The 101,949-nt window shown below is 55.9% G+C and carries 92 protein-coding genes and 9 pseudogenes; 56 read left to right on the top strand and 45 right to left on the bottom strand.

The features are described 5' to 3' along the window. Nucleotides 1-152, top strand: a pseudogene (locus J7447_RS31435) (conjugal transfer protein TraB); the annotation flags it as partial. 4 nt (nucleotides 153-156) lie between these two features. Further along, a complete protein-coding gene (locus J7447_RS29390; RefSeq protein ID WP_075282932.1) occupies nucleotides 157-783 on the top strand; it encodes a TraH family protein in 627 nt (208 codons plus the stop codon). A 527-nt stretch (nucleotides 784-1,310) separates the two neighbouring features. On the opposite strand, the pseudogene J7447_RS29385 reads toward J7447_RS29390, so the two are convergent. Both J7447_RS29385 and J7447_RS29380 read right to left on the bottom strand, forming a co-directional pair. Continuing rightward, a pseudogene (locus J7447_RS29385) lies at nucleotides 1,311-1,598 on the bottom strand (transposase); the annotation flags it as partial. Further along, nucleotides 1,599-1,868, bottom strand: a pseudogene (locus J7447_RS29380) (transposase); the annotation flags it as partial. Nucleotides 1,869-2,346: 478 nt separating this feature from the next. Between J7447_RS29380 and J7447_RS29375 the strand changes: the two are divergent. From J7447_RS29375 to J7447_RS29360, 4 genes and pseudogenes are all read left to right on the top strand, one after another. Further along, the gene (locus tag J7447_RS29375; RefSeq protein WP_075282933.1) at nucleotides 2,347-3,204 is read left to right on the top strand and encodes a flagellar motor protein MotB; all 858 of its coding nucleotides are present in this window, start codon (nucleotides 2,347-2,349) and stop codon (nucleotides 3,202-3,204) included. 50 nt (nucleotides 3,205-3,254) lie between these two features. After that, nucleotides 3,255-4,379: pseudogene (gene istA / locus J7447_RS29370) on the top strand (IS21 family transposase); the annotation flags it as partial. 43 nt (nucleotides 4,380-4,422) lie between these two features. Then, the gene (istB, locus tag J7447_RS29365; protein ID WP_209171663.1) at nucleotides 4,423-5,217 is read left to right on the top strand and encodes an IS21-like element helper ATPase IstB; all 795 of its coding nucleotides are present in this window, start codon (nucleotides 4,423-4,425) and stop codon (nucleotides 5,215-5,217) included. A 322-nt stretch (nucleotides 5,218-5,539) separates the two neighbouring features. After that, nucleotides 5,540-6,291 (top strand): IS5 family transposase gene (locus J7447_RS29360; RefSeq protein WP_139314154.1). Its coding sequence is split into 2 segments (ribosomal slippage): nucleotides 5,540-5,870 and nucleotides 5,870-6,291, totalling 753 coding nucleotides; the frame shifts between segments, so codons are not numbered across the junction. A 13-nt stretch (nucleotides 6,292-6,304) separates the two neighbouring features. Here the strand turns inward: J7447_RS29360 and J7447_RS29355 are convergent. After that, nucleotides 6,305-7,073 (bottom strand): annotated as a pseudogene (locus J7447_RS29355) (IS5 family transposase). Nucleotides 7,074-7,347: 274 nt separating this feature from the next. Here J7447_RS29355 and J7447_RS29350 point away from each other — a divergent pair. Further along, nucleotides 7,348-8,103, top strand: coding sequence for a heparan-alpha-glucosaminide N-acetyltransferase (locus J7447_RS29350; protein ID WP_075284825.1), 756 nt, complete (start codon nucleotides 7,348-7,350; stop codon nucleotides 8,101-8,103). A 36-nt stretch (nucleotides 8,104-8,139) separates the two neighbouring features. Here the strand turns inward: J7447_RS29350 and J7447_RS29345 are convergent, their stop codons facing one another. The 4 genes and pseudogenes from J7447_RS29345 to J7447_RS29330 all read right to left on the bottom strand — a co-directional run bounded on the left by J7447_RS29345 (nucleotide 8,140) and on the right by J7447_RS29330 (nucleotide 11,385). Further along, complete coding sequence (locus J7447_RS29345) at nucleotides 8,140-9,144, bottom strand: murein L,D-transpeptidase family protein (RefSeq protein WP_075284826.1); 1,005 nt, start codon at nucleotides 9,142-9,144, stop codon at nucleotides 8,140-8,142. Between the two features lie 393 nt (nucleotides 9,145-9,537). Beyond that, nucleotides 9,538-10,233, bottom strand: a complete 696-nt coding sequence (locus J7447_RS29340) for a VTT domain-containing protein (RefSeq protein WP_075284827.1) — start codon at nucleotides 10,231-10,233, stop codon at nucleotides 9,538-9,540. A gap of 135 nt (nucleotides 10,234-10,368) precedes the next feature. After that, nucleotides 10,369-10,522, bottom strand: a pseudogene (locus tag J7447_RS29335) (transposase); the annotation flags it as partial. A 93-nt stretch (nucleotides 10,523-10,615) separates the two neighbouring features. Then, nucleotides 10,616-11,385 (bottom strand): annotated as a pseudogene (locus J7447_RS29330) (IS5 family transposase). A gap of 247 nt (nucleotides 11,386-11,632) precedes the next feature. On the opposite strand from J7447_RS29330, the gene J7447_RS29325 reads away from it, so the two are divergent. Further along, on the top strand, nucleotides 11,633-12,730 hold the full coding sequence (locus J7447_RS29325; RefSeq protein WP_075284839.1) for an acyltransferase family protein: 1,098 nt from the start codon (nucleotides 11,633-11,635) through the stop codon (nucleotides 12,728-12,730). Nucleotides 12,731-12,839: 109 nt separating this feature from the next. Here J7447_RS29325 and J7447_RS29320 read toward each other — a convergent pair whose 3' ends face one another. From J7447_RS29320 to J7447_RS29310, 3 genes are all read right to left on the bottom strand, one after another. Then, nucleotides 12,840-13,532, bottom strand: coding sequence for an isoprenylcysteine carboxylmethyltransferase family protein (locus J7447_RS29320; protein WP_075284840.1), 693 nt, complete (start codon nucleotides 13,530-13,532; stop codon nucleotides 12,840-12,842). Nucleotides 13,533-13,593: 61 nt separating this feature from the next. Next, entirely contained in the window at nucleotides 13,594-15,981 is a 2,388-nt protein-coding gene (locus tag J7447_RS29315; protein ID WP_286189696.1) for a copper-translocating P-type ATPase, read from the bottom strand. Between the two features lie 248 nt (nucleotides 15,982-16,229). After that, nucleotides 16,230-16,436: a heavy-metal-associated domain-containing protein gene (locus J7447_RS29310; RefSeq protein WP_075284818.1), complete on the bottom strand. Its 207-nt coding sequence runs from the start codon at nucleotides 16,434-16,436 to the stop codon at nucleotides 16,230-16,232. A 154-nt stretch (nucleotides 16,437-16,590) separates the two neighbouring features. On the opposite strand from J7447_RS29310, the gene J7447_RS29305 reads away from it, so the two are divergent. The 3 genes from J7447_RS29305 (at nucleotide 16,591) to J7447_RS29295 (ending at nucleotide 20,164) form a co-directional block, all read left to right on the top strand. After that, nucleotides 16,591-19,101 carry a heavy metal translocating P-type ATPase gene (locus J7447_RS29305; protein ID WP_209171661.1) on the top strand — a complete coding sequence of 837 codons (2,511 nt, stop codon included), beginning with the start codon at nucleotides 16,591-16,593 and terminating at the stop codon, nucleotides 19,099-19,101. An 11-nt stretch (nucleotides 19,102-19,112) separates the two neighbouring features. After that, the gene (gene cueR, locus J7447_RS29300) at nucleotides 19,113-19,529 is read left to right on the top strand and encodes a Cu(I)-responsive transcriptional regulator (RefSeq protein WP_075284727.1); all 417 of its coding nucleotides are present in this window, start codon (nucleotides 19,113-19,115) and stop codon (nucleotides 19,527-19,529) included. Nucleotides 19,530-19,657: 128 nt separating this feature from the next. Next, a complete protein-coding gene (locus J7447_RS29295; protein WP_075284726.1) occupies nucleotides 19,658-20,164 on the top strand; it encodes a cytochrome b/b6 domain-containing protein in 507 nt (168 codons plus the stop codon). A gap of 78 nt (nucleotides 20,165-20,242) precedes the next feature. Here the strand turns inward: J7447_RS29295 and ppk2 are convergent, their stop codons facing one another. From ppk2 to J7447_RS29260, 7 genes are all read right to left on the bottom strand, one after another. Beyond that, nucleotides 20,243-21,049: a polyphosphate kinase 2 gene (ppk2, locus tag J7447_RS29290; RefSeq protein ID WP_075284725.1), complete on the bottom strand. Its 807-nt coding sequence runs from the start codon at nucleotides 21,047-21,049 to the stop codon at nucleotides 20,243-20,245. Nucleotides 21,050-21,154: 105 nt separating this feature from the next. Continuing rightward, nucleotides 21,155-21,856 carry a CBS domain-containing protein gene (locus J7447_RS29285; protein ID WP_075284730.1) on the bottom strand — a complete coding sequence of 234 codons (702 nt, stop codon included), beginning with the start codon at nucleotides 21,854-21,856 and terminating at the stop codon, nucleotides 21,155-21,157. A gap of 104 nt (nucleotides 21,857-21,960) precedes the next feature. Continuing rightward, complete coding sequence (locus J7447_RS29280) at nucleotides 21,961-22,398, bottom strand: cytochrome c (RefSeq protein ID WP_075284724.1); 438 nt, start codon at nucleotides 22,396-22,398, stop codon at nucleotides 21,961-21,963. Between the two features lie 206 nt (nucleotides 22,399-22,604). Beyond that, nucleotides 22,605-24,383 carry a DUF3141 domain-containing protein gene (locus J7447_RS29275; protein WP_075284722.1) on the bottom strand — a complete coding sequence of 593 codons (1,779 nt, stop codon included), beginning with the start codon at nucleotides 24,381-24,383 and terminating at the stop codon, nucleotides 22,605-22,607. Continuing rightward, entirely contained in the window at nucleotides 24,383-24,703 is a 321-nt protein-coding gene (locus tag J7447_RS29270; RefSeq protein WP_075284721.1) for a DUF5676 family membrane protein, read from the bottom strand. Before J7447_RS29270 ends, J7447_RS29275 begins: the two co-directional genes overlap by 1 nt. After that, on the bottom strand, nucleotides 24,696-25,037 hold the full coding sequence (locus J7447_RS29265) for a YHS domain-containing protein (RefSeq protein ID WP_075284720.1): 342 nt from the start codon (nucleotides 25,035-25,037) through the stop codon (nucleotides 24,696-24,698). The genes J7447_RS29270 and J7447_RS29265 overlap by 8 nt, the downstream gene beginning before the upstream one ends. A gap of 195 nt (nucleotides 25,038-25,232) precedes the next feature. Beyond that, nucleotides 25,233-25,616: a hypothetical protein gene (locus tag J7447_RS29260; RefSeq protein WP_139314320.1), complete on the bottom strand. Its 384-nt coding sequence runs from the start codon at nucleotides 25,614-25,616 to the stop codon at nucleotides 25,233-25,235. A gap of 700 nt (nucleotides 25,617-26,316) precedes the next feature. Here J7447_RS29260 and J7447_RS29255 point away from each other — a divergent pair. From J7447_RS29255 to J7447_RS29205, 11 genes are all read left to right on the top strand, one after another. Next, nucleotides 26,317-26,898 carry a cytochrome c gene (locus tag J7447_RS29255; RefSeq protein ID WP_083660862.1) on the top strand — a complete coding sequence of 194 codons (582 nt, stop codon included), beginning with the start codon at nucleotides 26,317-26,319 and terminating at the stop codon, nucleotides 26,896-26,898. 3 nt (nucleotides 26,899-26,901) lie between these two features. Beyond that, nucleotides 26,902-27,792 carry a cytochrome c gene (locus J7447_RS29250; protein WP_075284718.1) on the top strand — a complete coding sequence of 297 codons (891 nt, stop codon included), beginning with the start codon at nucleotides 26,902-26,904 and terminating at the stop codon, nucleotides 27,790-27,792. A gap of 22 nt (nucleotides 27,793-27,814) precedes the next feature. Next, nucleotides 27,815-29,191 (top strand): multicopper oxidase family protein, encoded by a 1,377-nt coding sequence (locus J7447_RS29245; protein ID WP_228873420.1) that lies wholly within the window; start codon nucleotides 27,815-27,817, stop codon nucleotides 29,189-29,191. A gap of 485 nt (nucleotides 29,192-29,676) precedes the next feature. Further along, a complete protein-coding gene (locus tag J7447_RS29240) occupies nucleotides 29,677-30,243 on the top strand; it encodes a L,D-transpeptidase (protein WP_083660861.1) in 567 nt (188 codons plus the stop codon). Further along, nucleotides 30,240-30,545, top strand: a complete 306-nt coding sequence (locus J7447_RS31580) for a DUF2933 domain-containing protein (RefSeq protein ID WP_139314319.1) — start codon at nucleotides 30,240-30,242, stop codon at nucleotides 30,543-30,545. Before J7447_RS29240 ends, J7447_RS31580 begins: the two co-directional genes overlap by 4 nt. Before the next feature lie 182 nt (nucleotides 30,546-30,727). Then, the gene (locus J7447_RS29230; protein ID WP_075284715.1) at nucleotides 30,728-31,396 is read left to right on the top strand and encodes a L,D-transpeptidase; all 669 of its coding nucleotides are present in this window, start codon (nucleotides 30,728-30,730) and stop codon (nucleotides 31,394-31,396) included. Then, entirely contained in the window at nucleotides 31,393-31,881 is a 489-nt protein-coding gene (locus J7447_RS29225; RefSeq protein ID WP_075284714.1) for a cytochrome c, read from the top strand. Before J7447_RS29230 ends, J7447_RS29225 begins: the two co-directional genes overlap by 4 nt. Beyond that, on the top strand, nucleotides 31,878-32,621 hold the full coding sequence (locus J7447_RS29220; RefSeq protein ID WP_075284713.1) for a DsbA family protein: 744 nt from the start codon (nucleotides 31,878-31,880) through the stop codon (nucleotides 32,619-32,621). The genes J7447_RS29225 and J7447_RS29220 overlap by 4 nt, the downstream gene beginning before the upstream one ends. Nucleotides 32,622-32,924: 303 nt before the next feature. Further along, nucleotides 32,925-33,260 carry a cytochrome b/b6 domain-containing protein gene (locus tag J7447_RS29215; protein ID WP_228873479.1) on the top strand — a complete coding sequence of 112 codons (336 nt, stop codon included), beginning with the start codon at nucleotides 32,925-32,927 and terminating at the stop codon, nucleotides 33,258-33,260. Nucleotides 33,261-33,762: 502 nt separating this feature from the next. Beyond that, nucleotides 33,763-34,431 (top strand): cytochrome c biogenesis protein CcdA, encoded by a 669-nt coding sequence (locus J7447_RS29210; RefSeq protein ID WP_209171659.1) that lies wholly within the window; start codon nucleotides 33,763-33,765, stop codon nucleotides 34,429-34,431. 212 nt (nucleotides 34,432-34,643) lie between these two features. Then, complete coding sequence (locus J7447_RS29205; RefSeq protein WP_209171658.1) at nucleotides 34,644-35,675, top strand: MFS transporter; 1,032 nt, start codon at nucleotides 34,644-34,646, stop codon at nucleotides 35,673-35,675. 10 nt (nucleotides 35,676-35,685) lie between these two features. Here J7447_RS29205 and J7447_RS29200 read toward each other — a convergent pair whose 3' ends face one another. After that, complete coding sequence (locus tag J7447_RS29200; RefSeq protein ID WP_075284782.1) at nucleotides 35,686-36,015, bottom strand: YnfA family protein; 330 nt, start codon at nucleotides 36,013-36,015, stop codon at nucleotides 35,686-35,688. Between the two features lie 271 nt (nucleotides 36,016-36,286). On the opposite strand from J7447_RS29200, the gene J7447_RS29195 reads away from it, so the two are divergent. Beyond that, nucleotides 36,287-36,577 carry a hypothetical protein gene (locus J7447_RS29195; protein WP_209171657.1) on the top strand — a complete coding sequence of 97 codons (291 nt, stop codon included), beginning with the start codon at nucleotides 36,287-36,289 and terminating at the stop codon, nucleotides 36,575-36,577. Between the two features lie 50 nt (nucleotides 36,578-36,627). Here the strand turns inward: J7447_RS29195 and J7447_RS29190 are convergent. After that, a pseudogene (locus tag J7447_RS29190) lies at nucleotides 36,628-37,323 on the bottom strand (IS66 family transposase); the annotation flags it as partial. A 69-nt stretch (nucleotides 37,324-37,392) separates the two neighbouring features. Here J7447_RS29190 and J7447_RS29185 point away from each other — a divergent pair. Next, a protein-coding gene (locus J7447_RS29185; RefSeq protein ID WP_209171656.1) for an IS3 family transposase occupies nucleotides 37,393-38,522 on the top strand; the annotation gives its coding sequence in 2 pieces (ribosomal slippage) (nucleotides 37,393-37,654 and nucleotides 37,654-38,522; 1,131 coding nt in all). A 65-nt stretch (nucleotides 38,523-38,587) separates the two neighbouring features. Here the strand turns inward: J7447_RS29185 and J7447_RS29180 are convergent. From J7447_RS29180 to J7447_RS29165, 4 genes and pseudogenes are all read right to left on the bottom strand, one after another. Next, nucleotides 38,588-39,454, bottom strand: a pseudogene (locus J7447_RS29180) (IS66 family transposase); the annotation flags it as partial. A 54-nt stretch (nucleotides 39,455-39,508) separates the two neighbouring features. After that, complete coding sequence (gene tnpB / locus J7447_RS29175; protein ID WP_075284779.1) at nucleotides 39,509-39,862, bottom strand: IS66 family insertion sequence element accessory protein TnpB; 354 nt, start codon at nucleotides 39,860-39,862, stop codon at nucleotides 39,509-39,511. After that, a complete protein-coding gene (locus J7447_RS29170) occupies nucleotides 39,859-40,215 on the bottom strand; it encodes a transposase (RefSeq protein ID WP_083660868.1) in 357 nt (118 codons plus the stop codon). The genes tnpB (J7447_RS29175) and J7447_RS29170 overlap by 4 nt, the downstream gene beginning before the upstream one ends. 414 nt (nucleotides 40,216-40,629) lie before the next feature. Next, nucleotides 40,630-41,289, bottom strand: a complete 660-nt coding sequence (locus J7447_RS29165) for a metalloregulator ArsR/SmtB family transcription factor (RefSeq protein ID WP_075284778.1) — start codon at nucleotides 41,287-41,289, stop codon at nucleotides 40,630-40,632. A gap of 99 nt (nucleotides 41,290-41,388) precedes the next feature. On the opposite strand from J7447_RS29165, the gene J7447_RS29160 reads away from it, so the two are divergent. Together J7447_RS29160 and J7447_RS29155 are read left to right on the top strand one after the other, a co-directional pair. Next, nucleotides 41,389-42,237 carry a sterol desaturase family protein gene (locus tag J7447_RS29160; RefSeq protein ID WP_075284777.1) on the top strand — a complete coding sequence of 283 codons (849 nt, stop codon included), beginning with the start codon at nucleotides 41,389-41,391 and terminating at the stop codon, nucleotides 42,235-42,237. A 156-nt stretch (nucleotides 42,238-42,393) separates the two neighbouring features. Then, nucleotides 42,394-43,239 (top strand): VTT domain-containing protein, encoded by an 846-nt coding sequence (locus tag J7447_RS29155; protein WP_286189699.1) that lies wholly within the window; start codon nucleotides 42,394-42,396, stop codon nucleotides 43,237-43,239. A 172-nt stretch (nucleotides 43,240-43,411) separates the two neighbouring features. Here the strand turns inward: J7447_RS29155 and J7447_RS29150 are convergent, their stop codons facing one another. From J7447_RS29150 to J7447_RS29125, 6 genes are all read right to left on the bottom strand, one after another. Beyond that, on the bottom strand, nucleotides 43,412-45,718 hold the full coding sequence (locus J7447_RS29150; RefSeq protein ID WP_286189698.1) for a copper-translocating P-type ATPase: 2,307 nt from the start codon (nucleotides 45,716-45,718) through the stop codon (nucleotides 43,412-43,414). Nucleotides 45,719-45,777: 59 nt separating this feature from the next. After that, the gene (locus J7447_RS29145) at nucleotides 45,778-46,728 is read right to left on the bottom strand and encodes a ribose-phosphate diphosphokinase (protein WP_209171653.1); all 951 of its coding nucleotides are present in this window, start codon (nucleotides 46,726-46,728) and stop codon (nucleotides 45,778-45,780) included. Next, nucleotides 46,725-48,233, bottom strand: a complete 1,509-nt coding sequence (locus J7447_RS29140) for a thymidine phosphorylase family protein (RefSeq protein WP_209171652.1) — start codon at nucleotides 48,231-48,233, stop codon at nucleotides 46,725-46,727. The genes J7447_RS29145 and J7447_RS29140 overlap by 4 nt, the downstream gene beginning before the upstream one ends. Next, nucleotides 48,230-49,615, bottom strand: a complete 1,386-nt coding sequence (locus tag J7447_RS29135) for an MBL fold metallo-hydrolase (protein ID WP_209171651.1) — start codon at nucleotides 49,613-49,615, stop codon at nucleotides 48,230-48,232. The genes J7447_RS29140 and J7447_RS29135 overlap by 4 nt, the downstream gene beginning before the upstream one ends. Before the next feature lie 206 nt (nucleotides 49,616-49,821). Then, nucleotides 49,822-50,382: an EF-hand domain-containing protein gene (locus J7447_RS29130; protein ID WP_209171650.1), complete on the bottom strand. Its 561-nt coding sequence runs from the start codon at nucleotides 50,380-50,382 to the stop codon at nucleotides 49,822-49,824. 778 nt (nucleotides 50,383-51,160) lie between these two features. After that, a complete protein-coding gene (locus tag J7447_RS29125; RefSeq protein ID WP_209171649.1) occupies nucleotides 51,161-51,847 on the bottom strand; it encodes a hypothetical protein in 687 nt (228 codons plus the stop codon). 587 nt (nucleotides 51,848-52,434) lie between these two features. On the opposite strand from J7447_RS29125, the gene J7447_RS29120 reads away from it, so the two are divergent. The 10 genes from J7447_RS29120 (at nucleotide 52,435) to J7447_RS29075 (ending at nucleotide 63,773) form a co-directional block, all read left to right on the top strand. Further along, on the top strand, nucleotides 52,435-52,599 hold the full coding sequence (locus tag J7447_RS29120; RefSeq protein ID WP_209171648.1) for a hypothetical protein: 165 nt from the start codon (nucleotides 52,435-52,437) through the stop codon (nucleotides 52,597-52,599). Nucleotides 52,600-52,912: 313 nt separating this feature from the next. Further along, nucleotides 52,913-54,424 (top strand): TolC family protein, encoded by a 1,512-nt coding sequence (locus J7447_RS29115; protein ID WP_209171647.1) that lies wholly within the window; start codon nucleotides 52,913-52,915, stop codon nucleotides 54,422-54,424. A 26-nt stretch (nucleotides 54,425-54,450) separates the two neighbouring features. Continuing rightward, complete coding sequence (locus tag J7447_RS29110) at nucleotides 54,451-55,818, top strand: copper oxidase (RefSeq protein WP_075284035.1); 1,368 nt, start codon at nucleotides 54,451-54,453, stop codon at nucleotides 55,816-55,818. Between the two features lie 98 nt (nucleotides 55,819-55,916). Further along, nucleotides 55,917-56,426, top strand: a complete 510-nt coding sequence (locus tag J7447_RS29105) for a cupredoxin family protein (protein ID WP_083660791.1) — start codon at nucleotides 55,917-55,919, stop codon at nucleotides 56,424-56,426. A 23-nt stretch (nucleotides 56,427-56,449) separates the two neighbouring features. Continuing rightward, on the top strand, nucleotides 56,450-56,737 hold the full coding sequence (locus J7447_RS29100; protein ID WP_055661655.1) for a copper-binding protein: 288 nt from the start codon (nucleotides 56,450-56,452) through the stop codon (nucleotides 56,735-56,737). A 98-nt stretch (nucleotides 56,738-56,835) separates the two neighbouring features. Beyond that, the gene (locus tag J7447_RS29095; RefSeq protein ID WP_083660785.1) at nucleotides 56,836-58,098 is read left to right on the top strand and encodes an adenylate/guanylate cyclase domain-containing protein; all 1,263 of its coding nucleotides are present in this window, start codon (nucleotides 56,836-56,838) and stop codon (nucleotides 58,096-58,098) included. A 528-nt stretch (nucleotides 58,099-58,626) separates the two neighbouring features. After that, on the top strand, nucleotides 58,627-60,789 hold the full coding sequence (locus J7447_RS29090) for a protein-disulfide reductase DsbD domain-containing protein (protein WP_208992418.1): 2,163 nt from the start codon (nucleotides 58,627-58,629) through the stop codon (nucleotides 60,787-60,789). A 266-nt stretch (nucleotides 60,790-61,055) separates the two neighbouring features. Then, nucleotides 61,056-61,958, top strand: coding sequence for a prolipoprotein diacylglyceryl transferase (gene lgt, locus J7447_RS29085; protein WP_075283999.1), 903 nt, complete (start codon nucleotides 61,056-61,058; stop codon nucleotides 61,956-61,958). A 162-nt stretch (nucleotides 61,959-62,120) separates the two neighbouring features. Beyond that, on the top strand, nucleotides 62,121-63,185 hold the full coding sequence (locus J7447_RS29080) for a YncE family protein (protein ID WP_075284000.1): 1,065 nt from the start codon (nucleotides 62,121-62,123) through the stop codon (nucleotides 63,183-63,185). 156 nt (nucleotides 63,186-63,341) lie between these two features. Continuing rightward, entirely contained in the window at nucleotides 63,342-63,773 is a 432-nt protein-coding gene (locus J7447_RS29075; protein WP_075284001.1) for a cytochrome c, read from the top strand. A gap of 253 nt (nucleotides 63,774-64,026) precedes the next feature. On the opposite strand, the gene J7447_RS29070 is transcribed toward J7447_RS29075, so the two are convergent. Genes J7447_RS29070 through J7447_RS29060 form a run of 3 tightly spaced genes read right to left on the bottom strand, consistent with a single transcriptional unit; the run spans nucleotide 64,027 to nucleotide 66,395 of the window. Then, nucleotides 64,027-65,577 (bottom strand): IS66 family transposase, encoded by a 1,551-nt coding sequence (locus J7447_RS29070; RefSeq protein ID WP_209171646.1) that lies wholly within the window; start codon nucleotides 65,575-65,577, stop codon nucleotides 64,027-64,029. A gap of 54 nt (nucleotides 65,578-65,631) precedes the next feature. Beyond that, nucleotides 65,632-65,988 (bottom strand): IS66 family insertion sequence element accessory protein TnpB, encoded by a 357-nt coding sequence (tnpB, locus tag J7447_RS29065; protein WP_209171667.1) that lies wholly within the window; start codon nucleotides 65,986-65,988, stop codon nucleotides 65,632-65,634. After that, on the bottom strand, nucleotides 65,982-66,395 hold the full coding sequence (locus J7447_RS29060; RefSeq protein ID WP_209171645.1) for a transposase: 414 nt from the start codon (nucleotides 66,393-66,395) through the stop codon (nucleotides 65,982-65,984). Before J7447_RS29060 ends, tnpB (J7447_RS29065) begins: the two co-directional genes overlap by 7 nt. Nucleotides 66,396-66,761: 366 nt before the next feature. On the opposite strand from J7447_RS29060, the gene J7447_RS29055 reads away from it, so the two are divergent. The 6 genes from J7447_RS29055 to ccmI are packed head-to-tail and all read left to right on the top strand — an operon-like array spanning nucleotide 66,762 to nucleotide 73,119. Beyond that, nucleotides 66,762-67,484: a response regulator gene (locus J7447_RS29055; protein WP_075284003.1), complete on the top strand. Its 723-nt coding sequence runs from the start codon at nucleotides 66,762-66,764 to the stop codon at nucleotides 67,482-67,484. Continuing rightward, entirely contained in the window at nucleotides 67,481-68,926 is a 1,446-nt protein-coding gene (locus J7447_RS29050) for an ATP-binding protein (protein ID WP_075284004.1), read from the top strand. The genes J7447_RS29055 and J7447_RS29050 overlap by 4 nt, the downstream gene beginning before the upstream one ends. Before the next feature lies 1 nt (nucleotide 68,927). Beyond that, nucleotides 68,928-70,925, top strand: a complete 1,998-nt coding sequence (locus J7447_RS29045; protein ID WP_209171644.1) for a heme lyase CcmF/NrfE family subunit — start codon at nucleotides 68,928-68,930, stop codon at nucleotides 70,923-70,925. A gap of 3 nt (nucleotides 70,926-70,928) precedes the next feature. Further along, nucleotides 70,929-71,492, top strand: coding sequence for a DsbE family thiol:disulfide interchange protein (locus J7447_RS29040; RefSeq protein WP_075284006.1), 564 nt, complete (start codon nucleotides 70,929-70,931; stop codon nucleotides 71,490-71,492). Then, nucleotides 71,492-71,968: a cytochrome c-type biogenesis protein gene (locus J7447_RS29035; protein WP_075284007.1), complete on the top strand. Its 477-nt coding sequence runs from the start codon at nucleotides 71,492-71,494 to the stop codon at nucleotides 71,966-71,968. The genes J7447_RS29040 and J7447_RS29035 overlap by 1 nt, the downstream gene beginning before the upstream one ends. Next, nucleotides 71,965-73,119 carry a c-type cytochrome biogenesis protein CcmI gene (gene ccmI / locus J7447_RS29030; RefSeq protein WP_075284008.1) on the top strand — a complete coding sequence of 385 codons (1,155 nt, stop codon included), beginning with the start codon at nucleotides 71,965-71,967 and terminating at the stop codon, nucleotides 73,117-73,119. The genes J7447_RS29035 and ccmI overlap by 4 nt, the downstream gene beginning before the upstream one ends. A gap of 219 nt (nucleotides 73,120-73,338) precedes the next feature. Here the strand turns inward: ccmI and trbI are convergent, their stop codons facing one another. The 11 genes from trbI to trbB form a co-directional block, all read right to left on the bottom strand. After that, the gene (trbI, locus tag J7447_RS29025; protein WP_075284009.1) at nucleotides 73,339-74,682 is read right to left on the bottom strand and encodes an IncP-type conjugal transfer protein TrbI; all 1,344 of its coding nucleotides are present in this window, start codon (nucleotides 74,680-74,682) and stop codon (nucleotides 73,339-73,341) included. Nucleotides 74,683-74,693: 11 nt separating this feature from the next. Beyond that, nucleotides 74,694-75,161, bottom strand: coding sequence for a conjugal transfer protein TrbH (locus J7447_RS29020; RefSeq protein ID WP_075284010.1), 468 nt, complete (start codon nucleotides 75,159-75,161; stop codon nucleotides 74,694-74,696). Between the two features lie 2 nt (nucleotides 75,162-75,163). After that, nucleotides 75,164-75,961, bottom strand: a complete 798-nt coding sequence (gene trbG / locus J7447_RS29015) for a P-type conjugative transfer protein TrbG (RefSeq protein ID WP_139314253.1) — start codon at nucleotides 75,959-75,961, stop codon at nucleotides 75,164-75,166. 65 nt (nucleotides 75,962-76,026) lie between these two features. Further along, the gene (trbF, locus tag J7447_RS29010) at nucleotides 76,027-76,689 is read right to left on the bottom strand and encodes a conjugal transfer protein TrbF (protein ID WP_075284012.1); all 663 of its coding nucleotides are present in this window, start codon (nucleotides 76,687-76,689) and stop codon (nucleotides 76,027-76,029) included. Between the two features lie 15 nt (nucleotides 76,690-76,704). Further along, nucleotides 76,705-77,859, bottom strand: coding sequence for a P-type conjugative transfer protein TrbL (trbL, locus tag J7447_RS29005; RefSeq protein ID WP_209171643.1), 1,155 nt, complete (start codon nucleotides 77,857-77,859; stop codon nucleotides 76,705-76,707). Then, nucleotides 77,856-78,050, bottom strand: coding sequence for a hypothetical protein (locus tag J7447_RS29000; protein ID WP_168693807.1), 195 nt, complete (start codon nucleotides 78,048-78,050; stop codon nucleotides 77,856-77,858). Before J7447_RS29000 ends, trbL begins: the two co-directional genes overlap by 4 nt. Before the next feature lie 3 nt (nucleotides 78,051-78,053). After that, nucleotides 78,054-78,671: a P-type conjugative transfer protein TrbJ gene (gene trbJ, locus J7447_RS28995; RefSeq protein WP_353653827.1), complete on the bottom strand. Its 618-nt coding sequence runs from the start codon at nucleotides 78,669-78,671 to the stop codon at nucleotides 78,054-78,056. After that, entirely contained in the window at nucleotides 78,568-80,730 is a 2,163-nt protein-coding gene (locus J7447_RS28990) for a DUF87 domain-containing protein (RefSeq protein ID WP_209171642.1), read from the bottom strand. Before J7447_RS28990 ends, trbJ begins: the two co-directional genes overlap by 104 nt. A 2-nt stretch (nucleotides 80,731-80,732) precedes the next feature. Beyond that, the gene (locus tag J7447_RS28985; RefSeq protein ID WP_353653825.1) at nucleotides 80,733-81,029 is read right to left on the bottom strand and encodes a conjugal transfer protein TrbD; all 297 of its coding nucleotides are present in this window, start codon (nucleotides 81,027-81,029) and stop codon (nucleotides 80,733-80,735) included. Continuing rightward, nucleotides 81,022-81,381 carry a TrbC/VirB2 family protein gene (locus tag J7447_RS28980; protein WP_286189694.1) on the bottom strand — a complete coding sequence of 120 codons (360 nt, stop codon included), beginning with the start codon at nucleotides 81,379-81,381 and terminating at the stop codon, nucleotides 81,022-81,024. Before J7447_RS28980 ends, J7447_RS28985 begins: the two co-directional genes overlap by 8 nt. Continuing rightward, on the bottom strand, nucleotides 81,371-82,375 hold the full coding sequence (gene trbB, locus J7447_RS28975) for a P-type conjugative transfer ATPase TrbB (protein ID WP_209171640.1): 1,005 nt from the start codon (nucleotides 82,373-82,375) through the stop codon (nucleotides 81,371-81,373). The genes J7447_RS28980 and trbB overlap by 11 nt, the downstream gene beginning before the upstream one ends. Nucleotides 82,376-83,124: 749 nt before the next feature. Between trbB and repA the strand changes: the two genes are divergently transcribed. The 3 genes from repA (at nucleotide 83,125) to repC (ending at nucleotide 86,906) form a co-directional block, all read left to right on the top strand. Beyond that, nucleotides 83,125-84,327: a plasmid partitioning protein RepA gene (repA, locus tag J7447_RS28970; RefSeq protein ID WP_209171665.1), complete on the top strand. Its 1,203-nt coding sequence runs from the start codon at nucleotides 83,125-83,127 to the stop codon at nucleotides 84,325-84,327. 78 nt (nucleotides 84,328-84,405) lie between these two features. Beyond that, nucleotides 84,406-85,401, top strand: a complete 996-nt coding sequence (repB, locus tag J7447_RS28965) for a plasmid partitioning protein RepB (RefSeq protein ID WP_209171639.1) — start codon at nucleotides 84,406-84,408, stop codon at nucleotides 85,399-85,401. 191 nt (nucleotides 85,402-85,592) lie between these two features. Then, a complete protein-coding gene (gene repC / locus J7447_RS28960; RefSeq protein ID WP_209171638.1) occupies nucleotides 85,593-86,906 on the top strand; it encodes a plasmid replication protein RepC in 1,314 nt (437 codons plus the stop codon). A 43-nt stretch (nucleotides 86,907-86,949) separates the two neighbouring features. Here the strand turns inward: repC and J7447_RS28955 are convergent, their stop codons facing one another. Beyond that, the gene (locus tag J7447_RS28955; protein ID WP_209171637.1) at nucleotides 86,950-87,159 is read right to left on the bottom strand and encodes a hypothetical protein; all 210 of its coding nucleotides are present in this window, start codon (nucleotides 87,157-87,159) and stop codon (nucleotides 86,950-86,952) included. A gap of 87 nt (nucleotides 87,160-87,246) precedes the next feature. Continuing rightward, entirely contained in the window at nucleotides 87,247-88,188 is a 942-nt protein-coding gene (locus tag J7447_RS28950; RefSeq protein WP_209171664.1) for a recombinase family protein, read from the bottom strand. 282 nt (nucleotides 88,189-88,470) lie between these two features. On the opposite strand from J7447_RS28950, the gene J7447_RS28945 reads away from it, so the two are divergent. From J7447_RS28945 to J7447_RS28895, 11 genes are all read left to right on the top strand, one after another. Continuing rightward, entirely contained in the window at nucleotides 88,471-89,577 is a 1,107-nt protein-coding gene (locus J7447_RS28945) for an RHE_PE00001 family protein (RefSeq protein WP_209171636.1), read from the top strand. Nucleotides 89,578-89,860: 283 nt separating this feature from the next. Continuing rightward, on the top strand, nucleotides 89,861-91,327 hold the full coding sequence (locus tag J7447_RS28940) for a DEAD/DEAH box helicase family protein (protein WP_209171635.1): 1,467 nt from the start codon (nucleotides 89,861-89,863) through the stop codon (nucleotides 91,325-91,327). Then, the gene (locus tag J7447_RS28935; protein ID WP_209171634.1) at nucleotides 91,318-91,716 is read left to right on the top strand and encodes a hypothetical protein; all 399 of its coding nucleotides are present in this window, start codon (nucleotides 91,318-91,320) and stop codon (nucleotides 91,714-91,716) included. Before J7447_RS28940 ends, J7447_RS28935 begins: the two co-directional genes overlap by 10 nt. Before the next feature lie 21 nt (nucleotides 91,717-91,737). Next, the gene (locus J7447_RS28930) at nucleotides 91,738-92,493 is read left to right on the top strand and encodes a hypothetical protein (protein WP_209171633.1); all 756 of its coding nucleotides are present in this window, start codon (nucleotides 91,738-91,740) and stop codon (nucleotides 92,491-92,493) included. 55 nt (nucleotides 92,494-92,548) lie between these two features. After that, nucleotides 92,549-94,420 carry a hypothetical protein gene (locus J7447_RS28925; protein WP_209171632.1) on the top strand — a complete coding sequence of 624 codons (1,872 nt, stop codon included), beginning with the start codon at nucleotides 92,549-92,551 and terminating at the stop codon, nucleotides 94,418-94,420. A gap of 421 nt (nucleotides 94,421-94,841) precedes the next feature. Next, the gene (locus J7447_RS28920; protein WP_209171631.1) at nucleotides 94,842-96,053 is read left to right on the top strand and encodes a nucleotidyltransferase; all 1,212 of its coding nucleotides are present in this window, start codon (nucleotides 94,842-94,844) and stop codon (nucleotides 96,051-96,053) included. Then, nucleotides 96,050-97,768: a ThiF family adenylyltransferase gene (locus J7447_RS28915; protein WP_209171630.1), complete on the top strand. Its 1,719-nt coding sequence runs from the start codon at nucleotides 96,050-96,052 to the stop codon at nucleotides 97,766-97,768. Before J7447_RS28920 ends, J7447_RS28915 begins: the two co-directional genes overlap by 4 nt. Beyond that, the gene (locus J7447_RS28910; protein WP_209171629.1) at nucleotides 97,749-98,240 is read left to right on the top strand and encodes a Mov34/MPN/PAD-1 family protein; all 492 of its coding nucleotides are present in this window, start codon (nucleotides 97,749-97,751) and stop codon (nucleotides 98,238-98,240) included. The genes J7447_RS28915 and J7447_RS28910 overlap by 20 nt, the downstream gene beginning before the upstream one ends. A gap of 36 nt (nucleotides 98,241-98,276) precedes the next feature. Further along, nucleotides 98,277-99,425, top strand: coding sequence for an SAVED domain-containing protein (locus tag J7447_RS28905; protein ID WP_209171628.1), 1,149 nt, complete (start codon nucleotides 98,277-98,279; stop codon nucleotides 99,423-99,425). 414 nt (nucleotides 99,426-99,839) lie between these two features. Continuing rightward, entirely contained in the window at nucleotides 99,840-100,445 is a 606-nt protein-coding gene (locus tag J7447_RS28900; protein WP_209171627.1) for a DUF6088 family protein, read from the top strand. Continuing rightward, nucleotides 100,442-101,482, top strand: a complete 1,041-nt coding sequence (locus J7447_RS28895) for a nucleotidyl transferase AbiEii/AbiGii toxin family protein (RefSeq protein WP_209171626.1) — start codon at nucleotides 100,442-100,444, stop codon at nucleotides 101,480-101,482. The genes J7447_RS28900 and J7447_RS28895 overlap by 4 nt, the downstream gene beginning before the upstream one ends. Nucleotides 101,483-101,949 lie beyond the last annotated feature (467 nt).

Raw genomic sequence — 101,949 nt, 5'->3', positions numbered from 1 at the left:
TGCAATCCATGGCCATGGGCTCAGACGCAATCGTTGCGATCGGCAACGGCTGGTGGACGGGTGAAAGCAACATTACCGACATTCAACGCGCCAGCGTCACGGCATGGGCAAAGCTGTTCGATGTGCCGCTGGTGATCGCATTCAACGAGTGAACCCATGATAGATGTTGCCCTGATTGAGCAATGTGCCGACCCCTCCTTGACTCCTGCGATCGTTGAAGAGTTCATAGCGGCCGTAGGTTCCAAGGATCCGCTAAATGTGACCGTGCGTGCCGGGTCGAAGACGTTTCTGGTTCGACAAGCGAATTCTCCGCAAGAGGCGATGAAGCTGGTTCAGGATCACCTCGGGAAAGCTGTCGTGCGCGTCGGGATCACGCAATATCCGGTTGGTATTGGCATCTCGGACAAGTCCCAGGTCGCAGCCGATGTCTTTGACACGTGCAACAACATCAAGATCGGGACGGCGCTGTTTGCCCGTGTCTACCGGGTCGTTACGAAGTGGTACGGCACGCCTGTTCCAGAGGCGTTTGAAGATGCCATTGAGGCGTACCAGACGGGGTATTTCGATGGGGAGTATGTGTTCACGGCGGAAGACCCAGGTGAGGCCATTGAGTTGGCAACTCCGGACCCGGCCGCCTCAGAGGAAGGCGCACCGGTATCGGAAACCGAAGGTGCGGCGCCGGACCCAAAAAACGAACTGCGTCAACAACTATGGGCGCAGGATCCGAACAAGGCGGATATAGGTGTCGATCTGTCAGAGATAGAAGACTACAATAGGAAATGATTGAAGGGAAAAATATTTGAAACAACTAAACTATGCAGTCTTATTTTTTGTAATGCTAAGGAAAGGCCCCGCATCAGCTTCGGAAAATGAAATATCTATTTAATTTCTGGCCGATGTAGAAAAGTGATGTCCAAAGATGGCGAAGTGTTAGCTTGGTGCCGGATAGATCAGTAAGCTACAAAATTGAAGTTCTCCCTGTCTTTGGGTCGCTCCAGGATGGAAATTTTTAGGCGGTGTCAGCCTAGCAGGCTTCTCTGAGTGGGGTCGGTGAGGTCAAGCTTCTCCTGTCCCTTTTTCCGGAGTATATCGCTCCGTGGGTCACTCGCTTTTCTTCGCGGTCGGCGCGGAGCCGCCGCATGATGGGGTCAGGAAAGCGAGGCGACTCAATCTGTTGAACGACCTTGGAGAACTTGCCCAGGATCGTGCCTGCTAACGAGATCGCCTTGCCCATCGTCCCCGCAGGAACGCTCCGGATCACCCTCTCGGGCGAACCACTGTCTGTGTTCGTTTTTGTTCCTTGCCCTAACTCATGCCAATGCGGGGACGGCGGCTTCCTTTCCAAAGCAGAATTCGGCTGCAACGGCCCACATGCGATGCAGGATAACGGCCAGCTTGCGAGCTACCGCCACGCGGGCCCGTGCCATGCCGAGACGTTTGGCGATGTTCATGCCCAAGGCGCGCAAGCTCGACCATTTCTTCGGGCGCACAAGTAGCGAATGTGCTGACTTGTAGAGGGCGGTGCGGGCGAGTTCGTCGCCGCAACGGCTGACCTTGCCCTGAATGTAGGTTTCACCCGATTGGTATTGCGCTGGCGTCTTCGAAAAGATCGAATGGTTCCATGCGGGATCGTCAACGCCAATACCGATAAACCAGCGAAACAGAAGGTCGTATTCCAGCCGCTCCATCAGAAGCCGTTCCGACTGGATCGAGTAAAACGCCTGCAACAGCAATGCTCGTAGCAGCTTCACCGGTGCGATCGAAGGACGTCCCATCGAAGAATAAAGCACTGCAAAGTCGGCGCTCAGACCAAACAACACCGTGGTCACAATTTTCCGGATCTTGCGCAACGGATGGTTCTTTCGCACCCGTGCATCTCAAATCCCGCAGGACCAAAGGAATCATCATCGAAACCAAAGCGCCAGTGACTTTTTCAACGTTCTGCTAGAAACGAAAGTTGAATCTAAGTTCCAATGTGTTGGCGTTAAAGTTGAATATGTCTCCGTTGCGCAAGATATGAGTTGTTCGGATTGGATACTAAAGTATCGGGCCCAATGCGGGTAATTCGGCAATTCAAATTTGTCAAAAACAAGTAGCTCTCAAGTGTTGGTCATGACTGAAAAAAATCTATTCAGCTCTCGGTGAGCGTGAAACTGTCTTGCAAGCAGACAAGAGTGCGAAAACATCGTTTCAAACGGGCGGCGCCGAACAAACGAGAAATGATCTAATCCGCATTTGGTGTACTTAGGAATCAATTAACTGACCTGGATGAAAATGGATATAGACCTTCATCTTGATTGCGGACTGATCGTAAACACTATGTATAATTCCGCGGAGTATTAAATAATGTCGAGAAGAAAAGGGAAAGGGACGGACGGAGGCGCGCCTCTTTGGATCGTGACATTTGCCGACTTAATGTCACTACTTGTAGTATTTTTTGTTTTGATTATCTCTTTTTCAATTCAAGATAAAGAGAAACTACAGGTCGTTGCTGGGTCTATGCGCGAAGCATTTGGCGTGAAAGAAACATCTCGAAAAACTGGCATTATTGAAGTAGAGGGAATTCCAATCCGTGATTACATGAAGGACATAAGCCAAATTCCACAAGAATTAGATTCTGACTTTGCTCAGGAGAGACACGAAAAACGTCGAAAGCAAGGCCCGGAAGCAAATACGAACGATACGTTAGAGGCGGAAATAGAGAAGCCGCGGCAATTTGCCTCCGCCGCCGCATCGCTACGCCAAGCTTGGCAAGAAATGCCCGAAATAACAGAAATCTCTACAAACATCATATTGGAGGAAACGGAAGAAGGTTTGAATATTATGCTTGTCGATCAAGATGGGCGCTCAATGTTTAAAGAAGGATCTAAATATCCGTACGAAAGCACTAGAAGACTTCTTTCAAAAATGGCGCCAGTTATTTCACGGATGCCAAATAGAATCCATATCACGGGACATACCACTGCTGGTCAACAAGGGTTTGATCCAACTTACACTGCGTGGGAGCTCTCGAGTGACCGTGCAAATGTCGCAAGGCAAATTCTTGTCGAATATGGTGTACCAAGCGACCAAATCTTTGGCGTAACAGGAAAGGCAGACTCTGAACCACTCTTCCCTAATGACCCCTACCTTGCGGCGAACAGAAGAATTGGTCTGCTATTGATGTCAGAAGCGCCGCCCCTGCCAGTTTCTCACAAACCATAGCTGGTTATCCGATTTTTCCTGGTTTTCCATGACCGCAAGACGTTCCGCAAATATCTAGAGATGAGCTGGAAGCTCCCGTTTATAGCCCGCGTCCGCCGTGCGGGAGCAAATTGGATGGATATCGTGATTATCTGAGGGACCGGGTTACTGAGTTCCCCGATCTATCTGGCTGGCGTTTGCTGCGGGAAATCACTGAACTGGGCTACGAAGGCAGCTACACGACCGTGAAGAAGTATCTTCGCGAGATCCGGCCGCCGGCGCGGGCTCAATTTGAGCGGCGTTTTGAAACGCCAGCAGGCAAACAGGCTCAAGTAGATTTTGCTGAGTTTATCGTCAACTTCACTGACGAGCCTGGTGTCACGTGGAAAGTCTGGCTCTTCTCGCTGGTCCTGGGGCACAGCCGTTGGCTCTGGGGTCGGTTCGTCTCCAGCCAGAACCTCCAATCAGTGATGCGCTGTCACATAGCGGCCTTTGATGCCAAGGGCGGTGCGCCGGAAGAAATTCTCTATGACCGCAGGGAGACTGCGGTGATCGGCGAAGACGAGGCCGGCATTGTCACGTACAACACCTCGCTGGTGGCGCTTCTCAATCATTATGGGACGGCCCCGAAAGCCTGCCGGCCCTATCGGGCGAAAACCAAGGGAAAAGTCGAGCGGCCGTTCCGGTACATTCGTCAGGACTTCTTCCTGGCCCGCAGCTTCCGGAACCTCGACGATCTCAATGCCCAGTTCACGCAATGGCGGGAAACAGTGGCCAATCCGCGAGTGCACGCGACGACCGACCGTGTTGTCGACGTAGCTTTTGCGGAAGAACAGCCAGCCCTGAAAGAACTGTCGGCATTGCCGTACAGCGCGGTTCTCACCATTGAGCGGCGGGTCAGTCATGAGGGCATGATCTCGGTAGACGGAAATTACTACAGCGTGCCGGACACGACCCGCAGGCGGACACTGGAAGTGCAGAACCACACCCAGGACATCCGGATCTTCGAAGACGGGATCGAGATCGCACGTCACCCGATCCTGGAGGGCAAGAACAAACGGCGCGTCGATCCCCTTCATCGCAAGGCACCGCCGAAACGGACAGCACCTTCCCGCAACTCTGATCGATTGCACCGATCACTCGACTTTTATGATGCGGTCGGACGGCGCCTGGCAAGTGAACGGGTGCCGGCATAAGTGAGCTTCTGGAAAGAGTCCGGGGGCGCTTGTCGGGCTGAAGATGCCGCGTGCATTGGAAGCACTCGATCACACGCTTCATCGTCTGGAGCAGGGTGAGATCACGGCGGTGGAAGCGATCGATGCCTTGCTCAGTGAAGAGTATTCCACGCGCGAGACCAGGCGGATCGACGTGGCCCTCAAGACGGCGAGGCTGGTTCCGATCAAGACGCTGGAAGGCTTCGAATTCTCCTTCCAACCTTCGCTTGACCGCGAACGTATTGCAGCCCTTGCCCAGCTCGACTTTGTCCGACGGTCGGAAGTGGTCCACTTCCTGGGCCCACCGGGTACCGGCAAATCCCACCTTGCCACTGGTCTTGGCGTCGCTGCGGTCAAAGCCGGTAGAAGCGTCTACCGGGCGACATTGGCCGATCTGATCGAGGCCCTGTCCAAAGCTGAACGGGAGGGGCGCCTGGTCGACAAGATCCGCTTCTACGCCCGGGCCTCGCTACTGATCGTCGACGAGATCGGTTATCTGCCGATTACACAAGGCGGAGCCAACCTGTTCTTCCAGCTTGTCAACGCTCGCTATGAAAAAGGGGCGATGATCCTCACCTCAAACCGCGGCTTCGCGGAATGGGGAGAAGTCTTCGGGGATCCTGTTGTTGCGACCGCACTCTTGGACAGACTTCTTCACCATGCTGTCGTCGTGCAGATCGAAGGCGCCAGCTATCGGCTTCGCGGGCACCCGGATCTAATCCTGGGACATATGCGTGCAAACGCGCCGATCTCGCCACCACCCCCGCCGAGGCGCAGGGGACGGGCACCAAAAGCTATACACGGAGCCGCCGGTCTGTAAATCCGGCTGACTACCGGGACACCAAACTGGGGAATTTTAGAGGGCCCATTATGGTGAAATTTGAGGTGCCTTGACACACACCACGGTGTGGCTCCACCAGATGCTCGCACCAACGCAGTTAGCGGCGAAACCAACCGGCCCTTAGGGTGACCGGAACCAGCCTTTCGGTGGTGTTCAGCCGCATGCCCAACGTCCGTATCACGCTGTGCAGCGCGCTTCGCGTCGTGATTTGACTCCGTCGTCAAATGACCCAAAATTTAATGGAAACGCTCAAGGGTTTGTGGGGATTCACAAATCAGTATGAATGTGATTCACACTTTGGATGGATCGTTTTGTACTGACAGACGCCCAATGGGCGAAGATAGAGCCGCACTGCCTTGGTAAACCGACGGACCCCGGGCGGAGCGGCGGGAATAACCGCTTGTTCATCGAAGCCGTGTTTTGGGGTGTGCGCACTGGCAGCCCCTGGCGTGATCTTCCTGCCATGTTCGGTAACTGGAGCACGGCCTTCCGGCGGTTCCGGGATTGGCGCGAGGCCGATATTTTCAAACGCATCTTTGATGCTCTGTCGGACGAACCGGACATGGAATACGCCATGGTGGATGCCACCATCGTCAAGGTTCACCGCCATGGTCAGGGCGCAAAAGGGGGACTCAGAGCCAGGCCATTGGCCGATCCAAAGGCGGTATGACCACCAAGATACTGGCCCTGACCGATGCCTTGGGTAATCTCGTTCGATTCCGCCTACTGCCTGGTCACCGTTTTGACAGCGTCGGAGTCGCACCGCTGATTGACGGTGTCGAGTTTGGGGCTTTGCTCGCCGACAAAGCCTTCGACAGCAATGCCATTGTCGCTGACCTCGATGAACGCGGCGCCAAGGTCGTGATCTCTCAGCATTCCCGCAGAGCCCTGCCGCGAAAGATCGATGCAGAGATCTACAAATGGCGACACCTCATCGAGAACTTCTTCTGCAAACTCAAAGAGTTCAAACGCATCGCCATGCGCGCCTCCAAAACCGACCGCAGCTACGAGGCATTTATTTACCTCGCTGCTGCCGTGATAAACTCGAGATGAATCCCCACAAGCCCTAGGTGACCGACTCATAAGTTCGCAGCCAGATGCGGATTGAAGCGAGTTGGACTGACGCGAGAAAATTGTCGTCGCGCTTGTCGTATCGTGTGGCAATGGCCCTGAAGTGTTTGAGTTTGTTGAAGAAGCGCTCGACGGCGTTGCGCTGTCGATAGACCCAGGCACTGAACGGGAAGGATTTGACGCGGTTTGGCATGGCGCGGATGTTGGCCCATACGCCTCGCCCGGCCATTTCCGCGCGCAACGCATCGCTGTCATAGGCGCGGTCGGCGAGCAGGATGTGACCGGCCTTAAGCGTTTCGAACATGTCGGCGGCCGAGCGTCCGTAGTGAGCCTGGCCCTCAGTCAACTTGAGGCGGATCGGCCGTCCCTCGGTATCGACAAGCGCATGGATCTTGGTGGTAAGGACGCCGCGCGAGCGACCCATGCAACGGGATCGCCCGTCTTTTTTGGCCGTTGGCGGCATGCTGATGAACACGGATCGATGACGAGTCGATCATCTGCACGTCACCGTCGTAAGCATCTGATACCGCTTCAAGAATACGCGCCCAATGGCCAGCCTTGCGCTAGTAGTTGAAGCGGTTGTCACAGGTCGTGTACGGGCGCGTAGCGCACTGGTATCTCGGCCCAGGGTGCCCCCGTGCGCAGACCCAGAAGATGCCGTTCAGGACCTTGCAATCGTCAGCGCGCGGTACACCACGCACCTTTGTCGGTAGTAGGGGCTGTATTACAGACCACTCGAAATCCGTCAGATCGAAGCGTGCCATACTGACCTCCATTCACGGCGGTCAGTGAATCAGAACTCTCCCTACAAGAGAATTCTGTTTATGAGTATGTGACCTAGATGGAAAGGTTTCTTTCGTCTGGATTTGAGGCGTAATGTTTCCGGGACGTATGCTTCAGCGAACTTATTGGAAACATTTATTTCAATTTTGTCGTTGTCCGTTGGCTTGAAACGCTTTCTTGTTGGAAGTTGTGTGGTTTTCGGTTGGGAGATCGATCTCTTGATATCTTAAATAAAATTTAATTCCGGAGTGTGAAATGACGGGATCTTGGAATAGTAGTTCCAATTTAACAAATCATCGAATTCTTCTAGTTGACGCAGTACGAGGGATTGCGATTGCTGGAGTTGTTCTTTTCCATGTTGTTTGGGATTTGGAATTATCAGGACTCGTACGGGGTCTTGCGTTTAATTCAGTTTGGCTTTTATTCGGACGTCTTCTTGCCGGAACGTTTATGTTTCTTGTCGGTGTAAGCCTCGTACTCGCACACAACGAAGAGCTCAAGCTAAAAAAATTCGCAAAACGAGTACTGGTGATAGTTACGGCAGCATTCACAATTTCTATTGTTACTAGTTTCGCTTTTCCGGAAACTTACATTTATTTTGGGATACTACATGCGATTGCTGTTTCTTCTTTGCTTGGCGTTTTGTTCCTTAGATTGCCACCGCTAGGGGCATTATCCACCGGCTTAGTGTTTCTAATTGTTCCTCAATTTGTAGCGTTGGATTTATTAAACACGCGATGGTTTGCTTGGACCGGCCTTTCGGCCTTCCCTCCGCCAAGCAACGATTTCGTCCCAATTTTACCTTGGGCTGGATTGACTATGATAGGAATTTTCCTCACGAAGGTTTCGCTCTCAAAAAACTTCAATTCAAGGTCGGCCGCAGACCTGCCTGACACTCAATTGACACGAAGCTTAGTGTGGATGGGGCGCAATAGCCTTTTGATATACCTAGTTCACCAGCCATTGCTTTTTGGAATTATCTTTCCAATTTCCTATCTACTTGATTATTGATAGTGGAAATGACAATTGGATAAATTGGAAAAGCAATCATGGCTGGCCAAGCATGCGATTGAACGGGTCAGACAAAGCTGCTTTAGGCCTGCTTATTGGTACACCATTATTAGACGTTTGTTTTGATAAAAATTCTGCTCCTTTGTTTAGAAGAACGGTTCTAAATCTGGTATGCATTCCACCGTCGACGTATGATAATTCAACACTACGTTCCTCTTCTAGGAGTTGTTCTGCTGATCTTAAATCAGCATCCAACTTTTCAGTTACATTGGCAGGTGGAGCTTCGAGTTGAGGACATTTTCCGAGTGGCCCATATTGAGGCGCAGATGTTTTCGAAATACCAAAACGGTATCTCCCTTCGCAGAACCCAAAATCAGGCGGCTCTTGCAATACATCGAATCTTGTAGAGGCTTCTTTCAAATCTAACCAAAAATTGAAGTTTGCATTGCTTTTGTGTAATGCAAGGTTCCTGGGTGTCATACGGAAGGGAAGTGACTGGACCTGGATTGCAGGCTGCCCTGCGCGTAATGCTTCTCGAGCCAGAGCGTACACCTCACCTATTTGATCGTCAGTTATTGCAAAGCAACCGGAGGAGGAACAGGCACCGTGAACCATTAAGGCAGTTCCGGTGTAGCCTCTCGCTCGTTCAAGTTTGTTGGGATAACCTAAATCAAACGACAGATAATACTGAGAATTTGGATTTAATCTTGGGAGCGTTACTTCGTAAATACCTTCCGGCGATTGCCGGTCACCTTCAGCTTTTTTGGGCCCCAAGTCGCCAGACCAGCGACACATCGCATAAGTTTTTAGTAGAACATACTTGCCAACTCGATTTTGTTTCCAGACCTCAAGTTCACTTTCTTGTTTGAAAATTCTAATAAACAAGGGGTCCGTTGATTTGGTACCTTTGCTCCTCATCAACGTTTCAATGCTGGCGGGAATCGCGATTTCGCCGCGAGAATCCATTTCGAAAGCGGTGCCAACACATCCAACAGGCAATAGCGCCGATGCTGCCAATGCAATAGCGTGGAATATCTTCATGAAAGATTTCCGTTAAGGCAATTAATGGCAACCTTGACCATCAGCCTGTACCTCAACCTGTTTTTCAAATCTATTCCATGCTCGATCATTCATTTGCCTTGTGAATGTCAAAACCTATTTGCATTTTGCAAATTTTATTTTGCCATTTTCCGAAACGTAAAGGATCAAGCTAAGATGAGTGTCAAAAGCAACCATATCGCTTCTTTTTCTCTCCCTCAAATCACAAATACGTTTCAGTTAAGAGCAAAAAATATCTATTCAAATGGCCTTCACGCAAGGATCTTCGCGCGTTGAATTTCGCTAAACTTCGAAAGGCTATACGGTTGTGCAGCGCATTGCTCGTCAACGGTGGCAAGGCGCAACTCCCTGGTATCGCATCCAATCTTCAGTGTCCTAATTATGGCCGCGGTGGTCGCGCCAGCTCTTTGGTCTTAAACGTCTACGAAGAGTTAACCAAAGCAATGGAAGGGCGGTAAATATTCCCAAACCTAGCGTCAACAATTCTGCGGGTTCAATCGGGCCATTCATTGCTTCTGCGCCAAAGTGTGCAAGAACAAAACTTGCAGGTATTATTCCGGCGATAGTTGCGATGATAAACCGCCATAAATAAAGCCCACTTAGGCCTGCTGCGTAACTCACAGCGTCGAAAGAAATGAAAGGTATGACTCGGGTTGTAAAGACCGTGATGGTCAGAGCATTTTGAGAACCCAAAAAACCATAGTTTGCGTATTCACCCAAAAGACGAACAATCGCATTTCGTCCGAGCTTTCGCGCAATTAAAAACGCAATCGTTGCACCGAGGCAAGAACCGGTTGCAACGTAAATCGTGCCCAGAGTATGCCCGTATGCAGCTCCAGCAGCGAGTGCGATTGGGGCACTTGGAAGAGGACTGACGACAATAGCTAGCGTCATTAGAGCTATAATGAAAAGTGGTCCCCAGATACCTGAATGTTCGACAAGCGTCTTTACAGTTTCTGAGTTAAAATTCTCGAAAAAATTCGGGCGCCACCCAAGAGCAAATAACAGAAAAATGGAACTTAGTGCAATAGAGGCAACTATTTTTACTATGTTTGATGAACCAGTTTTCATTGTTTTCGCTCCCTTAGATGGTGATATATTAAAAATTGTTTTAACGTTGCCGTGCCCAAATGGCCGTACTTTCGATCATCACGTCAAACACGGGTCTCTACAATTTGGAACTTCAATTCGAAGCTCTCTCGTTCAGACACACTTTTCGGACCAACGCGCGAAGCGATTGTAAAGGGTTTTCCTGGCGCCATAGACATTCGGCGCATCGATCCAGCGACCGCCCGACTTCAAGACATGAATAATGCCGTTTATTACGCTCATCATTGAGCCAGAAGAACCCATCAGACATCGTCAACTCCTATTCAGGAGCTTGATGATGTGGGGCGTCCGCACATGAAACAACCTCCAGCTGATTTGCATATAAATCTTATGGGCCCGAAGCCTAGGTGACCGACTCACAAGTTGGCAACCAGATGCGAATTGAAGCGAGTTGGACTGAGGCAAGAAAATTTTCGTCGCGCTTGCCGTATCGTGTGGCAACGGCCCTGAAGTGTTTGAGTTTGTTGAAGAACCTCTCGACAGCGTTGCGCTGCCGATAGACCCAGGCGCTGAGTGGAAATGTTTTGACGCGGTTCGGCATGGCGCGGATGTTGGCCCATGTGCCCCGCGACGCCATTTCGGTGCGCAAGGCATCGCCGTCATAAGCGCGGTCGGCGAGCAGGATGTGTCCGGCACTGAGGGTTTCGAACATATCGGCGGCCGAGCGTCCGTCGTGGGTCTGGCCCTCGGTCAACTTGAGGCGGATCGGTCGTCCCTCGGCGTCAACGAGTGCATGGATCTTGGTGGTCAGGCCGCCGCGCGAGCGACCCATGCAACGGGATCGTTCGTCTTTTTTTGGTCGTTGGCAACATGCTGGTGAACGCGGATCGATGAGGAGTCGATCATCTGCACGTCGCCGTCGTAAGCATTTGATATGGCTTCAAGAATGCGCGCCCAATGCCCAGCCTTGCGCCATCGGTTGAAGCGGTTGACACAGGTCGTGTACGGGCCATAGCGCACCGGTATATCCGCCCAGGGAGCTCCTGTGCGCAACCGCCAGAAGATGCCGTTCAGAACCTTGCGGTCATCGGCGCGGGGTACTCCTCGCACCTTTGTCGGCAGAAGCGGCTCTATCACAGACCACTCGAAATCCGTCAGATCGAAGCGTGCCATCCTGACCTCCACTCATTGAGCTCAGTGAATCAGAACTCACGCTCAAAGGGAATCCTGTTTATGAGTATGTGACCGAAAGCATTACGGCTGGCCCTCGTTCGGATGATAGACTGCAATCGCAATACGAATTAACCCATTAATAAAGATTACAGAATTGTTAGTTCTGGAATTGTGAGTTTTTGGAAAAGATTGATGAAATTTCTTTGACTGCCGAGGGGGGAACTCTCCGGATTAGGGAGGAAAACTGATGGGCGGAAGTTTGGGCGATAGTACGTTGACTGAGGGGGCGCGTATTGAAACGTCTCAGCGCATGCCATGGGTCGATGCAGCCAAAGGGATCTGCATCATCCTGGTTGTCATGATGTATGCAACGTATAACACAGGCGAACACACCGGGAAGGTTGGGTTTCTTCACTACGCGATCGGTTTCGCCACACCCTTCCGAATGCCGGAATTCTTTCTCATTTCTGGCCTGTTCCTCTCCAACGTCATTGCCAGACCCTGGCGGCGTTACGCGGACCGGCGCATCATTCATTACCTTTATTTTTACGGGCTCTGGGCCTTGATCTCTATCTGCCTGAAAATCGGCATTTTCAGCGGGCGGCCAGATCAGATGTTGCTCGATCTTGCGTGGGCTGTTGTACAACCTTACGGAGTTCTCTGGTTCATCTATATGCTCGCAGTGTTCTCGCTAGCGGCAAAACTATTGTGGCGGGTGAATATGCCACATTGGGTGGTCATTTTGGTTGCGGCGGTGCTGCAGATGACAGGTTACGTTTCACCCAGCTATCTCGTTACGCAGTTCTTCGCCTATTTTGTCTTTTTTTATCTTGGCTACGCCGCAGCTCCGCTGGTCTTCAGGATTGTTGCTTTTTCGGAACGACATTGGCGACTTTCTTTGGTCGGACTGGGCATTTGGGCCATTGCGAACTACCTGCTCGTGTTTTCGCCCGGCTATGCCCTTCACCCGGCCGAAATGCAGATGGGTCTTGCAGCTATTCCTCCGGTCCATTTGTTCCTCGCAGTTGCCGGTACCTTCGCCTTGTGCGTCATGGGCGCGTTGTTTGTGAGGAGCCCGAGGTTCGAATGGCTCAGGTGGATCGGCGAGCATTCACTGGTCGTCTATGTAGCCTTCACAATTCCCATGTCGATCATTCGCGGGATCTTGCAGTGGAGCGGGCTGATTTCCGATGTCGGCATATTGAGTGTTGTTGTGTTCGCCGGATCGCTCGTCAGTCCCCTGATCCTTTATTCCCTCGTAAGGTGGACGGGATACGGCACCTTCTTGTTCGAAAGGCCAGGCTGGGCAAGGATCCCTATAGAAAAGTCGGTCGCGTACAATTAATTGGCGCCGGAGTACGGCAACAGCGTCTGGAATGCAGCAGTATTTATCGCAAGTTGATAACGGAGGGTACGCGGATTTCTCTTGGCGCGCGAAACTCCCGGACCAGTTGTTATTCCCGCTCGGAGTTCTTGGTAGAGCGTTGACCGCCATTACCAGCTTGCCTGTCGGAAGTTAAACGGGATGGAACAAAAGCGGGTACGCGGCCTGCATAGGAGTCCCATTCGGATCCGAAACGCGCCCGGCTATCGGCTTCTTCATGGCGAGCAAGGCGCACGTACATCCAAACCAATATTGGAAACATCACCAGAGTCAGGATGGTCGGCCACTGCACCAGGAAGCCGAACATGATCAGCACAAAACCTGCATATTGCGGATGGCGCATTCGGGCGTAGGGACCGGCCACGGCCAACCGATCTTTCCTCTGCGCCGCCCAGAGGTGGCGCCAGGCCACAGCGAGGAGCCAGAAGCCGCACCCAATGAAAATGAAACTGGCGATGTGAAACAGGCCTGCATGCGGATTCGCCTGCCATCCTAAAAGCACTTCCGGGAGATGCCCGCTGACATGGGAATTCCAGTCGACGTCAGGTTCGAAAGTCTGAAGCCAACCTGAAAGCAGATAGATCGTCAGGGGAAAGCCGTACATCTCCGTAAAGAGCGCCAGGACGAAAGCACTGAACGCGCCAAGGCTGCGCCAGTCCTGCGCAGTCTTCGGCTTGAAGAAACTGAAGGCAAAGACGATGAAAATCGCCGAGTTGACGAAAACCAGCGACCAGAGCCCATAAGATCCGCTGGACGAGATCAACAGGCTCTCCAGTGCCGGGGTTCTTCGACGACGAGAGGCTGCCGGCTATTCGCTTTCCGTATCAGATTTTTGCTCCTCTCAGGCGCAGCGCATTGAGCACCACGGAAATGGATGATGCGCTCATGGCAAAAGCGGCGAACATCGGGCTGATAAGGATACCGAAAACAGGATAAAGCACGCCTGCCGCGACCGGCACGCCCAACGCATTATAGATCAGGGCGAAGAACAGGTTCTGCCGGATGTTGCGCATGGTGGCGCGTGAGAGTCTGCGGGCGCGCACGATGCCGTCGAGATTGCCTTTGACCAGCGTGAAACCGGCCGATTCAATGGCCACGTCCGCGCCGGTGCCCATGGCAATGCCCACATCGGCCTGCGCCAGGGCAGGGGCGTCATTCACCCCGTCACCGGCCATGGCGACCTTGCGTCCCGCCGTTTGCAGTTCCTTGATGATGCGTGCCTTGTCCTCGGGCAGGACGTCCGCGCGGATTTCATCGATGCCGAGCCGCGCGGCGACCGCTTTCGCCGTCCGTTCGTTGTCGCCGGTCGCCATGATGATGCGGAAACCAAGCTCATGCAGCGCCTTCAGCGCAGCGGGAGTGGTCTCCTTGACCGGATCGGCGACACTGACGAGACCGGCGACCGTGCCCTCGAGCACGACGAACATCACGGTTTCGCCTTCGTCGCGCCGGGCGTTCGCCTTGTCTGCCAGTGCGGTGACCTGGAGCCCGAGTTCCTCCATCAGCTTCAGATTGCCGAGAGCGACGCTCTTGCCGTCGACCGTACCCTTGACGCCCTTGCCGGTGACGGCCTCGAAGTCTTCGGCCTCGCCCAACTGTACGCCGCGGTCTTCCGCGCCGGCGACGATTGCTTCAGCCAGCGGATGTTCCGATCCCCTTTCAAGGGTAGCGGCAAGACGCAATACCTCCTGCTCGTCATGGCCATCCTCCGGGAGCACGGCCACCAGCCGGGGCTTGCCCTCGGTCAGCGTCCCGGTCTTGTCGACGATCAAGGTGTCGACCTTCTCGAAGCGTTCCAGTGCTTCCGCGTTCTTGATCAGCACGCCTGTCTGCGCGCCGCGTCCGGTTGCTGTCATGATCGACATGGGCGTGGCAAGGCCGAGGGCGCAAGGACAGGCGATGATGAGGACGGCCACGGCGGCGATCAGGGCGTAGGACAGGGCAGGGGCCGGTCCCCACAGCGCCCAGCCGATGAACGCGAGAACCGCGATGCCGATGACCGTCGGGACGAACCAGCCGGCAACCTTGTCGGCGTATTTCTGGATCGGCGCGCGGCTGCGCTGCGCGTTTGCGACCATTTCGACGATCTGGCTGAGCATGGTGTCGGCGCCGACGCGCGTTGCCTCCATGATCAGGCTGCCCGTGCCGTTGATGGTCGCTCCGGTCACCGGATCGCCGGGTGTCTTTTCGACCGGCACCGGTTCGCCCGAGATCATGCTTTCGTCGACCGATGAACGGCCGTCGGTCACCACGCCGTCGACCGGCACCTTGTCGCCGGGGCGCACACGCAGACGGTCGCCGATCTGGACATCCTCCAGCGGGACCTCTTCCTCGCTGCCATCGGAGCGGATTACCCGCGCGGTCTTCGCGGCCATGTCCAGAAGCGCCTTGATGGCCTTGCCGGTGCCCTCTCTCGCGCGCAGTTCCATGACCTGGCCGAGAAGCACCAGGACCACGATGACGGCGGCCGCCTCGAAATAGACGCCGACATGACCCTCGGCGTCCCGGAACCCGTCGGGAAAGATCCCCGGAGCCAGAACCGCAACGACGCTGAAGGTCCAGGCGGCCATGACACCCATGCCGATGAGCGAGAACATGTTGAGATTGAGCGAACGGAACGAATTCCAGCCGCGGGTGAGGAAAGGCCAGCCGCACCACAATACGACGGGTGTTCCCAGGACCAATTCGATCCAGAGCGTTATCCGCTCGCCGAAGATATCGCGCACGCCCGACAGGCCCACATAGGGTCCCATGGTGAAGACGAGCAGGGGAACGGTCAGGACAGCGCCGACCCATAGCCGGTGTGTGAAATCCACGAGTTCCGGGTTCGGCCCCTCGTCGGCCATCGCCGCGTTTTCAAGTTCCAGTCCCATGCCGCAGATCGGGCAGGATCCCGGTTCGGTGCGGCGGACTTCCGGGTGCATCGGGCAGGTATAGACAGATCCCGAATATCCCGCCGGCACAGTATCGTATTGGCCGCCTTTTCCGGACGGCGCGTCACCGGTCGCGTGGGCATGATGGTGACCGTGACCATGACCGTGATGGTGCTGGCCGGCTTCGCCCTCTGGAACCAGATGCATCCCGCATTTCGGACAGTCGCCGGGTTCCGGTTGCCTTATCTCCGGATGCATGGGGCAGGTGTAAACCATCTCGGCCCCATGCCCGGACGTCGTGGTCGGGGCATGGGAGTCACGGGTCTCATAGGACGACATTTCGGGTTCTCTCCGATTTTCGATGCGCCGGCCGAGGCGTTCGGGACAAGCAGGGCGTTCCGCTTTAGCTCGATATGACGGGCTTTGCTGCCAGGGCCACAAACGTTCCGAACGGGTAGCGGGCCGAAATCACTGTAACGGATAATAGCGCCCTTGCCGGGCTGGAAAAGGCCGCATGGTGATACCATACGGCCAAAGACAGGCCCTGCCGACAGGTCTTACCGTTCGATCCTGCGGTGCAGGTGGAATCACAACGCCGACTGGGCCGGTGAGGCTTCATACCCGGCCGTCTTCAGAGCGGCCATGACCTGATCGGCAGAGAGCTGGCTTTCGACCGAAACGATCCTGTTTTCCATATCGAAGTCCAGTTGCGCCGATCCGTCGGCGCCCTTGACGGACGTGTCGATAGCCGCCTTACAGTGGCCGCAGCTCATATCGGGTACGTGAAATCTCATGGCAGTGCTCCTTTGCTGGAATTTTTCGAATATGGAGTTTCCAGTTGGTGGAAGGTCAAGATCCGGGACCCGTTCAAAATTTTATTTCTGCCAGCCTTGACCTTCCAGTAACTGGAAACCCTATTTTCGTGGAAATTCGAAAATCGGAGACGACATGTCCAGCGAAACCCATGCAACACTTTCCATCGAAGGAATGTCCTGTGCATCTTGCGTCGGGCGCGTGGATCGCGCTTTGGCCGTTCTGGAAGGCGTGAGCGATGTATCGGTCAACCTGGCCAGCGAAACCGCCCAGTTGACGGCTGACGGGCCGGAGCGGCTGATGACCGCGGCAAAGCGCCTTGATGAACTCGGGTATCCCGCACGCCGCGCCAGTGTGACGCTGAACGTTGGCTCCATGTCCTGCGCGTCCTGTGTCGGACGGGTGGACCGGGCGCTGTCCGCGGTCCCCGGCGTAACCGAGGTGAACGTCAACCTCGCCTCCGAGACGGCAAGTGTCACCTACCTGGAAGGCATGACCGGTCCCGCTGCATTGGCGGCTGCTGCGACGGCTGCCGGATATCCAGCGGAGGTTGCCGAAGCGAGTGCCACCCAGGACCGTACAGCCCGCAAGGAGGAGGAGGCCCGGGCGCTTGCCCGCCGGGTGGTCCTGGCCGCTATGCTGGCGCTGCCTGTCTTCCTGATGGAAATGGGCAGTCACGTGATCCCGGGGATGCACGACCTGATCGGGCACACCATCGGACATCGGACAAGCTGGCTGATCCAGTTCGCCCTGACGACCGCGGTCCTTGCCGGGCCGGGCCGTGCTTTCTATCTCAAGGGTATTCCGGCGCTTCTCAAGGGCGCCCCGGACATGAACAGCCTCGTCGCCGTCGGCACGGCGGCGGCCTATGCCTATTCCGTGATTGCCACCTTCTTTCCGGTACTGCTGCCGGATGCGGTCAGGTCGGTCTATTACGAGGCCGCTGCTGTGATCGTCGTGCTGATCCTGTTCGGACGGTTTCTGGAGGCGCGCGCCAAGGGCCGCACCGGAGCGGCAATCCAGAAGCTGCTCGGTCTTCAGGTTCGAACCGCGCGGGTTCTGCGCGATGGCGAACCGGTTGAACTGTCAATTGAAGACCTGCATGCGGGCGACATCGTCGTCGTCCGGCCGGGAGAACGCATCGCCGTCGACGGCGAGGTGACGGAAGGCGAAAGCCACGTCGATGAAAGCATGATCACCGGTGAACCGGTGCCAGTTGCCAAGACGCTGGGGGCCGGCGTCACTGGCGGAACTGTGAACGGGGCGGGGGCCTTTCAGTTCCGCGCCACCCGGGTCGGGGCCGACACCACACTTGCGCAGATCATCCGGATGGTCGAAGAGGCGCAAGGGGCCAAGCTGCCGATCCAGGGGCTCGTGGATCGCATCACCCTCTGGTTTGTCCCGGTGGTCATGTCCGTTGCGGCGCTGACGGTGCTGGTGTGGCTAATCCTCGGTCCCAGTCCCGCGTTGACGCTGGCGCTGGTCGCGGGCGTGTCCGTGCTGATCATTGCCTGTCCCTGCGCCATGGGCCTGGCCACGCCGACGTCGATCATGGTCGGCACTGGCCGCGCGGCCGAGATGGGCGTGTTGTTCAGAAAGGGCGATGCCCTGCAGCAACTGACCGCGGTCGAGGTCGTCGCGCTCGACAAGACCGGCACAGTGACCGAAGGCCGGCCGGAGCTGACCGATCTTGTCCTCGCCCAAGGATTTGACCGCGATGACGTTTTGGCGCGGGTCGCGGCGGTCGAGGACCGGTCGGAACACCCGATTGCCGCCGCCATCGTGCGGGCGGCGCGCGGCGAAGGCGTCGCGCAGGTCGGCGTCGCGGACTTCACCTCGATCACCGGTTACGGCGTTCAGGCGACCGCCGGTGGAGCGCAGGTGATCGTTGGCGCGGACCGCCTGATGAGCCGCGAGGGTATCGACCTGGGGCCGTTGGCGGAGATTGAAACCGACCTGGCCAGGCGCGGCCGGACCGCGCTCTTTGCCGCTATCGATGGCCGGATTGCCGCGGTTATGGGCGTTGCGGACCCGGTGAAGCCTGCAAGCCGCGCCGCGATTGCGGCCCTTCATGCACAAGGGCTTCAGGTCGCCATGATCACCGGCGACAAGCGAGAAACGGCCGAGGCCATTGCCGTGGAGACGGGCATCGACCATGTCGTCGCCGGCGTCCTGCCCGAAGGCAAGGTTGCCGCCCTTCAGAAGCTGCGCGGGGTTGGCCGGAAGATCGCCTTTGTCGGCGACGGCATCAACGATGCGCCCGCGCTCGCCCATGCGGACGTGGGCATCGCCATCGGCACCGGCACGGATGTGGCCATCGAATCCGCCGATGTCGTGCTGATGTCGGGCGACTTGCGCGGCGTGGTCAATGCGTTCGAAGTGTCGAAGCGGACCATGACCAATATCCGGGAAAACCTGTTCTGGGCATTCGGTTACAATACCGCGTTGATCCCGGTCGCCGCCGGCGTGCTTTACCCGGCCTTCGGGCTCCTACTGTCACCGGTTCTCGCCGCCGCCGCCATGGCCCTATCCTCGGTCTTCGTACTGACGAACGCACTGCGCCTTCGCCGGATCAAGCCTCCGATGGACGAAAAGGAAACGCCGGCACCGCAAGTAGCAGCTTTATTGGCGGAAGCGGCCGAATAAGGGAGAGCATTATGAATATCGGCGACGTATCACAACTGTCCGGTGTTCCGGCAAAGACGATCCGTTATTACGAGGATATCGGGTTGATCAAACCCTTGCGAGGGGACAATGGCTATCGCAGCTTCCAGGACAGAGATCTTTATAAATTGGCCTTTCTTGGCCGGGCAAGGTCTCTCGGTTTTTCGATCGAAGATTGCAGAAGCCTCCTGGAGCTTTACGAAAACGATGGTCGGGCGAGCGCCGACGTGAAACAGATCGCGGAGAAGCATCTGGCTCGGATCGAAGAGAAGATTTCCCAACTCCATTCCATGCAAAGGACATTGGCACATTTGATCGATGCTTGCGCGGGAGATCATCGCCCCGACTGTCCGATCCTTAATGACCTTGGCCAGGCTTCCGGACTTTCGGCGACTCGCAAGCGGCAGTGATACCCGGGCTATGCCCATTGGCAATGCGGTAACTGGATAGCTGTATCCTTGCCGATATTGACCCAGCGGCGTCCGGAGGCGCTTCTGCGGATCCAATGCCGAAAAGACTTGCTGAGAGATGCTGCCAGATGCCGGGAATTGAAAACACAGCCCAAACGGCGCACCGCTATACACGATTGCAGATCGTGCTTCACTGGTCCGTCGTTATCCTGATCGCCGAGCAGTGGTATACGTCAAAGGCGATCCCGCGAACACACAACCCGTTCCTGCCACCATCGAAAGCCGATCTGTTGATGCACATGGTGCACAATTATGCCGGCATGTTGATCGGGCTGCTCATGGTGATCCGTCTCGGATTGATTTTCCTGAACCCCCGTCAGGGCAAAACCGGAAGCCGGGACTGGCAAACGAAGGGGGCCCATGCGGTGCACTGGGCACTGTATCTGGCTGTTCTCGGTCAGGCGTTGACCGGCTTTGTCGCGTCCTATCTCTGGAAGGGCGCTGTTCCCTTCCATCTGATGTTCTGGAATCTGATCCTGACCCTGGTGAGCGTGCACGTCCTCGCGGCGGCCTATCACCTTGTCTGCGGAGATGGTGTCGTCCGGAACATGGTTGTCTGGCGCCCGAAACGGTAGGAGCCGAACCGTTCCAGATCGGCCGGGCTGAAGTTGGCACTACCGACGAGGTAAGTTTGGCATGTACCATCCGGCCGTTCACGGGATGATCATTCCATTGCGGACATAGTCTTCGTGATACGGGAACACGATTTCCGGATCCGACCGCAGGACGTTGCTATCCTTGTCGCAATAGTGCAGGCGTAGGAGCAGGTCGCGGATCAGGTTGAGCCGGGCACGCCGCTTGTTGTCACCATGCACAATTGTCCAGGGCGTGATTGCATTGTGCGTCCGCGACAGCATTTCGTTCCGCGCGGAACTGTAGTCGTCCCAGAGCTTGACGGCCTTTGCATCGATAGGGCTGATCTTCCACTGCTTGAGCGGATTGGTGCGCCGGTCTTCAAGGCGGCGTTTCTGTTCGTCCCGGGAAATGTCGAGATAGTATTTCAGCAGCTTGATACCCGAACGCACCAGCATGTGCTCGAAGTCGAGGACCGTCTCCATGAATTCCTCGTACTCTGCTTCCGTGCAGAATTTCATGACCCGCTCCACCCCCGCGCGGTTATACCAGCTGCGGTTGAACAGCACGAACTCCCGGGCTTTGGGAAGGTGTGCGGTGTAGCGCTGGAAGTACCAGCCGGTGCGGTCGAGATCCGATGGCTTTCCGAGTGCCACGACGCGCGTTTCCCGCGGGCTCAGATGCTCAACGATCCTTTTTATGACACCGTCCTTGCCGGCCGTGTCACGGCCTTCGATCAGGACCAGAATCCGATCGTCGCATTGAATGAAATGCTTCTGAAGTTTCACCAGTTCGATTTGCAGGGCATGCAATTGGGCACGGTATTCCTTCTTGTCCAATTGCATGCCCCTTTGAGACTGGTTCTTGTTTCGGCTTTGGCGTTTCATGGCCTTTTAACCGTACCTCCCAAATTCTGTCCTGGACGGCTTTGGGCGATGGTCTCGCTGACGAAGCTTTCTTAGACAGGACAGGGCGGCATGCGGCGCTCCTGATTAGTCGGCCCACATGGCGGCGCGTACCATCGGCGGAAAGACATTGATTTTGTTGTCGACCTCCCTGACACCGGCCACGTTCTCCGTTGCCACGCGTATAGCCTGCCTTTCCGGATCTGAATCGACGGCTCCCCAAAGATGGGCGATGCCGCCGGATACGGTAACGGTCACAAATTGCCGGTCTATTCCGGTTTCCTTCAAAGCCTGTTCCACTTTGCCACGGATCGTTTTGTCATCCTTCGCAGCCTGTTCCGTGGCCGGCTTTGGCGTCGCCAGTCCACGCAGCAGATCGGCACGGCTCACGACCCCCACGAGTTGTCCGTTTGTGACGACCGGGACCCGTTTTATGTGGTTGCGTTCCAGCAAGTCGGCGACTTCCTCGAGAGACGCGTCCTCACCCACGGTTTTTACGTCCCGTGTCATCACGTCCTTCGCCGTGCCGCCGTGCGACTTGATATAGTCGAGTGCCTTGTCCTCCGGGGCGGCCAGAAGCGCCATCCACCATGAAGGATGGCGCTCCGTTTGGGTTTCGGTGCGCCGGATCAGGTCACCCTCGCTGACGATGCCGACCATGTTGCCTTTGGCATTCACAACTGGTACTGCGCTGATCCGCTTGTCGGCTAGGGCTTTTGCGACGTCGCGCACGCTTGTGTCCGGGCCGACCGTTATTACGGACGTCGTCATCACGTCTTTCGCAAACATGATATTTCCCTCCATTAGATAATATCCTTATCCAACAACCTATTATGGGAAGCCATTCAGGGGGTATGTCAATCACCCAGCCCGACCTCCCGCCATTTGGCCTTCTACATGGTGTGCGGCCGGTAGGTGATGCCGTTGGCTGCCTGCAGTTCGCGCACATATTTGATGATCGTTGCCACCTCTTCCTGACTCATTTGTGGCTGTGCAGGCATGTTTCCATAGGGCCAGTGGTGCTGGCGCACGCCGAACCTCGCCGCGACTAGGAATGACTCGTCGGTATGGTGTCCGGGATTGTAGATGTCGTGGACCAGCGGCGGGCCCTTGTCGGTTCCCGCCGCGTTGGCGCCGTGGCAATCCGCGCATACTGAATCAAACGCTTGTTTGCCTTTCAGGGCGATTTCGGAGAGTTGCGGCACTGAGACTGCTACGCTGACGGCAGATGTTCTTTTTTCCGATCCGAATGTTTTCCAGAGCCACAGACCTCCGCCAATTACGAAAAAGCCCAGCACCAGATATCTCGGCAGATTGTCGCGCAGGTTCATTTGGCGGATTTCCCTTTCTGTGTAAGTGGTCGAACCATTGTTTTCGACGCAGTGGACATCCGGCCATGCGCACGTTCGGATTGGTTCGCATTGTTGATGCGGACGACGACGTCAAACGGCGCAAACGCACCGGTTCTGGCTCCCTGCGGGTCGTCGTAGGTGGCACCTCCCATTCTCCGGGACATGGTCTGGAGCACTTTCATTTTCTATTGCCCGTAAAGCGCGGTGAAGATGCGTTCGTACGCTGCATCGCGGAATTCCCTACAGACTTCGAAGCTCTTGCCGACATCCTCAAAAATTTCGCGCTCATGCACGATCGCCGAATTATCGGCCTCAAGAGGTTTACGGTCTTTCCGGATCGTTTCAGCCGCTGCCGCCACACCGGGCATCCACGGATTGAACGCCTCGGAATAAAGATACCGGCTGGCCCTCATCGGATGCAGCCATTTGAGAATTTCCGCCGACCATGGATTGGAAAACGCCCGAACCCAGGGGCTGAAGAATGTCGCATATACATTCTCGCTGAATTCGGATGTCCGGCGGACACGCTCAAAGGCGTCACGCGGATAGTCGGTTTGAAGGTCCTCAACCCGGCGCGGCTCGAAACGAACCTCATAAGCAGGCTTGTGACAGTCGGGATCTCTGGACGGATTGTCGATCTTCATTTCATAGAGACCGGGGGGGAGGGCCTCGATCTCTTCAAGGCTTTCCAGGATGGCCCTGTGTTCCAGTCGGGCGATGCTGGCCGAGACGAAAATTCCCAAGTGCCCCACATGGGGATTGGTCAGGTAGACGATCCGCTGACCGGCCTGTTTCAGGTCGTCCGTGTCCTTGTATACCGCAGGTATCCAGCCCAGGGCCTGATGCGGTGGGGTGATATTGTCGCCGTAAGACGCGAAGATAACGATCGGGTTGGCGATGCGGCGCAAGTTCGCAAGGCAGCCTTCGCAGATACGCACCAGGCCTTGTTCGAGCTTGTTGCCGACAAACAGATTTTCGACGATTGCCAGCATTTCCTCGCGGCTGAGGAAATAGAAGCCGTTCCACCAGCGCTCAAAATCAAGGAAACGCTCGCGTTCGGTATCGATATGGCTGAAGAGGTTCGCATATTTTTCCCAAATCGCCTTTTCCGGCTTCAGGTTCTCGAAGTTCTGAGCCAGCCATGCACCATCGAAACGACCATCCGCGAGATCTGCGGTTAGATGGGTGAGCCATGCACCGCCGAGCAAACCTCCGGCGACCCGCATCGGGTTTACACCCGATTCACCCGCCCAGTAGGACAGCGGCGAACCGTTCAACACGATTGGCCCCGCCAGGCCTTCACAATCGGTCGCAAGCAGCGTCACCACCCAGCCGGCCTGACAGTTTCCGTAAAGCACCGGAGGGCTATCCAGATGTCGGCGTGCCACCTCTTCGACGAAGAGCCTGAGGGCATGGAGAACATCCATCAGGGTCTGTTCAGGTTCAGGCTCCGGATAGAAAATGACGAAGTAGACCGGATGCCCCTCGCGCATCGCCATTCCGACCTCTGAATCGCGTTTGAAACCGCCTATACCCGGGCCATGGCCTGCACGGGGATCGACGACGATGACCGGTTGTTTGTCGACATCGATACAGTTCTCGAGGCAGTCTTCTCCGACCGATGTGATCCGCAGCAGCGCATAGTTCGCCGGGCGTTCGAAACGCCGCGCGTCGAGCACCGTCTCGTATTTGAAGTCGAGCAGAGGCGGCATCCCAGAGCGCTCATGCGCCAGCATGTTGTCGGCACGTTGACGCAGCGTGTCCCAGAATAGGATGCAACGTTCCAGAAAATCGCGCTGATAGGCGGCTATTTCCTGGACGGAGTGAAAAGGATCGCCGACGGCAGGCCGGGGTGCTGCTTTGGCAACATCGCCGCCATTGTTGCTCGCGGGACGATCCAAACGCTGTTTCCGGCGGCTTTCCCGGGATGCCAGAGATTTCAATGTTGTGGTGATCGTTTCCATTACTGCCACCTCCTCGCAAAGAAGTTGAACAAGGGCGCGAAAATCAGCGCGACATACCAGCCGTAGGCGAAGCTTTCGACGAGGCCGAGCAGGAAGCTGGGCAAGCTCAGCCATTTGAAGCCGGGCAGCAGGCGCAACCAGGTTTCGTACATGGCCTGTTGCGGAAAGATGAGGTCGAAGATCACGCACAACACGTACGTGACTGCGAGAAACAGGCCGAGGCTCATCCCGAGGGTCAAAACGGGTATGCGGATCGCAGACGGGGCGGGAAGCGGTGTGCCGGAAGGGCTTTGCCGCCCTGGAGAAACTCGGTCAACCATGAGCGCTCTCCGTGGTTTCTTCGACAACGGTAGCCTTCGAACCCGCATACAGATGCGGAGCGGCCTCGAATTGCTCACGGCAGTCGCGTGAGCAGAAATAATAGACCGATCCGTTGTATACGGAGGGTTTGGAGTCCTTTGTCTGAACGGTCTTTCCACATACAGGATCGACGTCATTCACGGGGGGGATCCAGCGAAGTTCGCTTTCGCTGTTTGAGTTTTCTTTTCCGGCTTTCTTGTGCGAATGATGTCCAGTTATGTGAGAACCGCAGCCGAACCTCATCATTAAGAAGAAGAGACCCGCCCAGAATAGAAAATAGACCAATGTTTCCATTTTAATCTGTCCATTTGTTATTTTACGTGCATCTGCTCAGGTGTTTATGTCTTTGCCGTAGTATAGCAGTGGCACCTTTGGTTCGTGGCAATTGCCTCTGTAAAGTACGTGTTTCTGTTTCCACGAATTTGGATTAGAAATTCATGTGTCTAGACACGTTTCACTTTAACGACGGGGCATTGCCGAGCTAATTACCTAAATCAGCGACATTCGTATCGATTTGGGAGGATGAGGTCGTGGGATAATGTATCTTGTCCAGTCGACAATTGCCTGAACAGAGAGCCCAGAAAATGTTGTTTCAGGAAAAAATGAAGTGAAGATTCCAGCCAGTGCGAAATGACTACACTGCTCATTTTCGCTGCAATCCCATTTGTTTTCCGGTGCAAAGTACGATGCAGAAAGATCTGTATCTGTTGACAGCGTAGAAACGCAAACAACTGTCTCGGGAAGATCGCCCAAAGATTCGTTTGATACCAGGAAGGCAAATATTGTTACCGCAACAGCAATCAGAAGCCCGGCAGTAAGCCGAAGTAATGAGACCAATTGTCCATCAGCAAGATTATGCGCTAAATTGAGCATTTCTGGCTAACTTTCTCTCACTGAGCTTGCAGTATTTCAAGCACGCGAAATGGCTGAGCTCGTCTCGACGATAGTTAGGCATTCGATCAGTAGGGGCATGATGAATAAACTCTAGTATATCCTCACGCGTCAGTTTTTGTTTGATCAAAATCAATATGGAGACTTGGTTCTCTACCGTGCAATTATTTCCTCTGGCTGGTGGGTTGAAAACAAGTCAGCCCCTATTTAATAAAGTCATGAACTCGGTGCGGCTTTGTGGTCGGTTGAAAAGCGATTGCGTTAAACGGAATTTTTTATATGAGGCGCGGTTCCTGTAAGCTTTTGATATTGGTTTTCGCTCTTGCTGTAAGCCTAGTGGTAGCGGGAGGTGCGTTCACCCACTCGGTAGGCTCAACTGTTGAGGCTCACGTAAACCAATCGGTCACATCAGTTGATATTTTGCACGGTGAAATGTCCAATGATCAGGGGGGAACATTTTCAGGGAACGAAACAGTTCACTGTGGTGCCTACCTGCTTGCCTTGACCTCGGACGTGCCTCTGTCGGGGCCCGATCTCCTGCAGGTCATTGGCACAGTTCCGCCGAGTTTGGCACTGTCCAGACAGGCGAACCTGGACCCGCCACCACCACGACCTGTTCCTCTGCCCGCTTGAACTCTTACTCGGCGAACGCCGCCGATCAACCGGTTACAGGAACAGATTGATGAAATTCAAAGTAATGACCATCGCCGGCACGCTGGTGCTGGCGGGTGCCGCCGCGGCCCTGGCGCATGGTGGCGCTACGGGAGTCGTCAAGGAACGCATGGATGCCATGGGCGAGATGGGGGATGTGATGAAGTCCCTCTCTTCGATCATGCGCGGCGACAAGGGCTATGACGCGGCCGCGGTGCGCAGCGGCGCCGAGGCGATCCAGTCCCATTCGGGCGAGGCCCTGACGAAGCTCTTTCCCGAACACAGCATCGAGGGATCCTCGGAAGCAAAGCCCGAGATCTGGTCGAACTGGCAGGAATTCAAGAGCCTTGCCGATCAGCTGGACCTCTTCGCCGCGGCGCTTGGTCAGGGCGCGGACAATGGGCTGGCCCATGGTGGCGACGGTGCCGGTATGATGGGTGGCAGCTCCATGATGTCCCAGGACGGGATGATGGGGACCGCACCCATGATGGGCGACGCATCGCAGATGGCGAACCCGGAGATGCTTGCGCAGATGCCGGCGGACGGGCTTTTCAACATGGTGGCCCAAACCTGTTCGGCCTGCCACTCCAAGTTCCGGGTTGAGAAGAAATAGCCGATGCGCCGCTGGTTCATTGTTGCGATGGCTGCTCCCGCGGTAGCGGGAATGGCTTTTGCCGTGTTGCACTATTGGCCGATCAGCAAGACTGAGGAAATTCAGAACCTTGTTGGGGATCCTGGGCGAGGTGCCTATCTCGCGAGAATGTCCGGATGCATTGCTTGCCATACCAACTCTGCTCAAGGTGGCAAGCCACTCGCGGGCGGTGTCCGCTTGCCGACAGACTTTGGGACATTCTATTCGCCCAACCTAACAACCGATCCCGAACACGGGATCGGCGACTGGAACCTGGAAGACTTCGCGCGTGCACTGCGCCAGGGAGTGGCTCCCGACGGAAGCCCGTATTTTCCGTCGTTCCCCTATCCGTTCTACAGCAGCTTGAGCGACCAAGATGTCGCCGATCTCTGGGCGGCGTTCAAAACCGTCCCACCCGTCGCCGAAGCGTCAAAAGAACATGACATGCTGCCACCGTTCAATCTCAGGGCCGGGCTCAAGGTCTGGCGTGCGCGCTACTATGATCCGGCACCTTTTTCACCGGACCCCGGGAAGAGCGATCTCTGGAACCGGGGCAAGTTCATCGTGGAAGGGCCCGCTCATTGCGGCGCTTGCCACACACCGCGCAACCTGCTTGGCGCCCGGGAGGTGGAAATGGCGCTGCATGGTGCCGAAGAGCTGCCGGATGGCGGCAAATCGCCTCCCATTACCAGCGAGGCCTTGAAGGAGGGCGGCTGGGACATAAACTCCTTGTCTTACGCGCTCAAGACCGGAATTTTGCCGGATGGCGACGTCTTTGGCGGCTCGATGGGCGAAGTGGTTCGGGACGGCACCGCTTTCCTGACCAACGAAGACCGGAAGGCGATCGCGACCTATCTTCTTGAAAGAGAGAACTGAGACCATGCTGACAAGGCGCAGAATGCTTCAACTGGCCGGGATGGGGACGGCGGCTTTTTCAGTGCCGCCGATCCTGACCGCTGCACGGGCGTCCGACAGATTTCTGGAACTGACCGCCGGTCCTTCTCGCAAGAAGCTTTATCGAAACGACGCCGCGGAGTCCGAACTGTGGACCTATAACGGTAGCTCGCCTGGCCCTGAGATCCGGGTACGGGTTGGCGAGACTGTGAAGGTTCGGCTGTTCAACAATCTTGAGGAGCCGACCTCCATTCACTGGCACGGGATCAGGATCGACAACGCCATGGACGGCGTTTCCGGGCTCACGCAACCCGCGGTGCCGCCTGGCGAGAGTTTTGACTACGAGTTTGTCGTGCCGGATGCCGGAACCTACTGGTATCATGCGCATAACAAGAGCTGGAACCAGGTGGCACGCGGTCTCTATGGCCCCCTGATCGTGGAAGAGGCCAAGCCGGCCTTCAGCAGGGACAATGATCTGACCCTGGTGATCGACGACTGGCGTCTCAACCGGGACGGAAGCCTCGACGTTGCCAGTCTCGGCCATCTGATGGACTGGAGCCATGGTGGTCGGTTCGGCAATTGGCTGACGGTGAACGGCGAAAGCAATCCGGAAATTCAGGTGGTGCGCGGACAGGCCACCCGTCTCAGGCTGATCAACGCGGCCAACGCCCGGATCTTCGAGATCAACCCCGGCCGGTTCGGTGCGAAAATCCTGGCTTATGACGGCCAGGCGCTCTCAAAGCCCCAAATACCGGCCTATGCCCCATTGCTGCTTGGCCCGGCGCAACGCATGGATCTTCTGGTGACACCTGACGATGACTTCTTGCTGGAGGAGCTTTCGGGAGACGATCCCTATCCCTTTGCCCGGTTCCGGACCGTTGAGGGGGATGGGACGCAGCACAGTGCGGGCTCCTTGCCAGTGAACGCCATCCCCGAACCTGACCTGGACAACGCGCGGGTGGTGCGTGTCGACATGACCGGCGGCGCCATGGGCCGGATGGTCCAGACGGTCTACCAGGGCAAGATCCTTTCAGGGGAGGATTATCCGCGCACCGGACAGCTCTGGGCCTTCAACGGGGTCGCGAACCTGGCGGAGGAACCGCTTTTGGCGGCCCAAAGAGGGGAAACAATCATTCTGGAGGTGTTCAACGATACCGCCTTCATGCATGCCATGCATGTGCACGGACACCATTTCCGGGTGATCGAGCGAAGTGGGGCGACCATCGATGACGGTGATCCCTGGCGGGATACGTTTCTGGTCGGTCCCGAACAGACGGTCCGGATTGCCTTCGTGGCGGACAATCCCGGCAAGTGGCTGTTTCATTGCCACATGCTGGAACACGCGGCCGCCGGCATGAATACCTGGTTTGATGTTGCCTAGTGCGCTAACTCAATTGTGTAATTTTCGGTATAGAATTATTTAATCTTATCGGGTATTCAAAATCTATGAGCTCTTGGATTTCGGTCTTTCTTGTTGCTGTTTTTGCAGTGGTTCACACGGCTGCTGCGTTTAGTGCTGACGAAGTCGAAATCCAGACGCTTTCTCAGAAGCCCTCGGTTCTTCAGACAAGCTTGACAGTTCTGGCGATTGCAGGCGCACACCAAATGAAGTGCTGCGAGCAATCAGGAAATCAGTACAAATCCCCGAAAGTATCGAATTGCAGCGTGGATTGCGTTACCTTTATCGGCACGCGCTCGGTGGTTCTGCCAAAACTAATGATCGCCCATGAACAGTTGCAGCCACCCCCATTCAACGCCTCCAACCCATCTCCGGATAAACGGCCTCCAAGACACGTCTGACCAGGCACACATGCGTGAGTCCGCAAGGACCGCGCGCGACAGGTCAATCATGATTGGAGTGAAACGATGCTATCCAGGCGAAGCCTGCTCGCATGTTCCGCCGCAATTTGCGGGACCATAGTTGTCCCTGCGTCGGCGCATCCGACCGGAAAAAAACCATTTAAGGTCGACCCGAAGTTTGAACCGCAATCCGTCCGGTATTTTTCCCATCCCCCCGGCACAATCGTGGTGGATACGGGAAAACACTTCCTGTACCTCGTCGAGAGTTATGGGAGCGCAAGACGCTACGGTATTGGAGTTGGAAAAGCCGGGCGCTCTCTGAAAGGTGAAGCGGTTGTGGAGCGCAAAGCAAAATGGCCTAGCTGGCGTCCGACTGCCAATATGATCCGACGAGAACCCGGCAAGTACGCCAAATACGCAGCCGGTGTGCCAGGTGGCCCAGGAAATCCACTCGGGTCCAGAGCCCTGTATCTTTACCGCAATGGCCGGGACACGATGTACCGGATTCATGGCACAACTGAACCATCCTCAATCGGACGATCCGTCTCGAACGGCTGTGTACGCATGATCAACGTACACGTCGAAGATCTTTTTGAACGCGTCCCGTTGGGAACAAGGGTAATCATCTTATGACTATGCAATACACGAACAACCAAATCAAAACGTCCGTTCCTCAGGTCAAGGCGGCTCCCAAAACAGGAAACTCTATCGGCAGTCTTTTCGCAGGACATAACATTTTCATGATGGCTTGTTGTGCGGCGATGGTGATCGGAACTGGATTCCTGATCGCAACTGCGCCAGCGGGACAGACGATCGGCCAAACACTTCTTCTGGCTGCTCCAATGCTCGGATGCGTTGGCATGCATCTCGTAATGCATCGCTTCATGGGAAAGTCTTGTCACGGTGACTCTAAGTCAGAGTCAAAAAATGACTAGACTAAGCTTGCTTCAGAGGGTTTTGCAGCAGCTCGTGATTTGGAGCATGCGAGCTCCCGGATTGCCTAAGGACACATTGGGCATGGGCTTTGCCCCATTCGCGAATTCCACGAACTCCGCGCAGGAAGACCCGTGGAAGCGTAACCCGAAATGCAATATGACGATGGGTGAATGATCTTCAAATGAGAAAACTGACAAGAAGATCTTTTCTTGCCGGGGCGGCGAGCCTTTCAGGGCTCGCCGTAACCGGCTGTATTTCGAGCAATGCACCTCAGGAGCCTCTTCCGCTCGCGGAGGACCCGGCCTACCTGAGCATGTATGGTGCAAAGCCTGCCGAACAATTTCCGCTTCCTGCGATCAACCTCAAGAAAGTGCCGGAGCGCTTCTATCGTCAACAGGTCGACTATCGAACGAGCGAAAAGGTAGGAACGCTGGTGGTCGATACACCAAACTATTACCTCTACCTCGTCCAGGAAAACGGGAAGGCGATGCGCTACGGAGTCGGCCTCGGGCGCGCCGGGTTCGAGTGGTCGGGGAGGGCACGTATTGCGCGCAAGTCGGAATGGCCTACATGGACGCCGCCCGATGAGATGATCGAGCGCCAGCCCGAGCTCGAGAAATGGAGTTGGCGCAATGGTGGCATGCCGCCTGGACTGGAAAACCCGCTTGGGGCTCGCGCGCTCTACATTTTTCAGGGCAACAAGGACACGCTCTACCGTCTCCACGGAACCGCCGAATACTGGACGATCGGAACCGCTGTTTCGAGCGGCTGCGTCAGGCTCATGAATCAGGACATCATTGACCTGTATGGTCGGGTTCCCGTCGGTTCCCCGATTGTGGTGCTGTCATGAACCGTGCAATCAAGATCTGGTCGGTCCCCATCATTCTGCTCATTTCGATCGGTGTTGCTGTCGGCGTTTTTCTAAGGGGTAGCAGCCGCTCTGCCTCCTTGGAATTGAGGCCGGGTGAAGCGGAACTCGTACGCAGAGGCGCCGAAGTTTATGCGCAAAATTGCGCCTCCTGCCATGGCGTGGATCTTAAAGGGGAGGAGGATTGGCAATCGGGCAATACCGACGGCACGCTCAAAGCCCCACCCCATGATGAAACCGGTCACACCTGGCATCACGACGACGAACTGCTTTTCCGGGTCACCAAATTCGGAACGGCAAAGGCCGTGGATCTCAAGGACTTCAAATCGAACATGCCTGCCTTTGAAGGCACGCTGACCGATACGGATATTGTCGCCGCGCTGTCCTGGATCAAAGCCCAGTGGCCCGAGGAAATCCAGGAGCGGCATGACATGATGAATGAGCGAAAGAGGAGCAACAACCAATGAATTTCCGATTGCCAAGCCTTGGGACCGTACTGATTGCCCTGTTGTTCACCGCGTCAACCGCTTCTGCAGACCAGGAAGAAGGACTGACGGAAGCCAGGATCAAGGAGTTGGCACTCGAGGCAATTCTTGAAAACCCAGAGATCATCGAACAGGCGATCGGCTTGCTTCAACAAAAGCAACTCGCGCGTCAACAAGCAGATGTGGCTTCCATTTTGGCCGAAAGGCGCAACGAACTTGAAGAAGATCCTAACGCACCGGTTCTCGGCAATCCGGCTGGGGATGTCACCCTTGTCGAATTTTTCGACTACAATTGTCCCTACTGCAAACGCGCGATGCAGGAAGTCAAAACTCTGCTCCAAGCAGATCCGAATATCAGGCTTGTCTATCGGGAGTGGCCCATTTTGAGCCCTGGTTCCATATTTGCTGCAAGGGCTGCACTCGCGGCTCGAAAGCAAGGCAAATATGAGGAGTTCCACTGGGCGCTGATGGGCTTCAAAGGGAAGGTAGAGGAAGGTTCAACGATCAAGATCGCAAAAGAGGTCGGTCTGGATGTCGAGAAGCTTAAGGTTGACATGTTGGCACCCGAAATCGAGGAACATATCAGGTTGTCTATGAACCTGGCCGAAGCGCTTAACATCAACGGCACGCCGGCGTTTATCGCAGGGGAAAAAGTTTATCCGGGTCTTCTCACGTCCGAACAATTGTCTCAGGCAATCGAGGATGCCCGGAGCGCCCAATGAAGGTAACACAGGATCTTGGTTCCGACGCACTTGGCGAAGTTGGTAGATATGTTCATCGCCATTGCAGTCTCCAATGATGCGATGGAAGCGGCTCCTTTACCTAGGTCGCAAGATCTGACCGACCCATCGTCAGTCACTTATTGGTTGTGCTGATTTGCCGGTTCTTCATTGAAATTCGACAAGATCTCCCAAGCCACTGCCGTTGCCATTTCGGTGACCGGTAATCCGTATCTTTGCCGTAGGTCTTTGCATGGATGTAAGGATCCCTTCCTGCCGCCGTCGAAGACAGACTTGCTGACAAATATGGCTCATAAATATGCCGTCATAGTCATAGGGTTGCTCATAACAGTCCGTCTCGGACTAAGGTTTCTGAACCCTCAACAGGGTGACGCCGGGCACCGATCCTGGCAAACGAAGGCAGCGTCAACGGTGCATCGGGCTCTCTATCTTTCCGTTCTCGGTCAGGCGGCGACCGGCTTTGTCTCGTCCTATCTCTGGAAAGGGGTGGTCCCGTTCCACCAAATGCTCTGGAACCTGACACTGACCCTGGTGAACCTGCATGTCCTCGCCGTTGCAATTCATCTTGTCCGCCGCGACGGGGTTGTCGGGAAAATGGTCCCGAGGCGAGCAGAACGGTAGGAAAATATCTCAAGTTAACTGTCCAAGTTTGATTTATTTTCGATGCTACCTGGTTGGCATCCGTTTCGAAAAGTCACGCTTCAAACGTGGTTTCTTATTTGCAGTGTCGGCTAGGCAGCATTCCCATCGTATGATGACTTAATATGTCGGCAAAGCACTGACGCCTACAATCACGAAGAAGGGTGTCGAGATACCAGGCTCGCCATGGCAATTCGGAGAATACGCTGCAGTTCTACTTCAACATCCGGTCAATACTTGCGTCGGAAAAAGACCCGCTAAAGAACCTGCGCTTGGTTGGACCGAACACCGGGCACCCGACTTTATCAGTTCTATTTTTTCAATTTGGGTCGGCTAAGATTTGAAAAAACTGGCTGAGGTTCGTGCTCTGAGGCACACCCTCAACTAATGAAAATGACCGGGCCAACTGTCAGAATTCGGGTCATCTTGAGCTTCCAGCAGGTAGAAGCTGTATAAACGGCAATGAACCTGATTGGAAACCGCGTTGGACCTGACCTTTCAAACATTCAGTCTGGCATTTGGTCTTGGACTGCTGGGTTTTATCGAACCCTGCACGATCGGTGCGCACCTCATATTCGTAAACCGGCAATTACAAAATCCGTCTGAATATCGACTGGCGGCAGTAAGTACCTTCATTCTTGCACGCGTTATCGTCATGGCCGGATTTGGCGGGGCTATTGTCATGTTGGGCCAAATGTTGATCGGGGTTCAGACCGGCTTCTGGCTGGTGTTTGGGATCCTTTACCTGGCCCTGGGTCTGTTCATGATTGCAGGCTTTGGCCGGATTTTGCGCCGAAAGTTCGAGGTCGCTCCGGAGCGCTGGCGAATTGCCGGAAATCCACTCCTGCAGGGGCTCGCCTTTGGTTTGAACATTCCTGCATGTGCGGCGCCGATCCTATTCGCTCTTATTGGAACAGTGGCACTCACCGGTTCCCCTGTCTCTGGCGTAGTGCTGATGGGTACTTTTGCTCTGGCCCTGTCTTTGCCGCTTCTGCCGCTGACCGTTTGGCCACGATCTGCGGGTTTTCTTTCCCGGATGGCGGACTGGTTGAGGGCACGGCGCTGGTTTCTCGGCCTAGTATTCGTCCTGCTTGGCATTTGGTCGATATGGTTCGGCCTTTTTGTCGATCCTGTGGACTGGAGCGGAAGGTGACGCCGCGCCGAAGATTTTGGCATGTGGCCGGTGCCGGAGCCGCTTTCCAGGCGGGATCGTCCGCGGTTGACAGCTCCACAGTGATGTCAGCCCTGGTCTTTCAACTGACGGGGAGCGCTGTCGCGGTCGGTGCTGTCCCGGCCATCCTTCGCTGCGGCTGGCTATTGCCGCAGCTCTTCGTTGGATACCTTGCGGGAAAAGGCGGGGCCTTGATGCCCTTTTATGTCGTCGGTGCCTTCGGCCGCACCGCTGCCATCGCTGCGCTCTCGGTGGTGCTCTGGACCGGTGCCGTTGCCGAATGGGGGTTCGAAGTCCTCGGCATCGCAACGATGACGCTTTGGACAATTTATGCCGTCCTCAGCGGCATCGTCGGTGTTCCATACAACGATATTGTCGCCCGGTCGGTTCCTTCCGGACTACGCAGCCGACTGTTGGCTTTGCGGTTTTTCGGCGGCGGGATCGCCGCAATTGGTGTCGCCGCAGTAGCCGATCAGCTCATACGCACGCTACCGGTGCCAGTCTCCTACGCGGCTGTGCTCGGCGTCGCCGCTTGCCTGATGCTCGTGTCGTCCATCGTCTTCGTCAGTATGGGAGAGCCTCCGCGGTCCACACCCGTCAATACCGGTACGAGTTTCGGTTCTTATCTGCGGGAAGGACTGACGGTCTTTCGCGATGATCCGGTATTCCGCCGCTTCGTGTTCGCCCAGTGGGCGGGAGCTGCAGTCCTGATGGCGGCACCGTTCTATATCGTTGCAGCCGGAAAGACAGGCGCAGGACTGCAGAATGTTGCAATGCTCCTGGCAGCGCAAACCGCCGGCGGAATTGCTGCCAATCCGCTGTGGGGCTGGTGGGGAGACCGCTTTGGCAAGATCAGCCTAATGCGCGGGATCGCCATCGCCAGATTACTACCGCCATTTGCGATGGTGGGGCTCTTGACTATCGCCGCAGCGACCGAAAGCGCGCTTGCGCTCCTATCAGCGATGTTCTTTTGCCTCGGCGCCCTCGCCAACGGATTGACGATCGCAGTGATCGGTCTCTTGATGGAGATTTCACCCGATCAACGTCGCCCCGCCTATAGCGGATATTTCAATGCGCTGACGGCGCCTGCGTTCATTCTGCCTATGATTGGCGGCGTGATCGTGGCCGTTTCAGGGCTTGAAACAGTGTTCGTGATTTCTGCCGCGTCGGCATTGCTCCAGGCGGCGTTGTTATTCAGATTGAATGCAGGAATTCGATCTCGATAAAGCAGCCCGATCAAACGCGTGAGTGAGGCGCGGCAATTATAATCGCAGCCCCGACGATACAGATGGTTGCACCTAAGAGATCCCAGCGGTCAGGATAGACGCCCTCGACCAGCCAGAGCCATATGAGTGAACTCGCAATGTAGATACCTCCATAGGCCGCATAGGCACGACCTGCGGCCGCGCTATTTACCAACGTGAGCAAATATGCAAATAGACTCAGCGCGGCGAGACCCGGAACGATCCACCAGATTGATTTGTCGAGCCGCAGCCAAGCCCAAAATGCAAAACATCCTGCTATTTCAAAAACGGCTGCGCCGACATATGCCGTGAAAGTTTGCATTCTTGATAGCCCTCGTTTCGAAGAATGAAGATCGGACCCTGGCTCTTGATTAAGTGTCTTTGTCACACACTTGCATGATTTTCAGCCTACTGGTGCGTGATGTTTGGTAAGGGGTGTGCCGCTCACACGTTGACCGAACTCGTATATAGTCGATTTTGTTCTTTGCAGCGTCGTGGACGCGGCAGCCATGCGCCAGCATCGGAGATAAACGTTTTCCAGTGAAGATTTCTGCCCTCACACGCCGCTAAGTATTTCACCAAGGGAAAGGGCTATGATCAAAGGCTTTGATATCCAGCGCCTCGCAGAGCGCGCGCCAGTTTTGATAGCAACCTCCATTCTTCTAGGAATGGTTCCTCAAGTTTTGAGAATGTCGGGCATCAATGGATTTTATATCGGCCTGACAATTTTCCTTCTTAACCTAGCACTCTGCACTGTGGGGCTGGCGTCGGGGAAATTCCGTTTGTTTTGGCTGCTTTGGGCTGCTGCATCCATAGCGTCATTCATCCTTTTCGGTATGGCAACGCCTGTTGGAGTGGTCTTGACTTTACCCATTATCGTATAGCCTTGGCTTTGATGCTCGGCCAATGGCGTGTCCGCAGCTTACCAACTCGATCACGGGTAAGGAGTGCTATGTAGGGCTGGAAAATTCCATGGCAGGAGTTCGTCGATCCGGCTTTTCGGATGGCCGCCAGCAATAGCTTCGAGGGTCGCCTTGAGATAGGCGAAGGGCTCGACGTTGTTGATCTTCGCGGTCTCGATGAGGGATGCGATGCGGCCCCAGGTGCGGCCGCCCTCGTCATGGCCGGCGAACAATGCATTTTTCCTGTTCAGGGCAATTGGCCGGATCAAATTCTCGACACTGTTGCTATCGATCTCGACACGGCCGTCGTGGAGGAAGGTCTGCAAACCGTCCCAGTGACGATGGATGTAGGCAAGCTTCTCGCCGAGGCGGGACTTGGCGGAGACCCGGCGGCGTTGCTCTTGCAGCCATTGTCCGAAGGCGGCGACCAGAGGCGCGGTGCGGGCCTGCCTTGCCGAGAGCCGCTGCCCGGGCGCCGTTCCGCGGATATCGGCCTCGACCCTGTAGAAGTCGGCGATCCGGCGCAAGCCTTCGGCGGCGATCTCGGAGCCGTCTCTATCGAACACCTCCTTCAGTTTCCGCCGTGCGTGCGCCCAGCAATGGGCCACGCGGATCGGATCGCCACCCTTGCGGGACGGGCGCGTCAGGCAGTTGTAGCCCTGGTAGCCGTCGAGTTGCAGGACCCCGTCGAAGCCACGAAGGATTTTCTCCGCGTTTTCTCCGCGGCGGTCTGAAGTGGTCCCGGAAATCCGGACAGGTTGCTAAGGTGTATCCCATTGATCTGAAGGGATACGAGAATGGCGAAACGCCGGAATTTTTCGGATGCGTTTAAAGCGAAGGTCGCGCTTGAGGCATTGCGCGGTGACAAGACGATCCAGGAGATCGCAGCCAAGTATCAGGTACATCCGAACCAGGTGAGCACGTGGAAACGTCAGGCTGTCGAAGGCATGGCGGATGTGTTCGCCCGTGGAGGCAAATCCGAGGGGCCGACGGAAGCGGAGGTCAAGGAATTGCACGCCAAGATCGGGAGGCTGAGCGTCGAGAACGATTTTTTAGCGCAAGGGCTCAAGAAGTGAGCCCGGCAAAGAAGAAGGCGATGATCCGCCGGGACCATCCGGATCTGAGCATCAGTCAACAATGCAAATTGGTGAAGCTGAGCCGTGCGGCGTTCTACTACATGCCAGTCGGAGTCAGCGCGGCAACGCTGGAATTGATGAAGGCCATCGACCGAGCCTTCACCAAATACCCGTTCTTCGGAAGCCGACAGATTGCTGCCTATCTGCGCCGCGACGGTATCGTGGTCGGCCGCCATCGGGTTCGCCGTCTGATGGCGAAGATGGGACTGGAAGCGATCTACAAACGGCCGAGAACCAGCCAACCGCATCCGCAGCACAAGGTTTATCCCTATTTGCTGCGGGGCATGACGATCGGCCGGCCGAACCAGGTCTGGTGTTCGGACATCACCTTCATCCCCGTGAAGCACGGTTTTCTGTATCTGGTTGCGATTATGGATTGGGCGACGCGGAAAGTCCTGAGCTGGCGGCTGTCGAATACGATGCACGCCGACTTCTGCGTTGAAGCCTTGAACGAGGCCATCGCCCGCTTCGGACCGCCTGAAATCATGAATACCGATCAGGGATCTCAGTTCACTGGATCGGCCTGGATCACCACGCTGACCGAAGCTGGCATACGCATCTCGATGGACGGGCGTGGCCGGTGCATGGACAACATCTTCATCGAACGGCTGTGGCGATCCTTGAAGCAGGAAGCGGTTTATCTCGAAGACCTGACCGACGGCTTCAAGGCGCACGGTGTCATTCGAAACTGGATGAAATTTTACAACACCGAACGGCCTCATTCAGCCCTTGAGCACAAAACCCCGAGGGAGGCATATTGGGCTGACAGAAACCTGAAATTGGCGGCATGAAAACCAACTTGGATACACCTTAAACAAGCCGCTGACCTGTCCGGAAAACCAGGACCACTTCAGTCAGGCGCATAGAAGAAGACCACGCCGGGTGGATCGTCCCCGCCCCAGGCCCGGTCGTCTCGGGCCAATGCCCAGAGGTATCCGGTTTTCGTCTTGCCGCGGCCCGGATCCAGCACCGGCGCCGTGGTCTCGTCCATGAACAGCTTGGTCGACACCTTCAGATGCTCTGCCAGCCGGTTGATCACCGGGGCGAGGTGGAACGCGGCGGTGCCGACCCAATCCGCCAGCGTGCTGCGATGGATATCGATGCCCGACCGGGCAAGGATCTGGCTTTGCCGGTGCAAGGGCAAATGGTCCGCGTACTTGGCAACCAGAACATGCGCAATGGCGCCTTCCGTCGGCAGACCGCCTTCGATGAGATGCGCCGGCGCCAGCATCTGAGTGACGCCGTCGGTACAGGCGCGGCAGGCGTATTTGGGGCGGACGGTGACGATCACGCGCAGCTGTGCGGGCACGATGTCGAGCCGCTCCGTGCGATCCTCGCCAATCTTGTGCATCACCCCGCAACCGCAGGGACACTCAAGACTGTCAGGCTCGATCAAACGCTCGATGCGGGGAAGGTCCTTCGGCAGGTAGCCCCTATTGCGACGGGCCGGACGGCGGGTTTTGCCTTTAGAGGAGAGCTGCGTGTCCTGGCTTTCCTCAACCTCGGCGATGGCTGTCTCGAGGTCTTCGAAAGCCAGCTGCCGTTCGTCTTCGCTGAGCTTCTCCGACCTTTTGCCGTGAACCGCGTGGTTCAACTCCGCGACCAGATGCTCCAGGCGCCTGTTGATCTCCTTGAGCGCATCCCTTTCGCGCAGGAGCGCGGCGACAGCATCACGCTGGTCGGCGGGGATCGCGGAAAGATCGATGGCGACAGTGGAAGGCATGGGCCGAGAATAGCCCGGGACCGCTCCGGATGCCCGCCATTTCCGGCACCTGATTCATTCAGCCGCAGCCGGAGACCGAGCCTCCAATGCCTTCACCTTGCGCCAGTCCAGACCCGAGAACAGCGCCTCGAACTGAGCATGGTTCAGCGACATGGTGCCATCCCTGATGACGGGCCAGGTGAAGGTCGTATCTTCCAGCCGCTTGTAGGCCATCACAAGACCGGACCCGTCCCAATAAAGCAATTTGAGCCGGTCGGCTCGCCTGGACCGGAACACAAAAACCGTGCCGGTGAACGGGTCCTTGCGCAACACGGTCTGGACCAGAGCGCTTAGACCATCATGTCCTTTTCTGAAATCGACCGGCTTTGTTGCCACCAGGATACGCACCCGGTTCGAGGGGAAAATCATGATCCACGCTCAAGGGCGCGCACAATTCCGGCAATCCTGTCCGGGCTCGCGGAAGCATCCAAGCGGATTGTGGTTCCGCCGTGAATGATCTCCACCGCCGCCAGCGGCTTCGCATCCTCTTCAACGGACGTCGGGGTCGGCTCCAGAACGGCCGGTACAAACTTGGCTCCCGGAAGATCCGGCACCACAAGTTTGCCCTCCCGCGCCAAACGTCGCCACGACGAAAGATGGTTGGGCTTCATGCCCACACGCCGGGCGACCTCGTTCACGGTCACACCGGGCACATAGGTCTCCGCGACAAGCTGACCCTTCACTTCATCCGGCCAGTGCCGCTTCCCTGCGGGGCCGACCAAAATCTCATATCCGCAAATGGACTCCATATGGAGCGATCTATGGACTCCCAACCCTTCCTCCATTCCCAAATCAACAATGGGTATGGATTCCAGCATCACGACGGAAGCGAATAGGTGGGGTCCAGCCGCCGCTTACGATGTTTGTGAAATTGCGGAAACCGTTTCCCTAACAATTAAGCTTGCCCATCCGCTGTTAGCAATCAGTCTTGCTGGTCTCAATAAAGAGGTCAGTTCTGGCGGGGGCGGGCGAATTCACATCCCCAAGCAGCTTGGCTTCGCATTTGGTCGCTGGAAAAGTTCGAATCGATCATTGGGATGTGACTGGAGCTGCGATCTGCCTCGCGGGTCCCTCGATCATAATCAGGGCCCTTGTCAGTCGGATAGTTGTTCCGACAGTGTGCAGAAAAGTTGCAATCAATTTGCTTCGACCGGCAGACCCGCCGCCCGCCACTCGGGCAAACCATCCTCCAGACGCCGTATATTGAAGCCACGGGCGCGCAATGCCGCCACTGCTTCAAAAGAGAGTACGCACCATGGACCGCGGCAATACGCAACGATCTCGGTATCCGGATCGAGTTCAGCGAGCCGCGCTTCCAGCTCGTTCAAGGGAATATTGACGGCTCCCGGCACGTGGGAGGTTGCGAATTCGTCCGGTGGACGGACATCGAGCACTGTAACCCGACCGTCTCGCGTTTTGGCCAAAAGTTCCTCGCGCGTGACCGCTTCCATGCTGTCGCGATCGTCGAAATAACTCCGCCGGATCTTTTCGACTTCGGCGAGATTGCGCTCCGCGACGCCGGAAAGAGCTGCCATCAGGTCGAGCACACCGTCATCCGCAAGCCGATAGAGCACATACTTGCCGTCCCGTCTTGAGGCGACCAGTCCGGCTCGCCTCAATTGCTGCAAATGCTGCGACGTGTTGGCGATGGTGAGCCTAACACGCTCGGCCAGCGCGTCCACGCTGCGTTCGCCTTGCCCAAGATGTTCGAGAACCTCGAGGCGGTGCGGACTCCCGAGGGCGCGGGCGACTGCGGCGAATTCTGAATAGAGCGCTTGTTTAGGGCCGATTGACATTGTCCGGTTACCGACATTATATCATTCAAGTGATTAGTTGAATGTAATCTGTGCAAGAGGTCATGGCAAGGCTTCTTGACGACCGACGAACGGCTCCCAATGACCGACTTACTGCTGGCGAACGAACCGCTGATCCGCCTGAGATTCTTTCTCGGCATCCTTTTGGCGATGGCGCTCTGGGAGGTGGCGGCGCCGCGCAGACGCAGGGAGATTCCGCGTTTGCTGCGCTGGAGCAACAATCTCGGCATCGTCATCGTAGACACGCTGTTGGTGCGTCTCACGTTTCCCATAGTGGCGGTCGCACTCGCCGTCATCGCCGAAGAGCGTGGCTGGGGGCTGTTCAATGCCTTCGAAACGCATGCCTGGGTCGCCTTCATCGTATCGATGCTGGCGCTCGACCTTGCGATCTATCTCCAGCACGTGATGTTCCATGCCGTTCCGGCTCTCTGGCGGTTGCACCGCATGCATCATGCGGATCTGGAATTCGACGTGACCACCGGTCTGCGCTTTCACCCGGTAGAAATCCTGCTGTCGATGGCCATCAAGCTCGCCGTCGTCGTGGCCCTTGGCCCGCCTGCGGTTGCTGTGCTTGTCTTCGAAGTGCTTTTGAATGCCACCGCGATGTTCAACCATTCAAATGTCCGAATTCCGGCCGGGATCGACCGTATCCTGCGGCTTGTCGTGGTGACGCCGGACATGCACCGGGTTCATCACTCGATCCATCCGAGCGAGACGAACAGCAATTTCGGCTTCAACCTGCCCTGGTGGGATCGTCTGCTCGGGACCTATCGGCCGCAGCCCCGTGAAGGTCACGAGGCCATGACCATCGGCATCGAACAATTCCGAACCCGGCGAGACCTGTGGCTCGACCGGATGCTGATCCAGCCACTGATCGGCCGCGCCAGCAATTATCCAATCAACCGCGAGCGAAACGGAGACAAGCAGTGAACGCCCGTCGTCTGCTTCCACGCGTCCTCCTGCTCCTGGGTATTCTCACAGCAACCTTTTGGGCAGCCTTGCTGCGCGACCGGTTGAACCTGGAAGCACTCGACGCCTGGCTTTCCGGGCTCGGGTTCTGGACGCCTCTTGCCTTTCTCGGTCTTTATGCCGTTGGAACGGTCGCCTTCGTGCCGGGGACCCTGTTCGCATTGGCGGGGGGGGGCGCTGTTCGGACCTGTCTGGGGCACGGTGCTCAATCTTTTGGGCGCGACTATTGGTGCAAGCCTTGCCTTTCTCATCGCCCGCTATGTCGCCAGCGATTGGGTGACGGCCAGGACCGGCGGGCGAATGAAGCGGCTGACAGAGGGAGTGGAAGCCGAGGGCTGGCGGTTCGTCGCCTTCGTGCGCCTCGTGCCGCTGTTCCCCTTCAACCTCACCAACTACGCCCTTGGTCTCACACGCATCCGGTTCCTGGCCTATGTTGTGACGTCCCTTGTCTGCATGGCGCCGGGTGCCATCGCATATACCTGGTTCGGGCACGCTGGACGTAAGGCCCTTTCCGGCGACGTTTCGGCGATACGCTACGGCCTGATGGCCCTCGGTCTGCTCGCGGCCATCGTCTTCCTGCCTCGTCTGGTTCGCCGCTTGCGTGGCTGCGCGGCAGTCAGCTGGGTGGAGACGGACGCGGTGACCGATCGCCCTAGAGAAAGCGGGGTCACCGTTATCGACGTGCGCTCGCCCGATGAGTTCACCGGTCCGCTCGGCCACATCGAAACCGCTCTGAACATTCCGTTTGGCGATTTGCCCGATCGTTTGAGCGAGTTAAGGGAACTCCGGGGTCGATCTGTCGTTCTTGTCTGCAAGAGTGACAAGCGCTCCTCGACCGCAGCGGCCAAGCTCGGTGACGCCGGATTCCGCGATGTCAGCGTTCTGCGCGGTGGTATGGAGAAATGGAACCGGGACGGCAGAGCGGTCTGCAACGGCGATGCCAGCAGAACAGACCCGATTTGAAGTAATTCAAGATCTCCTGCACACTTTAGTCCCTATTTGCGAAGATATTTCACCAGCGCGGCGATTGCGAGAACCAGCAGTACCAGGATGAGGATCATCCAGATCCCACCGAAGCCCATGCCATAGCCTTCCATCATGCCGTGTCCTTTCGTTTCAGACGTAGATTGCCCTGTCAGATTTTGGCGCCGCGTAACCGCAGCGAATTCAGCACCACAGAGATCGATGAGGCACTCATTGCAAATGCCGCGAACATCGGACTGATCAGGATACCGAAGACCGGGTACAAGACACCCGCCGCAACAGGCACACCGGCGGCGTTGTAGATGAGCGCGAAGAACAGGTTCTGGCGTATGTTGCCCATTGTCGCGCGCGCCAATCGACGGGCGCGGACAATCCCGTCGAGATTGCCCTTTACCAGCGTGATCCCCGCACTCTCGATCGCCACATCGGCACCAGTGCCCATCGCGATCCCGACATCCGCCTGGGCGAGCGCAGGAGCATCGTTGACGCCATCGCCGGCCATCGCGACCTTCTCTCCCTGACCTTGCAGTTCCTTGATGATCGAGGCCTTGTCCTCGGGCAGCACGTCCGCACGGATCTCATCTATTCCCAGCCGAGCCGCAACCGCTCTCGCGGTCCGTTCGTTGTCGCCGGTCGCCATGATGATGCGGAACCCCAGTTCGTGAAGCGCCTTGAGAGCTGCCGGCGTCGTTTCCTTCACAGGGTCGGCTACGCTGACCAGGCCGGCGATCTTGCCTTCGACAACCACGAACATGACCGTTTCTCCCGCGTCACGCCGTTCGTTTGCTCGGTTGGTCAGATCATCGGCCTGAAGCCCGAGATCCTGGACAAGCTTGATGTTCCCGAGCGCAACGGGTCTGCCGTCGACGGTGCCCTTGACACCCTTGCCGGTCACCGCCTCGAATTCCCCGGCTGAGCCCAGTTTGACACCGCGTTCCTCCGCACCGTCGACAATGGCCTCGGCCAGCGGGTGCTCGGATCCTTTTTCCAGAGTGGCCGCAAGTCGCAGCACTTCGCTTTCGTCGTGACCGGGCTCTGCAAACACGCCAATGAGGCGTGGCTTGCCCTCGGTCAAGGTACCGGTCTTGTCGACGATGAGCGTCCCTACTTTTTCAAAACGCTCCAGAGCTTCGGCGTTCTTAATCAGAACGCCTGCCTGCGCGCCGCGCCCGGTGGCGGTCATGATCGACATCGGCGTTGCAAGCCCAAGCGCACAGGGACACGCTATGATCAGGACCGCGACCGCGGCGATGAGGGCATAGGAGAGCGCCGGTGACGGCCCCCAGACGGCCCAGCCGACGAAGGCCAACAGGGCAACGCCGATTACCGCCGGCACAAAAAAACCGGCAATCTTGTCGGCGTATTTCTGTATCGGGGCGCGTGAACGTTGTGCATTGGCAACCATTTCGACGATCTGGCTCAGCATCGTGTCCGCACCGACCCTTCGTGCTTCAATCACCAGGGATCCTGTCCCGTTGATCGTTGCTCCGGTTACGGACTCGCCTGCGACTTTTTCGACTGGAACCGGTTCGCCGGTGATCATGCTTTCGTCAACCGACGACCGGCCGTCGAGGACCACTCCGTCGACCGGCACCTTGTCGCCGGGCCTGACCCTGAGCCGGTCGCCGACCTGAACGTCGTCGAGCGGGATTTCTTCCTCGGTGCCGTCCTCCCGAACGATCCGGGCCGTCTTGGCAGCGAGATCCAGGAGCGCGCGGATTGCCTCGCCGGTTCCCTCACGCGCGCGCAATTCCATCACCTGGCCCAGAAGCACAAGGGTAACGATCACCGCTGCCGCTTCGAAATAGACGCCGACATGCCCCTCCGGATCGCGAAATCCTGCCGGGAAAATGTCCGGGGCGAGCACGGCTACGACACTGAATGTCCAGGCCGACATCACGCCCATTCCGATCAGCGAGAACATGTTGAGGTTCATGCTTCGAAACGAGTTCCAGCCCCTTGTCAGAAATGGCCAGCCGCACCAAAGGACCACGGGAGTACCAAGCACCAGTTCAATCCAGAGCGTCGGGCGTTCACCGAATATCCCGCGCACGCCGGACAGCCCGAGATAGGGACCCATCGTCAAGACAAGCAAAGGGACGGTCAGTGCTGTTCCAACCCAGAACCGGTGAGTGAAGTCGACAAGTTCCGGATTTGGCCCTTCAGCAGCCATCGCTGCGTTTTCGAGTTCAAGTCCCATGCCGCAAATGGGACAGGACCCCGGTTCGATCCGACGCACCTGTGCATGCATGGGACATGTGTAGACCGGTCCATCGTATCCGGAAGGAACCGTGTCGTACCTTTTGTCCGCCGCAGCTGCGTGATCTTGATGAGCATGAGCATGGTGGCCGTGACCGTGACCATGGCCGGACTGGGCGTGGACTTCTTTTTCCGGGACAAGGTGCATTCCGCACTTAGGGCAATTGCCCGGTTTGTCTTGCCTGACTTCCGGATGCATTGGACATGTGTATGCAACGCCGTTTGCAGACGTTTCTTTATGGGAGCCTTCTGCTTCGTTCATTTTTTTGGTCCAGTCCATGTTGGTGCAGGATTGCCAGTACCACTTGCAGCGTCGCGAAGAGGTGGGGTCGCCAGAAAAGCAGAGACGGCTTGGCCGATCATCTCTCCGAGATGGATAGCGTTACTTTCGTGCGGAATGCTGTCAGTCGAAACGATCCTCGCAGCGCCAGCGGATCGTATCTCGTTGTAGGCGCTTCCGGCAAAGACCGCATGAATGAGGATACAGACCGGTGGCCTCGCGCCTGCAGCAAGAACGCGTTCGACCACCCGAACCATCGTGCGGCCAGAAGAAGCGATATCGTCGAGAATGACCGGCGTTCCGTAACGAAGGTCGACGCCGTCAGGCACGCTAACCTCTACCAGCCTGTCGCCGCTCCGGCTCTTCTGCAGTACCTCGAAGGGACGTCCGGCCATCCCTGCAACTTCAGCAACCCATTGCCTGCTTTCGCTGTCGGGCCCAAGCAGGATCGCATCGGGAACTTCCCGGGAAATCCATGTTGCGATCGATCGGGCCGTCGCAACCCGCATTGCCGGAACCCGGAAGATATCCTCCAGCCGCGCGATCCGGTGGAGGTGAGGGTCGACGGTCAAGAGCCAATCGAAACTCTGGCAAAGGAAGTCCGCAAACAGCGGAGCGCTCACTGCCTGTCCGGGCAAAAAACTTTTGTCCTGCCGCATGTATCCGAGATAGGGAGCTATGAGGCCGACGCGGCAAGCACCCATCTCGCGCGCTGTTGCCGCGGCAAAGCGCAGTGGAAGCGCCAAGTGGTCCGGATCGCGCAAAGTTGCGACGAAACCTACATCGGCACCGTCCAGCCCGTCCGGCAAAGTCACCAGGCTTTCGCCATCGGGAAACCGGTGCAAACCGAGCTGCCGGACCTGCGCCCCCATGCTGCCGCCGATGTCATGCGCCAATGCAGTCATTTCCGGGAACGGGATCAAGATCATGACGCGATCTCACCGATCTTCATCACGTCAACGTGTGCCTGTGCATAGGCATGGGCATATTCGAGCTCCCCTGAAGTCTCGGCATGAATCTCGAAGAGGGGTTGACCACGTTGCACAAGCGCTCCCGGATGCACATTAAGCCTCACACCGGCGTTTTTCTGGCGCGGTGCACCAGCGAGCTTCGCAATACGGGCGATGACCCGGTTGTCCACAGTGGTGAGGACTCCGGTGCGGCTCGCAAGGACTTCCAGCCGTTGCCGAGCCACGGAGGGTTCGCGAAATCCGCCCTGGGCATTGCAAATTGCCAGGAACTTCGCCTCCGCCTCGCCGCTTTCGATCAGGGCTTCCGCACAGGCGCGTCCCGAGCCTTCGTCAGCAAGTCCGCCGAGTTGGAGCAGTTCTCCTGCCAGGTCAATTGCCCGAGCACGCAGATCGGCCGGTGCATCGCTGCGGCGTCGCAACACCGACAGCACATCTGCCGCTTCGAGTGCCGGACCGATACCCCGTCCGACGGGTGCGGTTCCATCGCTGATGTGTAGCACAACTTTCAATCCGATCTGGCGTCCCGCTTCCCTGAGCCGATTGCCAAGTGCAACCGCGGCTTCTCTGGATCGGACCTTGGCGGTGGGTCCGACAGGCATGTCGATCAGGACGTCGCTCGATCCGACGGCTGCCTTTTTCGACAGGATACTGGCCACCAACTGCCCCGTTGAATCGAGATCAAGAGGCCGTTCTATGCGGATGAAATGATCGTCGGCCGGACTTAAGTTCAATGCACCGCCCCAGACGACGCAGCCACCTTCAGCCTCGACCACCTTGCGCAATTCCGCGGCGTCCAGATTGACAGGTGTCATGACTTCCATGGTGTCGGCCGTGCCGGCGGGAGACGTGATCGCACGGCTCGATGTTTTGGGTATCAAACCGCCTGCGGCGGCGACAATCGCCACAACGATGGGCGTTGTGCGATTGCCGGGCAGCCCTCCGACACAGTGCTTGTCAAGGACCGTCTGCATTCCCCAATCGAGACGCGTCCCTGCGGCCAGCATCGCCCGGGTTAGGGCCACCGTCTCAGCTTCGTCGAGTCGATCTCCGGTACATGCGGTTAGGAACGCCGCCAATTCAATCTCCGACAGCCGGTTATCGAGCGTGTCGCCTACAATCGCTGTAAAATCTCCCTCGGATAACCGATCACCATACGCCTTGGCCCGGATCAGAGAAGCTGACGCCGGTGGTTCCGGATGCGAGAAACGCCCGCGATCTCCGGGCTCGGCGCCAATTGCCTGCCATGCCGAAATCGAAAGCGCCGCTGTATTTGCTTCCAGCCATTCGCCGCGCTTCACAACATTCAGCGTTGCGATGATCCAGCGACCGCGCAAGTCGAGCCTGACGCGGGTCTGAGCTGCAAAGCCTTCCGAGCGGCAGACATGGCAATCTTCGGTCATGTAGATCACCGGCTGGCGATAGGTGTCTATACCGGAGGGGACAAGAGCAAGCGTGTCGGTCATCGCGGCTTGTCCAGATTGATGATGTCGAGATGTTCGGGAGCGCGCGCCGGCCAACCGAGCTCATGTTCAATTCTGCCGCGCAGCGTGTCAGACGCGGATGGCTCGCCGTGCGTGACATATGTCATTGCCGGTGACCGTGACGCTCCGCGCATCCAGCGCAGAATCTCGTCTGCGTCAGCATGGCCGGAGAAGCTTTGCAACTGAACGACCTCGGCTTTGATCGGAAACTCGCGTCCAAAAATTCGCAAGGTTCTGGCTCCTTCGGCCAAGGCTGAACCACGTGTGCCGCCCGCCTGAAACCCGGACAGGAGAATGGTATTGCGGCGATCAGGACCAAAGCTGATAAGATGATGGAGGATGCGGCCTCCCGTGAGCATTCCGGACGCCGAGATGATGATCATCGGGCCCTGGCGGGTGTTCAACTCTTTCGATTGCTCAACCGTTTGCACCCGCTGAGCCAGGCGATACATGTCCACGCATTCGGCCCATGGAACATGATGCTCATCGTGATGCCGATGATAAATCTCGGTCGCATCGATTGACATCGGGCTGTTGAGAAAGACGGGCACGGGCGGGATCTCGCCATGCTTTATCAACCGGGCAATGTGATACATCAGTCCTTGTGCCCGGCCTACCGCGAACGACGGGATTAGAACAGTACCGCCTCGTGCGAAGGTGCGTTTCAAGATAGGGGCAAGTTCCGCCTCCGGATCGATATCCGGATGCTTTCGATTGCCGTAGGTGGATTCGCAGACAAGAACATCCGCCCCCTCAAAGGGGATGGGTGGCCGCATCAGCGGATCGGGATCGTGACCAAGATCCCCGCTGAAATGAACGACTTTGTTTCCTGTTTCGAGCCTGATCTGAGCTGCACCCTGAAGGTGACCGGCCGGGATGAACGTTGCTGCGACCCCGCCTCCGAGATCGACACGGCGGTCGAAATCTACGGTATCGAGGTGTTTGAGCGCTGCTTCTGCGTCCTTCAAGGTGTAAAGAGGCGTCGGATTTTTGTGCCTTGAATATCCGTTCCGCTTGGCATGGCGAGCTTCTTCTTCCTGAAGATGTCCACTGTCGGGCAATATCAGGCCACATAGTTCGGCGGTCGCGGCGGTGCATAAAACCCTTCCGGAATAACCGGATCGGATAAGCGCAGGAAGATAGCCACTATGGTCAAGATGTGCGTGGGTCAAAAGTACGGTGTCTATGCCCTTCGGTCGTGTGGGAAAGGGCTTGCGGTTGCGGGCGCGCAGGTTCTTGAAGCCCTGGAACAGGCCACAATCCACCAGGATGCGACGGGATCCAGCTTCAATCAGGTAGCGCGAACCGGTGACAGTGCCTGCCGCACCGAGAAACCGAAGGGTATGGGGTGCCGTCCGGGTCATGCTGTTATTCCTTCCCTAGCGAGCGTTTTGAATAAAACGCCCATGAAGAGCACTGCAGGCCTGGCAACCAGGCAGGGGCTGCAGAAATGTCATCGCTTGAATTGACGCAGAAACCGGGATTTGCGGCGCAGATGCCCGGGTTCTCTCCGATTTGCACGGTCAGTAGGCCCGGGAGCTGGCATCCCGGGCCGGCACTTCGAGTCTCGTCAGTCTTCAGAGGGTGCCTGCCTGTTCATCATCCCTTGCGATCCCGGCGTCATTCCCCGCATTTTCATTCTGCGTGCCGGAGCGGCCATCTCGGCCTCGGTTATCTTTCCATCGCCATCGGCGTCGAGATGCTGGAAACGGTCCACCGTGGTGTCGCGGATCATTGCCGCGTGCAGGGTCTCGAATTCACTCAGAGACAAGGTCCCGTCACCGTCGGCATCAAACTCCTTGAGCCGGGACAGCATATTGGTCCTGCCCTCACCGGCGCCGGGCGCACCCATCATGTCGCCACCCATCATCATGCGCATCATCTTGCCGTCCATCATTGCCATGGGGTTTCCACCCCCCTGGCCTTGCATATTGTTCTCCATCATCTGGCCGTGCATCTGCATCATCATGCGCATCATATTCTGCATCATGCCGGCCTGACCGCCCATAGGTCCTGTTTCTTCCGCACTCTGTTCCGAAGCTCCGTGCCCGTGTTCGCTGTCGGCAAGAGCAAGACCCGGCGTGGCTATTGAGAGGATCATCGCGGTAGCAATCGTCGGAAAAATTTTCATGAGAGAGGTCCAGTTCAGTTTTGCTGTACAGGTGATGAGCAAACCAAAGGTGGGTCGATCCCGATCGCCAAGCCTGGGTGCCATTGGCTCCAACTTTGGCTGTCCGGGACGACTGCCTTTACTGGCTTGAATCCACCATTTTGACGTTTGTTGAGTTTCATCTGATGGGCGCGCCGCACGGCCGATTTCTATTAGGCTCGTGCGATGGTTTACCCGAGGCTCGACCCTGTGCGCTCAACCAGCGAAAGACAGAGAAGCTGGTTCGTTCACACTGGCGGCGCTGGCTACCGGCTCTGTGGTGGTCGCAACAACCCAGAGACAGCCGCGGATAGTGCTCCACGCGGCTCCATTCCAACCCAGGCGTGGCTGGAACTTGGCAAACTCGGAAGATCTGTCGAGTTGGACGCAATTGCAAAGCAGATGCCTGCAAGGCCCGGGCAATGGCCAACTGCACTTATGTGATCGCTCATGCCTGAGGTCGTTCCGGCCTTATCGGAATTCGACAACATATCCGAGTGCAATGGTGTGGCGATTGAGGCGGCGTGCGCATGCGCCATTCCACCAACGCCTGTTGAGAACACAAGAATGACCAGCACCAGGGCCCGGACAATCATGTGAAACAGGGGGGATGAAAACGTATGGCGCACGGACACTCTCCTTCCGAGAGTATTAAATCAGATGCGACGGGAAGTTCCTTGATACAAGTCAAACCGAGCAAACTCGGGTGAGGCCCCTCATCAAAGAACGCCCCCTTGAACGAAACCTCTGTTTTTGCTTTTCACCGTCGCCCGGCAGTCGCAGCGGCACCAGATTGCCTCAGCAGGCTGAAACCACGCCAGAGAGCACCAGCGTCGGCTTGCGAGATAAGTCCCGCTGCCCCCAGCAATCGGGCGAGCACCATTCCGGCCGCGACATTTACCCCGAGATTAACGATCCCGTTGACCAGGGCTTCGTCGCCCGCGCGCATCAGTTGCCGTCCCGCATGGCCGTAAAGTCGGGAATAGAGCTCGTTGCCTGCCCCGACGCGCACAATTCCGCCCATGGGCAGGCCAGGCCCCGTCGCGATAAGCAGGCCACGGGTGCGCATGTGGGGGTGGGGATGCGGTCTGAAACGTGTCACCGAAAAATTGCTTCCGTTCAGGTAGACAAGAACTTCAGAGCTTGAATCGATAGCCTGCAATATGTCGCCGACCTTGTCAGCATGAGCTTCCCAATGGAATTCCTGAATTGCGTTTGCGACCGAAGCGACAACGCTCGCGAAATGCTGCTGGGGATTGTTGAACTCGAAGAGGCGCAGAATGCCCTGGATCTTGACGTCGAAGTGCGGTGGCCTCGTCAGGGTGGCCAGGTGCTGGTGATTGTCTCGAAGATCCTGATATTGAATGCAGTTTGAAAAGAGTCTGCTCAGTATTTGCTTGAGATTTCGCTCACTTTGAGCCGTGGGAGCATAAATTATAACCGGCATGAGAAGTTCTCCGCGTTATGTGCCCACTCATTTCTAGAAATATGCTTATATTCGAAAACCAAGATTATCATTCCTGGCACAATAAGACAATTCTGAAGCGTTCCATTCCATGATCAGATTTCCCCGCCTCGACAAATATATTGAAACATATCTAAGAAATAGAAACGGAAAGCTATCGAAGTGACCTGTTTGGGAGCACCTCGTCTCGTCGCGAGTATTTTTTGTGCTTGATCGATCAAGGGTCTTGGAAACCGGGATCTCAAGCCTCATATGGTGCGTTCACAAATGTGCTGGACAAATGCGGGTATCACGGAGAATTCACTTGCTGCGTTGCATGGTGCCCGATAGAGAAATTACGTTCCCCAGTTAGGTGACCTTTGCGCAACCTGCTTCAAATCCTCATCGCGAGCATATTTCTCCTCGGAACTTTCATTCCTGGGGCGAGAGCACATGCTTCTGTAGAAGGGGTGCAGATTGTGACGGGTGCAGCCGGACAGGCTTTCCAAGACCTGCATCAGGAGCTTGGTTCTGGCGACACGCAGGGCGCGATACCTGATTGTCCTGCCGCAAAGGCAAAGAAGAACGGAATGACGTCCTCGCATGCGTGCTGTCCGGCATCATGCGTTGCAGACCTTGTTATCCTGCATAGCCCCGTTTCCCCGGGCTGGAAGGGTCTTCCCGCCTATCTGCCGATGATCGGTTCGCTGACGGATGCGAGCGGACATCGCCTGGAGCATCCTCCCAAACACTGATCTCGATCCGGAGTTTTGTCCGGACAAATCGTGCGCCGCGATCGCCGCGGCGACGTTCAGACAATCGAGATCAGTGAGTTTCTATGAAGCTAAGCGTTATTGCAGCGCTCTCGCCGCTATTGGTCGGGGGTTGCGCATCGACGGCATCCTTGCCGAGCCTTTCCGCCGGCTCCGGCCCGGAAGATCCGGGCACTGCCATTCATGCCCTATATCCGTCTTCTGTGACCGAAGGTTACACTGCGCGCGGTCCGGTCGATCCGGGCTCCTGGCGCAAACTTAATGACGACCAGGCTCCCGGCCGGGGAGGTGGTTTATGAGGACTTCGGCTGCCAAAGCAGTTCTTTTTGCCTTAACTGCGAGCGTGCTGGCCGGATGTGTTTCCCCGGAGCAGATTGCCTCCTATTCCGAACAGCAGCCGGGATTTCAGCAAGTGTCTTCCGGCACCTCCTTACGATCACGCAACAAGGAAACCGTCTGGATCCAGAATGCGGATCAGGCGAAGGCCGTCTCTGACAGGGTCCGTACCCTAGTGCACAAGAAGACGATCAGCGCGGATACCGCCGTTCAGGTCGCGCTACTAAACAATCGCGGCCTTCAGGCTTCCTATGCGGCCCTTGGCATGAGCGCCGCGGAGGCCTGGCAGGAGACGATGCTGGAGAACCCGGTCGTTTCCGTCGGGTTCCTCGGTCTCGCTCATCCGGAGATCGGCGGGCTGCGCACAATCGAAAGCACGATTGCGGCCAACCTCTTGTCGCTTGCGACACAGAAGCAGCGGGTCGACATCGCAGATACCAGGTTCCGTCAGGCTCAGGCAGTCGCGATCGGCGATACGCTTTCGCTTGCGGGTGAAACCAGGCGGGCCTGGATAGATGCCGTCGCTGCCTTCGAGACAGTTGCCTACCTCAATCAGGCGCAGGTTGCGGCGGATGCGGCATCGCAGCTTGCACAGAAACTGGGCGAGACCGGGGCAATGCCCAAGGCTGGGCAGGCACGTGAACATGCCTTCTATTCCGAACTGACCGGCCAGAAGGCCGAAGCACGCCTGGCTGCGACCCTTGCAAAGGAACGGCTGACGCGCCTGATGGGGCTGTGGGGACAGGACGTGCAGTATTTCGTGCCCGACAGCTTGCCGGGTCTGCCGAAGGCGCCGCGCGGCAATCCGTCGATCGAGGCCGATGCACTCCGAAACCGGATCGATCTCCAGGTCGCGAAGCTTGAGCTCGAGGCCGTTGCCAAAAGCTACCGCCTGACGGAAGCAACCAGATACGTCACAGATCTGGAATTGATCGCGGGCGTTGAGGCAGAGAGGGAAGTCGAGACCGAGTATGAACTCGAAGGCGGCGAACTGGAGGAAAAGTCCAAGTCCAAGACCATCGTCACGCCCCAGATCGAGCTGGAATTTGCCATCCCGATCTTCGATAGCGGTAAGGCGAGACAGCGCAAGGCGGAATACGCCTACATGCAGGCGGCCAACAAGCTTGCCGAGAAGGCCGTGAATATCCGGTCCGAAGCAAGGTCGGCTTACACTGCCTTCAAATCCTCACACGAGATCGCCCGCCACTATCGCGATGCGGTGCTGCCTCTGCGCAAGGCGGTCGAGGAAGAAGGTCTGCTGACCTACAACGGCATGATCACCAACACCTTCGATCTGCTTGCGGACACCAGAGCGCGTGTCGACACCCAGCTTCTTGCCGTCAACGCGCGCAAGAACTTCTGGCTCGCCGACGCCGACCTTGCGGCAGCTACCTTTGGCGGTGGAATGGGCGGGGGTACTGAAGGCTCCGAGCCGATGAGAACCGCATCTGCGGAAGGGGGCGGACACTGATGGGGCCACACGAAAGGACGATGACGATGATGAACAGACGTCAACTTCTTGGAGCGGGCGCCGGCGGAGCCGCGCTCGTTTCCACCGCCGCCTGGGCGAAGACATCCAACATGGGGCTGCCGGAAGCCGCCCTCATGGACGGCCCGTCGACACAGGCGCCTAAGGCACCAGACACGGGAGTGCCTTACAATCCCGTGGTTACCCTGAACGGTTGGACGCTGCCCTTCCGAATGAACAACGGCGTGAAGGAGTTCCATCTGGTTGCAGAACCTGTGGAGCGTGAACTGGCGGAGGGGATGACGGCCTATCTCTGGGGCTACAACGGCCAGTCAATCGGCCCGACCATAGAGGCGATCGAGGGAGACCGGGTCCGGATCTATGTGACCAACAAGCTGCCCGAGCACACATCGGTGCACTGGCACGGTCTCATTCTGCCATCGGGCATGGATGGCGTCGGTGGTCTGTCCCATCCCGGCATCCCGCCAGGAAAGACCTTCGTCTACGAGTTCGATCTCGTGAAATCCGGCACCTTCATGTACCATCCCCATGCCGACGAGATGGTCCAGATGGCCATGGGCATGATGGGGTTTTTCATCGTGCATCCGAAGGACCCGTCCTTCATGCCGGTGGACCGCGATTTCCTGATCATGCTCAACGCGTTTGATATCGACCCGGGGTCCTATGTGCCAAAGGTCATGACCATGACCGACTTCAATCTGTGGACCTGGAACAGTCGGATCTTCCCTGACATCGATCCGCTGGTCGTGTCAAAGAATGACCGGGTGCGGGTGCGTGTTGGCAATCTCACCATGACCAACCACCCGATTCACATGCATGGTTACGACTTTGAGGTCACCTGCACCGACGGCGGTTGGGTGCGCCCGGAAGCCCGTTGGCCGGAAGTCTCAATCGACATCCCGGTTGGAGCGATGCGTGCCTATGAGTTCGATGCCGTGCATCTGGGCGACTGGGCGATCCACTGCCACAAGTCGCACCACACGATGAATGCCATGGGCCATGACGTTCCGACCTTCATCGGGGCGGACAAGTCCGCGCTCACCCACAAGATCCGTCTGGTCCAGCCTGAATATATGCCCATGGGCACCAACGGCATGGCGGAAATGGCGGAAATGGCCATGCCGATCCCCGACAACACCGTGCCGATGATGGCCGGGTGGGGACCGCATGGCCCGCTTGAAATGGGCGGGATGTTCTCGGTGGTGAAGGTTCGCGAGGGAATTTCCGCCGGCGATTACAGCGATCCCGGCTGGTACGAGAACCCTCCGGGCACCGAGGCCTGGGAATGGACCGGCGCCCTACCGGAACACGCAAAGGCAGAAAGTCCTGACACCCAACTCAATCCGGCAAACTCAATCGTAAGCGACCGCGGATGAAGACCTTTAGCCAACTGGAAGTTTGCCAGATATGGCGACGCCTCGAAGTCTCGTCTGAAACAAACCTGAGAAAGGTAGATATTGTGAGAAAAATTTTGATGTCCACTACAGTCGCGCTTGCCCTCACGAGTGCCGCGTGGGCGGGAGGCAGTCATACGGGTGGCCACTCTGATGGCCACGAAGGTTCCCACGGACATGTAGAAGAAATGGCCGTTGGTCAGCCCGGAGAGCGGAAGCGGGTGACCCGCGTCGTGCATGTCGAGCTGAAAGAAACCGATGATGGAATGACCATCGAGCCAGGATCTCTCGTCGTAAAAAAAGGCGAAACGATCCTGTTCAGTATAAAGAATACGGGAGAAATCGAGCACGAATTTGTGCTTGATACTCTTGAGAAGAACCATGAGCACAAAGAACTCATGGCTAAATTCCCTGAAATGGAACACGACGATCCGAATTCGGTGAGGCTGGATTCCGGCGAACAGGCAGAAATTGTCTGGTCCTTCACCAACGCTGGAAAATTCGAGTTCGCTTGCCTCATTCCAGGTCACTACGAGTCCGGAATGCACGGTGAGATCACCGTCAAAAAGAACATTCGTCCTTCAAGCTGATACATCTCAACCAAGGTGCCAAGATGAAACACATTCTCACTATCTCGCTCGCGGTTTTTCTGGCAGTTGCCGGCATAACCAGCACCTTCGCGACCGAATTCACAAAAGGTACGGTCAAGAAAATCGACCTCAAGGGTGGAAAAATTACCATCATTCATGAGGAGCTAAAGAACCTTGAAATGCCTGCAATGACCATGGTCTTCGTCGCGAAAGAAGAAGGCATGCTCTCTGATCTGTCAGAGGGCAGTCAAATCGAATTCATCGCGGATAGGGTTGCGGGAAAACTGACTGTCATTGAAATAAAGAAATAGCTTTCGCGAAATCCCATCGCCCATACGGCCGGAGTTTCCGTCAAAATCTCGATTTTTGAGTGGGAACTTCGGTCGATCTTCTTTTAAAGGAATAGAATTTGAGAAAGGAGTGCAACAACGTATCGTTAATCAGAGTAGATACTACCCGGGAGATCCGTTGGAACGCGTTTCGCATTGTTGCCTTCGGAATTATCACGGTAAACCTGTTTCTTGAAAGTTCGCATCATAATATTACCGCTTATTCAATTGTTGCCTTTACCTATTTTCTTACTACGGTGACCGCCATAATTACCAGCCTTTACCGGCCAAGATGGCGCAATGCAACCATGATTTACATTTTAATTGATGCTATTTTGGTTTCGTTTGTACTTTATAGTAATTTGCTTGATATTGAAATGTCAGGAGACCACAATCTGACAACCACGAGCCTTGTAATTCCCTTTATTTTGCTAAACCATGTTGCTCTTCGTCAGGATCGAAAACGAGTTGTCCTTTTTTCATCCATAGTCTTCGTTGCATGGCTGGGAATATTGATTGTTCAGTCAATCTGGCATCACAATTTGGGGACGGTGTCCTTTTTCAGTAGTTTGTTTAACAAGGACCTGGGGTTGGCTGTAAGTTTTGGCTTCACCTCGTTAGCAGTTTACCTTTTTACAGCGGAGTTGCAGGCAACCAAGGTGCTGGCTCTTCAGTCTGACAAGATGCGCCTGAATCTATCCAGGTTTTTCTCGCCACAGTTGGCGACAACGCTACAGGAAAAAGGTAGCGGTCTAGAACTCATACCTAGTCATGCAGCAGTCATGTTTATTGATATTCGCGGCTTTACACGGATATCGGAAACTATTGCGCCGGAAACCTTGGCGAAAATTTTGGCGGAGTACAGACAGATCGCATCTCGGTCAATTTTCAACAACGGTGGTGTAGTCGACAAGTTTACCGGGGATGGAATTCTCGCGGTCTTTGGAATTCCGAAGGAAACTTATGATGATTGCGATAGGGCTCTGGCATGCGCACTTGAGATTTCAAGCTCGCTTGATAGTTGGTTCCTCGGAATGGAAAAATTTGTGGGGCAAAAGCTTTCAATCGGAATTGGGTTGCATTTTGGCGGCATTCTAAGTGGTGTCGTGAGGAGTGGGCACCATGATGAATTTACAGTTCTTGGAGACACTGTGAACGTGGCTCATCGATTAGAGCGAATTACCAAGGACCACGCTGCATCGATCGTCGTATCGATGGATTTGGTACATGCGTTGAAATTCGGTTTCCCATCCCAACAATTCATGCAGTTGAAAGGCACCAAACTGCCAGGACGGGATGCAAGACTGGATATATTGTACTTACCTAGAGCAAAGACACAGTAGGATGAGCCGTTGTCGGCGTCTTCGTTCGCGGTCTCTCATCGACCGCGCAAGCTTGCGCCTTGGCTGACAAATTGGTGGATTGGTTGTGTCGGCAGAGACGGCTAAATTGTGGTGGCTGAACCGGACGATCAAGCTGCTGTAAAATGATCTGGTGAGTTTCGATGTGACTGCTTCTTTCGCACGGGGCAGTCGTATCAGCGACGGTTTAGTCGAGTTGCTTGGTGGGTTTATCCGGACAGATTTACCATGGTTGCGGAAGTTAGAGGTTCTGCGTGCTTCAATCGCTCACATGGGGTTGGTGATTGTATCGAAACGTATCCTTGACCTTTGCGACGGAGCAGGTCGTATTGCCCGCGATGAAATGTTTGCATCAGCCTGATCTCGAGGTGGAGCGGAAAGACTTGATTTAGAGATCTTTCGTCGCGCTGGCAGCACGAAATCACTTGTGCGCTGAGGTTAGAACGCCGGCATTAGTTGCCTCAATGAACGTATTCATGCCGCCGCATAGTTCTTAGGTGATTTGTTTTTTTGGAACTCAAAATGTCGATGTTTAAGCAGCAATTCGGTGTGTTGACGGTCTTAACTGTTGTCGTTGGTCTAGGAACTATGTTCTTTGACAACGCGAGAGCTGCGACTTCCGAGACCATCTCGAAGCCAGCGGTAAGTGCCAGGCTTATCACGGTTCAAGATGGTGTTGCTGGTGGTATGTCTACGCTTTCTGCCGGCATTCAGATTGAACTGAATAAAGGTTGGAAGACGTATTGGCGCTCTCCGGGCGAGGTCGGTATTCCGCCTCAGGTTGATTGGTCTGCGTCTCAAAACGTAAAAAACGTTCGTTTCGAATGGCCGGCGCCTGAGCGTTTCACGGCATTTGGTATCGAAAACTTCGGATATAAAGGCGAGGTCGTTTTTCCACTTCAGATAAATTTGGAGCGACCTGGAGAAGCAACCCTCCTGTCGGCCAATGTCTCGCTTCTGGTCTGTTCAGATGTTTGTGTACCTGAAACTCTTCATTTATCCCTACTACTATCACCAGGAACAGGTATTGACCGCGTCTCGGGCTCCCTCATTGCCAAGTATGCTGACAAGATTCCGCTTGAAGGTGCCGAGACAAGTATCACGGAGGCCGCTGCATTTCTGGATGAGAACCGCACTGAGTTGGTTATCAACTTGGTGGCTACGGAGCTATTTCAAGATCCAGATGTTTTTCCCGAACTGGGCTCCGGAATAGCGCTTGGAAAACCGGATATCCGTCTGGGAGACGGGAAAAAAAGGCTCTGGGCGCGTTTTCCCGTTCTCTCTTTTGAAGAAACTGCCTTTCGTCATACGTCACTAACAATTACGGACGGGCAGGAGCGTGCCGTCACCGTATCGCCAAAAATGGTATCAGCTGTTCCTGCGCCCCCATTCAGTATGGCGGCGCTTGCCCCTGGTGTCGATGAAGTGGCCTGGATTGCTTTGATCGCCTTCATTGGCGGATTGATCCTGAATGTCATGCCGTGCGTTTTGCCGGTTCTTTCGATTAAGTTGTCCTCGGCGTTGAAGCATCAGGGTCGGAATATGCAGTCAGTCAGAGGCGGCTTTCTTGCAGCTGCCTTCGGCGTAATGATTTTCGTTTGGGGACTTGCCGGCGCACTTTTTGCGTTGCAGCGCATGGGTATTGCTGTTGGTTGGGGGCTCCAGTTTCAAAATCCCGTCTTCCTTGCCTTCATGGCAGTCGTACTTGTCGTTTTCACCGCCAATCTGTTTGGTCTATTCGAAATCTCGCTTCCAACCTCCATACAAAGCTGGCTCTCTACCAAAGGGACGGGCAGAGGATATTGGGCTGACTTTCTGACGGGGCTGTTCGGTGCTGTCCTGGCTACGCCCTGTTCGGCTCCGTTTCTGGGGACAGCCGTCGCCTTTGCGCTCGCTGGACGCGGGCTCGATATTCTAATCGTATTCACAAGTCTGGGATTGGGGTTGGCGGTACCCTATCTGGTCGTTGCGGCTTTACCTGGATTGGTCAACGTTCTTCCAAAGCCAGGACGATGGATGGTCTATCTGAAGTTTTTGCTCGGACTCATGCTGGGCGGAACAGTTCTTTGGTTGCTCTTGGTTCTGAAAGGTGTTGCAGGCTTCCCGGCATCAGTTGCCGTTTGGTTATTTGCGACTGCGCTGGTTTTCGTGCTGTCTTGGCGGCGGAGCGCATTTTGGATCCGGCTGATCGCCGGTGGAACTCTGGCTAGCCTGGCGTTAGCCGCCCCCGTTGCGCTTTCACAGGCACAACAAAAGGCGCCTCACGAGCTTCCAGCTTTGAAATGGGTCCAATTCGACCGGGGAGAAATTGCACGTCTGGTTTCTCGGGGACAGGTGGTCTTTGTGGATGTGACGGCAGATTGGTGCATTACGTGTAAAGCAAACAAGGCTCTGGTCATCGAACGTGATCCTGTGCTTTCTGCTCTTGGAACGGAAAACGTTACCGCGATGCAGGCGGACTGGACGCGGCCCGACGAAGGGATTTCCCGCTACCTTGCGTCGTTCGGCCGATTTGGCATTCCCTTTAATGCAGTTTACGGACCGAGCGCTCCGCAAGGGATCGTGTTATCGGAACTGCTCACCTCGTCGGAGATCATAGATGCTCTCAGGATTGCGAAGGGTTCTTCTATCGGGTTTAATCTCCGTCAGAATGAAAGGTCTAATTCCAAGTAGACATAGTAGTTTTCAGTCTGCATTGCCTGTCGATTAGAAATTATATTCGGATTTGATCGTAGATCTTGTTGTGCGAATGAGCGATCTACAGAATTGTGTCGCGTTGTATCAAAAGCCTCAATTGCGACGAGCCGATACAATCAGAATAGTGATGACGAGGCGTTTCTATGTTTTCGATAGTCTTACTCGAGAGCTTACGAGTTTGAAGGTGTATTGGACGATCCTGCCTGACACACGAGACAATAACACTCGAAACGGAGAGCGAAATGCAGATTGCGGCGATTCCCTTCCCGGAAATCAGCCCGGAACTTTTTTCGATTGAAATCGGCACCTTCAGATTTGCGCTACGTTGGTACGCTCTTGCTTATATTGCCGGTATCCTGATCGGCTGGCGTCTATGCGTTTCCTTGATCCGTAACGCCAAGCTTTGGCGACCCGGGAATCCCCCCATGACATCGGCGCAATTCGAAGATCTCATGATTTGGATCGTGCTCGGTGTCATACTGGGCGGGCGCCTTGGCTTCATCTTATTTTACCAGCCTGCATTCTATCTGCAGAACCCGCTTGAAATTCTGAAAGTGTGGCAAGGTGGAATGTCATTTCACGGCGGCTTTCTGGGCGTATCGATAGCAGTGCTCGTCTACTGCATCCGCTATCGCTTCCCGTTTTTCTCGATCACTGACCTTTTGGCGCTAGCCGCCCCTATCGGATTGTTTTTCGGCCGAGTTGCAAACTTCATAAATAATGAACTTTGGGGACGGCCGACGGAGGTTTGGTGGGGTGTCGTTTTTCCGGGAGAACTGGCACAGAGTTGTCCAGGCATAGAAGGTCTTTGCGCCCGTCACCCTTCCCAGCTTTACGAGGCTGTTCTCGAAGGCATCGTTCTGGGCGGATTGTTGCTGTATCTGGCTTTGAAACACGGCTCGTTGAAACGGCCTGGGGCCCTAACGGGCGTATTTCTGACCGGCTACGGAATCGCAAGGAGCTTGGTTGAACTTTTCCGGCAACCGGACGCGCAATTTATCACTCTTGGAAATCCGATCGGGCACGTTCTACATTTCGAAACTTGGGGCGTTACCATGGGACAATTGCTGTCACTACCAATGGTCATGGTTGGTCTTGGTTTAATCTGTATGCGGCCTCGTGGGCATCATGCGTCAGTCTCCTAGAGAAGGAGAAGAACCCGAGCGTCTACCTGTCAATTCCGTGTAACCGTCCGGTTCTGTAAAACAGCTTCTTGCTTCCCGGAAAATAGTCCATCCGGTTTCTCAACGTCGATCAGCTTGGCTTAGACCCACCGAGAGCGGGCTCACAACTCAAAGAGACCTAAAATGAAACGTAATACTGTTCTTCGTCTCCTGACAGCATCATCCCTCATTACACTTTCCATCGGAGTTGCCTTTTCGCAAACGGTCTACATTCCCGAGGGTAGTTCGAATTCCGTGTCGGTTGTGGATGTAAAAAGCGGATCTGTGGTGGGTCGGTTCACAAATGTCGAAGCTGCGCACGGGCTTTCGGTGGTAAAACACAAAAAAACTCTTGTTGCCGGTAGTCTTTCGGAAATTGGCGATGAAGCTGTTGATGAAAGCAAACCCGATACAATTACGAAAGAGGATCATGCAGCGCATCATTCATCCTCAAAGAAACAGGCAGGCACTCCGGTCGGGGCAGGCAAAAGCCTATTGAGCTTTCTGAATTTGGAGACCGGCGAGGTCGTGCGAAAGGTCGAAGTCCCAGGGGCTGTGCATCACGTTGCGGTTTCTCCCGATGAACGCTTCGCTGTTGCAACTCACCCGTCAAACGATGGCATATCGATCATCGATCTGTCCACTTTTGAACTAAAGACTTTTGTTCCAACAGGTGGCAACCCAAACTACCTGGCATTTGGTGGTGAGCCGGGTTCGGTCTACGTGTCAAATGCCGGCAACGGAACAATCAGTGAAGTCGATCTGGACCGTGGCATCGTTCGGCGAAACATGCTGGTCGGCCAGTCTCCGGAACATATGGCTGCAGATAGGTCATCTGGGAAACTTTATGTTGCCGACCCCACTGTCGGACAAGTGTTTGAATTGGCACTCAATACAGGCAACATTCAGCGTACCTTTGATATTGGCGGCGATATTCACGGTCTTGATCTGACGAACGACCAACAACGATTGCTTGTCAGCGTTACCGACGAGGACAAGATGGCGTCAGTCGATCTGGTCTCCGGAGACATTATCACAGTTTCCTTGTCACCTGCCCCCTATCATTTGACCACTGTAAGGGGGACGGATCGCGCCTTCGTTTCGTCAAGAGCCGAGCCCTTTGTCTGGGTTGTCGATCTGTCCGATCTGAGTATCGCAGATAAGATTGCCATTAAGGGTGAAGGCCATCAGATGTTCAGTTTGCGCTGAACGGATGAGCTTTCAACAAAAAGTCGGATGAATGATTTCGTAGTCTCTTCTCTACTGTCGAAAAAAGGGGGGCGGGAGCTCAAACGGCAAACATATGCGATATCGTCATTGTGGAAAAACACGTCTCCAGCATTAACGGAGACACGGAGATTTGGAATGAAAATATCTGAAAACCTGCCTAAATTTTTCGTTCTCGGCTTTTTTGGCCTTGGAATAGGCTTGTTCGTCTTCAGGGCCTTTCAGCCTGAAGCCGGGGTGAATAGTCTAACCGTACAGCTGCCAGCATTTTCAGGTGAAGCTGAAGCTGGAGAGGTACTTTTCAATGACAACTGCGCCGCATGTCATGGAGTGAATGCGACAGGAACGAAAAGCGGTCCGCCACTGCTTAATGACATCTACAACCCCGGACATCATCCGGACGAATCCTTTTATTCTGCTGCAAAGAAAGGCGTCAGGCGACATCATTGGTCCTTTGGCAACATGCCGAGTCAACCCCAGGTCACGCAAGACGAAGTGACTTTGATCATACGTTACGTCCGCGAACTGCAAACGGCGAATGGGATCACATACAAACCGCATACCATGTGACGCATACTCGATCATGTTGCAACGCTAGCGAGATTGGCGTTGATGGACGCACTGCAATCCATCTACGCCTGTCCGGGCATCAAACCGCAATCCCTATTTTTTGCGTTTCAGCGACACCGGTAGCCATTAATGCTCCTTAGCATTTTTTAGGTGCCATGTTGCTCTGAGCGCAGCTAACGCTGACCTGTCATCTCGCGCAATCTCCCCGCCGCGGCATGAACAAAGGTAAGCGAAGTCTGCGCCCCACGTGGTTTCAGTTTGACGGCGTGAAGTTCCATGGCAGGAGTTCGTCGATCCGGCTTTTTGGGTGTCCGGCGGCGATGGCTTCGAGGGCGCCCTTGAGATAGGCGAAGGGCTCGACGTTGTTGATCTTCGCGGTCTCGATGAGGGATGCGATGCGACCCCAGGTACGGCCACCCTCGTCATGCCCGGCGAACAAGGCGTTTTTCCTGTTTAATGCAATTGGCCTGATCAGATTCTCGACGCTGTTGCTATCGATCTCGACACGGCCGTCGTGGAGGAAGGTCTGCAAACCATCCCAGTGGCGATGGATGTAGGCAAGCTTCTCGCCAAGACGGGACTTGGCGGATACCCGTCGACGTTGCTCTTGCAGCCATTGTCCGAAGGCGTCGACCAGAGGCGCGGTGCGGGCCTGCCTTGCCGAGAGCCGCTGCCCGGGCGCCGTGCCGCGGATATCGGCCTCGACCCTGTAGAACTCGGCGATCCGGCGCAAGCCTTCGGCCGCGATCTCGGAGCCGTCGCGGTCGAAGACTTCCTTCAGTTTCCGCCGTGCGTGGGCCCAGCAATGGCCCACGCGGATCGGATCGCCGCCTTTGCGGGACGAGCGCGTCAGGCAATTGTAGCCCTGGTAGCCGTCGAGTTGCAGGACCCCGTCGAAGCCACGCAGGAATGTCTCCGCGTTTTCTCCGCGGCGGTCGGGCGCATAGAAGAAGACCACGCCGGGTGGATCGTCCCCACCCCAGGCCCGGTCGTCACGGGCCAAGGCCCATAGATATCCGGTCTTCGTCTTGCCGCGGCCCGGATCCAGCACCGGCGCCGTGGTCTCGTCCATGAACAGTTTGGTCGACACCTTCAGATGTTCGGCCAGCCGGTCGACCACGGGGGCCAGGTGGAACGCGGCGGTGCCGACCCAATCCGCCAGCGTGCTCCGATGGATACCGATGCCCGACCGGGCAAGGATCTGGCTCTGCCGGTGCAAGGGCAAATGGTCCGCGTACTTGGCAACCAGAACATGCGCAATGGCGCCTTCCGTCGGCAGACCGCCTTCGATGAGATGAGCCGGTGCCGGCATCTGCGTGACGCCGTCGGTACAGGCGCGGCAGGCGTATTTGGGGCGGACGGTGACGATCACGCGCAACTGTGCGGGCACGATATCCAGCCGCTCCGTGCGATCCTCGCCAATCTTGTGCATCACTCCGCAACCGCAGGGACATTGCAGGCTATCAGGTTCGATCACACGCTCGATGCGCGGAAGGTCCTTCGGCAGGTTGCCCCGATTGCGACGCGCCGGACGGCGGGTTTTCCCCTCAGAGGAGAGCTGCGCGTCCTGGCTTTCTTCAACCTCGGCAATGGCTGTCTCGAGGTCTTCGAAAGCCAGCTGCCGTTCGTCTTCGCTAAGCTTCTCCGACCTTTTGCCGTGAACCGCGTGGTTCAACTCCGCGACCAGGTGCTCCAGGCGCCTGTTGATCTCCTTGAGCGCATCCCTTTCGCGCAGGAGCGCGGCGACAGCATCACGCTGGTCGGCGGGGATCGCGGAAAGATCAATGGCGACAGTGGAGGGCATGGGCCGAGAATAGCCCGGGACCGCTCCGGATGCCCGCCATTTCCGGCACCTGATTCATTCTGCCGCAGTGGGCCGGCTGGCCTCCAGAGCCTTGACCTTGCGCCAGTCCAGGCCCGAGAACAGCGCCTCGAACTGCGCCCGGTTCAATCTCATCACGCCGTCTCGAACGGCTGGCCAGGTAAATGTATTTTCTTCCAGCCGCTTGTAGGCCATCACCAGGCCGGATCCATCCCAGAACAAGATCTTCAGTCTGTCAGCTCGCTTGGCCCGGAAGACGAACACAGCGCCGGTGAACGGGTCCTCCTTCAGCACCGATTGCGTCAGCGCGGCAAGCCCGTCGTGGCCCTTCCTGAAGTCGACCGGCCGCGTCGCCACAAAAATGCGGACATTGTGCGAAAGCAGCATCAAGATGAAGCCCCGAGCGCATGAACGATCTCCGCCACCCGCACCGCGGGCGTGTCGGCTGCCAGATCAATCGTCACATCGCCGAAAACGATGCGGAGCACGTAGTCCGATCGCGGTGGGGCCTCCTGAGCCCGAGCAGCAGACGGTTCACAAAGCACGAGGGGCGCGAAGGCTGTCGGTTCTTCGGCGGTCTTCGCGGCGGGCAGGATCAGCTTGCCCTGCTTGGCCAACCGGCGCCATGCCGAAAGATGGTTCGGCTTCACGCCGTAACACGCCGCCACGCCATTGACCGTCGCGCCCGGCGCCAGCGTCTCCGCGACGGCCTGTGCCTTCACCTCATCCGGCCATCGACGTTGACCAGACGCATAGATCTCGACACCCAGAGATTTGAGAAACGAATTTGTAGCACACATTGCGAAACGCACTCCCAAAAGTGAGATGCGTATCAAATCGCAACCAGTGTGAGGTCTGGCAACGTGGGGCGCAGACGGCGCTTACGAACAAAGCGACTAAAGTTCCTTTAATCAAACGGGGTGTCGAGCCGGCATGAGCCGCGTATGCTGCCGTCCCTAAGAGAAGTAACAACGCCGCAGATCTAGAAGAAATTTGCCTCCTTTGTGTCTGTATCCCAATCGTCCAGAAAAACATTGATAGCAAAACATAGATCTGGCATGCGGCGCGAGCTCGATTGTATCGGGCAGTAGTAATTTGTCATTTTGATACAATCGGAGACAAAACGGCCTCTGACGAGCTGAGCGATTATCCAGTAAAACAAGACCATGTCAGAAGCAGCGCATATTCTGGTCGTCGATGACCATCAGCAAATTCGGGATAGCGTAACGTGCTTTCTCGAAAAGAATGGTCTTAGAGCATCATCAGCAAAAGATGCCCGCGAAATGGATGTAAAGTTGTCCAATGGCCATTATGATTTGATCGTGTTGGACGTGATGATGCCTGGAGAAAGCGGATTGTCCGTATGCCAGCGAATTTCAACAACACGTAAATTGCCGATCATCCTTCTGACTGCTCTTGGCGAAGATACCGACCGGATTGTCGGACTTGAAATCGGCGCGGACGACTATCTTGCCAAGCCGTTCAATCCGAGAGAGCTTCTCGCACGCATTAAGGCTATTCTTCGACGGGCAAACCAGCAGGAGAAACATGGAGGTGGGTTCGCCGGCAAAAAAATCCGCTTCGCGCATCTGATCTTGGATTCTGATCGTCGATCGTTGGTTGACACTTCAGGTGGCGAAACACCACTGACGACAGCGGACTACAAGCTTCTGATCGTGTTGCTGGAAAGAGCACGTATCGTGCTCAGCAGAGAGCAGTTGCTTGACCTGACAGCTGGAAAGTCCGCGGGCCCGCTTGACAGAATAATTGACAATCAGATCAGCAGACTAAGACGTAAGATTGAGCCCGATGTGCTTCGACCGAGCATAATAACAACCGTTCGATACGGCGGGTATTGCCTGTCCGCCGACGTCGAGGTGCTCGAATGATAAAGTGGCCGTTCAACACACTGATCGTTCAACTGACATTGTTGGTGATTGCCGCTTTGACCGCGGCCCAGGTGATTAGTCTTTGGTTGTTTGCAGATGAAAGAAGTCTCGCGATTCGGGCGGCGCTTGGATTTGAGGCAGCCGGAAGAGCGGCAAATGTTGCGCGGCTGTTGGAAAGCACACCGTCAGAGTTGCGGCCAGCGATTTTGGGAGCTGCAGATTCTCCCTTGGTTCGATTCGATGTTTCAACGAAGCCAGAGGTATCTGTTAGTGATTATTCAGACGGTGGTGTCATTGAAGCGCGTGTTCGCAAGCTTCTGGGAGACGGTTACAGTAAAGACATTCGAGTAGAGCTCCGGCAGATTGAAGGCAAGATACTTCCGCTGCCGCATTTGTCGGCAGAAATGGCCGAAATGCACAAGGCTATGATGCGGGGAGAGCTGTCGGCGGTTGAAATGAATCTGTCGATCGCCCTATCTGAAGGTCAATGGCTGAATGTGGGTACGCGCTTTGAACGCCCGCCACTGCAGTGGCCGTTTTTCGCCACACTGACCTTCGCTCTGACGGCTGCCCTAATTTTGATGGTCGTCTTCTGGTTTTTGCTCGCTCGCTTGACCGGGCCCCTGAGAAGACTGGTCTCTGCTGCCGACAAGTTGGGGCGCGGTGAAGAGGTCTCCGAACTTCCGGTTGCCGGTCCGTTGGAAGTGAAAAATCTTACCAGGGCGTTTAACCAAATGCAGGATAGGTTGACCCGGTTTGTCGCCGATCGGACGAAATTGCTGGCATCTCTGGGCCATGATTTGAAGTCCCCCCTCACAGCGATGCGCGTCCGCGCGGAGATGGTTGACGACGAAGAAACACGTACAAGCCTGGTCGCCTGTGTGGAGGAAATGCAATCTATGGTCGAATCAACCATAACCTTCGCACGAGGCCTCATAGGCTCGGAGAACACACAACTTATCGAAGTCGGAGAGACTCTAAGTTCGCTGCAAAAAAACGTTGTGGAGCCTTTCAGTTTCGAAAAGGACCGCGAGGTTCACATCCGTGTCCGTCCCTTGGCCTTTAGGCGCGCTTTACGAAATCTAATTGAAAACGCTCTCCGTTACGGCGGAAACGCCAGAGTGAACTACGAGGTTCAGGACCAAACTCTGCTGGTCAGTATTGAAGACGACGGGCCGGGCATACCTGAAGTCCAGCTGGAACAGGTTTTCGAACCGTTCTTCAGGCTAGAGGAATCAAGGTCACTTGAAACCGGCGGTCACGGCCTTGGCTTGTCCATTTCTCGGACCATCGCGCGTTCTCATGGTGGAGACATCTCGCTTTCAAACAGAGAAGGCAAAGGCTTGGTTGCCCAGTTAAGAATTCCGCTTTCCGAAGATTCTCTTACGCCAGAGCTGAAGGAAAGTGCAGGCAATGCGGGATTCGTAAAAACAGGATGCTGACATGACACCTGAAATTGGTCATTTTGCGCTGGCCTTGGCGCTGGCACTTGCACTCGTCCAGAGCATCGTGCCGATCGTAGGCGCTGTGCGGGGAAATCTGATATGGATGCGGACAGCCCGCTCACTCTCAATTGGTCAGGTTATCTTCACATTAATGGCCTTTGGCGCCTTGATGCAGGCATTCATCGTCAGTGATTTCACTGTTCGCAATGTTGCAGAAAACTCCCATTCACTTAAACCACTCCTGTTTAAAATTGCGGGTACCTGGGGTAGTCACGAAGGTTCGCTTCTTCTGTGGGTCCTTATCCTGACAATATTTGGGGCAGGTGTCTCTCTCTTCGGCAGAAATATTCCTGAAGCCACGAAGGCTCGTGTACTTGCTGTTCAGGCTTGGATCAGTGTCGGGTTTCTCTCCTTTTTGCTCCTGACGTCTAATCCGTTTGAACGGATATTTCCTCCACCCAGCGATGGAAACGACCTAAACCCTCTCCTCCAGGACGTGGGCCTCGCGATGCACCCGCCGCTGCTTTATTTCGGATATGTCGGCTTCTCTATTGTCTTTTCATTCGCTGTTGCAGCTTTGCTTGAAGGCCGGATTGACGTTGTTTGGGCACGTTGGGTGCGTCCTTGGACGCTCGCTGCTTGGGTTAGCCTCACCGCTGGCATCGCGCTGGGGTCCTGGTGGGCATATTACGAGCTAGGGTGGGGTGGTTGGTGGTTTTGGGACCCGGTTGAAAACGTAAGTTTTATGCCTTGGTTGCTTGGTACTGCATTGCTACACTCCGCTATTGTTACCGAGAAGCGCGATGCCTTCAAAAGCTGGACAGTACTGCTGGCAATATTGACGTTTTCACTCTCGCTGCTTGGAACATTCATCGTCCGCTCTGGCCTTTTGACATCGGTTCATGCTTTCGCTGTTGATCCCGAACGAGGGCTCTACATTCTGATGCTACTTGCATTGTCCATCGGAGGTTCGCTGCTGCTTTTTGCTTGGCGGGCGCCTACCATGGAACCCGGTGGGCTTTTTAAGCCCATCAGCAGAGAGGCTGGTTTACTTCTGAATAACTTAATCTTGGCAGCTGCCACCGGGATTGTTTTGTTTGGAACTCTTTACCCCCTGTTTCTAGAGGCAGTTAGTGGTGAAAAGGTCTCTGTCGGGCCTCCCTTTTTCAATTCCGCTTTTATTCCGATGATGCTGCCACTCGTTTTTTTCATGGGGCTGGGGCCGTTTCTTTCATGGAAACGAGCGGATCTTGCAGGAGTAGTGCAGAGGCTTAAATTCGTTGCACTCATTTGCGTAGCTGCAACGCTGATCGTCTGGTACGTGGCGCGCGGCGGTCCGGTTCTGGCATATGCAAGCCTTCTTCTCGCATTCTGGCTCGCCTTTGCGACAGTGCGGGAATGGATGTCGCGGATTCGCCTTTTCGAAGTGCCGTTCGCGGTGGCGATGCGGAGAGCCTACGGGCTCCCTAGAGCTGCTCACGGAATGACTGCTGCACATTTGGGGCTTGCGATCGCGATGTTCGGATTTATCGGTTCGAGCGCGTGGAAGTCTGAAGAAGTCGTCTTCGTCAAACCCGGTTCTTCAGTTTCTATTGCGGGCTTTGAGGTGTCGTTCCTGGGCGTGGATAAAATTCGCGGACCAAATTACATCGCTAACCGTGGCGTCCTTCTTGTCGAGAGAAATGGCCAGTTCGTGACAACATTATATCCGGAACGCAGAAACTACCCAGTTGCCCAAAGTTCTACGACTGAATCTGCAATTCGCTCTACTCTCGCGGGCGACCTTTATGCGTCGATTGCAGAGCCCGCGGCAGAACAGGCGGGTACGTCGGACACCTGGACTCTCCGGATACTGTACGAGCCGTTGGTCAATTTCATCTGGCTGGGGGCGTTGATGCTGGTCCTTGGTGGTTGTTTGTCATTGACTGACAGACGCCTGCGCATTGGAGCTCCAAAGAAAACCAAGATCGCGTGTGAAGTCGTTCCAGCGGAGTGAACAATGAACCGATTACTTGCAATTGTCCCCTTGCTGATTGCCTTAATTGTTGGCGCTTTTTTTCTCTGGGGACTGAATCCGGAACGCGATCCGAATGAGATCCCGTCTGTTCTGATATCTCAACCTGCTCCCGAGTTTGCGCTTGAACCTGTCGCGGGAATATCAGTTCCGGGTCTCTCGCGAGAAGATTTACTGAACAATGAAAATCCTGTGGTCGTGAACGTCTTCGCATCATGGTGTGTTCCATGTCGTGCGGAGCATGCGGTTCTCACAAACCTGGTTGATCGTGACGGAATTCAGTTATTCGGCATCAATTACAAAGACAAACCGGAAGACGCAGCGCGATGGCTGGCTGAGTTGGGAAACCCCTATAAGCGGATTGGTGCTGACACGACAGGTCGCGCGGGGATTGAGTGGGGAATATCCGGTGTTCCCGAAACCTTTGTCGTTGGGTCGGATGGTATTGTTCTGTTCCGGTACGTTGGTCCGATCGTCGGAGAGGTGGCGATAAGCAAATTCCGGGCGGCACTGGTTGAAGCCGGTGTGCTCAGGGTGGGGAATAGCTGATGCGGTTTATTCCGGTTCTCACACTGCTCTTTGTTTTTTCAACGGCCTTCGCAATGGCAGTTGAGCCTGACGAAAAATTATCCGACCCCGTTCTGGAAGCAAGAGCTAGAACGATTTCTAAGGAACTGCGATGCGTAGTCTGCCAGAACCAGGATATCGACAGTTCGAACGCAGGTGTCGCGCGCGACCTGCGCCTATTGGTACGCGAACGGCTTAAAGCCGGAGACAGCAACCAAGAGGTGATTGCGTTCATCCAGGCACGTTACGGCGACTATGTTTTACTGCGGCCTCCATTCAAGCCAACGACATATGCCCTCTGGCTCTCACCGCTAGTTTTGGTGATGATAATTCTTGCATTTGGGTGGCGAATACTTACGAGGTTCAGTCGAAAAAATTCGTTGAATACGCTGACCGTTGAAGAGGAAGCGCTGGTTGAACGCTTCGTTGCGGACCACAGGAATGGAGGCAAGAAATGATCTGGCTCACTATCGCAGCACTGTCGTTGTTGGCCGTTTTGTTTGTTCTTGCACCACTTCTTTGGAAGAAAAGGACTGAAGTTACAGATGAACAAGTAACGCCTTCAATTCTTGTTGACCAACTCGATGAGTTGGAAAGAGACAGCGAATCTGGCCTCATCTCCGAGAGTGAGGCAGATGCTGCCAGGCACGAAATCAAGCGGCGAATAGTCTCCGCAGCCCGTCGCAGCAAAAAAACGCGATCAGAGCCTGTCTCAAAGGGAAGCTTGGGACTCGTGTTTTGTGCGATCTTGGTGCCGGCAATTGCAGTTGGGTACTACGTGGTTAGGGGATCGCCAGCGCTTCCCGGAATTGCGTATGCTGACCGCAATGGAGAACGGGAGGAAGCCGCGAAGGTTGCAGCACTGGTTGAACGACTGCTTTTACGGTTACAACGAGATCCGAACGGCGGCGACGCCGAAGGCTGGCTGCTTCTCGGTCAAACCTATTTGCGGTTGGACCGTCTTGAAGAGGCTGTGCAAGCCTTGGAGGAGGTCTCTAACCGCGACGGCAACACGTCGGCAAGCTGGTCAATGCTCGCTGAAGCATTGGTCAGAATTGAACAAGGCATAGTTACTCCCCGTGCTGAGCGCGCGATTGAAAAAGCTTTGGAAATGAATCCGGAAAATCCGGCAGCAGTTTTCTATAAGGCTCTTGCCCTGTCGCAATCGGGCCAGGACCAGGATGCCTACGAACTGCTTGTTACTAGGTTAGAATTGGCTCGTGCTTATGAACCATGGATGAACCCGCTTGTCGAACAAGCAAACAGAGTTGGCAAGTCCGAGGGCAAGCCGCGCCTTACAGTTTCTGATTTTGTTGACGTCAACGAAGTCGGCCCAACAGCTGCAGATATTATAGCCGCAACGGAATTGAGTGACGAAGACCGCAGTGATTTTATCAGGTCCATGGTCGAACGCCTGGCCGGTCGGCTCGAGAGCGAGCCAGGCGATCTCGATGGCTGGCTGAGACTTGCAAATGCATACACGGTTCTTGGTGAACGCGAACAAGCTATAGGAGCTTTTGAACGAGCAAATGCGTTGCTTTCCAGTACGTCCTCGAACGACCCGAGGCGATTAAAGGTCAAAAAGGCGCTTGCGGATCTCAAGGGATGAATCGAACCGACGCTGCTGTGCAGGTAGTGGCTGCGCCTAGACATTTTGAACGACACCGCGACGCGCCAATTTGCAGGTCTTCGCATTCCATTTTGAATGCCATAAAACGGTTTAAGTGCTAAAAAGGGAGCACTCATAGCAACAGTTCATTACTTGGAAAGTCAACAGCTCCTAGTCAGCAAAAGCAGAAGTGAAACATGAGTTTGTTGAGGCTAAATCTTAACTGTGTTTTCCTGGAAAGATGATGTCCTGATCAACGAGGATGTTGAAATTATACCCCGGTCGGATCTGCAGTGTCGGCTGGACATCGAGGTTCTTGCTAATAGTCCGCTCAACCACCCTGCCGAACACTTCCGCAAAGTTTCGGCGGGCAGCATCGGACGCAGTCTCCTGGGTGGCAAGCGTAGAGCTTTCCGGTACTGCCATATCGATCCCCGTTCCGATAATCGCAAGAAGTGCTGCGGATCCAAAAGTCCGAAGGTAATGATTGTTCACCTTGTCCTTGAAACCGCCATAGCCTTCACCATCGACTCCCCCCATTGAGCCGATCTGCAAGGTGGCGCCGTTCGGGAAGACAACATCCGTCCAGACGACCAACACACGGTTCTGACCGAACGACACGTCGGAATCGTACCGGCCGAACAGCTTGGTTCCCTGGGGGATCAGAAGATGGTGTCCGGTTGCGCTGTCATAGACGTTCTGTCGGACCTGGCCAGTGATCCGGCCAGGGAGGTCTGAATTGATGCCGGTAATCAACGTTGCCGGGATCACGGATCCACGCTTCAGTTCATAAGGCGATTGCTGTGGAACCACGCGGTTCGCGAGATATCCAGCCTCGGCAATGTCTTGGTTGAAAAAGGCTTGTTTGCCGTATTGTCCGTTTGGATCAGCATTGGCAGTCCCGCCTTGAGCCGCCTGCAAGGCAGCCGACAGGAGATCAGGTGATGTTGGACCTCGTGTAAAGGTGCCGTTGCCCGTTTGATTGCCCTGGGTGGTTTGAATCCCCTGCCCCTGGCCTTGTAGTTCGCCGAGGTTCACGGTGGTGGGGCTGTCATTGGCGGCATCGATTGATTGAAGCCGCTTCATCCGCTGCCGATGCATCTCCTGGAGTTGTTGTTCCTCAAACCGCTGGTCCAGTTGAGCACGCCAATCCGGTTCTGATTGCTGCGGAGCCGAGACCTCGTCGGGTTTGCCTGGTTCCGGTTGAAACGGGTTCCCGAAAGGTCTCTGCTGTTGAACCTTCTCCGGAACCGCGGCTCTGACCGGGTCTGGTTGAACCCCTGCAATAAGCTGACTGGGGGGATCTATGACGCCATTGCTGATTCCGGCTTTGAGCTGATCCGCAAAGCCACTCGCCGGCGCGCCGCCTTCGTCTCCGGCAAAATTGTCCCCGGAGTTGATGCCACGGTTGGCAAGGCCGATGATGATCACGACGCCGAACACGACGATAAGCCCGACGAACAAGACAATGGGAAGTTTGTTCAGGCGCCGTATCTTGGGAGCTTCGTCATCGGGCCGGATATCGCCACCCGCCAGATGCACGTTCGATTCCGAATTGCTCATGAGTGCCGCCTCTAGACAGTTCTGGTCAAAACGGAAACCGGGCTCGTCGGTGATGCTCCGGTTGGCGTTGCCTGATAGGTCCGTGCCAATTCGACAGTTGGCGTGGTGAGACGAGCGAAGATTTGCCCCGCATCGGAGTCGATCGTGTAGGCCAGGGGAATGATGGTATCGCCCGATGGCTGTTGATCCGCTTCGGCTACCGCATACCCCCATTCCCGCAGAGAGCTTTCCAGGGCCAGGGCGAACTCTGAATTGTCGGCTTTTAGGAAGATGGTTCCCGTTCCTGCTCCGACATGCTCGGAGAGTTTCGCCACTATGTCGCCGGCGACGATGCTCGCAGCGGAAGGAGACAGATTGGCGGCGTCAATGCTTGTTGTTGGGTTGAACCAACCGCTTTGTGATGTCATGCAGCCAGCCATCGGAGTTGCGAGGGCCGAAATGCTGATGGCTTTCAAAATTGAGCGGCGCGTGTACAACATGGTCACCCTCCCCTGTTGATACGGATTTTTTGCTGGCTGTAGCCAACACCGGAAACGAGCACCGCCTGGTCGATCATGTAGTCCACGATCATGAGGCTGCCCTTCAGGCGATAATTGACGATCTGGTTCTGTCCACCGGCGGTGATATAAAGAACCGGGGCATCACCGGACGCCATTCCATTTGGAAATTGGATGTAGGTCTTGAGACCGTCCGAATAGACGCGGGTCGGCCGCCAGCGCGCTTGACCATGAATATTGAATTTGAAGTCCAGGTTTTCGGCCGGGACGCCGGCGCCCGGGATGATGCTCGTCTCAAGCTGACGATTGGCAGCTTCGAACTTGGCCTGGATATCTTCCGGGTAATCGAAGCCTACCCGGGCCATGTAACGGTGACTGTCGCTTTGAAGTTTGATCTGATAGGTGCGCCTCGATGTCGTCACCACCATCGATGTGACGAGCCCGGGTTCTGTCGGCTTGATGATCAGGTGAACCGAGTTTCCGGTGGGGCCCCCGGATGTTGCAGGATCCACTTTCCAGCGAACCGTATCCCCGACCATGACATTGCGAACAGCTTCCCCGGGCTGCAATTCGATGTCGCAGACCTGCAGGGGAGCACAGACAACGGTTGGCTGGACCTGGCCATAGAGATAGATCACCTTGCCGTCCGGACCTTTGGTGATGACGCCGCGGCCGTTACGCCAGTCGCTCGACAGACCGAGGGCCCGCAGTTCCTTTGCTGTGTAGTCAGCAGCCAAGGATTGAACAGGCAAGGCGGTGATGGCAGCTGCGGCCGCGAACAAGCATAAGCCCGCGTGCCGTCTGGTTTTCCGAAACATTCTTCTTACTTTCTGAGCGCGTGGATTGCTTACAGTTGAGCGGTCCAGTCGAAGTCCTTGAGATAAAGGCCGATCGGATTAAGCCGGATGATCGCTTCGTCCTGTGGAGGCGAGAGCGTGACATTTGCTACCCCGCGCCAGCGCTTCGTTTGAAGCTCCTTGCCCTTCCGGTCCCGTTCGATCTCGGTCCAGTCGATCTGATAGGATTGATTGGAGAGCGGCACGATGCTGGTCACCTCGACGGACACGGTGCGGGACTGCGCCCGATCGAACGGAGAGTTCGTCCGGTAGAAGTTGTTGACCTTCTGGGTGGCGACATCTGTCTGCCGGAGCATTGCGTAGACCCGGTCGATGTAGCCCTTCGCAACGACCGTATCCGGCGTGACAGAACGGAAGTTAGCAATCCAGGCTCCGAGCATGGAGCGAACGACGCGTTCGTCGGCATATTCGATCTGAGCCGGGAACCCGCCGATCGCAGGCGTGCCGAGTTTGTCCACCTCGACGATATACGGGACCAGTTTGACCTGGGTGCTCTGGTAGAGTGCGAAGCCGAAGCCGATTGTCGCCATCGCCAGGGAAATAAGACCGACACCTTGCCACACGCGGGCGGTGCGGATGTAGGAGCCGTATCGCTCGTTCCATTCCATCCGTGCGGCAAGATATGGATTATCAATTGGAGTTTGTTTTGCCATCTAACTGCCTATTGCTCAGGAGGATTTAGGCGAAGATCCGCCAGTTGGCTTGTTCGGCAGGGTTTGCCGCAGTTTGTGATTGGCGAGGCCTAGCGCCGAGGCATTTCCTGCATGCGGGGCGCCAGAGAGCTTGTCTGCGGCTGCTGATGAAAGGGCTGCAAAGGGAGCCATGGCTGCTTGAGCCGCAGCTTGCCCTCTCGAAGATCCATCGTTCCTGGCGGTTTCGTAGGCTGCCTTTGCACCAGCGGCCATTTGAGCGCTGCCGATAGCGGTTCCGGCAGCGAAAGTGCTGGTCTGGGTGCCATGACGAATGACTTCCATGCCGTTGCCGACCGAAACGCCCTGGACAACACCTTGCAGGATCTGTGGGACGTACATCGCGATCATAAAGACAACCACTGAAATCCCCGCAATTGTCAACGTTGCAAGGAATTGATCATCCGCTGTTGAACTGTTGGAAAGGCCGATCAGAACTTGAGAGCCGATACGCGCGATCATTACCAGCGCCATCAGTTTCATGCCGACTGAGAACGCATAAACCAGGTATTTGATTGGAAATTCTTTCGTAAAGGACGTGCCACCAAGGCCGAGCATGATGACGCCTGCCAGGAGGCCGACATACATTTCGATCCAAACTGCAATGAAGATCGCGGCCACAAGCGAGAAGCAGATAATCACCACAACCATTGCCAGCACGGACGCAATAGCCAACCCATTGTCTTCGAACAGACCGAACTGCGCATTCTGCGAAAGGTTGGCGGCAACTTCGACGCCGGCGTTAAAGATATTTGCCGGAGAAGCCGAGCCCCCGCCCGCTCCAATCTGGAAAAGGCTGTCTACGACGGCTTGAGCGAATTGTGGCCCATTCGTCAAAATGAACGCGAAGAGGCCGACAAACATAATGCGCCGAACCAACTCGCTAACCCAGGCTTCAAGCGCAGCGGCCTGAATCGCCAACCAGACAGCGGCAATTCCAAATTCGATGCCAGCGAGGATCCAGAACAGCGACTGAGCTGCGTTCGTGATCGTTCCTTCCCAGCCTTTCGCCGCGGAAATGACCTGATCTTTCAGGTTGTCCAACACAGCACCATCCGCGGCGAGAACCGGTCCCGCCAACAATAGCAACACAACTGGCGACAAAGCTGAGATCGCTCGAGGTTTTGGTTTCATTTGCCGAAATCCACGCTGATTTCATCGCCGCCCGTTGTCGGGTAATCCTTCGGGTCCGTTTGAATGAATTGTTCTTGTGTATCGACGTTGGTTTGTTTCTCGGCTGGTGCGGAGAAAACGAAGATGTAAGTGACGGACGCAGCTCCAAACAAAAGGAGGGCGAGCAGTAAGTACAAATAAGTCTTTGCCATCTTTCAGAAGTCCACGCTGAGTTCGTCGCCGCCGGTGGTCGAGGATTTTGTCGCACCGAAGAACTTTTCCCTTTTTGACTGAGCAAGGTCGCTCTTCGTCTGCTCGGACTGGTACCAGGTCCCCATCATGGTCATCTGCTGAGAGACAAGACCTCGAAGCTTCTGCATCTGCTCGACTTGCTGGGCTGCAATCTCATGACCCACCTGCAAGGCCTGCTTTTGGCCCTCCGCGGACTGAGAATGCTGCCGGAGCTGGCGCATGGTGTCCTCTTCCGTCGCGAACTGGTCCGAGGTGTATCCGGCCGCTTTCAAGGTCGAGGAGATCGTGTCCCGGTTGGTGTCGGACCAGCCTTGGTACATGGTCGAGAACGACTGCGCTTCCGGCAGGCCGTTCTTGGCGAAATCGGCGTAGCTCTGGAACCGCTGTTTCAGCGTGTCGTCGAGGTTGCCCATTGAGAACGCCATGGCCTGACCCTTCTGAACCAAGCTCTGCAGTTGGCCGAGGTTCTGTTCAACCTCACCCCAAACCTGCATCGGCAGGGAGAGCGTGTTCTGCAGCATGTTCTCGTAGATGCTGATCTGGTTTTCGATCATCTGGATCTGGTTGCCGATCTGCTGCACCTGATTGGCAATCTGCTCGGCGTTCTGACCGCCGAACTTTCAGCCATTCCCGGATCTTGTCGCGAAAGACTGGGTGACCGAGCATCAACCAGGCCTCATCAAGAATAAGCAGGCTCGGTTCACCGGTCAGGCGTTTTTCGATCCGGCGGAACATATACAGCAGGACCGGGATCAGGTTCCGGTCGCCCATGTTCATCAGCTCTTCAATCTCGAAGGTCTGGAACCTGGAAAGCGACAGGCCGTCTTGTTCGGCATCGAGGAGCGAACCCATGGGACCGTCCACCGTGTAATATTGCAGCGCGTCCTTGATCTCCCGGTTCTGGACACCCGACACGAAATCGGTGAGCGACCGGCGCTGAGACTTCGACATCAGGTCGATCTGCGTCGTGATCGCGTTGCGGTGCTCTGGCAGAACCTTCACACCCTGCATTTCGATGAGGGTTTCCAGCCACTCGGCAGCAAACGCCTTGTCGGTGGGATCCTCGAGAGAGGAGAGCGGTGCAAAGGCCAGTGTGTCCGACTTGCCGACGTCATATTGATCCGCGCCAACGGCAAGCGTCAGTGGATACATCGACTTGCCTTTGTCGAAGACGAACACCTGCGCATTCAGATAGCGAAAGAATTGAGCCACGATCAGCGCGAGAAGCGTCGATTTACCCGAACCGGTCGGTCCGAAGATCAGCGTATGCCCCAAATCCCCGACATGAAGATTGAAACGGAAGGGTGATGAGCCAGAGGCCACCTGCATGAGCGGCGGCGATCCAACAGGATAGAACGGGCAAGGCGCTTCCGGCGATCCGGCCCAGACAGAATTCAGCGGAGCCAGGTCGGCAAGGTTGCGCGTGCTCACCAGAGGTTCGCGAACGTTGGCATAGGACACGCCCGGCAGACTTCCCAGGAACGCTTCGGTCGTATTCAGGGTTTCGATGCGCCCGCCAAAGCCTTCACTCTGCACGAGCCGGCGCACCGCCTCACATTTTTCCTGAAGCCGCGCCTGGTTCGTGTCGAAGAGCACGATGACAGGCGTGTAGTGGCCGAAGGCGACGAGCTGCGAGCTTGCCTCGGCAATCGCGTCTTCGGTTTCCCCGACCATCAACATGGCATCCTGATCGAGCGATCCGGAGTTGGTCTTGAAGAGCTGATCCATCAGCGGCCGCACCTTCTGCAGCCACTTCTTGCGGGTCTTTTCCAGCACCGAGCGCGCCTCGACCGGATCGAGGAAAATGAACCGGCTCGACCAGCGATACGTGATCGGCATCAGATCGAGAGCGTTGAGGATCCCCGGCCAGCTTTCGGCAGGGAACCCGTCGATCGCCACGACGCCGACATAGCGGCCGTCCACGATGGGATTGAGCCCATGATGGAATTCAGCCGTCACCAGATAGTCGAGATACATCGGAATATCCGGCAACCGGATCGGGTGGTTTTCGCCGATCAGTGCGAAGCGGGCGAACTGTAAGAGGTCATCGTAGCGGCCGCGCCTCTCCCCTTCCCTTTCCGGCACTTCGTGCGTTTCCATGCGACGGATCGACACGACGTTCGCCATATACTGCTCGAATTCGCGGATGGTCGTTTTGAAATACTCAAGCGTCCGGGAGGCAAAAGACGTGTTCCGGCTGGCTTCGTCGGAATAAATGTACTTCACCAGCTTGGACTTATTTTTCTCCGGCGGCCGGTAGGTCAGGATGATGGCGTGCTGGCTTTCGAAATGCCCCTCCCCGGCCTCAAAACGCTGGCGGCGCTCGTCATCGATCAGCGCTGTGATCGGGTCCGGAAAATGCGAACTTTCCCTGCCTGGATATCCGGTTGAAGGAATGCGAACGGCTTCCATCTGGATCATCCAGCCGTTGCCGAGGCGAGCCAGAACCGAGTTGATCTGCCTGGAAACTTCGTTCCGCTCAAACGCGGTCGAACTCTCGCTGTCCGGCCCGGCAAAATACCAGCCGGCCATCAGGCCCCCGTCCTTCAGGAGCACGATGCCGTTGTCGACCAGCGCCGCGTAAGGGAGCAGGTCGGAAAAGGACGGCGCGACATGCCGGAATTTCTTGAGCGCAACCATGTTCAGTATTTCCGCCAGGGCGTGGAGGTCGGCCGGTAATAGGCGCGGTATCTGACGTGCCGCAGATAGACGGCGCGCATCAGAGGGTCCGCCTTGGCCATCATCCGCAGCACGCCAACCACCACGATCCAGATCGCCACGCCGAGCACAGCGGCATAGGGCTTCAGGATCACGAAAATCAGAATGACCGAGGCAAGACCGGTCACGAGCACCAGCTCCCGGTCCGCCCCGAACAACAGTGTCGGGCGTGAAAGAGCGCGATGGATCCGCGCTCTGTTGAGGCCCGGCGCGTCAGTCACGAGCCGGGTCCACGGTTGCCGCGTTCCCTTCCGGAGCAATGCCAATGGAGGCGCCGGAAGATCCGAACAGGCCGACGATCGTCGAAGCGCCGAGCAGGACCCCGAGAACCAGAACCACATAGGCCAGTCGGCGGGCAAAGTCGTTGAGTTCACCCCCGAAGATCAGCATCGCACCCGCGATCGCAACCGCGATCAGGCCAACGGCGCCAGCGACAGGACCGTTGATTGAGGCCTGGATTTTCTGAAGCGGGCCTTCCCAGGGAAGCGAACCACCACCAGAGGCAAATGCTGGTTCAATTAGGTACAGTCCTGCACCGGCGAGAAAGAGAAGAAATACAAAATTACGCGACATGAAGAGTCCCTTGTCTGTCGTTGGAATTTTTGTTGAGGAACTGAGATGCAACGGCTGAGCGGACGTCATAGGTGCCGTCCCGAAAGCCGGAGACGGACACAATGTCCCGAACGATGCGTCCGTGTTCGGGGGAGCGCTCGATAGAGACAATGAGGTCAACCGCTTCCGCGATGACGTGCGGCATAGGCTGCTGAGACACTTCCGCGATGAGCTGTTCAAGGCGCGTCAGTGCGGTATAGGCGTTGTCGGAGTGAACCGTGGCGATGCCGCCCGGGTGGCCCGTGTTCCATGCCTTGAGCAGCGTCAGCGCCGCGCCATCGCGCACTTCGCCGACAATGATCCTGTCTGGTCGCAAGCGCATGGTCGATTTCAGGAGCCGCTGCATGTCCACGGTATCGGACGTGTGCAGGATTACAGCGTTCCTGGCCGCACACTGGATTTCCGCGGTGTCTTCCAGAATGACGAGGCGATGATCCGGAGCGACCGAGACCATTTCGCCAATGATCGCATTCGTCAGCGTCGTTTTGCCGGTGCCAGTGCCGCCCGAAACCAGAATGTTCTTGCGGCCGGCAACCGCATCGCGGATCACGGCCGCCTGCCCCGCTGTCATCACGCCATCCTCGACGTACTTCGAGAGCGGGATGAGCAGCGATGCCTTCTTGCGGATCGTGAAGGACGGCTTGGAAACGACCGGTGGCAGAAGGCCCTCAAAACGATGACCGCCTATCGGCAGCTCTCCGGAAATGATCGGTTTGTCGGAGGTGATTTCCGTGCCGAGCGCATGGGCGACCTTGCCCATGATGATCTGAGCGTCATGGGACGTCATCTCGCCGGAGGGCTCCATACCCTTGCCGACACGTTCGATGAACAGTTGCCCATCCGGGTTGAGCATGACCTCAACGACGGCCTCGTCCGACAGCGCCGACAGGATCGTAGACCCCAGCGAGTCTTCCAGTCCGGCGATAAGCCGGCGGCGGCTTTCACCGTTCCTCAACGTCCCCTCCCCTACCGGTGAAAGCTGAGATGTTCAGGGGATGGTGCGGCCTCGCCGAGACAGCATTTATCGGACCGGGCACGAGGGTTTGCCCAGGCTCTCCGGAGGTCATTCGGAGTGTCCTTTTATATTTGAGATCAATAATTTACGATTACAGCAATCAGTGGTTGATTACCTTGCGAGAGGGCGCAACCCAACACGGAACGAAGCGTCATCGCAAGGTTGAGAAAAAGTTTTCCACACCTAAGGAGAGTTGTTGGAATCGGCAAATGTGACGATGGGAAACCTTTGATTAACGCTCGATTTTTGCCAAGATTGCTTTTTGTTTTCAGATCCCTCGTAGGCGTATCCACCCAAAAATCGCACGCTGCGGGTTCCGCGGTAAATTGCGCTGTTGTAGGGAAACGAAGGTCTGGCTGTTGGCGGTTCTCACTTTCCTGAGTCGGGTCGCAATGTGGCAGATTTAAGCGGAATTTCGTCTATTGGCATCTATGAGATGCCTGCTTTGATGAGCCCCTTAGGAAATCTTTCGGGGAAAAATAATGATACTGTGAAATTCACCATACGAACGTAAGCTACAGAAAATAAACAACAAAAATAGGAAATCTTGGGATCTCGAGATTTGACCTGGAGGCACTCGTTAAGATTGTGTTAACCAAAAACCGCTTGCGCGTGTACCGGAATCGCTCATAGTAATAACGCTTTCCCGCTGTTCGTCTTAGGAAAAGCGTTATTCCGAAGAAAGTGAGATCTCGGTGTCTTCTGCCGCAGAAAAAGAGTCGTTAGATTTCGACGAGGAGATCATTCAGCAGGGCGAACTGATCTCTGACCGGTTGAATATGCTTCGATTGGAGCAGTATCCCCCTGATGCGCAAAAGGGCCTGCGGATGTTTTCCCTGGCCGAAGTCGCCGACTTCATCGGCGTCACGCAGAACCACATAAAAAAATTGCACCTCGATGGCAAAGGGCCAGATCCAACGGTTTCCCCTTCCGGGCGAAGATCCTACACGGCATATCAGATGTTGGAGCTGCGGGAGTACCTGGACAAGCACGGTCGAAGCGACATCAAGAATTATGTCCCCCGCCGTCGAGACGGCGAGCATCTGCAGGTTATCTCGGTTGTAAACTTCAAGGGCGGATCTGGGAAGACTACTACGACCGCGCATCTTGCACAGTATCTCGCGCTGACCGGACATCGAGTTCTGGCTATCGATCTCGATCCGCAGGCTTCATTGACGGCTCTGCATGGTGTTCAGCCTGAATTGGACAAGAACCCGTCATTGTTCGAGGCACTTCGGTATGATGACGCTCGATGCTCTATCAAAGACGTCATTCGCCAAACAAACTTTCCCGGTTTGGATATCGTGCCCGCCAACCTGGAGCTTCAGGAGTACGAGTATGAAACTCCCCTCGCTGCGGCGAATTCCCACGAGGGGCGGCTGTTCTTCACACGTATTTCCAGAGCTCTAAAGGAAGTTGATGACGAATATGATGTGATTGTCATCGATTGTCCGCCGCAACTGGGTTATCTGACTCTGACCGCACTCACCGCTTCTACGGCGGTTCTCATCACTGTCCATCCGCAAATGCTTGACGTGATGAGCATGAGCCAGTTTCTGCTCATGCTTGGCGGCATCTTGCAGTCCATCAAGAGTGCGGGGGCAAAAGTCACTCTGGATTGGTTCCGATTCCTTGTGACTCGATACGAGGCGACTGACGGTCCGCAGGCGCAAATGGTCGGCTTTATGCAGGCGATGTTCAACAAGAGAATGCTGAACAATCAAATGGTGAAGTCGACTGCGATCTCCGACGCTGGAATAACCAAGCAGACCGTATATGAAGTCGAGCGCGCCCAATTCGTTCGTTCAACTTATGACCGAGCAATTGAGTCCCTAAACGCTGTCAATGGTGAAATCACTTCTTTGATCCACAAGGCATGGGGACGGAAATGACCAAACTCTTGACAGCCGTGCAAATTGGGGAAAATCGACGGAAAATCAATACGGTATCTGCGATTTCAGGTGAGAATAATGGCTAGAAAACATCTTTTGAGCAACATAGGTGCTCAGCCCAATAAGCCGACTGAAACGGCAGCTAAAGGCGAATCTCGCGTCGATTATGCACGACGGGGCGCTTCCCGGTCGATGATGCAGTCTCTGGACGATTTGGCAGAGAATTCGATGCGGGTGCTTGAGGGGGATGTGGTCGTTTCCCTGGACCCTGAAAAATTGGACCCCTCCCCCTATCAGGATCGCATTGGCGAGGATCCGGTTAAGGACCAAGAACTGCTTGAAGCAATCAAGGAAGCAGGCCAGCATCAACCGGTTCTGGTTCGACCTAGTCCCGACGATAGCGCACGTCACATTATCGTTTTCGGACATCGTAGGGTGCGCGTCGCGAAGAAACTTGGCCAAAAAGTCCGCGCGGTCGTGAAGCCTCTTGAAGAGATCGCCCACGTGATTGCGCAAGGCCAAGAAAACTCGGCCAGGGACGATCTGAGCTTTATCGAGAAATCACTATACGCAAGGCGACTGCAGGAGTCGGGGATCGATAAAGCGACAATCAAGACTGCTCTCACCATTGATGACACTCTGCTGTCCAGAATGCTCTCAGTGGCCGAGACCGTCCCAGCTCCCGTGCTCAATGCTCTGGGTGCTGCCAAGGGGGTTGGACGCGATCGTTGGGAAGACCTTAAGAAAATCGTACAAGCGCCAGCAAAATCTGCACTGGCACTGGAACTGATTCAATCTGATGCATTCATCGAGCTTGAGGAAGGGGGGCGGTTTGGCTTTCTGATTGAGAAGCTCAAGGTCTCCAGAGCGACAAAATCCAAGAAACAACGTCCAGCGGAGAAAGCCTGGAGCCTATCCGACGCCGCCGTGAAGGTCTCCACTAAAGACAGTGGGAAGGCGTTCACGTTGGCTTTGAAGTCCAAGGACGCCTCGCGATTTGGCGCTTACTTGTCGAATCGACTAGAGCACCTTTATCTAGAGTTTCAGCGAGATGGAGAGGGAGGAAGCGACTGAATTAACGGTCGTAAATCACGGCCAGCAGGAAATTTGGCAAAGAAAAAGGCCACCGAAATCGCTTCCGGAAGCCCTCTCTTGTTGTGGTGACTAGAGAATCGCACTTCCCGGAATCACAGTCAAGACTCTTTTGAGTCGTGAGCGCCTTTTCGGCGAGCAGTTTTCTATTGCCTAGCAATAGGTGAAAGAAAATGCAGACGCATATCACAACGACGCCCTTTGGGCGGCGGCCGATGACGCTTGGCCTGATGGCAAGCCAAGTTGCCGCGAAATCAATGCCTGATGGAGCAGCGGTCGAGAAGTGGAAGGTCTTCCGCTCGATCCGCGAAGCCCGAGACCTTCTTGGCGCCACAGACCGTTCCCTGGCTATCCTCAACGCGCTCCTATCTTTTCATCCGGACAATGAGCTCTGCAGCGACGGCACGCTCATCGTATGGCCGTCGAACGAGCAGCTTATGGCGCGCGCCAATGGTATGCCGCCAACAACGCTGCGCCGGCATCTGGCGGTCCTAGTTGATTGCGGCCTTATCGTTCGCCGTGACAGCCCGAACGGGAAGCGTTTTGCGCGAAAGGGGCGGGGAGGGGAGGTTGAACAGGCCTATGGCTTCGACCTCTCGCCGATCGTCGCCCGTGCCGAGGAGTTCGAGCAGCTTGCAGAAGCCGTGCAGGCCGAGAAGAAGGCATTCAAAATCGCAAAGGAGAGGCTTACGCTCCTTCGTCGGGATATTGTGAAGATGATAGATGCCGGCATCGAAGAACGCGTTCCGGGCAACTGGGGCCGTGTCCAGCAGATCTACCAGGAGATTGTCGGCCGATTGCCGCGATCGGCGCCTCGCCAGGTCATCGAGAAGCTTTGCGAAGAGCTGCACGAGTTGTGGACCGAGGTGCATGACATTTTGGAATCATTTACGAAAACACAGAATCTGGATGCCAATGAGTCCCATTTTGGACGCCACATACAGAATTCAAATCCAGACTCTAATTTTGAATCTGAACATCGCTCTCGAAAAAAAGAGGCTGGCGGGACCGACGAGAAAAACAACAACTTGAGGAGTTTGCCGAAACGGGAGTTGCCTTTGGGGATAGTGTTGGATGCTTGCCCCGATATTGTGGACATGGCCCAGGGGGGCGGAATACGCCATTGGCGGGACTTTTTGGCGGCCACGGAGGTGGCCCGGCCGATGCTGAGGGTCAGCCCGAGCGCCTGGCGAGAAGCTTGCGAGGCCATGGGCGAGGTACAAGCCGGAATTACGCTCGCGGCGATCCTGCAGCGAGCTGATCAGATCAAGAGTGCTGGCGGCTATCTGCGTAGCTTGACCGACAAGGCGAGAGAGGGCCAGTTCTCGACATGGCCGATGGTGATGGCGCTCTTGCGTGCAAAGCTCGATGCCGACAAGAAAGCCGCCCGCGCGTTGGCTGAGACCTCTGATGCTAGTGGCAGCCGGAAAGAAGGCTTTGAAGTGTCCGACGCCCCTCGAGAACCTATGAGAAGGTGTGAAACATGACGTCAACTTGTTCGGGGTTGCCACACTTTTTCGGATTCAGGCTTCACTCGTTGTCGACGCGACAATCGAAAGTACCGAGCAGGGAATCGTCAATTGCCTGGCCGAGAGCATTTGCGGAAATCGCGAGCTCTGCTTTGTCATCAGATCGGGCGGCTGTGGCAAGTGTAGAAACATGCTCAACAATGATGGCGTTGGCTCGCTCAACGGCCCACTGGGCAGGCTCCCCGCGGTTGTTGATGACCAGGGCGACCATGCTTCTGCGCTCTGGGCTTTACGGTTTGTTTGCCAGGTTTCCAGTAGGATCAGAACGCGCGATTTGTACTGCGTTCGCGCCTATTTTTCACTCCGGTAGTTCTGTTTCACCAATGTCGATCAGGCCATTGCGTTTCGCGCGGTCGATGAGGTTCTTAACGGAAGAGAGCGCCCATTTGATACTGCCTCGGGGCGTACGTTCGTGCAGCCGTTCGAGCTGGCTGGCGATTTCGCGCAAGGTTAGCTCAGGATTGGACGAATGGATGCCAGCAACCAGCGTCATCAGCCGGTCTTCCGGCGGACGCGGTGGCGACTTTTTGAGCAGGTCCTTGTCCGCCATTCCCTCTGCGACCATCCACTTCACCGCGCGCCGCAGTCGTTCGGGCGTCCAGTCCAATCCGCGGCTTTTCAGAAATCGCGCGATATCGTCCCAGGTGTGATCGGGGCGCATGCGCCGGACAATGGGAAGCCATTGACTGGCAGTCGCCTGAATGCGTGCGCCGTAGGCTGCCTTCTGAGCGGCCGTCATCTTGGCGAGTGCTTCAGGTCTGCGCTCTCGAATTCCTGGATTGCCGGGTAACTTCCCTTTCGCCTTTGCGGCTTTGATGCCGGCTTTTGTGCGTTCGGAGGTCAAGGCGCGTTCGAGCTGTGCGACTGCCCCCAGAACCTGAAGGGAAAACATGCCCTGAGGTGTTGTTGTGTCGATAGGGTCGCTCAGCGAGCGAAAATGTGCGCCCTTCGCGTTCAGATCTTCGATCACTTCCAAAAGATGGTTCACTGAGCGGGCGAGACGGTCAAGCCGGACGACAACCAAAGTCTCACCCGCTCCAATCTCTCGAACGAGCCTTGCAAGGGCGGGCCGCGCGCGCGATGCGCCGGATCCGTATTCTTCAACGATTGTGTCGCAGCCGGCCGATCGCAGTTCCATCTCCTGGGCTTCAGTCGCCTGCTCGTCCGTGGAGACGCGTGCATAGCCGATCAGCCGTCCCTCAGGTCGATGAGAAGAGCGATTGAGCGCTGATTTCGCCATTTGGGACGCCTGAGAGCCGATAAGAGAGCGAATTTCCAAATAAAGAAGATACGGATAACCGATCGTTTGTAAACGTCTCTTGAGCGCCTTTTCCACGATCTGAACCGTCAAAACCCCAGGAAAACCGAGCCTTCTCGTCGATCTGAGCACGGATTGCAGGGCCTTTGTTCAATTCAGAAGGCGTCAGACTGTATTTCGGCGAATGTGAGTTGAAGGGGTAATCTATGACGGAAGCAAATTACGTGATAACTTCCGTATAGATGTGGAAACCGCGATAATACAATGCCTTATGAAATTGGAAAACTGAACCTTGAGGCTTTGATAGAGCCGATATCGGCGGCGGAGGACGCGCTGGCGCGGTTTGATGAGCGTGTCGCCCGCTCAGAAGTCGGACAGGGCTTTGCAGAGCGGGCCGATTTCTTCGAGGCCGTCTCCAGCATGTGGGTTGCCGGTGAACTCGTCCATCTGGAAGACCTGGTTCTGCACGATGCCCAGATGGACGTTCGTGCACCAAGCCATGAACTCGTCATTGCGCACCGGATCGTGCGGGCAAGACGACGGGCAGTGAGAAACGATCCGGGCTGGGCGGTCTCGCGAACTGGGATCATGGCCTTTGCAGGGATTGCCGAGCAGGAGGATGAGCTTCCCAGAACACTCAAAAGGAGAGGGGAGGGGAGGGACCTCGAAACGGACGAGCACGATGCAGTTCCTCCGGAATTGGCGGAGATCGACGAGGTGCTTGCGGAAACCAGCTGGCTGGTGGAAGCCGTTCCCTCCGGATCCACCAGAACCCGGCAACCTGAACTCATTGTGGGCGAGTTGGTCATTCGGGATCCAGATTGGGACGAATCCGAACGGATCTCTGAATGGCTCGAGTTGGTCAGAAATGTTGAAGCGCTTCCGGCGACCTTGGCTGCTGCGCTTCTGTGGGATGCATGGGAGCGTCTTGAACCGCTGCAGCGGCAGCATTGGCTTGGGCAGCTGCTCGTTTCGGATTTTCTAAGATCGCGAGGAAAGGTCCGGTCGCACCTCTTCGCTTACTCCCTGGGGCTTCGAGATATCCCGCGTGAACGCCGGCGTGCGCGAGACCGGACGACGAGGTTGGTTGGCTTTCTCGATGCTATGACTGCAGCTGCATCCAGAGGAATGAAGGATATTGATCGGCTGACGCTCGCGAAGCGGCAACTCGAGCGGCGCGCTGTCGGCAAGAGATCTAATAGCAGCCTGCCGGCTGCGATCGAACTCATTTTGTCGCGGCCGATTGTGTCTGCGCACATGCTTGCCAAGGCGGCAGGGATCACGCCACGAGGGGCGCTCAATCTAGTCAGTGCTCTCGGTGTGCGGGAGATGACGGGGAGGGGACGGTATCGGGCGTGGGGGATTTTGTGAACGCTTCGCGCCGCATTTCGGACGCTCAGCTTATTACGGCTATTTCCTAAAAGTCGCCGTTAGTTGTTGGTTGCAGACACTAAAGAAAATGGGATGGATTGCGGCGAATCTCGAAAATTCGCTTGTGCCTGAAGCTGATACAGGGCAACGCTCACGCTGAGCCTGGCAGTAAACTATTCGTCGCCACTCGCCCTGGTTGAAGCATTGGCCGCAAGCGTCTAGATTTTTTTGTCCTAGCAATGAGCGGCGCACGTAATCGCTGCCGTCACACCAGGGGGTGACGATGAGCATGTTCGAGGACTGGAGGGGCCGACTCACTCTGCCGCCCTTGCCGGAGCTTCGGGTAAAGGTCGGCCGCAATGCAGTCAGGCAGGTCGTGTTCCGCGGAGCCACGACACGCGCCCGCATTTTCGTAAGCGACATGCCGGGTCATGACCTAGTCAAGACCGAACTAAGGCCACCATACGACCAACTCTATATCCGCCGCAAAGGTGCGAAGCGCCGCGAGACGGATCTGCCTGTCCTGGCGGCAGGCCTAGCACGTAACGCTACGATCCCCGAGACCATGACCTTGCAATGGGACGTTGTAGAACCGCTTACCCAGCGCGTCGACACGCCCGAGAAGCTGCTAACCACATGGGAGAACCAGTTCAGCTTTCGGCTGGAGGGCCAGAATGACGAGCCAGGCCTGCGTCTTCCGCAGTTCGGCGCTCTCCATGCTATCGCTGCCCACTTCGCCGTGGGCGACACGTTTGAGCCCGCGACGGTCGTGCTGCCGACGGGGACAGGCAAGACCGAGACCATGCTTGCCGCACAAGTATATCTTCGACCAGCCCGCACTCTCGTGCTGGTGTCGGGCGTACCCTTACGTGACCAAATCGCGGATAAGTTTGCAACCCTTGGCTATTTACCTACGGCCAAATCGATCCCAGGCGAGTTATCCGGCCCCCGTGTGGCACTCATCTCCGGTGGCATCCGCAACGTCAACGAGGCCGAAGAACTTCTGGAGAACGCGAACATCATCATCGCACTGCCAAACTCACTGGAGGCTTCCGACGCGACCGCCACCGCGACGCTAATCGACGGATGCTCACACCTTTTCGTTGATGAGGCGCACCACATCACCGCGCGGACCTGGCGCTCAGTCCGAGACCGCTTCAGCAGCGGGAAGGTCCTCCAGTTCACGGCGACGCCGTTCCGCCGGGACGACCAGCGCGTAGATGGCAAGATTATCTTCAACTACAAACTCGGCGACGCTCAGCGCGCCGGCTACTACAAAAAAATCAATCTCAGGACCGTTGAAGAGTACGGCGACCAGAAGACGCGCGATGAGGTCGTCGCTCGTGCGGCCATAGAAGCTCTGCGGAACGACGTAAACGAGCAGAAACTCGACCACATTCTGATGGCGCGCACTGAAACGCAGGCGCGCGCCGATGATCTCGCTGAGATCTACGAGCGGCTCGCCCCAGAGTTCGCACCAGTGAAGGTCTATTCAGAGAGGCCGGACAGCCAGAATCGCGCGGCGTTGGCGGCGCTCCACAACCGCAAGAGCACGGGCTCGCGCATCGTCATCTGTGTCAACATGCTCGGCGAGGGCTTCGATTTCGCTCAGCTCAAGCTCGCGGCGCTGCATGACACGCACAAGTCGCTTGCCATCACGCTCCAGTTCATCGGCCGGTTCACGCGTATGCAAGCATTGTTACAGCACTTCAGCGCCTATCTAACGCCGGTCGTCCAGTATTGCTTCTGACAGGGGATGTGCATTGGGGACGCGTTACCAGGATCAAGGAATCAGGGCAGACCAGATTTATTGAAATCATCTGCTCGCCTTCCTCTTTGGTGTCTACTGTTGGCAGCGACCAGCTCAACAATATCGGGGCAGGGTTTCGGAAGTTTTTCAAAGGCGAGGAGACGCGTTGGCCGCGGCATTCTTCGGCGCCAGACGCCGAGCCGTATTTTGCCCAGCAGGTCTTCGGCAAGCGCTACCGAACTGAAGTGGTCTACAAGCACCAGGGCGATCAATTTGCCATGCTCGCGTTGCGCAAAGCCGCCAGCACGCTCGAAGCCAAAGTTACCTACTACGAAATCCACAAACGCCCGGCCAATCCGAGGGAAGTCCCGCTTGGACTTCTCAGGTGACCGGCTTCCAGGAGATTTCAGATGCTAAACATCATTGCCTCGTCGGCCAAAGAACTGAATCCGGAATTCGTGCAAACGGTCAGGCATAGAAACGAAGACAATCTGAAGTGGGTCGAAAGAAATCTCAAGAAACTCGCGGCTGAAGAGGGGGCAAGCGGCCTGTCCTATCTGGTCCTGATTGGCGGTAAACAGAAGGCCTATTTCCACACTCGTGTCGCCCAGGGGCACCTTAGAAACGATATGAGCCCGAGTCATTGGTCACACGTCGTTCTTCTCCAAGGATCCGCTCCGACCAAGAAGAGTGCGATTTGGGAGATCTCTCTGGAGCCAGCGGAAGGATTTGGCTACCCACCCTCCGACAACGCCGTTGAAGAGGCTCATCTCTCCAATTACGCCAGCAAGAACATGTTCCCCAACATTGCGCTCCTGCAGCTTCCGGTGAAACTGAGCGAAATGAAGAAGACCATTCTGCAGTTCAAGAAGCAGCGTGTGGACCTTGATTGCGTTGAATTGCTGTTGCTCTGGCTCGGCTATGTCTGGGGTGTCGGTCGGGCAACCAATCCTCTGTTCGATGGCTATGGAATTCCGTCGGCCGCATTCATCGAAGCTCTGTGTTCCGCCAACGGATACGATTTGACACCAGGTTTGGAAAGCCGCGCCAGCTGTCCCGAGGCGATCTGGCAAGCGGCACGCTGGTGGCACGAATTTCAGAAAAACCAGCAGGGAGCAGTCCCCATAAAGGGAATGTGGCATACGGAACATTACCTCGGGAAGTAGAGGTTGGAAGTCTTCGTTTATTTGCCAAAGGGATTGAAATTCAGGGGGGATCTAGATGGCCATCTCAAGCGGACAATGTTCCCCATATCTGTCTGTCTCGCTGTTTGCAGCAGTAGGCGCCGCACCGGTTGCAAGCGCGATACTGGCACGAATTAAGACCTTGGCTAAAGAAACGGCAGATCAGAAGGAACTAGAAAGGCCCCGATTTACCACTGTTGAAGATCCGGATATCGAGGTGGCAGGTACCGCAATATCGTGGGCTCATTATTCGGTAAAACGGCCGCCAAGTTGGTTTTCCGGAGATGAACTTCAGGATATTGCCCACCACCTGATTGTGGTCGCGAAACGAGCGAACATCATCGCAATCTCGTTCTCAGATACCGGCTTGAGAAACACTATTGTGCGCAAGATTGTGAGCGCGACTGATGGTCCGTTTGCAAGCATTTCGCGCCTGACTTCAATTCAGATCAACCGGGCCTTCGTGGAAAGCGAAGTCAGGACCCTTTGGCTTAGCGGTATTCACACAAGAACCGCCATCAAGCCGGATTCAAAAATTCTGTCGGGGCAAGAACTTGAATCCTCGCTCGATCCACTCGGCGACCAGAGCTACTATTTCAGTTCAGTCCGGTCGACAATGAGCCTATCAGACGTCGCAACTTCCAAAATTGTCGGGGCCAGTCCGACTTCGGGACGCATTTGGCTGGGCCCATCGCAATCCTGGGAAGAATTCACGACAAACCTTAATCTGATACTGGCACGGGCCGCCAAATTTATTGAAGACGAGGGGCGGCCAGACCGGCCACTGCCAATACTTGCTTCCACTATCGATACCCTCGAGGGGATCGAACAGCCGTACGGCATGGCGCTCATCGTCCCTGAGCAAGTTCGTGATGGCGCTGCAGGAGAGGCAAACGATGATGCACGCCTTATTGCGCAGTTTGGAGATGTCGCGAAATTCGAGCTGACAGCGATTGAAGGGAGTCCGAGTTTTGAGACTGCTGTCTTTTGGGGTGAAAACCAAATTGGCAAGTTGGCCTACGATTTCGAAGTCGCTTCGAATTCAAAAATTCGCCTGAAAGCCCGAAAACTGGAAGGGTTCGATCAGGACGCGATCGAAGCGGAAGTCTTAAAGGTGCTTCAGAATACCGAAAATCTTACGATATACTTCGACACAGGCCACACATATTCGCGTGGTCATTTTTACGAAACCCGGTTTCGCGACGCACGGTTTGAGAACTGGGACTGGGTTCGAATGGATCTGGACGACACCGCTTTTGACAAAGAAAAACCTTTGGATGGAAAGAGATTTGCAGTCGAACAAACCGGAAGCCAGGACGACAGGTCGCTTTTTGGTCTAGTCGCAAAACATTGGCCAAACCTCGCGGACCGCGGAGCTCCAACAGGCTGGCTAGTCTGCGACGACGGTTCCATGGAGTCCGCAGACTTCATTCATTTGGACGATCAAACCGACCCACCAAGACTTACGCTCATACATGTCAAAGGGAGTGGGTCAGACAATACAAACCGAGAGCTGTCAGTCCCCGATTACGAGGTGGTGACAGGGCAAGCGGTCAAAAACTTACGTCATATCGACCGCGGGCTATTGAAGGAAAAGCTTACTGCAAATGCCAACGGCGTTTTGAAAGATGCAGTATGGCATGATGGCGTGCGACAGCAGAACAGGGACGAATTTTTCAGAACACTCGATGGACTGGGATCAAAATTTGCAAAAACGGTCGTTGTTTTTCAGCCGCGTGTTCGCAAATCGGTCTACGAAACCACTCGCGAAAGAATGGATCTGGGAGACAAAACGAGCAAAGATGTTCGTCAGTTGCAGCAACTTGATGCATTGTTGCTCGGAGCGCGCGCCGATTGTTATTCGCTCGGTGCAGAATTCAAGGTGATATCCGATGGCGATGATCTGTAGGCAGAGGGTTGACCAAGGTCACAGGTATCGATTTTCGATGAAGAAACAATCTTGATTACTTCGAAATGACTCTATCTGAGTCCACTCGCCTCTTCGTCAACTTAGGCCGTCTTTATTCAGCGATCCGGCCAATTGAGATCCGCATAACTTCAACCAACTGGCCTCCAGCAAACCCGGCGCAGTTTATTTCTCATTTCTCGACAAGTCGTTGAAAATAGTCTCTTGAACCGCGAGTGGCGACAACTTAAGTACAACTTGTGTGCGGTAAGCTTCTGCTGAGCACCATCCCATTCTGGTTCGCGTGTATCGACGGACTCTATCAAACTCTGGGACACTGCTGATCGAGTTGCCAGTCGACATGCGCCTCCCGGCGCAGCATCGGTGGTCATGCTTATCTCTAAGTGACAAGAACGGGGGTACGATGATTACGATTACCAAGGAAGCCGAAGATTACCTCGAGGCATTAGCGGACGAGCTTACCATCTCGCCCACCAGATACGAGCAGGCGGTTTCCAGGTATGAGTCCCTGGGCACCTGGCTGCATCGCGACGCGTCGTCGGTAAAGCAGTACGATCCGCAAGTTTACTCCCAGGGTTCGTTCCGGCTGGGTACCGTCATCAAACCAGAGGACGAAAACGGTCAATATGACATCGACTCGGTTTGCGAGTTGGCTGCGCTGGCGAAGGGTCACTTGACCCAATACGCCCTCAAGGAAATGCTTCGAGTCGAGATTGAGTCTTATCGTGTGGCACAGGCCATGGTGAAGCCGCTCGGCGAAGGCCGTCGTTGCTGGACGCTCGAGTATGCGGATGGTGCCCAGTTCCATATGGACATCGTACCGGCGCTCCCAAACGGAGCCTCTACGCGGCTTTTGCTGGAATCGAGCGGGCTCAACGCGCAGTGGGCCAGCACTGCGATAGCCATCACAGACAACAAACACCCTCTCTTCTTTCAGCACACCAGCGACTGGCCTCGATCCAACCCAAAGGGCTACGCCAACTGGTTCCGTTCGCGCATGGCTGTCGCTTTCTCGCGCAAGCGCCGCAAGCTCGCCGAAGCAACCCAGGCCAGCGTGGAGAGTATCCCCGATTACCGTGTGGTCACTCCGCTGCAACAAGCAATCATGATCCTCAAACGGCACCGCGATCAGATGTTCGCGGACCGTAAGGACGTCAAACCGATCTCGGTGATTCTCACGACCTTGTCGGCGCACGCATATGAAGGCGAGGAAACGATCGGCCAAGCCCTCGTTTCGATCCTGATCAAGATGGATCGTTTCATCGGCTTCGACGGCATTCGGTACTATATACCCAATCCGTCTGACCCCCTTGAGAATTTCGCCGACAAGTGGGCAGAACATCCGGAACGCCGGGTTGCTTTCTTCGAATGGCTGGAAGCAGCTCGGCGAGACTTCTTCTACGCGGCCCAGGTGAGTAGTCGTCAGGCAATAACCGACTCCGTGGCCCCCGGCATTGGTCGTGGTCTGGCTGAGCGGGCTGGGGATCGGGCAGCGCCAAAGCCCACATCGTCGCTACTGCGTCCTACCACCGTCGCGCCTGCTGTGCTGGCTGCGCCGTCCTTCCCCGCCGAGGCGCGCGTTCCGGGCAAGCCGGCAGGGTTCGGCGGCAAATGATCTGGTGGGTTTCGAATCCCGGCCGGGGCCTGTCAGAGCGGCTTGAAATAGCTCGGCTTGAGCAATCGGCTGACTGGCTCCAGAACGTGCGATGGGGCCTTGACGGACTGAAGTTGCTGTTGAACTTCGAGATTGTCGAAGCGGATTCCAGGTGGCGCCTCGTAATGCACTACCCGGACTTTTTCCCATCGATTCCTCCGTTGGTATTCAACGCCGACGGTGAACGCATATCCGGACATCAGTACGGTCAGTCTGGCGAGCTTTGTCTCGAGTATCGGCCCGACAATTGGGAACTGAGTTGCACTGGCTCAATGATGATCGAAAGCGCCCATCGCCTGCTTGTTGGCGAGAGCGCAGAAATGGAGGGCCACGGGGTTCTCTCAGCTCACGCGGTATCGGAAGGTCAGCGTCTTCGCGGGACCTATCTCAGGCTTGTCATACCCGAGGAAGCGTTGCGTTTGCTTCAGGCCATGGATGACGGTCACCTGGAGCCAATCGAGGTCGACGAACACTACTATGGAGAAGCTGCCGTTGCGCATCTTACTGCTCTAGGCTCGGATGGAGATAGGATTTGGCAACAGAATAAGCCCGTGGCGACCGCCTCTAACTACAAGGGGACGGCGATCCGTGTTCCTCGGGGACTTATATTTCCGGGCCCAGCCAACGAAAAAAACTTGTCCCTCGTTCTCGAGTCTGCAGGCATCAACACTGAATATCCGGCTTGGCCGCCTGCCACCTACCTGCTTGTAGATGACGCGACCGCTTGGTTGGCAATGGTGTACCGCAAGACGGCAGGCGGCGTCCTCGATTACGGCTATGCCACATTCGTTATCGACGCCGACCAACAGCGACTTCCTACCGCAAACTCGGCGCTCTCCGAAAAGAGGATCGCTCTAATAGGATGCGGCTCTCTCGGATCGAAAGTGGCGGCAATGCTGGTGCGATCGGGTGCCCGCAAACTTGAACTGTTTGACGACGACATTCTCGCTCCCGGCAACTTAGTGAGGAACGAGCTGGATTGGCGTGGTGTCGGTGCTCACAAGGCAAAGGTATTGCGGGCGCGGCTACTCGAAATTGCCCCAGAAGCTAGGGTCACCGTGCAAATCGTAAACCTTGGCGGGCAGGAGAGTTCTGAGTGGACCGCCACTGCGCTCGAAACGCTCTCCAACTGCGACCTGATTATCGACGCTACGGCGGATGCAACTGTTTTCGGCCTCGCCGCATCCGCCGCAAGATTCAGTGGCCGGGCAATGGTCTGGGCTGAGGTCTTCGGCGGTGGGATCGGTGGGATCGTGGCCCGATCCCGACCTGGTCACGATCCGTCACCTGACGTGGCACGCCGCCAGATTCTCAGGTGGTGCGACGATCAGAACATTGAGTGGGAGATGCCTTCCCAGCAAGTGGACTACGGTGTCTTGCGGACGGCTCAGCCACCGTTGATCGCCGACGACGCAGACGTCTCCGTAATTGCTGGCCACCTCGCCCGTTTCGCTATCGATACCCTTCGCGGTGGTGGCAGCCAATTTCCCGCTCCGGCGTATGCGATAGGCCTTAGCGAAGGTTGGATATTCACAGCCCCATTCGATACTCACCCCATCAGCTATACCGGCACGGAAGGCTGGGATGCGGGTTCGTGCCCCGATGAGGTGAAGCTGAAAGAACTCGTGTCTCTTCTCTTCCCTGAACAGGACCAAGATGCAAATCGCTCTGCCTAGTTCGGTCCGCAGGAAAATCCGCCGGGAACTGTCCCAAGCAGGGCGCCGGGAAACCGGGGGCTTGTTGCTCGCTGAGCAGTTGGATGACGAGGGGCGATTTCGGGTTGTAGACGTCACGGTCGATCCAAGGGGTGGTGAAAGCGCGTACTTCGAGCGTCGCCCGGAGCTACACACCCAAGCGTTGGAAGCCTTTTTCAAGAAGCATGGCAACGACTTCAGCCGCTTTAATTACCTTGGGGAATGGCATTCTCATCCTAGCTTTTCGGTGACCCCGAGTATGACCGACATAACTACCATGCAGGCCCTGGTCGAGGACGCCGGCAACATAGACTTCTCCGTCTTGATGATTGTTCGGCTGCGGATGTTCGTGATGCTACAGGTGGGAACCTACCTGTTTATGCGCGGCCGATGGCCACAACGTGTCGAAATGATCAATGACCCGGTGTCGCGATCGCATAGAAGAATCATTTGAAAGGTGTCGCCTTCGGTGCGGCAATAGGAAGGCGAAATGTCGAAGACAACAATTCCAGCAAAAGTCGCAAATGCCCTGTGGGCAAAGGCGGGGGGGCGGTGTCAATTCCGTGGATGTAACAAGCTCCTGATCGGCGACCTCATCTCAGGCAAACGCACAGGTAAGTTCGGCTATATTGCCCACATCGTCGCTGACGAGTCCGGCGGACCCAGGGGAGATACGGTGAGATCTCCCCAGCTTGCCCAAGACATCGACAACCTAATGCTAATGTGTCCGGTCCACCACAAGGCGATCGACGTGGACTATCTGGCCGACTATCCCGAGGATGTTCTTCTGGCCATGAAGGCGGAGCACGAGGACCGGATTGAAATCGTCACCGACATGGATGTCGACCGCGTCTCGCATGTCGTCAGGTTTGCCGCCACGATTGGCCAACGCGACTCCTTAGTGACGACGCGTGCAATCTTCAGCGCGATGCCCCCGGATCACCACCCAGCGGAAGGCCGCACGATCGACCTCGAATTGATCGGATCGGAGCGGAAGGATCACGAAAAAGCTTACTGGACCGAGCAGAACGAGAACTTGGAGCGTCTTTTCGCACGGAAGATTAAGGAGCGCATCGAACAGCGGGAGATTCGTCAGCTCAGCGTCTTCGCCTTAGCACCGCAGCCGTTGCTTATCCGTCTCGGTACACTCTTAGGGGACATAGTTCCCGTTTCTGTACATCAGAAGCACCGCGAACCGAACACATGGAAATGGCTGTCTGACCAACCGCACATTTTCTACCAGGTCACGGAATACGGTGGCAGGAAGGACGTGCCGGTTGCGCTAAAGTTGGCTCTGAGCGCCACGGTGAATGACGACCGGATTACCTCCGTGTTGGGGAAAGAGACGGCCATATGGTCGATCACATGTGAGCAACCAGGAAACGACATAATGCGCAGGAAGGACGACCTTTCTACCTACAAGAAGTTGCTTCGCGACCTCTTTAACAGAATGAAAGCCCATCATGGGGAAGGCGTGTTGGTCCACGTGTTTCCAGCGGTGCCGGCGTCTGCAGCTGTGGAAACAGGGCGTGTCTGGATGCCGAAAGCGGACCTCGCGATGAAAATCTATGACCAGAACCGAACCGCGCAGGCTTTTGTCCCGACGATCTCAATCGGCTACGAACCAGGGGAAGGCTAACACGACGGCCTCTGCGGACCATCGCTCTCTGGGAGCCATTAGACAACAACTGAAGGGTCAGCTTTTTTCGTTCGAAAGTTCCACGCGGCTGTGGATGAGGCGGCGTTCGAATACGGTGCGACGCATCTAAAAGCAGATGATCGCACAGAGGACATTCCGAGACCGGCCTCAAGCTAGCCATCGACGCTGCTGCGGCCCCCTCGCGGTCTTTGTAAGACGAGTGTCAGTTGCCTAAGCAATCTTGTGAAGTCTCACATTCTCGATAACCTGTATGGCAATCTTTCATAGATGCCGGTGACGGTTCAATTAGATCACTGAACTCCTCCAACATGTTGACCGCAGGTACCACCAGCATGAGTTCTGATTTGCATACTGTCAGAAAACTGACTATATATCTGACGCAAGGAGATTGCTATGACCACTACATCTCAAGCCATCAAGGCTTATGCAGAGGCTTTGCCGGAGGGGGCGACCCTGTCCGCAAGAGAGTTATTGCATCTTGGCGAACGCGCTGCGGTGGACCAGGCGTTATCGAGGCTCGTCAAGCGTGGAGAGCTCATGCGTGTCAGGCGTGGCCTATTCGCTTTGCCGGTCAAGACACGGTTCGGAGAACGGGCACCTTCTGTTGGAGCGGTCGTGGAGAGCATTGCCAGGACGACTGGCGAGCGTGTCTCGATCAGCGGTGCTTCGGCAGCCAACATCCTTGGCCTGTCGACGCAAAACCCGGCACGCCAAATCTTCTGGACATCCGGCCCCAGCCGACGCCTAAAGCTCGGTGCGCAAGAGATCGAACTCAGGCATGTGCCAAATTGGCAGCTTCGCGCTCCCAACAGCAGAGCTGGGCATGCCTTTCGCGCGCTTGCCTATTTCGGGAAGTCCGAGGCACGGGACACCTTGATGCGACTAAAGTCTCAGCTCAGCGAAGAAGAACGGCGCGAGCTTTTCGGATTGCGCGCCAGCGCTCCAATCTGGATGGCGAAAGAGCTAAGCTCTCTGGCCGTCTCCGATAGTACCCAATGACCTCGCAAACATATTTCGAACTGTCGACTGAAGACAAGATTGATGCATTGGAGGCGGCCGCCTCTGCCCTGGGGCGGCCCGCTGACCTACTGGAGAAAGATATCTGGGTCGTTTGGGCGCTCAACGCGCTTTTTGACAACCCGGTCGGCGATCATCTTGTCTTCAAGGGCGGAACGTCGCTGTCAAAAGTCTACAAGGCGATCAATCGGTTTTCAGAAGACATCGATCTGACTTACGATATCAGGCAGATCATCCCGGATCTGATTGAAAACCCCGATGATCCGTACCCTCCCAGCCGTTCGCAAGCCAGGAAATGGACCGAAACGGTTCGCGAGCGACTAGAGGAATGGGTCAAAACAGTCCCGCACTCGATCCTTTCGGAAAGCATCAAGACGCAAGGCGTAGCTGCCACATTGGTCCGTAAAGAAGATCAACTTTACCTGGAATACGAAGCAGTCCGAAGTGGCACGGGCTATGTGAGACCGGTTGTACTTCTCGAGTTCGGGGCCAGATCCACCGGTGAGCCGGCGGAACGGCATTCCATCCATTGCGATATCTCAGACGCGCTTCCAGACCTTGTTACACCGATGGCTCATCCACGCGTGATGCGTGCTGAACGGACCTTCTGGGAAAAGGCAACCGCGATGCATGCCTACTGTCTGAAAGGCTCATTCCGTGGTGGCGATCGTTTCGCTCGCCATTGGTTCGATCTCGACTGTCTAGATCGCATGGGAATTGCTCAAAAGGCTCTTGATGATCGCAGCCTTGGCAAAGATGTCGCTAGACATAAGCAGATATTCTTTCGGGAGAACGACAGCTCCGGAAAGCCTATAGACTATAAAGAAGCAGTCGCCGGCTCACTCTGTTTGGTACCAGCCGGAGATGCCCTCGATGCCCTGAGGCAGGACTATCAGAAAATGCTCGAAGCTGGCCTCCTTCAGAGCGATGCCATTGAATTTAGCGAACTTGTCGAACGTCTCGCAAAACTTCAGGATCGGGCGAACGTGGGTTTGGCAGAGCCAGGATTGTCCGAATAGGGCTGCAACTCGCGTGCCTGAACTCCTGTCATCACAACAAAACCGCCGACTGACTAACCTTTTTGGCGTCGCCCTCCGGGCCGGGCTGTTGGCAAAGCTGAAGCCCGCAAGCGGTCTTCCCCCATCCGGGCATCCATCCCTGACGCAAGCAGGAGCTTGCCACATGCGGGAACGGTGACAATCCTGGTGCCGCTTGCGCGCATCGGCCGGCAAGGGACACTCGCGCCGCGGCTGGTGGCCGAAGATGCGACCCTGCACAATTGCCAACTCACCATCCCCGCCCTTGTCCTGCCTTGCTCTTCGCGGCCTCCGGGTCCCGCCCCGAAACTTAAGGGAGCGGAAAGCGGTCTCGATTGAGGCATGTCTGACCGGGACCCGGCTTCGCCTCGCTCGGCTTGACGCAACGGCGGCTAGATACTTTCTTCCCCTTCGAACTGGCGTTCGAATTCCTCGCGGGTAGCCAAGAA

Origin of the sequence: Labrenzia sp. R5_0 (assembly GCF_017743835.1) — a bacterium.
GTDB classification, from domain to species: Bacteria; Pseudomonadota; Alphaproteobacteria; order Rhizobiales; family Stappiaceae; genus Roseibium; species Roseibium algicola.
Note: the sequence above shows the minus strand (reverse complement) of the source record. Positions and strands in the feature narration are given on the sequence as shown.

Coding starts and splice junctions, on each gene's coding strand:
- J7447_RS29390 (WP_075282932.1), top strand. CDS start 157: ATGATAGATGTTGCCCTGATTGAGCAATGTGCCGACCCCTCCTTGACT.
- J7447_RS29375 (WP_075282933.1), top strand. CDS start 2,347: ATGTCGAGAAGAAAAGGGAAAGGGACGGACGGAGGCGCGCCTCTTTGG.
- istB (WP_209171663.1), top strand. CDS start 4,423: ATGCCGCGTGCATTGGAAGCACTCGATCACACGCTTCATCGTCTGGAG.
- J7447_RS29350 (WP_075284825.1), top strand. CDS start 7,348: ATGACGGGATCTTGGAATAGTAGTTCCAATTTAACAAATCATCGAATT.
- J7447_RS29345 (WP_075284826.1), bottom strand. CDS start 9,144: ATGAAGATATTCCACGCTATTGCATTGGCAGCATCGGCGCTATTGCCT.
- J7447_RS29340 (WP_075284827.1), bottom strand. CDS start 10,233: ATGAAAACTGGTTCATCAAACATAGTAAAAATAGTTGCCTCTATTGCA.
- J7447_RS29325 (WP_075284839.1), top strand. CDS start 11,633: ATGGGCGGAAGTTTGGGCGATAGTACGTTGACTGAGGGGGCGCGTATT.
- J7447_RS29315 (WP_286189696.1), bottom strand. CDS start 15,981: ATGTCGTCCTATGAGACCCGTGACTCCCATGCCCCGACCACGACGTCC.
- J7447_RS29310 (WP_075284818.1), bottom strand. CDS start 16,436: ATGAGATTTCACGTACCCGATATGAGCTGCGGCCACTGTAAGGCGGCT.
- J7447_RS29305 (WP_209171661.1), top strand. CDS start 16,591: ATGTCCAGCGAAACCCATGCAACACTTTCCATCGAAGGAATGTCCTGT.
- cueR (WP_075284727.1), top strand. CDS start 19,113: ATGAATATCGGCGACGTATCACAACTGTCCGGTGTTCCGGCAAAGACG.
- J7447_RS29295 (WP_075284726.1), top strand. CDS start 19,658: ATGCCGGGAATTGAAAACACAGCCCAAACGGCGCACCGCTATACACGA.
- ppk2 (WP_075284725.1), bottom strand. CDS start 21,049: ATGAAACGCCAAAGCCGAAACAAGAACCAGTCTCAAAGGGGCATGCAA.
- J7447_RS29285 (WP_075284730.1), bottom strand. CDS start 21,856: ATGTTTGCGAAAGACGTGATGACGACGTCCGTAATAACGGTCGGCCCG.
- J7447_RS29280 (WP_075284724.1), bottom strand. CDS start 22,398: ATGAACCTGCGCGACAATCTGCCGAGATATCTGGTGCTGGGCTTTTTC.
- J7447_RS29275 (WP_075284722.1), bottom strand. CDS start 24,383: ATGGAAACGATCACCACAACATTGAAATCTCTGGCATCCCGGGAAAGC.
- J7447_RS29270 (WP_075284721.1), bottom strand. CDS start 24,703: ATGGTTGACCGAGTTTCTCCAGGGCGGCAAAGCCCTTCCGGCACACCG.
- J7447_RS29265 (WP_075284720.1), bottom strand. CDS start 25,037: ATGGAAACATTGGTCTATTTTCTATTCTGGGCGGGTCTCTTCTTCTTA.
- J7447_RS29260 (WP_139314320.1), bottom strand. CDS start 25,616: ATGCTCAATTTAGCGCATAATCTTGCTGATGGACAATTGGTCTCATTA.
- J7447_RS29255 (WP_083660862.1), top strand. CDS start 26,317: ATGAAATTCAAAGTAATGACCATCGCCGGCACGCTGGTGCTGGCGGGT.
- J7447_RS29250 (WP_075284718.1), top strand. CDS start 26,902: ATGCGCCGCTGGTTCATTGTTGCGATGGCTGCTCCCGCGGTAGCGGGA.
- J7447_RS29245 (WP_228873420.1), top strand. CDS start 27,815: ATGCTTCAACTGGCCGGGATGGGGACGGCGGCTTTTTCAGTGCCGCCG.
- J7447_RS29240 (WP_083660861.1), top strand. CDS start 29,677: ATGCTATCCAGGCGAAGCCTGCTCGCATGTTCCGCCGCAATTTGCGGG.
- J7447_RS31580 (WP_139314319.1), top strand. CDS start 30,240: ATGACTATGCAATACACGAACAACCAAATCAAAACGTCCGTTCCTCAG.
- J7447_RS29230 (WP_075284715.1), top strand. CDS start 30,728: ATGAGAAAACTGACAAGAAGATCTTTTCTTGCCGGGGCGGCGAGCCTT.
- J7447_RS29225 (WP_075284714.1), top strand. CDS start 31,393: ATGAACCGTGCAATCAAGATCTGGTCGGTCCCCATCATTCTGCTCATT.
- J7447_RS29220 (WP_075284713.1), top strand. CDS start 31,878: ATGAATTTCCGATTGCCAAGCCTTGGGACCGTACTGATTGCCCTGTTG.
- J7447_RS29215 (WP_228873479.1), top strand. CDS start 32,925: ATGGCTCATAAATATGCCGTCATAGTCATAGGGTTGCTCATAACAGTC.
- J7447_RS29205 (WP_209171658.1), top strand. CDS start 34,644: ATGCCCTTTTATGTCGTCGGTGCCTTCGGCCGCACCGCTGCCATCGCT.
- J7447_RS29200 (WP_075284782.1), bottom strand. CDS start 36,015: ATGCAAACTTTCACGGCATATGTCGGCGCAGCCGTTTTTGAAATAGCA.
- J7447_RS29195 (WP_209171657.1), top strand. CDS start 36,287: ATGATCAAAGGCTTTGATATCCAGCGCCTCGCAGAGCGCGCGCCAGTT.
- tnpB (WP_075284779.1), bottom strand. CDS start 39,862: ATGATTTTCCCCTCGAACCGGGTGCGTATCCTGGTGGCAACAAAGCCG.
- J7447_RS29165 (WP_075284778.1), bottom strand. CDS start 41,289: ATGTCAATCGGCCCTAAACAAGCGCTCTATTCAGAATTCGCCGCAGTC.
- J7447_RS29160 (WP_075284777.1), top strand. CDS start 41,389: ATGACCGACTTACTGCTGGCGAACGAACCGCTGATCCGCCTGAGATTC.
- J7447_RS29155 (WP_286189699.1), top strand. CDS start 42,394: ATGCCGTTGGAACGGTCGCCTTCGTGCCGGGGACCCTGTTCGCATTGG.
- J7447_RS29150 (WP_286189698.1), bottom strand. CDS start 45,718: ATGCATCCGGAAGTCAGGCAAGACAAACCGGGCAATTGCCCTAAGTGC.
- J7447_RS29145 (WP_209171653.1), bottom strand. CDS start 46,728: ATGATCTTGATCCCGTTCCCGGAAATGACTGCATTGGCGCATGACATC.
- J7447_RS29140 (WP_209171652.1), bottom strand. CDS start 48,233: ATGACCGACACGCTTGCTCTTGTCCCCTCCGGTATAGACACCTATCGC.
- J7447_RS29135 (WP_209171651.1), bottom strand. CDS start 49,615: ATGACCCGGACGGCACCCCATACCCTTCGGTTTCTCGGTGCGGCAGGC.
- J7447_RS29130 (WP_209171650.1), bottom strand. CDS start 50,382: ATGAAAATTTTTCCGACGATTGCTACCGCGATGATCCTCTCAATAGCC.
- J7447_RS29125 (WP_209171649.1), bottom strand. CDS start 51,847: ATGCCGGTTATAATTTATGCTCCCACGGCTCAAAGTGAGCGAAATCTC.
- J7447_RS29120 (WP_209171648.1), top strand. CDS start 52,435: ATGACGTCCTCGCATGCGTGCTGTCCGGCATCATGCGTTGCAGACCTT.
- J7447_RS29115 (WP_209171647.1), top strand. CDS start 52,913: ATGAGGACTTCGGCTGCCAAAGCAGTTCTTTTTGCCTTAACTGCGAGC.
- J7447_RS29110 (WP_075284035.1), top strand. CDS start 54,451: ATGATGAACAGACGTCAACTTCTTGGAGCGGGCGCCGGCGGAGCCGCG.
- J7447_RS29105 (WP_083660791.1), top strand. CDS start 55,917: ATGTCCACTACAGTCGCGCTTGCCCTCACGAGTGCCGCGTGGGCGGGA.
- J7447_RS29100 (WP_055661655.1), top strand. CDS start 56,450: ATGAAACACATTCTCACTATCTCGCTCGCGGTTTTTCTGGCAGTTGCC.
- lgt (WP_075283999.1), top strand. CDS start 61,056: ATGCAGATTGCGGCGATTCCCTTCCCGGAAATCAGCCCGGAACTTTTT.
- J7447_RS29080 (WP_075284000.1), top strand. CDS start 62,121: ATGAAACGTAATACTGTTCTTCGTCTCCTGACAGCATCATCCCTCATT.
- J7447_RS29075 (WP_075284001.1), top strand. CDS start 63,342: ATGAAAATATCTGAAAACCTGCCTAAATTTTTCGTTCTCGGCTTTTTT.
- J7447_RS29070 (WP_209171646.1), bottom strand. CDS start 65,577: ATGCCCTCCACTGTCGCCATTGATCTTTCCGCGATCCCCGCCGACCAG.
- J7447_RS29060 (WP_209171645.1), bottom strand. CDS start 66,395: ATGTGTGCTACAAATTCGTTTCTCAAATCTCTGGGTGTCGAGATCTAT.
- J7447_RS29055 (WP_075284003.1), top strand. CDS start 66,762: ATGTCAGAAGCAGCGCATATTCTGGTCGTCGATGACCATCAGCAAATT.
- J7447_RS29050 (WP_075284004.1), top strand. CDS start 67,481: ATGATAAAGTGGCCGTTCAACACACTGATCGTTCAACTGACATTGTTG.
- J7447_RS29045 (WP_209171644.1), top strand. CDS start 68,928: ATGACACCTGAAATTGGTCATTTTGCGCTGGCCTTGGCGCTGGCACTT.
- J7447_RS29040 (WP_075284006.1), top strand. CDS start 70,929: ATGAACCGATTACTTGCAATTGTCCCCTTGCTGATTGCCTTAATTGTT.
- J7447_RS29035 (WP_075284007.1), top strand. CDS start 71,492: ATGCGGTTTATTCCGGTTCTCACACTGCTCTTTGTTTTTTCAACGGCC.
- ccmI (WP_075284008.1), top strand. CDS start 71,965: ATGATCTGGCTCACTATCGCAGCACTGTCGTTGTTGGCCGTTTTGTTT.
- trbI (WP_075284009.1), bottom strand. CDS start 74,682: ATGAGCAATTCGGAATCGAACGTGCATCTGGCGGGTGGCGATATCCGG.
- J7447_RS29020 (WP_075284010.1), bottom strand. CDS start 75,161: ATGTTGTACACGCGCCGCTCAATTTTGAAAGCCATCAGCATTTCGGCC.
- trbF (WP_075284012.1), bottom strand. CDS start 76,689: ATGGCAAAACAAACTCCAATTGATAATCCATATCTTGCCGCACGGATG.
- trbL (WP_209171643.1), bottom strand. CDS start 77,859: ATGAAACCAAAACCTCGAGCGATCTCAGCTTTGTCGCCAGTTGTGTTG.
- J7447_RS29000 (WP_168693807.1), bottom strand. CDS start 78,050: ATGGCAAAGACTTATTTGTACTTACTGCTCGCCCTCCTTTTGTTTGGA.
- J7447_RS28990 (WP_209171642.1), bottom strand. CDS start 80,730: ATGGTTGCGCTCAAGAAATTCCGGCATGTCGCGCCGTCCTTTTCCGAC.
- J7447_RS28980 (WP_286189694.1), bottom strand. CDS start 81,381: ATGTCGCGTAATTTTGTATTTCTTCTCTTTCTCGCCGGTGCAGGACTG.
- repB (WP_209171639.1), top strand. CDS start 84,406: ATGGCTAGAAAACATCTTTTGAGCAACATAGGTGCTCAGCCCAATAAG.
- repC (WP_209171638.1), top strand. CDS start 85,593: ATGCAGACGCATATCACAACGACGCCCTTTGGGCGGCGGCCGATGACG.
- J7447_RS28955 (WP_209171637.1), bottom strand. CDS start 87,159: ATGGTCGCCCTGGTCATCAACAACCGCGGGGAGCCTGCCCAGTGGGCC.
- J7447_RS28950 (WP_209171664.1), bottom strand. CDS start 88,188: ATGGCGAAATCAGCGCTCAATCGCTCTTCTCATCGACCTGAGGGACGG.
- J7447_RS28945 (WP_209171636.1), top strand. CDS start 88,471: ATGCCTTATGAAATTGGAAAACTGAACCTTGAGGCTTTGATAGAGCCG.
- J7447_RS28940 (WP_209171635.1), top strand. CDS start 89,861: ATGAGCATGTTCGAGGACTGGAGGGGCCGACTCACTCTGCCGCCCTTG.
- J7447_RS28930 (WP_209171633.1), top strand. CDS start 91,738: ATGCTAAACATCATTGCCTCGTCGGCCAAAGAACTGAATCCGGAATTC.
- J7447_RS28925 (WP_209171632.1), top strand. CDS start 92,549: ATGGCCATCTCAAGCGGACAATGTTCCCCATATCTGTCTGTCTCGCTG.
- J7447_RS28920 (WP_209171631.1), top strand. CDS start 94,842: ATGATTACGATTACCAAGGAAGCCGAAGATTACCTCGAGGCATTAGCG.
- J7447_RS28915 (WP_209171630.1), top strand. CDS start 96,050: ATGATCTGGTGGGTTTCGAATCCCGGCCGGGGCCTGTCAGAGCGGCTT.
- J7447_RS28910 (WP_209171629.1), top strand. CDS start 97,749: ATGCAAATCGCTCTGCCTAGTTCGGTCCGCAGGAAAATCCGCCGGGAA.
- J7447_RS28905 (WP_209171628.1), top strand. CDS start 98,277: ATGTCGAAGACAACAATTCCAGCAAAAGTCGCAAATGCCCTGTGGGCA.
- J7447_RS28900 (WP_209171627.1), top strand. CDS start 99,840: ATGACCACTACATCTCAAGCCATCAAGGCTTATGCAGAGGCTTTGCCG.
- J7447_RS28895 (WP_209171626.1), top strand. CDS start 100,442: ATGACCTCGCAAACATATTTCGAACTGTCGACTGAAGACAAGATTGAT.